At 56.9% G+C, this 113,357-nt stretch carries 111 protein-coding genes, 2 tRNA genes, 1 other RNA gene and 2 pseudogenes (1 of these 116 running past the window's edge); 60 read left to right on the top strand and 56 right to left on the bottom strand.

Annotated elements, in window-relative coordinates:
* Together GOV91_RS10735 and rlmB are read right to left on the bottom strand one after the other, a co-directional pair.
* A protein-coding gene (locus tag GOV91_RS10735) for a hypothetical protein (RefSeq protein WP_171176233.1) crosses the window boundary here: on the bottom strand, positions 1-175 show its 5' portion. The gene continues 107 nt to the left of window position 1, outside the view; 175 of the gene's 282 nt are visible here — the first part of the coding sequence; its start codon is at positions 173-175; its stop codon lies beyond the left edge, outside the window.
* Between the two features lie 15 nt (positions 176-190).
* Complete coding sequence (gene rlmB, locus GOV91_RS10730; RefSeq protein ID WP_171175384.1) at positions 191-961, bottom strand: 23S rRNA (guanosine(2251)-2'-O)-methyltransferase RlmB; 771 nt, start codon at positions 959-961, stop codon at positions 191-193.
* A 116-nt stretch (positions 962-1,077) separates the two neighbouring features.
* On the opposite strand from rlmB, the gene GOV91_RS10725 reads away from it, so the two are divergent.
* A tRNA-Tyr gene (locus GOV91_RS10725) sits at positions 1,078-1,161 on the top strand.
* A 319-nt stretch (positions 1,162-1,480) separates the two neighbouring features.
* On the opposite strand, the gene GOV91_RS10720 is transcribed toward GOV91_RS10725, so the two are convergent.
* The 5 genes from GOV91_RS10720 to GOV91_RS10700 form a co-directional block, all read right to left on the bottom strand.
* Complete coding sequence (locus tag GOV91_RS10720; protein ID WP_171235502.1) at positions 1,481-2,002, bottom strand: DUF2478 domain-containing protein; 522 nt, start codon at positions 2,000-2,002, stop codon at positions 1,481-1,483.
* Positions 2,003-2,071: 69 nt separating this feature from the next.
* The gene (locus GOV91_RS10715; protein ID WP_171235501.1) at positions 2,072-2,737 is read right to left on the bottom strand and encodes an NnrU family protein; all 666 of its coding nucleotides are present in this window, start codon (positions 2,735-2,737) and stop codon (positions 2,072-2,074) included.
* Positions 2,738-2,842: 105 nt separating this feature from the next.
* Positions 2,843-4,909: a proline/glycine betaine ABC transporter permease gene (locus GOV91_RS10710; RefSeq protein WP_171235500.1), complete on the bottom strand. Its 2,067-nt coding sequence runs from the start codon at positions 4,907-4,909 to the stop codon at positions 2,843-2,845.
* Positions 4,906-5,955, bottom strand: coding sequence for a betaine/proline/choline family ABC transporter ATP-binding protein (locus GOV91_RS10705; RefSeq protein ID WP_171235499.1), 1,050 nt, complete (start codon positions 5,953-5,955; stop codon positions 4,906-4,908). Before GOV91_RS10705 ends, GOV91_RS10710 begins: the two co-directional genes overlap by 4 nt.
* Before the next feature lie 8 nt (positions 5,956-5,963).
* Positions 5,964-6,914: an ABC transporter substrate-binding protein gene (locus GOV91_RS10700; RefSeq protein WP_171235498.1), complete on the bottom strand. Its 951-nt coding sequence runs from the start codon at positions 6,912-6,914 to the stop codon at positions 5,964-5,966.
* Positions 6,915-7,330: 416 nt separating this feature from the next.
* On the opposite strand from GOV91_RS10700, the gene GOV91_RS10695 reads away from it, so the two are divergent.
* Positions 7,331-7,993 carry a DNA-3-methyladenine glycosylase I gene (locus GOV91_RS10695; RefSeq protein ID WP_171235497.1) on the top strand — a complete coding sequence of 221 codons (663 nt, stop codon included), beginning with the start codon at positions 7,331-7,333 and terminating at the stop codon, positions 7,991-7,993.
* A gap of 42 nt (positions 7,994-8,035) precedes the next feature.
* Complete coding sequence (locus GOV91_RS10690; protein WP_171235496.1) at positions 8,036-8,728, top strand: hypothetical protein; 693 nt, start codon at positions 8,036-8,038, stop codon at positions 8,726-8,728.
* Here the strand turns inward: GOV91_RS10690 and GOV91_RS10685 are convergent.
* Positions 8,719-9,123, bottom strand: a complete 405-nt coding sequence (locus tag GOV91_RS10685; RefSeq protein ID WP_171175401.1) for a cytochrome c — start codon at positions 9,121-9,123, stop codon at positions 8,719-8,721. The genes GOV91_RS10690 and GOV91_RS10685 overlap by 10 nt on opposite strands.
* A 92-nt stretch (positions 9,124-9,215) precedes the next feature.
* On the opposite strand from GOV91_RS10685, the gene GOV91_RS10680 reads away from it, so the two are divergent.
* A complete protein-coding gene (locus GOV91_RS10680; RefSeq protein ID WP_171175403.1) occupies positions 9,216-9,653 on the top strand; it encodes a DMT family transporter in 438 nt (145 codons plus the stop codon).
* Here the strand turns inward: GOV91_RS10680 and GOV91_RS10675 are convergent.
* Positions 9,637-10,323 (bottom strand): ABC transporter ATP-binding protein, encoded by a 687-nt coding sequence (locus GOV91_RS10675; RefSeq protein ID WP_171235495.1) that lies wholly within the window; start codon positions 10,321-10,323, stop codon positions 9,637-9,639. The genes GOV91_RS10680 and GOV91_RS10675 overlap by 17 nt on opposite strands.
* Positions 10,316-11,611 (bottom strand): lipoprotein-releasing ABC transporter permease subunit, encoded by a 1,296-nt coding sequence (locus GOV91_RS10670; protein WP_171235494.1) that lies wholly within the window; start codon positions 11,609-11,611, stop codon positions 10,316-10,318. The genes GOV91_RS10675 and GOV91_RS10670 overlap by 8 nt, the downstream gene beginning before the upstream one ends.
* Positions 11,612-11,968: 357 nt before the next feature.
* On the opposite strand from GOV91_RS10670, the gene GOV91_RS10665 reads away from it, so the two are divergent.
* On the top strand, positions 11,969-12,328 hold the full coding sequence (locus GOV91_RS10665; RefSeq protein ID WP_171175409.1) for a hypothetical protein: 360 nt from the start codon (positions 11,969-11,971) through the stop codon (positions 12,326-12,328).
* A gap of 91 nt (positions 12,329-12,419) precedes the next feature.
* On the opposite strand, the gene proS is transcribed toward GOV91_RS10665, so the two are convergent.
* Positions 12,420-13,760 (bottom strand): proline--tRNA ligase, encoded by a 1,341-nt coding sequence (gene proS, locus GOV91_RS10660; RefSeq protein ID WP_171235493.1) that lies wholly within the window; start codon positions 13,758-13,760, stop codon positions 12,420-12,422.
* A gap of 169 nt (positions 13,761-13,929) precedes the next feature.
* On the opposite strand from proS, the gene GOV91_RS10655 reads away from it, so the two are divergent.
* The 5 genes from GOV91_RS10655 to GOV91_RS10635 all read left to right on the top strand — a co-directional run bounded on the left by GOV91_RS10655 (position 13,930) and on the right by GOV91_RS10635 (position 19,716).
* Complete coding sequence (locus GOV91_RS10655) at positions 13,930-15,294, top strand: FAD-dependent oxidoreductase (protein ID WP_171235492.1); 1,365 nt, start codon at positions 13,930-13,932, stop codon at positions 15,292-15,294.
* On the top strand, positions 15,294-16,268 hold the full coding sequence (locus GOV91_RS10650; RefSeq protein ID WP_171235491.1) for an isopenicillin N synthase family oxygenase: 975 nt from the start codon (positions 15,294-15,296) through the stop codon (positions 16,266-16,268). Before GOV91_RS10655 ends, GOV91_RS10650 begins: the two co-directional genes overlap by 1 nt.
* A gap of 90 nt (positions 16,269-16,358) precedes the next feature.
* Positions 16,359-17,432, top strand: coding sequence for an AI-2E family transporter (locus GOV91_RS10645; protein WP_171235490.1), 1,074 nt, complete (start codon positions 16,359-16,361; stop codon positions 17,430-17,432).
* Positions 17,433-18,122 carry a DnaA ATPase domain-containing protein gene (locus tag GOV91_RS10640; protein WP_171235489.1) on the top strand — a complete coding sequence of 230 codons (690 nt, stop codon included), beginning with the start codon at positions 17,433-17,435 and terminating at the stop codon, positions 18,120-18,122.
* A gap of 49 nt (positions 18,123-18,171) precedes the next feature.
* Positions 18,172-19,716, top strand: a complete 1,545-nt coding sequence (locus GOV91_RS10635) for a Ppx/GppA family phosphatase (protein WP_171235488.1) — start codon at positions 18,172-18,174, stop codon at positions 19,714-19,716.
* A gap of 7 nt (positions 19,717-19,723) precedes the next feature.
* On the opposite strand, the gene GOV91_RS10630 is transcribed toward GOV91_RS10635, so the two are convergent.
* From GOV91_RS10630 to scpA, 6 genes are all read right to left on the bottom strand, one after another.
* Complete coding sequence (locus tag GOV91_RS10630) at positions 19,724-20,098, bottom strand: hypothetical protein (protein ID WP_171175418.1); 375 nt, start codon at positions 20,096-20,098, stop codon at positions 19,724-19,726.
* 37 nt (positions 20,099-20,135) lie between these two features.
* Positions 20,136-21,137: an endonuclease/exonuclease/phosphatase family protein gene (locus tag GOV91_RS10625; RefSeq protein ID WP_171235487.1), complete on the bottom strand. Its 1,002-nt coding sequence runs from the start codon at positions 21,135-21,137 to the stop codon at positions 20,136-20,138.
* Between the two features lie 4 nt (positions 21,138-21,141).
* Positions 21,142-21,822, bottom strand: coding sequence for a molecular chaperone DjiA (locus GOV91_RS10620; protein WP_171175422.1), 681 nt, complete (start codon positions 21,820-21,822; stop codon positions 21,142-21,144).
* A 45-nt stretch (positions 21,823-21,867) separates the two neighbouring features.
* The gene (locus GOV91_RS10615) at positions 21,868-22,356 is read right to left on the bottom strand and encodes a GNAT family N-acetyltransferase (RefSeq protein ID WP_171175424.1); all 489 of its coding nucleotides are present in this window, start codon (positions 22,354-22,356) and stop codon (positions 21,868-21,870) included.
* Positions 22,353-22,955: a VOC family protein gene (locus GOV91_RS10610; protein ID WP_171235486.1), complete on the bottom strand. Its 603-nt coding sequence runs from the start codon at positions 22,953-22,955 to the stop codon at positions 22,353-22,355. Before GOV91_RS10610 ends, GOV91_RS10615 begins: the two co-directional genes overlap by 4 nt.
* A 107-nt stretch (positions 22,956-23,062) precedes the next feature.
* Complete coding sequence (gene scpA, locus GOV91_RS10605; protein ID WP_171235485.1) at positions 23,063-25,189, bottom strand: methylmalonyl-CoA mutase; 2,127 nt, start codon at positions 25,187-25,189, stop codon at positions 23,063-23,065.
* Between the two features lie 169 nt (positions 25,190-25,358).
* Here scpA and GOV91_RS10600 point away from each other — a divergent pair, with 169 nt between their 5' ends.
* The gene (locus GOV91_RS10600; protein ID WP_171175430.1) at positions 25,359-25,805 is read left to right on the top strand and encodes a DUF4174 domain-containing protein; all 447 of its coding nucleotides are present in this window, start codon (positions 25,359-25,361) and stop codon (positions 25,803-25,805) included.
* A 76-nt stretch (positions 25,806-25,881) separates the two neighbouring features.
* Here the strand turns inward: GOV91_RS10600 and GOV91_RS10595 are convergent, their stop codons facing one another.
* Together GOV91_RS10595 and GOV91_RS10590 are read right to left on the bottom strand one after the other, a co-directional pair.
* Positions 25,882-27,927 (bottom strand): acetyl/propionyl/methylcrotonyl-CoA carboxylase subunit alpha, encoded by a 2,046-nt coding sequence (locus GOV91_RS10595; protein WP_171235484.1) that lies wholly within the window; start codon positions 27,925-27,927, stop codon positions 25,882-25,884.
* Positions 27,928-28,043: 116 nt separating this feature from the next.
* Positions 28,044-28,247 (bottom strand): hypothetical protein, encoded by a 204-nt coding sequence (locus GOV91_RS10590; protein WP_171235483.1) that lies wholly within the window; start codon positions 28,245-28,247, stop codon positions 28,044-28,046.
* Between the two features lie 650 nt (positions 28,248-28,897).
* Between GOV91_RS10590 and GOV91_RS10585 the strand changes: the two genes are divergently transcribed.
* Complete coding sequence (locus GOV91_RS10585; RefSeq protein ID WP_254440650.1) at positions 28,898-30,049, top strand: DcaP family trimeric outer membrane transporter; 1,152 nt, start codon at positions 28,898-28,900, stop codon at positions 30,047-30,049.
* Between the two features lie 86 nt (positions 30,050-30,135).
* On the opposite strand, the gene GOV91_RS10580 is transcribed toward GOV91_RS10585, so the two are convergent.
* The 3 genes from GOV91_RS10580 to GOV91_RS10570 form a co-directional block, all read right to left on the bottom strand.
* Positions 30,136-30,489 carry a hypothetical protein gene (locus GOV91_RS10580; protein ID WP_171235482.1) on the bottom strand — a complete coding sequence of 118 codons (354 nt, stop codon included), beginning with the start codon at positions 30,487-30,489 and terminating at the stop codon, positions 30,136-30,138.
* A gap of 133 nt (positions 30,490-30,622) precedes the next feature.
* Positions 30,623-30,952 (bottom strand): DUF6497 family protein, encoded by a 330-nt coding sequence (locus GOV91_RS10575; RefSeq protein WP_254440649.1) that lies wholly within the window; start codon positions 30,950-30,952, stop codon positions 30,623-30,625.
* Positions 30,953-31,221: 269 nt separating this feature from the next.
* The gene (locus GOV91_RS10570) at positions 31,222-32,754 is read right to left on the bottom strand and encodes an acyl-CoA carboxylase subunit beta (RefSeq protein ID WP_171235480.1); all 1,533 of its coding nucleotides are present in this window, start codon (positions 32,752-32,754) and stop codon (positions 31,222-31,224) included.
* A gap of 183 nt (positions 32,755-32,937) precedes the next feature.
* Between GOV91_RS10570 and GOV91_RS10565 the strand changes: the two genes are divergently transcribed.
* Positions 32,938-34,143, top strand: a complete 1,206-nt coding sequence (locus GOV91_RS10565) for a multidrug effflux MFS transporter (RefSeq protein ID WP_171235479.1) — start codon at positions 32,938-32,940, stop codon at positions 34,141-34,143.
* A 63-nt stretch (positions 34,144-34,206) separates the two neighbouring features.
* Positions 34,207-35,607, top strand: coding sequence for a short-chain fatty acyl-CoA regulator family protein (locus GOV91_RS10560; RefSeq protein ID WP_171235478.1), 1,401 nt, complete (start codon positions 34,207-34,209; stop codon positions 35,605-35,607).
* A gap of 75 nt (positions 35,608-35,682) precedes the next feature.
* Here GOV91_RS10560 and GOV91_RS10555 read toward each other — a convergent pair whose 3' ends face one another.
* From GOV91_RS10555 to GOV91_RS10525, 7 genes are all read right to left on the bottom strand, one after another.
* A complete protein-coding gene (locus GOV91_RS10555; protein WP_171175447.1) occupies positions 35,683-35,922 on the bottom strand; it encodes a YdcH family protein in 240 nt (79 codons plus the stop codon).
* A gap of 89 nt (positions 35,923-36,011) precedes the next feature.
* The gene (locus GOV91_RS10550; protein WP_371732298.1) at positions 36,012-36,593 is read right to left on the bottom strand and encodes a thermonuclease family protein; all 582 of its coding nucleotides are present in this window, start codon (positions 36,591-36,593) and stop codon (positions 36,012-36,014) included.
* A gap of 120 nt (positions 36,594-36,713) precedes the next feature.
* A complete protein-coding gene (gene betA / locus GOV91_RS10545) occupies positions 36,714-38,372 on the bottom strand; it encodes a choline dehydrogenase (RefSeq protein WP_171235476.1) in 1,659 nt (552 codons plus the stop codon).
* 70 nt (positions 38,373-38,442) lie between these two features.
* On the bottom strand, positions 38,443-39,951 hold the full coding sequence (betC, locus tag GOV91_RS10540) for a choline-sulfatase (protein WP_171235475.1): 1,509 nt from the start codon (positions 39,949-39,951) through the stop codon (positions 38,443-38,445).
* Positions 39,948-40,520 carry a transcriptional regulator BetI gene (gene betI / locus GOV91_RS10535; RefSeq protein WP_171235474.1) on the bottom strand — a complete coding sequence of 191 codons (573 nt, stop codon included), beginning with the start codon at positions 40,518-40,520 and terminating at the stop codon, positions 39,948-39,950. Before betI ends, betC begins: the two co-directional genes overlap by 4 nt.
* An 86-nt stretch (positions 40,521-40,606) precedes the next feature.
* The gene (locus GOV91_RS10530) at positions 40,607-41,515 is read right to left on the bottom strand and encodes a DMT family transporter (protein WP_171175465.1); all 909 of its coding nucleotides are present in this window, start codon (positions 41,513-41,515) and stop codon (positions 40,607-40,609) included.
* 40 nt (positions 41,516-41,555) lie between these two features.
* Entirely contained in the window at positions 41,556-42,155 is a 600-nt protein-coding gene (locus GOV91_RS10525) for a LysE/ArgO family amino acid transporter (protein ID WP_171175467.1), read from the bottom strand.
* An 87-nt stretch (positions 42,156-42,242) separates the two neighbouring features.
* On the opposite strand from GOV91_RS10525, the gene GOV91_RS10520 reads away from it, so the two are divergent.
* Complete coding sequence (locus tag GOV91_RS10520) at positions 42,243-43,136, top strand: LysR family transcriptional regulator ArgP (RefSeq protein ID WP_171235473.1); 894 nt, start codon at positions 42,243-42,245, stop codon at positions 43,134-43,136.
* Positions 43,137-43,163: 27 nt separating this feature from the next.
* Positions 43,164-43,853 (top strand): nitroreductase family protein, encoded by a 690-nt coding sequence (locus tag GOV91_RS10515; RefSeq protein ID WP_171235472.1) that lies wholly within the window; start codon positions 43,164-43,166, stop codon positions 43,851-43,853.
* Between the two features lie 11 nt (positions 43,854-43,864).
* Here GOV91_RS10515 and GOV91_RS10510 read toward each other — a convergent pair whose 3' ends face one another.
* Positions 43,865-45,199 carry an MFS transporter gene (locus GOV91_RS10510; RefSeq protein ID WP_254440648.1) on the bottom strand — a complete coding sequence of 445 codons (1,335 nt, stop codon included), beginning with the start codon at positions 45,197-45,199 and terminating at the stop codon, positions 43,865-43,867.
* Positions 45,200-45,291: 92 nt separating this feature from the next.
* On the bottom strand, positions 45,292-46,032 hold the full coding sequence (locus tag GOV91_RS10505) for a YebC/PmpR family DNA-binding transcriptional regulator (protein ID WP_171175476.1): 741 nt from the start codon (positions 46,030-46,032) through the stop codon (positions 45,292-45,294).
* A gap of 110 nt (positions 46,033-46,142) precedes the next feature.
* Here GOV91_RS10505 and GOV91_RS10500 point away from each other — a divergent pair, with 110 nt between their 5' ends.
* From GOV91_RS10500 to GOV91_RS10485, 4 genes are all read left to right on the top strand, one after another.
* The gene (locus GOV91_RS10500) at positions 46,143-47,915 is read left to right on the top strand and encodes an SLC13 family permease (protein ID WP_171235471.1); all 1,773 of its coding nucleotides are present in this window, start codon (positions 46,143-46,145) and stop codon (positions 47,913-47,915) included.
* 16 nt (positions 47,916-47,931) lie between these two features.
* Positions 47,932-48,666: a glutamine amidotransferase gene (locus GOV91_RS10495; protein ID WP_171235470.1), complete on the top strand. Its 735-nt coding sequence runs from the start codon at positions 47,932-47,934 to the stop codon at positions 48,664-48,666.
* Between the two features lie 73 nt (positions 48,667-48,739).
* Positions 48,740-49,597: a bile acid:sodium symporter family protein gene (locus tag GOV91_RS10490; RefSeq protein ID WP_171235469.1), complete on the top strand. Its 858-nt coding sequence runs from the start codon at positions 48,740-48,742 to the stop codon at positions 49,595-49,597.
* Positions 49,598-49,608: 11 nt separating this feature from the next.
* Positions 49,609-51,270, top strand: coding sequence for an FAD-binding dehydrogenase (locus GOV91_RS10485; RefSeq protein WP_171235468.1), 1,662 nt, complete (start codon positions 49,609-49,611; stop codon positions 51,268-51,270).
* 13 nt (positions 51,271-51,283) lie between these two features.
* On the opposite strand, the gene GOV91_RS10480 is transcribed toward GOV91_RS10485, so the two are convergent.
* From GOV91_RS10480 to GOV91_RS10470, 3 genes are all read right to left on the bottom strand, one after another.
* Positions 51,284-52,021 (bottom strand): YbaY family lipoprotein, encoded by a 738-nt coding sequence (locus tag GOV91_RS10480; RefSeq protein WP_171175485.1) that lies wholly within the window; start codon positions 52,019-52,021, stop codon positions 51,284-51,286.
* Between the two features lie 96 nt (positions 52,022-52,117).
* Positions 52,118-53,896, bottom strand: coding sequence for an SLC13 family permease (locus GOV91_RS10475; RefSeq protein ID WP_171235467.1), 1,779 nt, complete (start codon positions 53,894-53,896; stop codon positions 52,118-52,120).
* An 87-nt stretch (positions 53,897-53,983) separates the two neighbouring features.
* Positions 53,984-54,799, bottom strand: coding sequence for a TIGR00282 family metallophosphoesterase (locus GOV91_RS10470; RefSeq protein ID WP_171235466.1), 816 nt, complete (start codon positions 54,797-54,799; stop codon positions 53,984-53,986).
* Positions 54,800-54,932: 133 nt separating this feature from the next.
* On the opposite strand from GOV91_RS10470, the gene GOV91_RS10465 reads away from it, so the two are divergent.
* A complete protein-coding gene (locus GOV91_RS10465) occupies positions 54,933-55,160 on the top strand; it encodes a DUF333 domain-containing protein (protein WP_171235465.1) in 228 nt (75 codons plus the stop codon).
* Between the two features lie 3 nt (positions 55,161-55,163).
* Here GOV91_RS10465 and GOV91_RS10460 read toward each other — a convergent pair whose 3' ends face one another.
* Positions 55,164-55,721 (bottom strand): 5-formyltetrahydrofolate cyclo-ligase, encoded by a 558-nt coding sequence (locus GOV91_RS10460; RefSeq protein ID WP_171235464.1) that lies wholly within the window; start codon positions 55,719-55,721, stop codon positions 55,164-55,166.
* Entirely contained in the window at positions 55,718-57,112 is a 1,395-nt protein-coding gene (gene mgtE / locus GOV91_RS10455; protein WP_171235463.1) for a magnesium transporter, read from the bottom strand. The genes GOV91_RS10460 and mgtE overlap by 4 nt, the downstream gene beginning before the upstream one ends.
* A 139-nt stretch (positions 57,113-57,251) precedes the next feature.
* Here mgtE and guaD point away from each other — a divergent pair, with 139 nt between their 5' ends.
* Positions 57,252-58,538 (top strand): guanine deaminase, encoded by a 1,287-nt coding sequence (gene guaD, locus GOV91_RS10450; protein ID WP_171235462.1) that lies wholly within the window; start codon positions 57,252-57,254, stop codon positions 58,536-58,538.
* On the opposite strand, the gene GOV91_RS10445 is transcribed toward guaD, so the two are convergent.
* The 3 genes from GOV91_RS10445 to GOV91_RS10435 form a co-directional block, all read right to left on the bottom strand.
* Positions 58,535-59,869: an 8-oxoguanine deaminase gene (locus tag GOV91_RS10445; RefSeq protein WP_171235461.1), complete on the bottom strand. Its 1,335-nt coding sequence runs from the start codon at positions 59,867-59,869 to the stop codon at positions 58,535-58,537. The genes guaD and GOV91_RS10445 overlap by 4 nt on opposite strands.
* Positions 59,870-59,983: 114 nt before the next feature.
* Positions 59,984-60,775, bottom strand: a complete 792-nt coding sequence (gene hisN / locus GOV91_RS10440) for a histidinol-phosphatase (RefSeq protein ID WP_171235460.1) — start codon at positions 60,773-60,775, stop codon at positions 59,984-59,986.
* A 40-nt stretch (positions 60,776-60,815) separates the two neighbouring features.
* The gene (locus GOV91_RS10435) at positions 60,816-61,187 is read right to left on the bottom strand and encodes a helix-turn-helix domain-containing protein (RefSeq protein WP_171235459.1); all 372 of its coding nucleotides are present in this window, start codon (positions 61,185-61,187) and stop codon (positions 60,816-60,818) included.
* Between the two features lie 332 nt (positions 61,188-61,519).
* Here GOV91_RS10435 and GOV91_RS10430 point away from each other — a divergent pair, with 332 nt between their 5' ends.
* Positions 61,520-62,476 (top strand): NADPH:quinone oxidoreductase family protein, encoded by a 957-nt coding sequence (locus tag GOV91_RS10430; RefSeq protein ID WP_171235458.1) that lies wholly within the window; start codon positions 61,520-61,522, stop codon positions 62,474-62,476.
* Between the two features lie 6 nt (positions 62,477-62,482).
* Here GOV91_RS10430 and GOV91_RS10425 read toward each other — a convergent pair whose 3' ends face one another.
* A complete protein-coding gene (locus GOV91_RS10425; RefSeq protein WP_171235457.1) occupies positions 62,483-63,364 on the bottom strand; it encodes a LysR family transcriptional regulator in 882 nt (293 codons plus the stop codon).
* A 127-nt stretch (positions 63,365-63,491) separates the two neighbouring features.
* Here GOV91_RS10425 and GOV91_RS10420 point away from each other — a divergent pair, with 127 nt between their 5' ends.
* On the top strand, positions 63,492-63,701 hold the full coding sequence (locus tag GOV91_RS10420) for a DUF1127 domain-containing protein (protein ID WP_171175509.1): 210 nt from the start codon (positions 63,492-63,494) through the stop codon (positions 63,699-63,701).
* A gap of 183 nt (positions 63,702-63,884) precedes the next feature.
* Positions 63,885-64,664: a Bax inhibitor-1/YccA family protein gene (locus tag GOV91_RS10415; protein WP_171175511.1), complete on the top strand. Its 780-nt coding sequence runs from the start codon at positions 63,885-63,887 to the stop codon at positions 64,662-64,664.
* Between the two features lie 136 nt (positions 64,665-64,800).
* Here the strand turns inward: GOV91_RS10415 and GOV91_RS10410 are convergent, their stop codons facing one another.
* From GOV91_RS10410 to GOV91_RS10400, 3 genes are all read right to left on the bottom strand, one after another.
* The gene (locus GOV91_RS10410; RefSeq protein ID WP_171175513.1) at positions 64,801-65,307 is read right to left on the bottom strand and encodes a hypothetical protein; all 507 of its coding nucleotides are present in this window, start codon (positions 65,305-65,307) and stop codon (positions 64,801-64,803) included.
* A gap of 218 nt (positions 65,308-65,525) precedes the next feature.
* Positions 65,526-65,693, bottom strand: coding sequence for a 50S ribosomal protein L33 (gene rpmG / locus GOV91_RS10405; RefSeq protein ID WP_037309480.1), 168 nt, complete (start codon positions 65,691-65,693; stop codon positions 65,526-65,528).
* A gap of 127 nt (positions 65,694-65,820) precedes the next feature.
* A complete protein-coding gene (locus GOV91_RS10400; RefSeq protein WP_171235456.1) occupies positions 65,821-66,528 on the bottom strand; it encodes a DUF533 domain-containing protein in 708 nt (235 codons plus the stop codon).
* Positions 66,529-66,794: 266 nt separating this feature from the next.
* On the opposite strand from GOV91_RS10400, the gene GOV91_RS10395 reads away from it, so the two are divergent.
* The 3 genes from GOV91_RS10395 to GOV91_RS10385 all read left to right on the top strand — a co-directional run bounded on the left by GOV91_RS10395 (position 66,795) and on the right by GOV91_RS10385 (position 68,686).
* Positions 66,795-67,430, top strand: a complete 636-nt coding sequence (locus GOV91_RS10395) for a DUF1326 domain-containing protein (RefSeq protein ID WP_171235455.1) — start codon at positions 66,795-66,797, stop codon at positions 67,428-67,430.
* Positions 67,431-67,443: 13 nt separating this feature from the next.
* Positions 67,444-68,286 (top strand): DUF2182 domain-containing protein, encoded by an 843-nt coding sequence (locus GOV91_RS10390; RefSeq protein WP_171235454.1) that lies wholly within the window; start codon positions 67,444-67,446, stop codon positions 68,284-68,286.
* A gap of 67 nt (positions 68,287-68,353) precedes the next feature.
* Positions 68,354-68,686 carry a GYD domain-containing protein gene (locus GOV91_RS10385; protein WP_171235453.1) on the top strand — a complete coding sequence of 111 codons (333 nt, stop codon included), beginning with the start codon at positions 68,354-68,356 and terminating at the stop codon, positions 68,684-68,686.
* Between the two features lie 6 nt (positions 68,687-68,692).
* Here GOV91_RS10385 and rnpB read toward each other — a convergent pair.
* The 5 genes from rnpB to gatC form a co-directional block, all read right to left on the bottom strand.
* Positions 68,693-69,086: RNase P RNA component class A (gene rnpB, locus GOV91_RS10380), an RNA gene on the bottom strand.
* Positions 69,087-69,209: 123 nt separating this feature from the next.
* Positions 69,210-69,926 carry an N-acetylmuramoyl-L-alanine amidase gene (locus GOV91_RS10375; protein ID WP_171235452.1) on the bottom strand — a complete coding sequence of 239 codons (717 nt, stop codon included), beginning with the start codon at positions 69,924-69,926 and terminating at the stop codon, positions 69,210-69,212.
* A complete protein-coding gene (locus GOV91_RS10370) occupies positions 69,877-70,581 on the bottom strand; it encodes a hypothetical protein (RefSeq protein WP_171235451.1) in 705 nt (234 codons plus the stop codon). The genes GOV91_RS10375 and GOV91_RS10370 overlap by 50 nt, the downstream gene beginning before the upstream one ends.
* A gap of 38 nt (positions 70,582-70,619) precedes the next feature.
* On the bottom strand, positions 70,620-72,107 hold the full coding sequence (gatA, locus tag GOV91_RS10365) for an Asp-tRNA(Asn)/Glu-tRNA(Gln) amidotransferase subunit GatA (protein ID WP_171235450.1): 1,488 nt from the start codon (positions 72,105-72,107) through the stop codon (positions 70,620-70,622).
* A gap of 3 nt (positions 72,108-72,110) precedes the next feature.
* Positions 72,111-72,398 carry an Asp-tRNA(Asn)/Glu-tRNA(Gln) amidotransferase subunit GatC gene (gene gatC, locus GOV91_RS10360; RefSeq protein WP_171092525.1) on the bottom strand — a complete coding sequence of 96 codons (288 nt, stop codon included), beginning with the start codon at positions 72,396-72,398 and terminating at the stop codon, positions 72,111-72,113.
* 229 nt (positions 72,399-72,627) lie between these two features.
* On the opposite strand from gatC, the gene GOV91_RS10355 reads away from it, so the two are divergent.
* Together GOV91_RS10355 and GOV91_RS10350 are read left to right on the top strand one after the other, a co-directional pair.
* Complete coding sequence (locus tag GOV91_RS10355) at positions 72,628-72,786, top strand: hypothetical protein (protein WP_171235449.1); 159 nt, start codon at positions 72,628-72,630, stop codon at positions 72,784-72,786.
* A gap of 152 nt (positions 72,787-72,938) precedes the next feature.
* Complete coding sequence (locus tag GOV91_RS10350; RefSeq protein ID WP_171235448.1) at positions 72,939-73,502, top strand: DUF4202 domain-containing protein; 564 nt, start codon at positions 72,939-72,941, stop codon at positions 73,500-73,502.
* Between the two features lie 76 nt (positions 73,503-73,578).
* Here GOV91_RS10350 and GOV91_RS10345 read toward each other — a convergent pair whose 3' ends face one another.
* Positions 73,579-74,250 carry a ceramidase domain-containing protein gene (locus GOV91_RS10345; protein ID WP_171235447.1) on the bottom strand — a complete coding sequence of 224 codons (672 nt, stop codon included), beginning with the start codon at positions 74,248-74,250 and terminating at the stop codon, positions 73,579-73,581.
* Between the two features lie 60 nt (positions 74,251-74,310).
* Here GOV91_RS10345 and GOV91_RS10340 point away from each other — a divergent pair, with 60 nt between their 5' ends.
* The gene (locus tag GOV91_RS10340; protein WP_171235446.1) at positions 74,311-75,003 is read left to right on the top strand and encodes a metal-dependent hydrolase; all 693 of its coding nucleotides are present in this window, start codon (positions 74,311-74,313) and stop codon (positions 75,001-75,003) included.
* An 8-nt stretch (positions 75,004-75,011) separates the two neighbouring features.
* Here GOV91_RS10340 and GOV91_RS10335 read toward each other — a convergent pair whose 3' ends face one another.
* Complete coding sequence (locus GOV91_RS10335; RefSeq protein WP_171235445.1) at positions 75,012-75,476, bottom strand: nucleoside deaminase; 465 nt, start codon at positions 75,474-75,476, stop codon at positions 75,012-75,014.
* Between the two features lie 61 nt (positions 75,477-75,537).
* Here GOV91_RS10335 and GOV91_RS10330 point away from each other — a divergent pair, with 61 nt between their 5' ends.
* From GOV91_RS10330 to GOV91_RS10265, 16 genes and pseudogenes are all read left to right on the top strand, one after another.
* The gene (locus tag GOV91_RS10330; RefSeq protein ID WP_254440647.1) at positions 75,538-76,353 is read left to right on the top strand and encodes a pseudouridine synthase; all 816 of its coding nucleotides are present in this window, start codon (positions 75,538-75,540) and stop codon (positions 76,351-76,353) included.
* 175 nt (positions 76,354-76,528) lie between these two features.
* Positions 76,529-77,443 (top strand): 5-bromo-4-chloroindolyl phosphate hydrolysis family protein, encoded by a 915-nt coding sequence (locus GOV91_RS10325; protein ID WP_171235443.1) that lies wholly within the window; start codon positions 76,529-76,531, stop codon positions 77,441-77,443.
* Between the two features lie 30 nt (positions 77,444-77,473).
* Positions 77,474-78,664, top strand: a complete 1,191-nt coding sequence (locus GOV91_RS10320) for a toxic anion resistance protein (RefSeq protein ID WP_171235442.1) — start codon at positions 77,474-77,476, stop codon at positions 78,662-78,664.
* Positions 78,639-79,634, top strand: coding sequence for a DUF2927 domain-containing protein (locus GOV91_RS10315; protein WP_171235600.1), 996 nt, complete (start codon positions 78,639-78,641; stop codon positions 79,632-79,634). Before GOV91_RS10320 ends, GOV91_RS10315 begins: the two co-directional genes overlap by 26 nt.
* Before the next feature lie 22 nt (positions 79,635-79,656).
* Positions 79,657-80,805, top strand: a complete 1,149-nt coding sequence (locus GOV91_RS10310) for an SPFH domain-containing protein (RefSeq protein WP_171235441.1) — start codon at positions 79,657-79,659, stop codon at positions 80,803-80,805.
* 46 nt (positions 80,806-80,851) lie between these two features.
* Positions 80,852-81,958, top strand: coding sequence for a TFIIB-type zinc finger domain-containing protein (locus GOV91_RS10305; RefSeq protein ID WP_171235440.1), 1,107 nt, complete (start codon positions 80,852-80,854; stop codon positions 81,956-81,958).
* A gap of 77 nt (positions 81,959-82,035) precedes the next feature.
* The gene (locus GOV91_RS10300; RefSeq protein WP_171235439.1) at positions 82,036-82,704 is read left to right on the top strand and encodes a nitroreductase; all 669 of its coding nucleotides are present in this window, start codon (positions 82,036-82,038) and stop codon (positions 82,702-82,704) included.
* A 42-nt stretch (positions 82,705-82,746) separates the two neighbouring features.
* Entirely contained in the window at positions 82,747-83,184 is a 438-nt protein-coding gene (dtd, locus tag GOV91_RS10295; RefSeq protein ID WP_171235438.1) for a D-aminoacyl-tRNA deacylase, read from the top strand.
* The gene (locus GOV91_RS10290) at positions 83,184-84,287 is read left to right on the top strand and encodes a glycerate kinase (protein ID WP_171235437.1); all 1,104 of its coding nucleotides are present in this window, start codon (positions 83,184-83,186) and stop codon (positions 84,285-84,287) included. The genes dtd and GOV91_RS10290 overlap by 1 nt, the downstream gene beginning before the upstream one ends.
* A gap of 244 nt (positions 84,288-84,531) precedes the next feature.
* Complete coding sequence (locus tag GOV91_RS10285; RefSeq protein ID WP_171175554.1) at positions 84,532-86,121, top strand: ABC transporter substrate-binding protein; 1,590 nt, start codon at positions 84,532-84,534, stop codon at positions 86,119-86,121.
* A 12-nt stretch (positions 86,122-86,133) separates the two neighbouring features.
* Positions 86,134-86,358 (top strand): annotated as a pseudogene (locus GOV91_RS22900) (ABC transporter permease); the annotation flags it as partial.
* A gap of 37 nt (positions 86,359-86,395) precedes the next feature.
* Positions 86,396-86,497 carry a hypothetical protein gene (locus GOV91_RS22895; protein ID WP_371732307.1) on the top strand — a complete coding sequence of 34 codons (102 nt, stop codon included), beginning with the start codon at positions 86,396-86,398 and terminating at the stop codon, positions 86,495-86,497.
* Positions 86,485-87,090 carry an ABC transporter permease gene (locus GOV91_RS22890; RefSeq protein ID WP_371732306.1) on the top strand — a complete coding sequence of 202 codons (606 nt, stop codon included), beginning with the start codon at positions 86,485-86,487 and terminating at the stop codon, positions 87,088-87,090. The genes GOV91_RS22895 and GOV91_RS22890 overlap by 13 nt, the downstream gene beginning before the upstream one ends.
* Entirely contained in the window at positions 87,087-87,944 is an 858-nt protein-coding gene (locus tag GOV91_RS10275; protein ID WP_171175559.1) for an ABC transporter permease, read from the top strand. Before GOV91_RS22890 ends, GOV91_RS10275 begins: the two co-directional genes overlap by 4 nt.
* A complete protein-coding gene (locus GOV91_RS10270; protein WP_171235436.1) occupies positions 87,941-89,578 on the top strand; it encodes an ABC transporter ATP-binding protein in 1,638 nt (545 codons plus the stop codon). The genes GOV91_RS10275 and GOV91_RS10270 overlap by 4 nt, the downstream gene beginning before the upstream one ends.
* Positions 89,579-89,729: 151 nt before the next feature.
* Positions 89,730-90,566 carry an alkaline phosphatase family protein gene (locus GOV91_RS10265; protein ID WP_171235435.1) on the top strand — a complete coding sequence of 279 codons (837 nt, stop codon included), beginning with the start codon at positions 89,730-89,732 and terminating at the stop codon, positions 90,564-90,566.
* A 30-nt stretch (positions 90,567-90,596) separates the two neighbouring features.
* On the opposite strand, the gene GOV91_RS10260 is transcribed toward GOV91_RS10265, so the two are convergent.
* The 4 genes from GOV91_RS10260 to GOV91_RS10245 all read right to left on the bottom strand — a co-directional run bounded on the left by GOV91_RS10260 (position 90,597) and on the right by GOV91_RS10245 (position 95,605).
* Positions 90,597-91,520, bottom strand: coding sequence for an alpha/beta hydrolase (locus GOV91_RS10260; RefSeq protein ID WP_171235434.1), 924 nt, complete (start codon positions 91,518-91,520; stop codon positions 90,597-90,599).
* Positions 91,521-91,532: 12 nt separating this feature from the next.
* Entirely contained in the window at positions 91,533-93,422 is a 1,890-nt protein-coding gene (locus tag GOV91_RS10255; RefSeq protein ID WP_171235433.1) for an acyl-CoA synthetase, read from the bottom strand.
* 160 nt (positions 93,423-93,582) lie between these two features.
* Complete coding sequence (locus GOV91_RS10250) at positions 93,583-95,403, bottom strand: ABC transporter transmembrane domain-containing protein (protein ID WP_171235432.1); 1,821 nt, start codon at positions 95,401-95,403, stop codon at positions 93,583-93,585.
* Positions 95,404-95,531: 128 nt separating this feature from the next.
* Positions 95,532-95,605, bottom strand: a tRNA-Gly gene (locus GOV91_RS10245).
* A gap of 108 nt (positions 95,606-95,713) precedes the next feature.
* On the opposite strand from GOV91_RS10245, the gene GOV91_RS10240 reads away from it, so the two are divergent.
* Positions 95,714-96,484, top strand: coding sequence for a TIGR01458 family HAD-type hydrolase (locus tag GOV91_RS10240; protein WP_171235431.1), 771 nt, complete (start codon positions 95,714-95,716; stop codon positions 96,482-96,484).
* Between the two features lie 604 nt (positions 96,485-97,088).
* Here the strand turns inward: GOV91_RS10240 and GOV91_RS10235 are convergent.
* Positions 97,089-97,464, bottom strand: a pseudogene (locus tag GOV91_RS10235) (transposase); the annotation flags it as partial.
* Between the two features lie 327 nt (positions 97,465-97,791).
* On the opposite strand from GOV91_RS10235, the gene GOV91_RS10230 reads away from it, so the two are divergent.
* The 11 genes from GOV91_RS10230 to GOV91_RS10180 all read left to right on the top strand — a co-directional run bounded on the left by GOV91_RS10230 (position 97,792) and on the right by GOV91_RS10180 (position 107,889).
* Entirely contained in the window at positions 97,792-97,965 is a 174-nt protein-coding gene (locus tag GOV91_RS10230) for a Flp family type IVb pilin (RefSeq protein ID WP_217352026.1), read from the top strand.
* A 134-nt stretch (positions 97,966-98,099) separates the two neighbouring features.
* Positions 98,100-98,915, top strand: a complete 816-nt coding sequence (cpaB, locus tag GOV91_RS10225) for a Flp pilus assembly protein CpaB (RefSeq protein ID WP_171235430.1) — start codon at positions 98,100-98,102, stop codon at positions 98,913-98,915.
* A 23-nt stretch (positions 98,916-98,938) separates the two neighbouring features.
* Positions 98,939-100,507, top strand: a complete 1,569-nt coding sequence (locus GOV91_RS10220; protein WP_171180511.1) for a Tad domain-containing protein — start codon at positions 98,939-98,941, stop codon at positions 100,505-100,507.
* Positions 100,508-100,512: 5 nt separating this feature from the next.
* A complete protein-coding gene (locus GOV91_RS10215) occupies positions 100,513-101,019 on the top strand; it encodes a TadE/TadG family type IV pilus assembly protein (protein WP_171180509.1) in 507 nt (168 codons plus the stop codon).
* Positions 101,016-101,711 carry a TadE/TadG family type IV pilus assembly protein gene (locus GOV91_RS10210; RefSeq protein WP_209940251.1) on the top strand — a complete coding sequence of 232 codons (696 nt, stop codon included), beginning with the start codon at positions 101,016-101,018 and terminating at the stop codon, positions 101,709-101,711. The genes GOV91_RS10215 and GOV91_RS10210 overlap by 4 nt, the downstream gene beginning before the upstream one ends.
* Before the next feature lie 24 nt (positions 101,712-101,735).
* Entirely contained in the window at positions 101,736-102,944 is a 1,209-nt protein-coding gene (locus GOV91_RS10205; RefSeq protein WP_171235429.1) for an AAA family ATPase, read from the top strand.
* 14 nt (positions 102,945-102,958) lie between these two features.
* On the top strand, positions 102,959-104,347 hold the full coding sequence (locus GOV91_RS10200) for a CpaF family protein (RefSeq protein WP_171235428.1): 1,389 nt from the start codon (positions 102,959-102,961) through the stop codon (positions 104,345-104,347).
* A gap of 3 nt (positions 104,348-104,350) precedes the next feature.
* Positions 104,351-105,322 (top strand): type II secretion system F family protein, encoded by a 972-nt coding sequence (locus GOV91_RS10195; RefSeq protein WP_171235427.1) that lies wholly within the window; start codon positions 104,351-104,353, stop codon positions 105,320-105,322.
* Between the two features lie 10 nt (positions 105,323-105,332).
* A complete protein-coding gene (locus tag GOV91_RS10190; protein ID WP_171235426.1) occupies positions 105,333-106,334 on the top strand; it encodes a type II secretion system F family protein in 1,002 nt (333 codons plus the stop codon).
* A 225-nt stretch (positions 106,335-106,559) separates the two neighbouring features.
* Positions 106,560-107,414, top strand: coding sequence for a LuxR family transcriptional regulator (locus GOV91_RS10185; protein ID WP_171235425.1), 855 nt, complete (start codon positions 106,560-106,562; stop codon positions 107,412-107,414).
* Positions 107,404-107,889, top strand: coding sequence for a prepilin peptidase (locus tag GOV91_RS10180; RefSeq protein ID WP_171235424.1), 486 nt, complete (start codon positions 107,404-107,406; stop codon positions 107,887-107,889). Before GOV91_RS10185 ends, GOV91_RS10180 begins: the two co-directional genes overlap by 11 nt.
* Positions 107,890-108,416: 527 nt before the next feature.
* Here GOV91_RS10180 and GOV91_RS10175 read toward each other — a convergent pair.
* Positions 108,417-110,231 (bottom strand): adenylate/guanylate cyclase domain-containing protein, encoded by a 1,815-nt coding sequence (locus GOV91_RS10175; RefSeq protein WP_254440654.1) that lies wholly within the window; start codon positions 110,229-110,231, stop codon positions 108,417-108,419.
* A gap of 486 nt (positions 110,232-110,717) precedes the next feature.
* Between GOV91_RS10175 and GOV91_RS10170 the strand changes: the two genes are divergently transcribed.
* Positions 110,718-112,760 carry an amidohydrolase gene (locus GOV91_RS10170; protein WP_254440646.1) on the top strand — a complete coding sequence of 681 codons (2,043 nt, stop codon included), beginning with the start codon at positions 110,718-110,720 and terminating at the stop codon, positions 112,758-112,760.
* The last annotated feature ends 597 nt before the right edge of the window (positions 112,761-113,357 follow it).

Raw genomic sequence — 113,357 nt, 5'->3', positions numbered from 1 at the left:
CGGCAGGTCGCGCCTGTTTTTCTTTCACGGCCTTACGCTTTGGAATCATCTTGAGATCATGTAGCGGAGCACCGCAGCTTGAACAGCTAAGCTCATGCCGCTCTTTTCCCTTCAGGACCAGGGCCGCACGAGTGCCGCAATAACAGCAGGTGGCGATTTTGGATGGACCGGAAATGGCGCTCTCCTTTGCTCAGGAACGAGATGCATATAAGGCGATTGCCGCCGCGTTTGAGACATTCAGTGACCCAAACCCGCCTGCTGCGTCAATTTTCACCAACTGATCGACGGTTTCTTTGGTCTTCTGCCGCAAGCCCGGGCCTTCGGCACCAAGCACAAGCGCCACGGGGCGATCATGCCCCTCGACCAACGCACCTTCGATCGTCATATCGGCTTCGCCGTCCAGTCCAAGAACCAGAAACCCCATGCCCTGAAGCTCGATGATCGCGTCTGCAAGGTTGCGCACCCGCAAATATGGTTGGCGTTCCAGCGCACCGCTGGCGGTTTTGGCCAGCGCCCCTGTTTCAGGTGCAGAGTGATGCCGCGTACCTATCACAGCGCTGGCCCCCAAAACTTCGGCTGAGCGCAGAATCGCCCCAACGTTATGTGGATCAGTCACTCGGTCCAGCAGAATGACTCTTGGGTTTTCCCGTCCAATACAGTTTTCGGCCAGACCGCCCCAATCCAACGGCTTGACCTCAAGCGCAGCACCCTGGTGAACCGAACCAGCATCAATAGGCGCGGTGAACTTACGTGGATCAACCATCTCGGCTTCAATCCCAGCAAATTCAATGGCTTCCGCCAGCTTGTCACGGGCGTTACGTGTCACGATCAGGCGCAATTTCTGACGATTTGGGTTCATCAAAGCATCCCGCACCGCATGCAAGCCGAACAGCCAGACGGTTTCGGCCGCAGCGGCTTTGCGCGCCTGTTCCTTTTCGACGACCCATTTGGGTTTCTTCATTTTATGGGCCTCCGGGCCGAGAATTCGGTTTCCTGCGCCAAAGCGAAATTTTCCTGTTGACGCTCCTTTGGTGCGCTAGTAATCACGCCTCCACGTCAGGTGCAACGCCTGACAGTGGGCGACAGGCCGCAAGGTGTGGCAGGGGACTGTAACTCCCTCGCGGAGACGCACGCCTGGTTCGATTCCAGGGTCGCCCACCATCTTTCCAACTGAGCGTGAAGATGTGCAGAGTGTGTTTTTGGCACGCTGTGATCGGGTTGGCTGGCGTTGTGCGCGGTTGAAAAAAACCAAGGTTTAAGAACCAACCGTTTGATCTGATTACACTGTTGCGAAGCACTTCCCGGTGCCCTTGATCATTTTCGTTTCCAGAGGGGTATTGAAGCCGCGACAGCATCACCGCCTGTAAGACGCAGTCCAAGTCTGTCTGGTTTTTTCCGGGCTGAAGCCCCTGCAATATTGAAAAAAGGCGCTGAATGCGCTTCGGCGCCTTTTTTACCCTGTTTTTAGGGGTTTACTACCTTACTCTGCCGCCGTGCGCAGTTCTGAAACCTTGTTGAACCACGCCTCGATTGCATCTAGGTCCGCCGGGAGGGCTTCCGCAGCGCCGTCCGCGAACGCCTGAAACTTTTCTTCGTTCAACCCGTTCACGCCGACCAGCACCGGGATGTCCATCGCCAATGCTTCGCCGATCACAGGGCGGAATCCTCGGCCATCCGATTCGTGCTTGCCGAATTTGTTGATGATCAGCAACTGGGGTGCCTTTTCAAGCGAAGCAGTCACATACCCAACCGCCTGTTCCAGTGCTGCGGGGTCCAGGCGGCAACCGCGCGACTGTGTTCCTAGAGATTGCGAAATGCGGATGGTCTCACCCTCTGGCAGCACGCGCACATCCATATCGCATTTGCTGCTGTCCGCGCATTCGGTGTTGGTCTGAACAACGCCCGCCAGTTTCGCGCCCGAAGCCAGCAGGTGTTCTGCAACAGCGCTTAACAGGCGATCAGTGGCGCCGCGATCGGTGGTGGTGACATAGGCCAGATTCATCTTGGACCTCTTGTTTTTCATTTCGACATTTCAAATAGCACGCTCAGGTGTATCCGACCACTCCCCCAGCTACGGAAACGGAGACAGACCGATCACAGGAGCGTGCAGGTGAAGAAGAACCGCATAGGCGGCAAGTGCGGTCATCCATACCCAGGGACGTGGCCAAGGGCGCGGCGCACGGAGTGAAAAGCGCGCGGTTTTTCGAGACAACCGGACCCATTCAATCCCCATTTCGCTAAGTTTGCGACGGTCGATCAAAGACATGCCCATGGCTGCGAAACCGGCAAACAGGCCAAACAGGATGACGTGCGACAGGCTGCCATTGGCCAGCAAGTGTGCCAATGCCCACAACATCAACGCGGCAAGGACCGGGTGGCGGGTGGTGCGCAGGATACCGGGCTGCTCTGGGTCAAAGGCCCGGTTGCCTAGCCCGCCAAACGAGAACGGATTTTGAATGGCCAGCCCCGCAAGGGCCAGCCAACAGACGACCGGCATGATCAGTACTGGCACCCAGCGCAATACTGGAAACGGTGGAATGACCTCCACATAAGGTGCGTTTGCGGCTGCAATGATCAGCCAGACCAACACAGCCAGCGACAGGATCGAATACCCTGCAAAATACCCGCGATGCCCCAGCGTTCCGGTTAGCCACCTGCGCACCGCCGGCCGCACGGGAATTGCGTGGCTGAGAAGGAACGTGACAAGCGCTGCGAGAAATAGAACCCAACCGGTCATGGTGATCTCCGAACGTATTGGGATCGGTCTAGATCAGGATGGCGGTGGGTTCCTTGTCCGAAATCAAGTTTTGCGCAGGGGCAGGCATACCGCCCCTGCGCCAAGTCATAGCCCAAGTGCCGCGCGGCGTTCTTCGGCAAAGCCCTGCACGATGCGGTCTGCGATCAGTGCCAGAATCGCCATCGCAGCCCCGGCTGAGATCCCCAGCCCGACATCCGCCTGACCCAGCGCCAGATAGATCGACTGCCCCAAGCCAGTGGTCCCGATCAATGCCGCGATGACCAGCATTGCAAAGGCGTAAAGGATGGTCTGGTTCAGCCCCAGCAGTATGGTCGGTGCAGCATAAGGTGCACGCACGTCCCGCATGATCTGCCACTCGGTTGCACCGCTTGAGATTGCAGCTTCCATCATTTCCTCTGGCGTGTTGACCAGCCCGTGCCGCGTATAGCGGATCATCGGGACAATCGCGTAGGCACAAATTGCGAGGAACGCTGAAAATTCGCCGATCTGGAACACCATCAGCACGGGGATCAGGAACACAAACAATGGAATCGTCTGCAACATATCGCAGATCGGGCGAACCACTTTCCAAACCGGCTCCCAAACAGCGCTGGCAAGGCCGATCAGGCCTCCGACCACTGCGCAGGAAAACACTGCCGCACCACTGAGGTAGAGCGACAGAAGCGCCCTTTCCCAAAGACCCGAAACGAGAATGGTGCAAAGAAGCCCCACGCAAAGCGCCGCAAGACGCCACCCACCTGCGACCCAGCCCAAAGCAGCTGCGCCAGTCAGCACAAAGGGCCAAGGCAGGTTGGCAATGCCTGTTTCCAGCATGCCAATCAGGATCAGAACAATCAGCCCACCCGTTAGCCGCCCGCGCCACGCCATCAAAAGCACAATCACGGCACCTACGGCAAACAGGCCATAGCTCATGCCCGCTGTCCACTGAAAGCCCCAGGTGAAAGGCAGAACTGCCTGATCCAGCCCGATCCGCAACGGCAGCAGCACATAGAACAGCGAGTTGTTCTTAAGCGCATCCAGCCACGGGCCGTTGTTTTGCGTAAACGCCGTCAGGCCGCTGTCCACAGCTTCGGCCATGGGGTCCAGTAGGGTCAGTTCGGACGGGTTCGGCAGCCACGCCCAGAAGGCAGCCGTGAAGATAATAGCAAAGCCCAGCATGGCCCAGACAACGCGGCTGTCATAGCGTTTGCGCTCGGTTGCCAGCGTGCCGCTCATCCGGTCGATCACCACGGCAAAGACCACGATGACCAGACCCGCCATCAGCGATTCACCGAACTGGGCTTTGCGCATGGTAAGCAGAACTTCCCAGCCGATGTCGTTGAAACCTCCGATGACGGCGGCAATGATGACCATCGACAGAGCGGCCATTAGACATTGGTTCACACCGACCATGATCTGCGTTGTGGCAGCAGGGATTTCGACCTGAAACAATTGCTGGAACCGGGTGCCACCAGACATGATGGCGGCTTCTTTGATCTCGGGCTCTACCCGCTCCAGACCCAACATCACATTGCGCGCCATCGGCGGCGCGGCGTAGATGGCCGAGGCGATCAGACCAACAACAGGCCCAAAACCGAACAGCAACAACAGCGGTGTCAGATACGCAAAGGTCGGCACCGTCTGCATTACATCCAGAACAGCCTGCACAAAGGTTTTTACCTTCGGCACTTCATTGGCCAGGATGCCTATGCCACCACCCAGTAGCAGTGCCACCGGGACCGACACGGCAACAAGGGCCAGCGTATTCATACTCTCAGCCCAATAGCCCGACGCCAGTACAAAACTGAGCCCCAGAAAACCCAACGCCGCCATGGGCAAGCCGCCCAGATACCACCCCAACGCGGTCACAATCCCGATCAGGATGGGCCATGGCGTATTGCCCAGCACGAAATTCGCCCAGTTCATTGGATAGGTCATCATGTCCGAGAACAACCGCATCGCCGGTTTGATCAGGTTGAGAAACCAGTCAAGAAATGCACCAACCCATTGGGTTGCAGGCAGTTCCCATGCGGCAGGCCATTTGACCAGCCACGGGGCGATACCCTCAAGCGCAAGGCAAACCGCTCCGACGATAACTGTGATCAGCGCGGCTTTCGCGCCCGCTGTCACCTGCGCGCTGCGTTGCGCCGGAAGATCAGTGACAGCGGTCATGCTTCATCCACCTGCAATGCAGCGGCCAGATCCGAGGGATGAACCGTGCCGACGACATTGCCGCTGGCATCCCGCACCGGCACGGGCTCGTACAATTCCATGCAATGTGCAAGGGCCGCGTCCAGCGTCATCGAAGTGGTCAGGCCGGGATCGTCCGGGCCACATTCCGCCTCGCTCCGCATGACCGAAGCGACCTTGGCGTGCTGACCCTTGGCCACGTCCTTGGAAAACTCGCGCACATAATCATCAACCGGTCGAAGCACGATATCAGTTGGGGTACCGATCTGAACGATCTTGCCGTCGCGCATGATCGCGATGCGGTCAGCGAGTTTCAGCGCCTCTTGAATATCGTGGGTGATGAAGACGATGGACTTCTTCAATGTCGCCTGAATGCGCAGAAATTCGTCTTGCAACTGGCGACGGATCAACGGGTCAAGAGCCGAGAACGGCTCGTCCAGAAACCAGATATCGGGGTTCACGGCCAAGGACCGCGCAATTCCCACACGCTGACGCTGACCACCTGAAAGCTGGCGGGGGAAACTGTCTTCGCGCCCTTCCAGACCGACGAGTGAGATGACTTCCTGCGCCCTTGCCAGACGTTCCTTTTTGCTCACGCCCTGCACGCGCAGCGGATAAGCGACGTTTTCGGCAACGGTCATGTGCGGGAACAGGCCAAAGTGCTGGAACACCATACCCAGCTTTTTGCGACGCAACTCGGTCAAGGCCTTCTTTGAGGCTCCGATGACATTTGCGCCGTCGACCCGAATCTCGCCACCCGTACCGGGCAACAGTTGCGAGATACAACGGATCAACGTGGATTTACCCGAGCCTGACAGGCCCATGATGACGAACAGTTCGCCTTCTTTGACCTCGAAATTGGCATCCTGCACCGCCGGGATGAATCCGTTTTCCCGCAGATCGGAGGCGGCCTTATCAGCGTCATTCCCTGACCGAGACAGCGCGTCGGTCAGGGCCTTTTCAGCGCCGGGGCCAAAGACCTGCCAGAGGTTCTGGCAGGCAATGGCTGGCATAGTCGCGTCAGTCACTTACGTGCTCACTGCGTCGCTGCGTCAACAACCGGACGCCACTTGCCTTCGTTTTCGGCCATCCACGCAGCAACAACTTCTTCGACCTGACCGCCATCAACGTCGATCGCACCCATCATCGGTTGCTGGTCTTCAACCGCCAGTTGATAGTTTGACAGGATTTCATAAGCGGCGGGCCACTTGTCTTCCATACCGCTCCAGCTGGCCTTGAAGATGCGAGACGGCGAGAAATCGCAGTCATTCACTGCATTGGGGTTCGGGCCCCAGGCCGGATCATTAAAGCACGCCTCTTCTCCCGCAGGCAGGTCGACGAACTGAACGTCGTAGGCCGACATCGCCCAATGCGGCTGCCAGAAGGTGATCAGCAGCGGTGATTTACGCTCGGTCGAGGCGCGCAGCTCGGCGATCAGGGCACCCTCGGACCCCGCAGGCACGGCTTTAAAAGGCAGTTCCAGGCCGGTCATGCGGTCTGCGCCGGGTGTGCCCCAATCGGCCGGATAGTCGACAAGACGACCACCGGGCAGAGTTTCAGCGGTTGCGAAAACCTGCGCACAATCCTTCAGTGCCTCCCACGCGGGCAGGCCCGGGCACAGATCCGCCACGTGTGCCGGGTACGCAATGCCCTCTTTGGCATCCAAGCCCAAATCACCGATTTCAACCACGGTGCCTTCGTCGATCTTCTTGGCATATTCGTCTGACACGTTGGACGACCAGATTTCCAGTGTCGCGTCGATGTCGCCATCGGCCAGCGCCTGGAACTGGTTCATCATGCCCGCTGTCACATATTCGACCTTGTACCCAGCTGACTTGAGCATCTCACCCGCCACATGCGTTGTCACATGTTGACCGGTCCATTCATTGATCGCCAGTTTGATCGGCTCATCCACAGCGCCCATGTCCGCCGCCTGCACCGCACCTGCAACGCTCAGAGCCATAAGGCTTACACTCAGTTTCTTCATGGACTTTCTCCCAGTCTTAATTGTTTCCTGAACCCGGTTAGGACCTTCCTGCCGGGTCTCTTGTTTGACGACACCATCATGTCGCAACATGCACAAACTTTGTCGGAAAAGGAAAGTGTGGCGATTGTGAAAAGCAAAGTCTTTCGCCTTGCTCTTTCTTTTTCGCTCCACTTAAGCGCACTTGCGGCGCTCAACCCGACCTGTCCCATGCCCCTGTTGCCCACACGGGACATTGACTGACGAGTCAATCAAAACCAAATTTCGGCCGTTTGTCGAGAAATACTTTACAAAAGCCCGTTTTTTCATCGTCAAGGTCAAAGCCCGTTATCCACCAATTCAATGCGCAAGAACTGATTCCCCATTGCAAAACCGGAACAAACGATAAACATTTTCAGCATAACCTTGAGATTGAACAAATGCGCACCTTTGACGAAATCTTCAACATCTCAGCATCACGGCACGGCGGGCCGGATGCATTGCAAGCCATGCTGCACAAACCCAAAAGCCCTGAGGAACTGGCAGAAATACCCGAAGATCGCTGGCTTGCCATGTTAACCAAATGTGTTTTTCAGGCCGGGTTCAACTGGAAGGTCATCGAGAACAAATGGGATGGTTTCGAGGTGGCATTTGACGGGTTCGACGTGGGTCGATGCGCGTTTATGGATGACGAAAAATTCGATGCGTTGCTGCAAGACAAACGAATCGTTCGTAACGGCACCAAGATCGCAGCCGTTCGTGACAATGCCGCGTTTCTGATGGAACTGCGCGAAGAAGGCGGCGCGGGCAAAGTACTGGGGGGCTGGCCCTCGGCAGATTACATCAACTTGCTGGCACTGCTGGCCAAGCGCGGATCGCGGCTGGGCGGTGCGTCTGCCCAATACGCGATGCGTTTCATGGGACGTGACAGTTTTATTCTGTCCCAAGACGTTACCGCCCGGCTGATCGCCGAAGGCGTGATCGACAAACCTGCCACGTCCAAAAAGGCGATGTTGGCCGTTCAGCAAGCCTTTAACACCTGGATGGATCAATCCGGACGATCCTTGACCGAAATCAGCCGGGTTCTGGCCATGAGCGTTTGAAAACGGTTTGCTGAACGGGCGCAGCAGACTAGGATTCTTCATATGGTTCTGCGCGTTTTTCTAGTTTCTCTCTTATTTCTATCGTCCTGCGGGCGTCCGCTGACAGAACCAGAGCGCGTGTTTGCAGAGAGCATTAAAGGCGACACACTGAATCTGGATAATGTACGATTGGTCGAAGGTGCCCCGGTCGCTACGGTCACGTATTTCCGGGAAGAACGCCCACGTTTGGCCTGCCGTGAGCTTATTTTGCCGCCAGTCGAAGCGGGGTTTGTCACCGGCAAGCCCGCTGCCGTCGCCCTGTTCAACAAGGTCTATTTTGCACGCGACTGGTATCTGGAAGACTACATGACCGACTTCCCCGATCAGATGAACCTAATCGCCGCGATGCTGCTGGCCCATGAACTGACCCATGTCTGGCAATGGCAGAATCGCAAAACCACCGGCTATCACCCCCTGCGGGCAGCGGCAGAGCATGGCGGGCGGCGGGATCCGTATCTGTTCGATCTGGACACCTCGCCTGACTTTTTGTCCTACGGCTTCGAACAGCAGGGCGCGATCGTCGAAGAATACGTTTGCTGCCGTGCGCTGGACCCTCAGGCCGAACGCACAGCAAGGCTCCACACTATGTTGGGCGCACATTTCGACCTGTCTCCGTTGCCGGAAAAAGGGCGTGAACGAGCGGTTCTTTTGCCGTGGAGCGAAGCCGAAGTAGACGGGATTTGCAGTCAGTCCTGAAGCGTTTCCAGATAGGCCACCAGATCCACAATAGGCTGGCTTGTCAGGATCGGCTGTCCCTGAGGTGTCTTCATCGATGTGTCCTGCCCATCAAAATACGGGCCATACACCGGCATCGGGCTGCCGTGGCTGACCAAAGGGTCCCGTCCATCGATCCGGCCAACTACGCGGGCGGTTGGGAAAAGACCATCCTGGCCGGATAAATCGGTCAAATCAGTCGGCTGCACGACCAACACACTGGCCATAGGCCCCTGCCCGGTCGCATCAATCCCATGACAGGTTGCACAATAGTGCATGTAAAGTTCTTGTCCGATCTTGGCGTCCTGCGCCAAAGCGGCCTGAGACGATACGACTGAAACCGACAATACCAGCGCACCAAGGGTTGCCTTGAACATCCTATCCTCCTGTCAAGATTGACAATTGAAGGGTTGCCCGGCGGATGTCTTGGCGCAATGATCCAGATCAACGCAGGCGGAGGGCACGGGCCATGACACAATACGCAGCCATTATGCTGGCAGCCGGGATCGGCGTTCCCATCCTTGCGGCGTTGAACGCGGCCCTAGGCAAGCTGATTGGCTCACCAACCACCGCCGCCGTGATCCTGTTTGCGATCGCCTTTATCGCGTCGGCCTTAGTGATGCTTCTTTTTCCGGGTCTCGAAGCGCTTTCCAAGGTGGCTGCGACCCCGAAACACTTGTTGCTGGCCGGTGTTCTGATCTCGTTCTATGTTCTGTCGATCACCCACGTGGCCCCGCACTTCGGTGTCGGTAACGCGGTTTTCTTTGTATTGCTGGGGCAATTGATCAGCACAGCGGCGATTGACCATTTCGGCCTATTTGGCGCTCAGATCACGCCGCTGACATGGATACGAGCCGGCGGAATCGCCGTAATGGCCATAGGCGTTGCGATCACGCAACTGGCCTGAGCACCCCGCCCTCAAGCTTGACCATGCGGTCCATACGAGCCGCCAGATCCAGGTTGTGGGTCGCAATCAAGGCCGAAAGCCCTTCGTCGCGCACTAGTGCCATCAGCGCGTCAAAAACCTGATCCGAGGTTTCCGGGTCCAGATTGCCGGTCGGCTCATCCGCCAACAAAACACGCGGTGCGTTGGCCAGCGCCCGGCAAAAGGCCACACGCTGTTGTTCCCCGCCCGACAACGCCGCAGGGCGGTGGCTGGCACGTGGGGCGACGCCAACCCGATCCAGAAGGTCCATAGCCCGTGCCTGCGCAGCTTTTTCAGAAACGCCATTCGCCAGTTGTGGCAGGGTGACGTTTTCCAAAGCTGTGAATTCGGGCAGGAGGTGGTGAAACTGATACACGAACCCGACGTCCCGCCGACGTAGTGCAGTTCTGGTACGATCACCCTTGCCGGTCACGCCCTGACCGGCAATCTCGACCGAACCTTCATCGGGCCTATCCAACAGGCCCGCGATGTGAAGAAGCGTTGATTTGCCCGCACCTGACGGAGCAACCATCGCAACGGCCTCCCCCGCGCGTAAGTCCAGATCGACCCCACGCAGTACCTGCACCTCGCCCGGTGTGCCCTTTAGGTAGGTTTTGGTCAGCCCGCTCAGACGCAATGTGACATCACTCATAACGCAACGCCTCGACCGGGTTCAGCCGTGCCGCACGACGGGCTGGGAAAAAGGTGACGATGAAAGACAGGCCAAGCGACAGGCCGATGGCCTTGAGCACGTCACTCAGGTGCAACTCGGCCGGTAAAGCGTAAATGCCGCGGATCGACGGGTCCCAGACACCACCGCCCATCACGTAATTCACAAAAGAAAAGATCGGATCGATGTAGATTGCGAAAAGGCATCCCAGAATAACACCCATCGCCGTGCCTATCAGGCCGGTGAATGCACCGCAGATGAAAAAGACCCGCAGAACGGACCCTTCGCTCAGGCCGATGGTCCGCAGGATGCCGATGTCTCGACCCTTGTTTTTGACCAGCATGATCAGGCCCGAAACGATATTCATCGCGGCAATCAGAACCAGAATCGAAAGGATGATGAACATCACGTTGTCTTCAACTTCCAGCGCGCGAAGAAAGCCGCCGGACGCATCCTGCCATGTCCATATCTGACTGCGTTCGCCCGAGGCCTCAATGATCGAAATCAGAATTGGACCCAGACTTTCCGGCTGCTGCACCATCACTTCGATCTCATCCGCAACACCTTCACGGTTGAAGAAACTCTGAGCTTGCGAAAACGGCATATACACGCGGGTGCGGTCGATGTCGTAGCGACCAGCTGAAAACACATAGACAACGCGATACGCGTTTACACGCGGTGAAGTGCCAAAGGCGGTCTTGACCCCATTTGGCGAGGTCAGCTTGACGACATCCCCCACGGTGGCTCCGATACTGCGCGCAACACCGGATCCAATGGCGATGACATCTTCACCTGTTTGAAACTCTGTCAGATCGCCTGCGGCCTGCTCTGCCTGGGCGATACCCGGCAAATCGAACAGATCGTCGGGTCGGATGCCAAACACCTCAACCCCACTGCTGCGGTCGCGATTGGTGATCAACACCTGCCCTTTGACCAAAGGCGCAGCCCGTTCAACTCCGGCGACCTGTGCGATCCGGGCTGCGCGATCTTCGTAATCGGCTATCGTTCGGTCGACCCGACCCTGATCATCAATTTCCCCGGACGAATAGACTGTCACATGTGCGTTGGCACCCAGAATTGTGCCCACAAATTCCGCACGGAAGCCCGACCGAACCGCCAACGTCGCAATCAGTGCGAACACTGCAAGCGTGATACCGATCAGAGATATCCACGTCATCACACTGACACCACCTTCAGCCCTGCGGGCCCGAAGGTAACGCCAAGCGATCTTCCATTCAAAAGGGGCAAAGGGCGGGGGTGTCTTGGCCATGCCTGCTCCGGGGTGTTTCTTGTTTGCGGCGACAGTTTCGGCATTTCTCCCGATGGTCAAGCCGGTAGTCGCAAAGACCCCATACCTCGGCCCGAATGAGCCGCATTGATTCGGTTCACCACAGATACGTCGCCGCAAAATGGATGACTTCGAAACGTAGCGTTATACCATGAGTTGTGAAGACCTTCACAGACACGACCGGATTGTTTCAGTTATGAAGTTAATCATCGCGCTTCGTGAGTCTGTGAATCGAAAAGGCAACAATGATGGCGAAATTTTATTACTCATTTTGATTATTTTTGGAAACTTTGTCACCCTAACTACGGGGGAACACATTTAACGAGCGGGGGTCGCTCAATGAATTTTCAAATTTCTACCAATGGCGCGGGCTCAATTCCGACTCGCAGGGCATCAACAGAACTGGATTGTGAAACAGCAGCACTGCTGCGCGCGGCCATTCGGCCGATCTTTGTCAGCGCGGCAAGCTGGAGCAATTTGGCAGACATCCTAAAAGAAAAAGGATATCGACTGGTGTTTCGCCAGGGCCGTTTGTGCATCACGGATCGAACAACCGACGCACGCGTTTGTGGGCTACGGTTTCTGGGCCTCGAGTTTCGTGAACTGGTCAGCCGTCTGGGTCGTCCCATTGTTGTCGCTCGAGGCGACGACGCCGATGGCGACGTTCTGGCAGAGCGTCCGACACCAGACCAAAATTAAGGCCCGGGCCGGTCGCTTTGCTTTGGCCTCAGTTAGCGGCCAGATCAGATGTACTCGGCGTGACTGACAGCGCAGCATCCGATGATCGCGATCAGGCGATCTGCTGATAGATTTCTGCAACTTTGGTGACAGCCGCTTCGGGGCTTAGCTCTTCGCTTTCACCAGTGCGGCGGCAAGTCAGTTCAACCACACCATTCTTCAGACCACGTGGACCCACGGTGATGCGCCAAGGCAGACCGATAAGGTCCATGGTTGCAAACTTGCCCCCAGCCCGTTCTTTTCGATCATCATACAACGGCTCCAGACCCAAAGCGGTCAGCGCCGAATATATCTTGTCACAGGCCGCATCTGCTTGTTCATCACCCTGTTTCAGATTCACGATACCGCAGTGGAACGGCGTTACTCCCTCGGGCCAAATGATGCCCTTATCGTCATGGCTTGCTTCGATGATCGCACCTACCAAGCGGCTGACGCCGATACCGTGGCTGCCCATGTGTACCGGAACCGGTTTGCCATCAGGGCCCTGTACGGTCGCGCCTAGAGGTTCGGAGTATTTGGTGCCGAAATAGAAAATCTGCCCGACCTCAATACCACGTGCAACGCGACGGCGCTCCTCGGGGATCTGGTTGAAAAGCGCCGCGTCATGCGTTTCGTCGGTACGCGCGTATTTCGAAGTGAACTCTTCCAGTATGGCCTGGCATTGTTCACGGCTGTCATAGTCGATCTCGCGGTCTCCGAATGTCAGGTCGGTGACGGCACTGTCATAGAAGACCTCGGATTCACCGGTATCAGCCAGCACAAGGAATTCGTGCGTGTCATCGCCACCAATGGGGCCTGAATCGGCGCGCATCGGGATCGCCTGCAGACCCATGCGTTCGTAAGTGCGCAGATAGCTGACCAGATGGCGGTTATATGCGTGCAGCGCATCTTCCTTGGTCAGGTCAAAATTGTAGCCGTCTTTCATATAGAACTCGCGGCCCCGCATCACGCCAAAACGCGGGCGGATTTCATCGCGGAACTTCCACTGGATTTGATACAGCGTCAGCGGCAGATCTTTGTAGCTGCTTACGTGACCGCGGAAAATATCTGTCACCAGTTCTTCCGCCGTGGGCGTAAACAACATGTCCCGGTCATGCCGGTCCTTCATCCGCAGCATTTCCTGACCGTAATCGTCATAGCGACCGGATTCGCGCCACAGATCGGCCGATTGCAAAACCGGCATCTGTATCGCGATATGGCCCGCGCGCGCCTGTTCTTCGTGCACGATGTTTTCCAGCTTGCGCAGCACTTTGAAACCCATCGGCAACCACGAATAAATCCCGGCCGCAGCCTGCTTGATCATCCCGGCACGTAGCATCAGCCGGTGGCTGACAATCTGAGCCTCAGACGGGTTTTCCTTGAGAACGGGCAGAAAGTAACGGCTCAGGCGCATAGGTGGACCTTCAAAGGTAAGAAATCGACTGCACAGGTGATTATTCCAAAGCCCCGCCGGGGGCAATCGGACATTGGCGTTTTTGCGACTTCGCGTCAGTCGGTTTTTTGATTGACCCGCCAATTGAGAATTTCAATTGTAACGGAACTGCTAATTCCACGAGGCGCCGATGCAAACAATTCAGGAACCCGCCCGCCAAATCCCTGTCATCCATCAGACCGACGTGTTGGTTGTTGGCTCTGGTCCCGCAGGGTTGGCCGCAGCACTGGCGGCGGCGCGGGCCGGGGCCGAAGTATCTCTGGTCGACCGCTTTGGTTGCATGGGCGGCAACATCACTGCTGTGGGTGTCGAGGGTTTCGCATGGTATCGCCATGAGCAAACCATTGAGGCTGGCGGAATCGGGATGGAATTCGAAACCCGCGCCAAGGACATGGGCGCGGCGGTGCCTGAAAGCCAGTCGCTCAGTTATGAACTGGACAGCGAAGGGTTCAAACTGGTGGCCGACAAGCTGGTCGAAGAGGCAGGCGTGCACCCAATGCTTCATCGCCAGTTCGTCGCCCCCATCATGGATGGCGACCGGATCACCGGCATCATCACCGAATCCAAGGCGGGGCGCGAGGCGATCCTGGCCAAAGTGGTAATCGACGCCACCGGCGACGCAGATGTGGCGCACCGCGCAGGCGCACCGACCCACAAGACCCCACGCGAAGACATGATGGCCGCCTCGGTCATGTTCCATCTGGCCGGTGTCGACAAGCGCGCCTTCATGGAGGGCGTGAAAGCCGACCCGCAAACCTATAAGGACTGGGGCGGCGGCGGTGAGTGGAATATTGAGACCAGCGGCAAAGAGGACGACATGTTCTCGCCCTTTGTTCACAAACCGTTCCAGCAGGCGATTGATCAAGGTCTGATCCCCCCGCATCTCAACACCATCGCGGGCACCTGGGGCGCAATGCATGACACGGGTGAGCTGACGTATATGAACCTCATCCATCTAGCCGAGATCGACGGGACCGACCCTGACAGCCTGACACGCGGTGAGATCGAAGGCCGCCGACAGTCGATGTTAGCCATCGATGCCCTACGAAGGTTCATGCCCGGATGCGAAAACGCGCGGCTTCGGAACTTCGGAATGACTATGGGCATCCGCGACACCCGCAAGATCGATGCCCTGTACAACATGACAGAAAACGACGCCCGCCATCAGGGTCGGTTTGAAGATACCATTGGCATTTATCCCGAATTCATAGACGGCTATGGCATTTTGATCCTGCCCACCACGGGGCGGTACATGCAGGTTCCCTATCGCTCGATGTTGCCCAAAGGGGTCAAGGGCCTGCTGGTCGCGGGCCGGTCGCATGGCGCGGACCGAGTGGCTCATGCCGCCACGCGCAACATGGCCTGTTGCGCCGTCATGGGTCAGGGTGCAGGCATTGCGGCCGCTCTTTCACTCAAAAGCAATCAGGACCTGGACCAGTTGAATTTGGCACCTGTTCACACGGAACTGGAACGCCAAGGGGTCAGGATTCACTAATGGACAGCATTCCAACAATCGACATCTCGCCTCTGACCGAACCGAAAACCGATGCATACGAAGCAACGGTGCGACACATCCTTGAGGCTTGTGCCGGGATCGGGTTTCTGTCCATCACCGGGACAGGCGTGACTCGGGAAACCGTTGATCAAGTCAGACGAACGACCCGAGACATCTTTGCCATCGATGAGTCGCGCAAATGGGATCAGGCCATCACCCGCGAAAACTATCGCGGCTATATACCCATGGGCTTTTTCACGCCCAATGATGGTTCGGGCAAGGCCGACAAATATGAAGGGTACAAGCTGCACCACGAGGTTGCAGAAGACGCGCCGATACGTGCGGACTGTGCTCTGTACGGACCAAACCTCTGGCCGGATGACGTGCCAAGTGCCAAGGCGACCATTCTGGACTATTGGGCCCAACTGGATCGCGTTACCGATCTGTTGCTCGGCGCATTAGAAAACGGTCTGGGTTTGAAGCCCGACGCGCTGCGCAGCGCGTTCCAGGACCCGATGACCAACATGACCCTGCTACACTACCCGCCGCAGGCTGCGGACGAGGCGGGCTATGGTATCCATCCGCACAAGGATACTGACGCGCTGACCATCATCGCCCCTGATCCGGTGGGTGGACTTGAAGTTCAAACGCGCGGCGGAGGATGGATCACGCCGGACTGCCCACCCGGCGGCTTTATTGTCAACATTGGCGACATGCTAGAGCTATGGTCAGGCGGGCGATTGAAATCCACACCACATCGGGTGGTAAACCGGTCAGGCAAAGAGCGGCACTCTTTCCCTTACTTCGCCGTCCCCCGCCATGATGTTATCGTCGAGCCGTTGCTGCCCACGCTACCTGGTTTCGACCGCCCTGCTGTCCATTGCGGACATTGGTCTGCAGAAATCTGGCGTACCAATTGGCCTGATGAAGCCGCAGACGAGGACACGCCTGAACTGGGGACGCTACAGGACTAACCGCCGCAATTTCAGGCCACATGAAGCGCTTGCATCATGGAGCTTGATACGCCAAGAACACCGTCAATGACCTGCCAAAAGGGGATTGCGATGGCATTGCCGGTTAAGGATCAACTAAGGTACTGGGGCGTTGCCGCTGCGGTTTTTGCGTTGATCCTCTGGGCCTTGGGAGACGTCCTGCTGCCGTTTGTGATCGGCGGCGCCATTGCCTATTTCCTTGATCCTGTTGCAGATCGACTTGAGCGGCTTGGCCTTTCGCGCATGGCGGCCACAGCTATCATCACGGTTGTGGGCGTATTGGGGTTCGTGTTGGCAATCCTGATGGTCGTACCCGCTTTGATCACGCAGCTATTGGACCTGGTTGATGTCTTGCCGGCCCTGTTCAAAGAGTTGCGCGGCTTTATCGAAAAACAGTTTCCGTCCCTTTTGGATCGGGAATCAAGCACGCACCAGATGTTGGTATCTTTTGGCGATACGTTGAAGTCCAAGACAGGGGATGTTCTGCAGACGGTGCTGACCTCTCTGGGGTCCGCAATCAACATTGTGGTTCTGCTGGTCATCGTACCGGTTGTCGCGGTCTATATGCTGTTGGACTGGGACCGCATGATCGCTCGCATCGGAGAGCTTTTGCCACGCGACCACGCCCCAACCATCAAGCGGCTGGCGGTCGAGATTGACGCCGTTTTGGCCTCTTTCGTGCGCGGGATGGGTACCGTTTGCCTTATCCTTGGCACATATTACGCGGTCGCCTTGATGCTGGCAGGTCTGCAATTTGGCTTGATTGTCGGATTCATCGCAGGGTTGGTCACGTTCATTCCTTATCTGGGCGCCTTGATTGGTGGAACGCTGGCCATTGGGCTCGCGCTGTTTCAGTTCTGGGGCGATTGGGCACATATCGGTTTGATTGCGGGCATCTTTGCCATTGGCCAGGTCACCGAAGGGAATTTCCTGACACCCAAATTGGTCGGCAACTCTGTAGGGTTACACCCGGTCTGGCTGCTGCTGGCGCTTTCGGTCTTTGGCGCATTGTTTGGCTTTGTCGGTATGCTGATCGCAGTCCCCGTCGCAGCAGCGCTTGGCGTGCTGGCGCGGTTTGCAACTTCGCTGTATCTGGACAGCAGACTTTACACCGGTCTTGAAAGTCAGGATCAGGAAACCGAGTAAATGGCCCGACAACTCAGCTTTGACCTGCCCGCCAAAACTGCGCTTGGGCGTGAGGATTTCTTTGTCTCGCCTTCCAATGCTCTGGCGGTTGCGATGATTTCGGCAACATCTTGGCCCGGAAACAAGCTGGTACTCAGCGGACCGGCGGGCGCGGGCAAAACTCATCTGGCGCATGTCTGGGCCGCTGAAACCAGTGGACAGATCATTCAGGCAGCAGACCTGCGCTATGACGACGTACCTGATCTGGCGCGAGGACCGATCGCCGTCGAAGATGTACCCATGGTCGCCGGGGATTTGGAACAGCAGAAAACACTGTTTCACCTGCACAATCTGGTGCTGGCCGAAGGGCGTGCCTTGTTAATGACCGGCAGGCTTGCACCGAAATTTTGGGAACTGCCCCTAGCGGATCTTCAAAGCCGCGTTGAAGGGGCCCATCACGTCGCATTGGACCCGCCCGACGACGCGCTTCTGGGCGCGGTGCTGGCCAAACTGTTTGTGGATCGTCAGTTGAATCCTGGCCCCGAAGTCATCGCTTATCTCGTGAAACATATGGATCGACGGTTTGAAACCGCTGCAAACGTTGTTGCGCAACTCGACCATCTGGCATTAGCGGAAAAGCGTGACATCACACGTGCCTTGGCCGTTCGGGTTTTGAACACAAGCCCGGACGAGGTCGACACGGGTGATTGACCCGCAAGCTCCAATTTCGCATCCTCTGACTGCACTATCTGGAAGACACATGGATCAGACCGTCGAAACCGACATCCCGGACTGGGGACCTTTCGGAAAACCTTTGTTCGACGACCCTGGCACACGTGCCCTGTCGCGGGTCGGAGTGGTCGATGTGGGATCGAACTCGGTTCGGATGGTGATCTTCGACGGCGCAGCCCGGTCGCCGGCTTATTTTTACAACGAAAAGGTGATGTGCGAACTGGGCGCGGGCCTGTCCGAGACGGGCCGGTTAAACCCACGCGGGCGTGACCGTGCACTGGCGGCGCTGCGGCGATTCCAGCATCTGGCGATGGATCTGGATCTGCCCGGGCTGCATGTGGTGGCCACGGCTGCGGTGCGTGAGGCCGAAGACGGCCCGGATTTCTGCGCACAGGTCGAAGCAGAAACCGGGTTGCTTGTGGCCGTAATCGACGGCGCGGAAGAGGCACGTCTGTCGGCACAAGGCGTGTTGCTAGGCTGGCCCGGTGCGTACGGCCTGATCTGCGACATTGGCGGCTCGTCGATGGAATTGGCCGAAATCGGCGATGGTCAGGTCGGTCGCCGTGTGACCTCAGCCCTAGGCCCTCTGAAGCTGCGCGACATCAAAGGCGGGCGACGAGCCCGAAAGGCGCATATCAAGTCAACAATGGAAGAGCTGCGCGATCAGATGGGTCCGCAGCGAGATCGCCTGTTTCTGGTCGGAGGCAGTTGGCGAGCTTTTGCGCGACTGGACATGCTGCGGCGGGGTTATCCACTGAACGTGCTGCACGAATACCGAATGACCACCAAACAAGTGCGCGATACCATCAAGTTCATAGAAAAAAGCGACTACGAAAAACTGCGTGGCGAGGCTGGGGTCTCAAGCTCTCGTATGTCGCTGATTCCTTATGCAATGGATGTTCTGGCCCGGCTGATCCGAACCTTCAAACCCAAGGATATCGCGATTTCGAGCTATGGCATCCGCGAAGGGTTGCTGTATGAACAGATGCCGCAGGAACTGCGGGACCGCGACCCCCTGATCGAAGCCAGCCGCTTTTCCGAAGCAAAGGATGCGCGTCTGCCTGGTTTTGGCCGCAACTTGTATGACTTTGTCATGCCGCTGTTCAAATCTGCCCCGCCCAGCCGCGTACGCCTGATTCAGGCCGCGTGCCTGCTGCACGATGTCAGTTGGCGCGCTCATCCCGATTATCGGGCCGAGGTTTGCTTTGACAATGTCACTCGCGCCAATCTTGGGGGTTTGAAACATTCCGAGCGTGTCTTTATCGGGTTGGCCCTGCAACATCGTTACAAGAACAAACGCGAAGGCAACCGGTTTACGCCCCTGTATGAGTTGCTAGACGAGAAAGACCAGAAGCAGGCCGAAATTCTGGGAAAAGCCATGCGATTTGGCGCAATGCTCTGGATGCACAACGAAGCCAATATGGGGCGCCTGAAATTCTATCCGAAAAAGCGCGAGTTAGAACTGTATTTACCCGAGGCTGCGGCACCTTTGTTCAGCGAAGTGGCCGAGGCACGCCTGAACTCGCTGGCAAGCGCCCTGAAAGCGGGAACGCAGGTGATCATCAAGGGCTGAGGCAAACTCAGATATCAGTTGTGCCCTCGGGGTTCTCTTCGTCCTTGTTTTCATGTTCAGGCAGGTCTTCAACCGGCTTTTTGCGGATGATGATGTCGCCATTGGGCAGGATTTCGGGTGCCTCATAGGCGCTCCAATCCTTGACCTGAGCTGCCAGTTCCGCCAGCGCCGGGCCCATCTCTTGCAAGAACGACTGCATGGCTGGGCCGAACTCATCCGCCAATCCAAGCAAGTCATCCAGCGCCGGTTCCATTTCCTTGCGCAGCCCTTCGAAGAATAACTCGGCTCCCTGCTCCATCAGGGATTTTCCAGTGTCTTCTTGGGCCGAAGCTGGCATTGCAAATGATGCCAACACGATGCTGATCAGAACAATCCGTTTCATATCCTTGATATAAACCTTTGGGCAGAGGCTGCAAAGATCACAGATCAATATCCAGAGTGACCGGAAAATGATCCGAAGCTGTCAACAGCGCTTGCCGCATTTCGGGTTCAGACCAACAAACAGTATCCCGAAATGGGTGCCAAATACGCCAGACGGGATCAAAGGCACGCAAATCTTGGGAAATCATGATGTAATCCAGAAGCGCCTCCAGAAATCGGCCCTCTTCGGGGGGCGCAAAGCGCGCAGTGGACGGGATCGAACCTGGCCGAAATTCATGTGCCCTGACCGCGTGCGGATCATACAGCCCGGACTGCAGCAAAATCTCAACAGATGAATGCCCAAAGAGGTGTTCAAATTCATCCAGCCCCGGCCCGTCATTCAGATCCCCCAGCAAAATGACTGACTCGTCCTGTTCTAAATGCGCCTCAACCCTTCGGGCCAGCCAAACCGCCTGTGCAAGCTGCTTACGACGGTTGGCAATCGAGATTCGGATCGCTTCGTCCCTGGACTCTGCCCCATGCGGCGCCTTTGATTTCAGATGTGCTCCAATAAGCCTGACTTCATTGCCTGCCTTAGTCGTCAGCGCCAGTTCCATTGGCGGTTTGGAAAACTCAACAATGTCTTCGGTCGCGTCAACATCCAGATCAATTCTGAATTCACCGTCGAACCGAGGAGCCGACCCGTCTTCAATGCCCCCTTTTGGATCGTGACGTGCGCTCAGAACAGTTCTGTCAAACAGCAGTGCCAATTCCTGATGTGTGTCATTGGCAAAGCCCATCACCGCATCGGCGGTGCGCAGTTCGAATGCCTCGGCAAAGCCTTGCAAAGCACGCACTGTATTTTGTCGTTTGCCGGTGTTCGGTGCCTCGACAATCAGCACTGCATCGGCATCCATCGCGGTTAGAACCTTGGCAATTGCCTCAACTTGCTGCGCTTTGGTGACATCGTGCCTGCCGGACCAGCTGTCATCGACAATAAGGGCGTCATTCTTGTCGAAAAGATTGGCGAACCATTCGATATTATAGGTCGCCAACCGCATCCCCTCAGGCCGCCGCGCCGTTGATCTCGTCCCAGGCGCGATTAATGTCGATCATCTTCTTTTCAGCCAACCGGATCGCTTCTTCGGGGACCCCGCGTGCCATCATGGCGTCCGGGTGTGTCTCGCGCACCAGCTGACGCCAGACCTTGCGGATCTCGGCCACGGGCATATCCCGGGATACTCCCAGAACCACATATGGGTCGTTGGGTGCGTCCGGCACAAACCGCGCACGCAAGGCCAAAAACTGCGCATCTGTTTGGCCAAAGATGCGGCTGACCTCTTCTAAAAACTCATTCTCATTGGGATGATAGAACCCGTCGGCCATCGCAATGTGAAACAGCCCTTCCATCAGGTCGCACAGTGTGGTGCTGTCTTCGGAAAACATCCGGGCGATCTTGCGGGCATAATCCTGATACCCGGCCACATCCGTGCGCGCCATGTTGAAAACCCGCGCCGCGCCCTCCTCATCCTCGCGTGCAATCTGGAACACGTCGCGGAAGGCTGTGACCTCGTCCCGCGTCACCTGCCCGTCTGCCTTAGCCATTTTTGCGCCCAGCGCAATGACGGCAATCGTAAACGCCACCGAGCGTTCAGGCGGTGAGCGAAGCTTTTCAAAAACAGCGGTCAGGCTTTCGCCCTGTGCAAGTGCGCTAAGAGCGTCTGATATGCGAGTCCAAATCGACATGGGCGTACCCTAGCGCCACAATTCGGGACTGTCAGGTGCGATAGATCAATCCGGGGAAAGAATTTTCTGCATCAGCACAAGATCCAGCCACTGCCCCCATTTGTAACCGATTTGAGGCATAACCCCGACCTGTTCGAACCCCAACGCTGCGTGGAATGCAACAGCAGACGGGTTTGCGGATGAGATACCAGCAACCAAGACGTGGACCCCCTTGGCTCGCGCAGCTTTCTCCAGTGCGACCATCAGGGCGCGGCCCACGCCTTGGCCGCGCGCTTCAGGCGCCAATTGGATGGAGTGTTCGCAACTATGCGCATAACCCGGGCCCGAGCGGAAAGGTCCAAAGGTCGCAAACCCGACCACGCGGCCTTCAATTTCTGCAACCAGAAACCCGGGACCTCGGGCGTGGATATCTTCGGCGATACTCTCAGCGCTGCGAGTATCGGTGGTGAACGTGACCAGCGTCTCGCGAATGATCTGATTGGCGATCTCGGCAATCGCAAGCGCATCTGCTGGCTGTGCGGGGCGAACCTTCATTCCAACACGCGCAGACCGTGCGGGGTATCAACCTCGGCCCGCAAGGCAGCTGGCCCAGTGTCGAACACCACCCAGTCCAACGCGCCAAGATGTGTGGCCAGTGTCAGCGCATCCGGGTGGAACACGACCAGCCTGCGCAGGCGGCAACCGCTGTCTTGCAACATCTGCGCCGGGTGCAGATCGCCCTGCCACTGGATCAACGCGGGAAAAAGGTTGTCAAACGGAAGTCGGCCGGTCGGCGGCACGGCCATACGCCAACTCAGGGCACCACGAGTCAGATCAATCGGTGTCCCGATACCATCGGGAAACACCGACAGCGAGGCTTCGATGTCTGGCACGCGACAAATCCAGTTGCTCAAGCGGGGTTTGCCCGTAAACCGGTCCAGATCGAACCAGCGGGTTCGTTCTGGTTGGGGGGCGTCAGGATCGATGGAAATCGCCTCAAGATACAGACCATCCTTGAGCCCCAGCAGTCGATTATAGGTACCAAACTTCTCGTGCTTGCCGCCCGCCTGCAACGCAACGCCCAAAGCCTGTTCGACATGTGCGGATGCTTCTTCCAGCGTTTCGCCTGCAACGGCCAGATGATCGAGCAACATGCGCCCCTCCTAAAAACAATTCGACCAGACCCAATCAGGTCTGGTCGCATGTTTCCGCCATCGGCGCGAGATCACAAGATTTTTCGACGAAAAATCTTGGCCACTGTTTAGCCCCGCGCTTCGTTGATCAGACGCAGGATGTCCTGCGCGGCTTCGGGAATATTGGTGCCCGGCCCAAAGATCGCTTTTACGCCGTGATCGTAGAGGAACTGGTAATCCTGCTGCGGAATCACGCCACCGCAGATGACGATAATATCCTCTGCCCCGGCTTTCTTGAGCTCTTCGACCAACTGCGGGGCTAGCGTCTTGTGCCCGGCGGCTTGCGAGGAAATCCCGACCACATGCACGTCATTGTCCACCGCGTCCTGCGCGGCCTCGGCAGGTGTCTGGAACAAAGGCCCAACATCGACGTCAAAACCAATATCGGCAAAGGCCGTGGCGATGACCTTGGCACCCCGGTCGTGACCGTCCTGTCCCATCTTGACCACCAGCAAACGAGGGCGACGCCCTTCAGCTTCGGCAAACTCTTCAATGGACTTCTGGATCGCGGCAAAGCCTTCGTCACCTTCGTAGGCCGCGCCATACACACCGGCCAGGGTTTTCACTTCGGCACGGTGGCGGCCGAACTCTTTTTCCATTGCCATGCTGATCTCTCCTACGGATGCACGGGCGCGGGCGGCCTCGACCGCAGCAGCCAGCAGGTTGCCACCCTCGCGGGCGATGGTGGTCAGGGCGTCTAACGCCGCTTGGCAAGCACCCTCATCGCGGGTCGCGCGGATACGTTCCAGGCGTGCAACCTGGGCCTCTCGCACGGCGACGTTGTCGACATCCAGAATGTCGATCAGGTCTTCCTGTTCTTTGCGGTATTTGTTGACACCGACGATCACCTCGTCGCCCCGGTCGATCATGGCCTGACGGCGCGCGGCGCTTTCTTCAATGCGCAGCTTGGGCATACCCGAGGCGACGGCCTTGGTCATACCGCCCATTTCTTCGACCTCTTGCATCAGCGCCCAGGCTTTTTCGACCAGTTCATTGGTCAGGCTTTCGACATAGTAGGAGCCCGCCAAGGGATCGACCACATCAGTCACACCGGTCTCTTCCTGCAACACCAACTGGGTGTTCCGCGCGATGCGGGCCGAAAAGTCCGTCGGCAGAGCAATCGCCTCGTCCAAAGCATTGGTGTGCAACGACTGGGTTCCGCCCAGAACCGCGCTCATCGCTTCATAGGCTGTGCGGATCACGTTGTTATAGGGATCTTGCTCCTGCAACGACACGCCCGAGGTCTGGCAATGGGTACGCAGCATCTTTGATCGCTCGGATTTTGCACCGAATTCGGTCATCACGCGATGCCATAGGGTCCGCGCGGCGCGCAATTTGGCGACTTCCATGAAGAAGTTCATGCCAATGGCAAAGAAGAACGACAGACGACCCGCGAACTTGTCCACATCCATTCCGGCCTCTGTCGCGGCCCGGACGTATTCACGCCCATCAGCCAGCGTATAGGCCAATTCCTGCACCAGGTTCGCCCCGGCCTCTTGCATGTGATAGCCCGAGATCGAGATCGAGTTGAACTTGGGCATCTCGTTCGAGGTGTATTCGATGATGTCCGAAATGATCCGCATCGACGGCTCGGGCGGATAGATATAGGTGTTTCGAACCATGAACTCTTTCAGAATGTCATTCTGAATTGTGCCAGACAGGACCGATTTGTCATGGCCCTGCTCTTCCCCCGCAACGATGAAACTGGCCAAGATCGGAACCACCGCACCGTTCATGGTCATCGAGACGGAAACCTTATCCAGCGGAATGCCGTCGAACAGGATCTTCATGTCTTCCACGCTGTCGATGGCCACACCGGCCTTCCCTACATCGCCTACAACACGCGGGTGATCACTGTCATAACCACGGTGCGTGGCCAGATCGAAAGCGACCGAGACACCCTGCTGACCTGCTGCCAGGTTGCGGCGGTAGAAGGCGTTTGATTCCTCGGCTGTCGAAAAGCCCGCATATTGACGGATCGTCCACGGACGACCGGCATACATCGTCGCCTTCACCCCGCGCGTAAACGGGCCAAAGCCCGGCAGCGAGCCCATATGCGGCAGATCTGCTGTATCTTCTTGCGTATAAAGTGGTTTGACGGCGATGCCTTCCAGCGTTTCCTTGGTCAGATCGTCCAACGGACGTCCGCGCAGCTCTTTCTCGGCCAGCGCTTTCCAGTCCTTCGTGTCGGTCATTTCGATTTCCTCTCGTCAATTCGGGTGGCGGCCGTCGTAAAACGTCCGCATTTAGGTCATGCGCTTGACCATTGCGTCGGGGCGCAAGCGCAAAATTTTGAGTGTTCTGCGTAAATCGTCAGTCGCAATCGCGGAGACAGGGGCTATATTCGAAAGAACAGGAGGCCACATGACTCGCACGCTTGCCTTTGTTTTCTCGGCACTAATCCCGCTGGCCGCTTGGGCGGCGGACGGCACGGCGCCCTCAGATGACAGCTTTGTTCGCCCGGCAGGCGACAGCGAACTCAGCGATTTTCTATGGGTCAACCGCCCTATCGTTGTCTTTGCAGACACGCCAGCCGACCCGCGATTCCAACAACAGATCGACATGCTATTGGATGGCGAACAGGCCATGCGTGACCGGGACGTCGTGGTCTTGACTGATACCGACCCGTCAGCGAAATCCCCGATCAGGGCGCAACTTCGCCCGCGCGGGTTCCAGATGGTGTTTGTCGACAAAGACGGCGTGGTTAAACTACGCAAACCCTCACCTTGGAGCGTTCGCGAGATCGGCCGGTCCATAGACAAGACCCCCCTGCGTGAGCGCGAAATCCGCGAACGGCGCGAGGGCGGTTGAGCGCTTTCGCAATACCCCGCAGCTCCGGCGCAGAACGCCGGAGACCGTCGGAGGTAAATTGAAAGCACTGGCATGATCATTCGAACTCGATGATCACTTCGTCTACGGCAAGGCTGTCGCCCGGACCAGCATTGATCTTGGCAACGGTGCCCTTCTTCTCGGCGCGCAGGATGTTCTCCATCTTCATCGCCTCAATCGTGCACAACGCCTGACCTTCCTGTACCTCTTGCCCGACTTCCACGTCGATCTTCACGACCAGGCCTGGCATCGGGCACAGCAGCATTTTCGAGGTATCCGGCGGCAGTTTTTCTGGCATCAGTTTGGCCAGCTCTGCCTGACGCGGACGGCGCACCAGAACCTTCAAATCGGCCCCCCGGTTGCGAATGCGGAACCCGCCCGAAACCTTGCCCACCTTCAGAACCAACGGGCTGCCATCGACATCTAATACGGCCAGTTGATCACCCGGCGTCCAATCCGAGGCCACACGCAGGGTCGAGCCATCTTCGAACTTGACGGTTGCCCCTTCTTTGTCAGCGTTCACCTGAACCGGCAATTCGTGACCTTCCAGCGATACGACCCAGCGTTTGCCAACTTTGCGTTCATGATTGTCCATCCGACCCGACACGCGGGTGCGGCGGATTTCGGCCACACGGTGCATGGCCGCGCAGGATGCCGCGATCCGGCGCAGGTCATCTTCGGGCAAGGATACGCCCTCGAACCCATCGGGATATTCTTCGGCAATGAAAGCCGTGGTCATGTCACCACTGATGAACTTCGGGTGGTCCATCACAGCAGACAGGAACGGCAAGTTGTGACCAATGCCTTCAACCTCGAAACTGTCCAGGGCAACGCGCATCGCCTCAATCGCGGCTTCGCGGGTCGGTGCCCAGGTGCAGAGTTTTGCAATCATCGGGTCGTAATACATGCTGATCTCGCCGCCCTCGTAGACGCCGGTATCGTTGCGCACTGCCGCTTCACCTTCGGGCGCGTCGCCCTGCCATTTGCCGTTGACCAGCATCGGACCAGCCGCAACCTCTTGCGGTGGGCGATAACGGGTCAGACGGCCAATCGACGGCAGGAAGTTGCGATAGGGATCTTCCGCATACAGGCGGTTTTCAATCGCCCAGCCAGTCAGCGTCACGTCGTCTTGCGTGATCGACAATGGCTCACCCGCGGCCACGCGGATCATTTGTTCCACCAGATCAACGCCTGTGATCAGCTCAGTGACCGGGTGTTCCACCTGCAGGCGGGTGTTCATTTCGAGGAAGTAGAAGTTCTTTTCACCGTCAACGATAAACTCCACCGTACCCGCGCTGGAATAGCCGACCGCCTTGGCCAAGGCCACAGCTTGTTCGCCCATCGCCTTACGGGTTGCTTCATCAAGAAATGGCGACGGTGCCTCTTCCACCACTTTCTGGTTCCGGCGCTGGATCGAGCATTCGCGCTCGCCCAAATAGATCCCGTTTCCGTGGCTGTCACACAAAACCTGAATTTCGATGTGGCGCGGCTGGGTGACGAATTTCTCGATAAAAATCCGGTCATCCCCGAACGAATTCGCGGCCTCGTTCTTGGACGACTGGAAGCCCTCGCGCGCTTCTTCGTCGTTCCACGCGATCCGCATGCCTTTACCACCGCCCCCGGCGCTGGCCTTGATCATGACCGGATAACCGATCTCATTCGAGATTTTGACCGCCTCATCCGCATCTTCGATCAAGCCCATGTAGCCTGGAACCGTCGAAACATTTGCATCCTGAGCAATTTTCTTCGAGGTGATCTTGTCGCCCATCGCTTCGATCGCGCCTTTCGGGGGGCCGACAAAGGCCACGCCTTCGGCTTCCAGCGCTTCGGCGAATTTGGCATTTTCCGACAGGAAGCCATAACCAGGGTGAACGGCCTGTGCACCGCTTTGGCGGATAGCGTCCATGACCTTGTCGATCACGATGTAAGACTGATTGGCTGGCGGCGGCCCAATGTGCACGGCTTCATCTGCCATCGACACATGAAGCGCGTTCTTGTCCGCGTCCGAATAAATGGCAACTGTGCCGATACCCATTTTGCGGGCGGTTTTGATGACCCGGCAGGCGATCTCGCCCCGGTTGGCGATCAGGATCTTATTGAACATGGAACGTCCTTTGGCTTGGTGTTCTGGAAACGCAAAACGCCACCGCAGGGAACGATCCCCGCGACGGCGTGATGCGCGAAGACGGACGGGACGAAAGGCGCCCCCAAAATGATGCGTTAGTTACAGGTGTTCTGCGTTTTGCAGTAAAGCACGTTGCTCGCTGCGCCGACGGCCGCGCCGAAAAGCGGGTCGGCATTGAGGACGGCTGCGCCAACAGCGCCGGCCCCACCACCCAGGATAGCCTGTTCGCCTGTGGTGTCGCCGCAGGCAGCCAAGCCCGCGCAGACCGTCGCAACAAAGATGAGCCGTGAGATTCGCATGATATCTGCCCTTTTTGGTTTCTTGGTTTGTTGGGCGTCAGATGCGCGAAACGCTGACTGTTATTCAATATCAAAGAGTGTACAGGCAGAATTTGTGCAGGTTTTTGCCTTTGTTCGCCGCGATCTCGCAAAAAGAAAAACGCGGACAGGTCTTTGTGGGGAACACAAGCCTGCCCGCGTGAGGAAGGGGTACGGAATAGTAGGTGCGTGTGCGGCGCAGGCAAAGTAGAGCCGCACGGCTCATTCACCTTGCACGCCACAATCTCACCAGAAAACACAGTATTGTTTCTGCGCGTCGTCTCGGCTGGAATCTGCCCATGCAGCGAGACCTCGCGCAAGTTTGCGCCGAAACCTCTTTTACGACCCACGGATAGCGAAGCCACCTCGCCCGTCACATTTCTGTTACAAACCGGTTCCTCGCACTGAAGCTTTACACACGCGGCATCACGGCATGACACTTTTTTGATAAGCAAAATCGTATTTGGATTCATATGGTTGACAGATCGGTTCACCCAGTCGTGATTTTTCTTAGCTTCAGCCACACAATCCCTTGAGAAAATTATAGTTTTTCGCCTCACCCTTGTGATTTCCGTCGCTACTGAACGCGTGAAACGTTGGGTTTGCACACTCGCACACAAGGAAATACCCACATGACGACTACAAGAATGAAGGCACTCCTGCTTGCTGCCTCTGCACTCAGTGTGACCAGCACCCTTGCTTATGCTCAGGAAGCCCAGACCCAAGCCGAGCTCGACGCACTGCGCGCGAGGGTCGAGGCGCTGGAATCCGCGAATAACAGCACCGCCGACGGAGATTTTTGGATCGGTAACACCACTTTGGACGTTTACGGTTACGTCAAGGCCGATTTCTTCTATGACTTCGAATTCGATCAGGGCGACACTGCCTTCGTGAATGTCATCGGTGAACCTTCTGCCGCGACTGATGGCACCTTTGGCGCTACGGTGCGCCAATCGCGGATCGGATTGCGCACCTCGACGCCAAGCGGAATCGGAGACATCGGCGGGCAGTTGGAACTTGACTTGTTCGGCTCGGGTGGTACCGCTGAGCTGCGTGTGCGTCACGCAAACATCACGATCGGGGACCAGTACCTGATCGGTCAGTACTGGACCGACTTCCAACCGCTTGATTCCTATCCTACCTCGGTCGAATTCAACGGCCCGGTCGGCATCGCCTTCGCCCGTGTTCCGCAGCTGCGTTACACTGGACAGCTTGGAAGCAATGCTCAGTTTGCCGTTTCGGTCGAAGAAAATGTCAGCGGTTCGAACTCTGACGATCCGGTCCTCACGGCCTCGGCGGAATACAACGACGGCACCTACATCGCACGCGGTGCGGTACTTTACGGCAAGGCCAATTCCGGCAGTGTTGAAGTTGACCAAACAGGCTTTACTGCCTCTGCCTCGGTACGCCCGTGGCAAGGCGGGCTGTTCCAGGTCAACTATGTAACGGGTGAGGCCCTTGGCCCATACCTCGTCGGCATTGGAGATGCGATTGTCGGAGGTCAGGCGAATGATGTTGACGGCTACACTATCGAGTTCAGACAAGACCTGAGTCCGAAGTGGAATGTCGGCATTGCGTATGGTCGCGAAGATTATGACCTTCCCACCTCGACCGGCACATTGTCCTTCACCGAGCTGGAAACGATCCACGTCAACGCGTTCTACAAGGCGACCGACAATCTGACCCTCAGCGCCGAGTACATCTATGGTGAGCGGAACGACGCGTCCACCGGCAGTACTTTTGATGGCAACCGCGTTCAGCTTGCCGCTCAGCTGAACTTCTGACACCGCACATGGATCCTGCCCGGCTTTGGGCAGGATCGCCGCAACACCGGGTTCGGCTCTCTGATATGCGGCAGCCAATGTCAAAATCAGCCCATCTCGTCGATAACATCAGGAAAGGATGCGCGAGCCGCATCCACATCAATGACCAAAAGTGCATCATAACTGGCCGGATCAAACGGATCTTCTGCGGGAACCACCTCGCGCCCGAACAGCCAGCTCAGGCGACCTGCATCCAGGTTGCCCCGTTCGAACGGCTGATCACCGAAATGAACCCAAAGCGCTTCCATGAACGCGGTATCTGCGCGCTTGTCAGCAGGCCTGCGATCGCGAAACCGTTCCCGACGGGTCAGCGGCGTCACACCTTTTGGGTTTGCGCGACGAATGGTGAACTGAAAATCCGTACCGGTCAGGCGACCGGGGAAGCCACGATGCTTCAACATGTCAGCACCCCCGGCTTAACACGTACAGACAAGGACAAATCATGCCCGAAAAGGGATGGAATCATGTTGCGCACCTCCAAAGCCGCACCGTTGGTCTGAGATGCTCTGACGTCATGACGGGAAAAGTTCATGATCAAAGCCCCTCCCAGATACACCGGGACTGCTCCAGCCGGTAGGCTTCAAAAAATTGCGTCGCGTCCGGGGCGACATCGCCAAATTCCAGCGGTCTGTCCGACAACGAAATGACAACCCGCGCAGGCTGCAGCTCATGTTTGGCCACATAGGGAACCGCCAGAATTTGGCACAAGTGCTCCATATCCTTGGACGCCACATCATAAGTGATCCGCCCAACCGTCCCGCCGATCTTTGGCGCAATGAAACGAAAGCGCACCCACAACTCGCCCGGATTGTTATCAAGCAGAACGTCATCCAAATGCACAGGTTGCCCCGAGGGTACCGGCAACGGCGCATCTGATTGAGCAAGACCCGGAGAACAGAGCGCACTGAACATCAGACAAATGGCGCGACCCCGGACTCGCCAAGGGCAAGCTCCTCCTTCCGGGATCGCGCGCGCAGTGCTTTTGAACTGCGCTGATCTATGTCTAACGGGTCGGATCATTCAACTATTTGCCGATTCTTGTCAATTCCGCCTCAATTTTGGGCAATATTCGCCCAAACTTCAGCCGGACGGCGTGAAGGAACACCAGGGCAGGCTGCGCTGCCCCGGATTGATCACAGCGGGATATTGTCGTGCTTTTTCCAAGGGTTCTTCAGCTGCTTACCTCGCAGACTGGCAAATGCCCGGGACACGCGGCGGCGGGTCGATTGAGGCATGATCACTTCATCGACAAAGCCGCGCTCGGCCGCAACAAAGGGATTCGCAAACCGATCTTCGTAATCCGCGACGTGCTGTGCTGTCTTTTCCGCATCCCCGAGGTCAGCACGGTGGATGATTTCAGTTGCGCCTTTTGCACCCATCACAGCGATCTCGGCTGTAGGCCAGGCATAGTTGAAATCACCGCGCAGGTGCTTGGACGCCATAACCACATAAGCACCGCCATAGGCTTTTCGCGTGATCACGGTCACTTTGGGCACTGTCGCCTCGCCATAGGCATAAAGCAGCTTCGCGCCATGTTTGATCACACCGCTATATTCCTGCTGGGTGCCCGGCAGGAAGCCCGGAACATCCACAAATGTCAGGATCGGGATTTCAAAACAATCGCAGAAACGCACAAAGCGCGCCGCCTTGCGCGAGCTGTCAATGTCCAGACATCCCGCCAGTACCATCGGCTGGTTGGCAACGACCCCAACGGTCTGACCCTCTAGACGGATAAAGCCGGTGATGATGTTTTTGGCAAAGTCTTCCTGGATCTCGTAAAAGTCGCCCTCATCCGCAATCTTGGTAATGAGCTCTTTCATGTCGTAGGGCGTGTTGGGATTGTCAGGAACAAGCGTGTCCAGCGACGGCTCAAGCCGGTCGGGCTCGTCAAAGAAGGGGCGCACCGGGGGTTTCTCGCGGTTATTGAGCGGCAGGAAATCCACCAGTCGACGGACTTCTGCCAAAGCCTCGACATCGTTCTCAAACGCCGCATCCGCAACCGAAGACTTCTTGGTATGGGTCGAAGCACCACCCAGTTCCTCGGCCGTCACGACCTCGTTGGTGACAGTTTTGACAACGTCGGGACCGGTCACAAACATGTAAGACGAATCTTTGACCATGAAGATAAAGTCGGTCATCGCCGGGCTGTAAACCGCGCCACCGGCGCAGGGGCCCATGATTACGCTGATCTGTGGAACGACGCCGGACGCCGTGATATTGCGCTGGAACACTTCGGCATACCCGGCCAGCGAGGCAACGCCTTCCTGGATTCGCGCCCCACCCGAGTCGTTGATCCCGATGATAGGTGCTCCATTCTGCACCGCCATATCCATGATCTTGCAAATCTTCTGTGCGTGGGTTTCCGAAAGCGATCCACCAAAGACGGTGAAATCCTGACTGAACACATAGACCATACGGCCATTGATCGTGCCCCAGCCGGTGACAACCCCGTCACCTGCAGGCTTTTGGTTTTCCATCCCAAATTCGGTGCAGCGATGGCTGACGAACATATCGAATTCTTCAAAACTGCTTTCATCCAGCAACAACTCGATCCGCTCACGCGCCGTCAACTTGCCACGTGAATGTTGGGCATCGATCCGTCTCTGCCCACCGCCCAGTCGTGCGTTGCCGCGGCGGTCTTCCAACTCAGAAAGGATGTCTTTCATGACGAGTATCCCCTATTAAATTTGGCGCGACACTACCCGCTCGACTTGCTCAACCAAAGACCTTTTCCGCAAATTTGCAAAACACTAGCAATACCAATCTGGATAACTGCAAATTAGCTAAGTATCGCATTGATTTTTGGCAACGACTGGCATTCCGAAAATCCGTGGCTATACATGTGAACCATGCAGTTCAGCTCTGGCGCCGTGCCGCGCACACCACCTACATTGGCAACGCTTGTCTTGCTTTCGGGCTTGTCCGCCCTGAGCATGAACCTTTTCCTGCCAAGCCTGCCCAACATGGCCCTGTATTTCGCAACCGATTACAAGGTCATGCAGCTGTCGATTGCTTTGTACCTGCTGATCAACGCCATTCTGCAAATTGTGATCGGCCCGCTCGCTGACAAGGCAGGGCGCAGACCCGTTCTGCTTTGGGGTCTTGCGCTGTTCCTGCTGGCGACCCTGGGATGCATTTACGCGCCCAACGCCGAGATCTTTCTGGTTTTCAGGATGTGCCAGGCGGTTGTGGTGGTGGGTATGGTGCTCAGCCGCGCCGCAGTACGCGACATGTACGATCAGGATCAGGCTGCGTCGATGATCGGGTATGTGACCATGGGTATGGCTGTAGTCCCCATGATCGGCCCTGCCATAGGCGGCATTCTGGAAGAGACGCTTGGCTGGAAGGCCAATTTCTGGCTGCCATTTGCCATCGGCGCTTTAACCTTGTTCCTTACATTCACGGATTTCGGCGAAACTGCAGCGAAAAGCGGGAAGTCGCTCGTACAGCAATTCAAAGAATACCCCGAGCTGCTAACCTCGCCCCGCTTCTGGGGGTATTCACTGGCCTGCGCCTTCTCGTCAGGGGCCTTTTTTGCCTATCTGGGCGGCGCTCCGTTCATCGGAACGGAATTATTTGGGCTGAGCGCTGCTCAGGTCGGTGTCTATTTTGGCGCGCCGGCCGTCGGATATTTTGCGGGGAATTTCATCAGCGGGCGATACTCCGTACGGATTGGTGTCAATCGCATGGTGCTTTGGGGCAGCCTGTTGAACGCCTTCGGCGTCGCGCTGTCAGCCCTGCTTTTTCTGGCAGGTAGCGGCACGGCGCTCAGTTTTTTTGGACTTATGACCTTTGTAGGTGTGGGCAACGGCATGGTTATTCCCAATGCAACATCGGGCGCCCTATCAGTTCGCCCACATCTGGCGGCGACCGCGTCGGGTCTGAGTGGCGCAATCATGTTGGGCGGCGGTGCAGGCCTCAGCGCCTTGGCAGGCGCATTGCTGACCCACGAAACCGGCGCAATGCCACTGTTGTGGCTGATGTTGACAACCGCCCTGCTGGCCATTTGCGCCATAGCGGCCGTCATCCGACGCGAACGGCAATTGGGGCTCTGACAGCTTGCACGGATAGGTTTGCAAAGTTAGACTTCGAGTTTAGGAAACTTGCAAAGGCCCTCAATGGCGACTCAAAAACTCTATGCGGGTGCAAAGCTGCGCGAGATGCGCACACGACTGACCCTGACCCAGCGGGAATTCGCAGCCAAACTGGGCGTTTCCTTGCCTTACCTGAACCAGATGGAGAACAACAACAGACCGATTTCAACAACGGTTGTTTTGGCTCTGGCGCAGGAATTCGGCATGGACGTGACCGAACTCAGCACAGGCGATAGCGAACGCCTTGTCTCCGACATGCGCGAGGCATTGGCCGACCCGGTGTTTGCCGACATTCAACCTCCGCTGGCCGATTTGCGCCTGACCGCCTCGAACGCCCCCGCTTTGGCCCGCGCATTCATCGAATTACACAAAACCTACCGCCAAACTCACGAGCGCCTGGCCTCACTGGACGAAGCACTGGGTCGGGAAGATGCCCGCATTCAGGCCAGCCCGTGGGAAGAGGTGCGGGATTTCTTTCATTATTGCGACAACTATATCGACGCCGTGGACAGGGCAGCAGAATTGTTTTCCAACCGGGCAGACGGGCCCGGTGGGATTCGGCAGGCCGCCCTGAACAGCCTTTCAGAACGCGGTATTCAGGTCGTTTTTTCAGACATGGACCCCCTGCGCAGATACGATTCTGAAAGCAAGATTCTCCGCCTTTCCTCGCGCGCTGCTCCGCAAACCCAAGTGTTTCAATTGCTGTTACAGGTTGCTTTGATCAGCCAGGACAAGCTGCTGGAAGCAACGTTGGATTTTGCAAAGTTTCAAAGCGAAGAAGCCCGGTCAATTGCAAAGATTGGACTGGCCAACTATTTCGCCGGCGCGTCTTTGATGCCTTATTCGACCTTCCTGACCGTCGCGCAAGAGGAGCGCCACGATCTGGAACTGCTGAGCAATCGATTTGGCGCTTCGATCGAACAGATTGCCCATCGGCTATCGACGCTCCAACGCCCCGGAGCAAAAGGTATCCCATTCTTTTTCGTTCGCGTGGATCAGGCTGGCACGATCACCAAGCGGCACTCGGCCACCCGTCTTCAATTCGCGCGATTTGGCGGCGCATGCCCCTTGTGGAACGTGCATCGGGCCTTTGAAACACCAGGGCATTTTCTTCGGCAATTGGCGGAAACGCCAGATGGAGTTCGCTATATTTCGCTTGCGCGAGATGTATCGAAATCCGGCGGGTCATTCGGCGCGCCTGTCCGGCGCTATGCGATTGCCTTGGGGTGCGAGGTTCGGCATGCTCCGGCGCTTGTCTACGCCGACAACCTCGATATCAACAATGCCAGTTCTTACGAACCGATTGGCATATCTTGCCGCATCTGCGAACGGCAAACCTGCCACCAGCGCTCGGTCCCGCCCCTGGAACGTCGCCTCAGCATCGACACCGATTTACGCGGCACTCTGCCCTACGAAGTCACCTGATCTTCATCTGGCCAGAAATACCTCGGGGGAGTCGCGGCCAAGGCCGCGACGGGGGCAGAGCCCCCGCCTTTTGGCTTAGGCTTTGGACAAGATCGCCCAGATTTCGTCTTTCAACGCTGCCCGCTTCTTGCGCAAATCCACTTCGGCCAATTCCTCCATCGGTTCAACATTGGTTTCTGCCCGATGCACCACGCGATTGATTTCGTGATACTCATCAGCAAGCCGGGCAAAATGCGCGTCCGACTGTTTGAGCTGGCTCATCAGTTCTACTTTGTCCGGGAACTCTTCTGCCAGTTCATGCGGGGTGTGGGACATACCTGTTCGCTCCATAATTAGTTGTTGCAAATGAGTCGTAGATGCGTCCGGCGGCGCTCGCTTTGACGCGGATCAATTTGACGCAAATTTCATCGCTGAGACGCGCGCCATCCCGCAGCGCGAGCCTCAGCGGCAGAACAAAACCAGCGTTCGCCCCTGGACATATCAATCTCGGTTTTGGCATAAAAATTTTGGCCCGGTACGTGATAAATTCGGTCCCTTTTCGCAGAGATATTCCCTTTGATCCGACAACTCTCTGTCGATCGTGACTTTCCCGCCGCCCTGTGCACCCAAAGCACTTGAATATACTGCTGATGAAGCCCCAGTTTTCGGCTTTTTGCGTCCCTCTCAACGCTGGCGTAGGCACTGGAATATTTGAGGTAGGCAAAGGCTAGGCCCTGCCGTACCATTTGATCTGCTGCATCCTGCCCACCCGTCGTGCATTTTGCGACAACCCGGCCATAGCGATCCCGGTCCAATGGCACACAAGTCGCTGTTTTACCCTGATACCTCTGCCGAACGACCTGCGTAACCCAGGCACCACATGGCCAGCGAGAACCTTCGTCGTCATGACAGGATTGATCTATCTCGGGGGCATCAATGCCATGCAACCGAACCCGGACTCCGCCCACATCCCATGTATCGGCGTCGATCACGTGAATCTGCCCCATAAATCGTTCTGCGGCCAACGCGACAGATGGCAGAAAGAGAACAAAAGCTAAACAAATTCTTAACATGTCCCCGATATGCGCCTGAAATCACGCGTATTCAACCGGGGGCATGTCAAAAGGTTAACGCTGTGCCGTTGCCCAGTTCGGGTGGATCCAAGGCCGGTCATTGGCTTTGGGCAACGGGTCTTTGCCCAACAGGGAATCCGACACTTTCTCACCTACCATGATCGACGGTGCGTTGAGATTGCCGTTTGTGATCTGAGGAAAGATCGAGCTGTCCGCAACACGCAGCCCATCCACACCGATGACGCGTCCTTCGGGATCGACCACTGCGTTTTTGTCATCCGCTCGCCCCATTCGGCAGGTACCGCAAGGATGATAGGCGCTTTCCGCATGTTCCGCGATAAAGCCGTTCAGTTCTTCGTCTGATTGCACAGAAGCGCCCGGTTGGATTTCCTTGCCGGCATAGGGTTTGAACGCGTCCTGACCAAAGATTTCGCGCGTTAAACGGATACAGGTCCGGAAATCTTCCCAATCCTTTTCGTGGCTCATGTAATTGAACTTTATGACTGGCGCATCCGCAGCTTCAGCAGATCGCAGCGTCACAGATCCACGCGACGGAGACCGCATCGGACCGACATGCGCCTGGAAACCGTGGCCTTCCGCTGCTGCCTGCCCGTCATAGCGCACTGCCATGGGCAGGAAATGATACTGAATGTCAGGGTACTCTACACCAGGTTTCGATCGGATAAATGCTGCACTTTCGAACTGGTTCGACGCCCCCAAACCCGTCTTGGTAAACAGCCATTGCGCACCGATCAGACCTTTACTGAATAGGTTCCAGTGTTTGTACAATGTAATCGGCTGCAAAGAGGCTTGTTGGATATAAAGTTCCAGATGGTCCTGCAGGTTTGCGCCAACCCCCGGACGATCCGCCACAATATCGATTCCATGGTCAGCCAGATGCGCTGCCGGGCCGATTCCGGACAACATCAACAGCTTGGGCGAGTTGATCGACGACGACGCCAGAACGACCTCACCCCGAGCCTTAATGACCTCTTTCTTGCCGCCACGGATCAATTCCACCCCTGTGGCGCGACCGTTTTCCATCACGACTTTAGAAGCAAGACCCCGAACGATATCGCAATTGTCGCGTTTTAGTGCAGGTCTCAGATAAGCATTTGCTGCGGACCAACGCCGTCCTTTCCAGACGGTCTGCTCCATCGGGCCAAAACCTTCCTGCTTTTCGCCGTTGTAGTCGCCCGTGACCTGGTATCCGGCCTGCTGACCGGCATCGACAAACGCCTGAAACAGGGGGTTTTCGCGTGGACCGCGCGAAACATGCAGCGGGCCGCCAGTACCGCGCCACGCTGGATCCCCGCCATGTCCGCCGTCGTGCCAGCTTTCCATTCTCTTGTAATAGGGCAGTACATCAGCATAGGACCACCCGTCTGCACCCATCTCGGCCCAGGTGTCGAAATCGCGCGCATGACCGCGCACATAAACCATTCCGTTGATCGAGGACGAACCGCCTATCACCTTGCCGCGCGGACAGGCCAGACGGCGATTGTTCAGGTGCGGCTCAGGCTCGGATTGATAGCCCCAGTCATAGCGCGACATGTTCATCGGATAGCTCAGCGCCGCTGGCATCTGGATGAACGGCCCCGCATCGGTGCCGCCATGTTCGATCACCAGAACCGAGGCCCCTGCCTCGCTCAGACGATATGCCATTGCGCATCCGGCAGAGCCGGCGCCAACGATGACAAAATCTGCTTCCATTTCCATAACTCCTGCCCCGCCGAGAAGGCTGGATGCCTCCGGCGGGAGTATTTTCGAAAAGATGACGAGGTTATTCGCCGCGCGGGAAGCGGGCGTTTTCCTCGACGACGTTCAGATCCATGTGATTGCGCATGTAGCGTTCCGATGCTTTTTGCAGCGGCTGGTAATCCCACGGGTAATATCCACCCTGGCGCAGCGCCTCATAGACGACCCAGCGCCTTGCCTGGCTGGCTCGGACTTCGGCGTCAAAACGATCCAGATCCCAGCGGGCTTCGGATTTTGCGCGCAAGGTTTGTAGCGTACCTGCATGTTCGGGGCTGTCTGCCAGATTGGTCATTTCGTGAGGGTCAGCCTCAAGATCAAACAACTGATCAGGGTCCAACGCGCAGCGGTTGTATTTCCACTTGCCATAGCGCAACGAGACCAGCGGCGCATAAGATGCCTCTGCCGCGTATTCCATCGCTACCGGCGCGGCGCGCTCGCCCCCCTGTGCAAGAGGCACAAGGTTTTCACCATCCGTCCACGGTGCAATTTCATCCATATCGACCCCTGCCAATGCCCCAAGGGTTGGCGTTACGTCAATAGTAGACACCGGAGTGTCGATCCGGCCTGAAGGCAGATCGGGGGATGAAATCATCAAGGGAACACGCGCTGAACCTTCATAGAAGTTCATTTTGAACCACAAGCCGCGTTCGCCCAGCATATCGCCGTGATCCGAGACGAAGAGAATGATCGCCTCTTGCCGGGTGGTTTCCAGCACTTCGAGGATCTCACCGATCTTGTCATCCAGATAGGAGATATTGGCAAAATAGGCGCGGCGGGATTTGCGGATGTCTTCTTCGGTGATGTCAAAACTGCGCCAGTCATTGGCGTCGAAGATCCGCTTGGCGTGCGGATCCTGATTGTCGTAGCCGATATCAGCGACCTCAGGCAGAAGATGCTCACAATCCTCGTACAAGTCCCAATACTTGCGACGAGCGACGTATGGATCGTGGGGGTGCGTGAAGCTGACGGTCACGCACCACGGACGATCATCCTTACCGCGCGCCAGATCATAGAGCTTGGCCTTGGCGTTATAGGCAACCTCGTCATCGTACTCCATCTGATTGGAGATTTCGGCAATGCCCGCACCGGTGACAGAACCCATATTGTGGTACCACCAGTCGATCCGCTCGCCCGGTTTTCGATAATCCGGGGTCCAGCCAAAATCGGCCGGATAGATGTCGGTGGTCAATCGATCTTCGAACCCGTGCATCTGATCAGGACCGACAAAATGCATCTTGCCAGACAAGCAGGTGTAGTACCCGGCCCGGCGCAAATGGTGTGCATAAGTGGGGATGTCGCTGCGGAACTCAGCTGCGTTGTCATAGACGCCTGTGCGCGAAGGCAATTGACCGGACATGAAGCTGGCCCGCCCCGGCGCGCAGAGCGGCGACGCCGTGTAAGCATTGGCAAACCGGGTCGACCTTTCTGCCAATTTCTTCAAATTCGGTGCATGCAACCAATCTGCGGGACCGTCGGGAAAGAGGGTTCCGTTCAGCTGATCCACCATCAGGATCAGAACGTTCGGTTTTGTCATTTTTCAGCCTCGAGCAGAGTGTTGAGCACGCGTTTCGCGTGTGACACGGCCAGTTGCGGTTCTTCCGGCGCGCTGAGCGCCGCGCGGATATACAACCCGTCAATAAGGGCAATCATGTTTTCAGCAGCTTCAACGGGATCCTGCATCCTGGCGCGCAAAGCGTGGATCAGGTTTGAACGGATGCGTGCCTGATAGATCTGCCACAAGCGCAATGCATCATCGTTGGTTTGCGCCAGAACATAGAAGGTCATCCACGCAGCGATCACGTCAGGTGTGAAACACGAGGGGGCGAAACACGCCTCAATGATCGTCTGCGCCCGGCCTTCCGGAGCAGATGCCTTCAGTTTGGCCCGCGCCTCATCACCGAAATCCGAAAGGATCTGACGCATCGCCGCCAGAAAAATCTGATCCTTGCCGCCGAAATAATGATGCGCCAGCGCGCTGGACATACCTGCCCGTTTCGCAATTTGGCTAACTGTAACATCAAGGGATTTCTGCACACCCAGCTCGGCAATTGTCGCGCGGACAATAGCATCGCGGCGGATTGGCTCCATTCCAACTTTTGGCATCATGACCCCCTGAACAGGCGTTATGACTCCAAACTAGGAGTTTTTTATTGACTCGTCAATCAATGAAGGTCTCGATGGTGCCGGTATCACAGCTTCGGAGCAATACTCGGGGGCGTCAAGTCTCGACGATTCAGGACTGCTTCGCGCCATGAGATGAAGCTGACGGCGCACAGGATCAATGTGCCTCCGGCAACAACCCAGATATCAACGCTTTCATGGAACACGACTGCGCCCAGCAATGTGGCCCAGATGAGTTGAAGAAACGTGATCGGCTGCGTGACGGCCACAGGTGCAGCCTGCAAGGCCAGCGTCATGAAATAATGACCGGCGGTGGCAAAACAGGCCACCAGAAACAGAACCCCGAGATCGCGCAAGCTGGGTTGCGTCCAGACGGCCACAGCAAATGGGATCAGCGCAAGCGTCACCCAAATCGACAAATGCGCCACGACGACCGAAGGTGGCACATCCCGCACCAACAGTTTTGCCAGCAAATAGGAACCGCCCAGGGTCAGCGCCGTCCCCAGCATAGCCAGATGGCCCGCTGACACCTCTCGAAACCCGGGCCGCAAGATGATCAGCACACCAACCAAAGCAACAAGAATTGCCGCGATCCGCCGAAAGGCCAGCTTTTCCCCCAAAAACAGGGCCGCGCCCAAAGTCACGTAAACGGGCGTCATGTAATTCATGGCCGTGACTTCTGCCAAGGGGATCTGTGTCATGGCAAAGAACCACAGCATAACAGCAACCGCATGAACCACCCCGCGCACCCCGAACAGGGTCAACAGCCGGGGTGTCAGTTTGGTCGCCATGATCGACCGCAGTGCCGGAAGAAGGAACGCCAAGCCCAGGGCGTATCGCAGGAACGCAGCCTGAATCGGGTTGATGGTCGTGCCCAGCGACTTCACCAAAGCTGTCATTACAACAAAAGACAGCCCGGCGGCAAACATCCAGAACATGCCTGCAAGAGGACGGGACGAAACGGTGTGTGAGGTCATGGCCTAGGTTGAACACCGAAACCGAGCCAGGAACAACCCTTCACATGACAACAAGTTTCAGTGCGATACCCAGCATGACGACGCCAATTCCGGCATCCAGTACTTGCCACGCCCGGGGTCTCGTAAAAACAGGCGACAAAATACCCGCGCCGTATCCAAGCGAGAAGAAGAACACAAAGCTGGAGGTCATCGCGCCCAGCGCAAACCCCAGACGGTCGTCATACTGCGCCGAGATTGAACCGATCAAGACCACTGTGTCCAAATAGACATGCGGATTCAGCCAGGTGAACGCGAGTACCGTAAGCAACGCGGCCTTCAGGCTGGTGCGCTGGCCATTGCCAATCTCCATCACCGCGCCGCCCCGCCATGCCGAATGCAAGCTGCGCAGCCCATACCAAGTTAGGAACGCGGCCCCGCCATAACGCATCACGGTTTCGAACCACGGCACCGCCTGCGCGAGCGTACCAAATCCCGCGACACCTGCCCCGATCAGCAACGCATCAGATATCGCGCAGGTCAGGCACAGAACAAATACATGCTCGCGCCGCAACCCCTGCCGCAGAATAAAGGCGTTTTGCGCACCGATCGCGAGGATCAGGCTGAAACCCAGTGCAAAACCGGCGATCGTGGATGTGGGCATGGAACCTCCTGCGCTTTGGCAGCGTTGACTAAGCCCCATCGGGGAATCTATCAAATTAAAGATTCTATTCCGAATTAAGCAAAACTAATGTTGCTAGACCCCAATCAACTTTCCGCATTGTCAACCATTCTGCGGCTTGGCAGCTTTGAGGCCGCAGCCATGGAATTGGCTGTCACGCCTTCGGCAATTTCCCAGCGCATTAAGGCGCTGGAGGATCGTGTTGGTGCGGCGCTGATCCGCCGGGGTACACCTTGCACCGGAACACCCGCAGGGCTGCGCATTGCCCGATATGCCGAGGATGTTGGACTGCTTGAGGCGCAATTGGTCCGTGAGCTGGCTTTGGAACAGGATCCTGTATCGGCGCGGGTTCGCATTGCTGTGCCTGCTGATGTACTGGCCACTTGGTTTATCGATGTAATGGCGCAAGTACCCGATATGCTGTTTGATCTTGTCATCGACGATCAGGACCATTCGGCCGAGTGGTTGAAACGCGGCGAGGTCAGCGCCGCCGTCACAGTAGGCGGGCGTCCTGTTACAGGGTGTGATGTGACGCCGCTGGGTGTCCTGCGATACCTGCCCACAGCCAGCCCTGCCTTCATCGAAACGTGGTTCAAGGATGGTGTTAACGAGGGCACGCTCGGCAAAGCGCCATGCCTGGTTTTCAACCAAAAGGACAGTCTGCAGAAGGCATGGCTTTCGCAATATGCCGCGCCTAACCTTTCGCCGCCGTTTCATTTCCTGCCGTCCTCGAACGGGTTCGTGGATGCCGCGATTGCCGGTCTGGGATGGGGCATGAACCCAGCAGTCCTTTCCAAAGACGCCTTGGAAGACGGGCGGTTGCAACCCCTCCTCGCTAATGCTCCGCTGGATGTTGCCCTCAACTGGCAGGTCGGTCGCGTACTTGCACCCGCCCTCAAACCGCTTACACATGCCGTTCGACGTGCCGCCAAGCAGGTCCTGTTACCGCCCAGCGCGAACTGATCGCACACCACAGTTTCGGAGGAACCGATGTTCTCACGCGATGCCCTCAGCTATAATCCCATTCCCCTGCCGGACCGATCCGAGATCAGCGACGCGGACATGCAAGGTGCCGCACAACAGTTCTACGACAAGATGCGCCAGCGCCATACGGTGCGGGATTTCAGCCCCCGCCCCGTGGACCGCTCTGTAATCGAAACGTGTTTGCGCACAGCGGGCACTGCGCCTTCTGGCGCCAATCACCAACCGTGGCACTTTGCTGCGATCTCCGCCCCTGACCTGAAGCAACGCATCCGCGAAGAGGCCGAAGAGGAAGAACGCCGGTTCTATGCGGGCGGCGCGGGCGACGAGTGGATCAAAGCGCTTGAGCCCATCGGCACCAACGCAGTCAAAGAGCATCTGACTTTTGCACCCTGGCTGCTCGTGGTGTTCGCCCAGCGCTGGGGACAATTCGAAGATGGGACGCGATACAAGAACTACTACGTGCCGGAAAGCGTGAACATTGCCACCGGCTTTTTGCTGGCTGCACTGCACCATGCCGGTCTCAGCACTTTGACCCATACCCCGAACCCGATGCGGTTTTTGAACGACGCGCTGGACCGGCCCGCGTCAGAGAAACCGACGATGATCATTGCAGTGGGACATCCTTCGGAAACCGCCACGGTGCCAGCCGTGGCAAAGTTGAAGAAACCCCTGGACGAGATCTCTTCGTTTTTTTGAGAACAAGCGCTTTACTCCTGCGGCTGGGATACGTCTTCCCGGACAGGCTCCATCATTCGATAGCATGTGACGCAGGACACCAGGCTGGCGGCGACAATGAAGGCGACCGCCAATGCGACCTCATGCATATGGGCCACTGCGGCCAGGGCCGCCGAAAGAAGCACAGCTGACAAACGAGTAATAGATTTGACCGCAGCCGTCCCCTGCACGCGCAGATCTTTGGGAGCGATATCCAGAAAATACAGCTTGCGTGCACTGCTGATCCCCGTCACCGCCACGGTGACAACAAACAAAGCGATGGCATGCAGATGCACATCGTGATCGATGCCCAAGAAGTGGAACGCCAAAAGGACGCTTCCGGTGGCAGCCACCATCAAGGTTCCAACCATCATAACAGCGCGATGGGACTTCATGTTCACGAATTGCCATAATGGCCCCGAAACAAGGTACCCTGAAGCAGAAGACACGATCATCGCAGTCAGACCTTGTGCCGAACTGTGATGCGCCTCTGCCGCGATCAACGCGAAGAACGGAACAGAGAGCGTGACCGCCACCAACGGCATACGCATGATCATGAAGCGCCGAAACCAAGGGAATTCGAACATGCTCAGAATACCCTGAACATTGGCCCTAAATGACAGTTTTGGTTTGGTTTCAGCTTTCTTTGCCGGTTCAGCAGTGCCTGCGTTCTCGGTCATTGCCAACATCAGAAGCCCCGAAAACATAAAGAATGCAACAGACACGCCGATCATGGTGGAATGTCTTGAAAACGGTGGGTTTTCCTTGGTGATCTGATGCACTAGCAGAGCAAGGCCAATGGCACATAGGCCGCCACCCCCAAGCTGCAAATATTGCATCACCATGCGCGAGCGTGAATGGAGATGATCGCCTAACAGGTCGGTGAACATGAGGTTCTGGACCTCGTCCACCAAGCCGATCACAAAGAAAACCGAAACGAAGATCACAGCAATCAACGGAACGATCCCGGTCGCGGCGGCGGCCATGGCCGTCACCAGGCAAGCGCCGATAACAGCTTCGGTCAGGGCAATGGCCCGCTTCTTCTGGGATTTTGCCGCTACGGATTGCGCCAGAAAGAAGTCAGATATCATACTGCCGACCATCCGGACCGAAACCAAAGCACCCGCCACGAACATCGGCAGCTCAAAAGACACAGCTAGAAACGGCAATACCACCGATGGGCTGCCAAGGGTCCACGCAACCTGAGACACAATACTCTGCCCAGTCAGAACAGGCACATTGCGTTTGGCAGCATCGGGTGTCTCGGGCGTCATGGGTCTTGCGGTCGCATCTTTCCATAGATCAATACCCGCCCAACCTAAGCGCATCCACGGATTCCGCCAACAACCATTGGAAATCGCCCGGAAACGAAAAAACCCGGCCAGGTTGGCCGGGTTTCCAAACCGCATCTTGTGCTTTTTCAGAGCTGCGCCATCACTTCGTCAGTGGCTTCGAAATTGGTCGTAACGCGTTGCACGTCGTCATCGTCTTCCAGCGCATCCACCAGCTTCATCAGCTTTTGCATATCTTCCAGACCCAGCTCGGTCGTGGTGGTGGGCTTCCATACGAGCTTGGTCGATTCCGATTCACCCAACGCTTCTTCCAGCGCGCTCGATACATCGTTCAGGTCGGTATCGGCGCACCAGATGATGTGACCATCCTCCGAGCTTTCGACATCCTCGGCCCCGGCCTCGATCGCGGCTTCGAAAATCGTATCCGCATCGCCGGCATCCGCCTGATAGACAACCTCGCCCTTACGGTCGAACATAAACCCGACCGAGCCCGTCTCACCCAGATTGCCGCCATTCTTGGAAAAGGTCGAACGCACGGTCGAGGCGGTGCGGTTGCGGTTGTCGGTCATGGTCTCGACGATCACCGCGACACCGTTCGGGCCGTAACCCTCGTAGCGGATTTCTTCATAATCGTCGCCTTCACCGGCGACCGATTTCTTGATTGCGCGGTCGATCACGTCCTTCGGGACCGAGTTCGACTTGGCTTCTTTTACAGCCAGACGCAGGCGCGGGTTCTTGTCGGGATCAGGGTCGCCCATCTTGGCAGCGACGGTAATCTCTTTCGACAGCTTGGAAAACAGTTTGGACCGCGCGGCGTCCTGACGTCCCTTGCGGTGCTGGATGTTGGCCCATTTGGAGTGGCCTGCCATATTGCGTCCTCGTCATCGTGATTGCGTGTTCGGCGCTCATATAGACGTTTGCGGGGGGCAGGATCAAGAGAGCGGCTTGCGACAGTACCACTGGCTTGTATGGTGACGGCATGACGACAGATCAGATCATTCTTTTTTCGCTTTTCATCACAGTCTTTGGAATGTTGCTTTGGGGTCGGTTTCGATACGATCTTGTGGCCTTCGCCGCGCTGATGATCGGCGTCATGCTGGGTGTTGTGCCAGTGGATGAGGCTTTTGCAGGGTTCGGCCACCCGGCCACCATCATTGTGGCACTTGTGCTGGTCGTCTCGGCCGGGCTGGTCCGTTCGGGGGCGGTTTTCATGATTACCCGCACTTTGGTCGATGCCTCACGGGGGCTGGGCGCGCATATTGCCCTGATCGGCGGAATCGGCGCGGTCTTATCTGCCTTCATGAACAACGTGGCTGCGCTGGCTTTGCTTATGCCGGTGGACATCCAAACCGCGCGCAAGGCGGGGCGTTCTGTGGGACTGTCACTGATGCCGCTGAGCTTTGCAACCATTCTAGGGGGCATGGCGACACTGATCGGCACCCCTCCGAACATCATCATCGCTTCGATCCGGGCCGAGACGCTGGGCGAGCCGTTTCACATGTTCGATTTTGCGCCCGTAGGCGGGATAGCCGCAATTGCGGGCCTTGCTTTTGTCGCCCTGATCGGCTGGCGCCTGATCCCCACCCGCGGACCCCAAACCGAGACCTCGGAAGCATTGGCGGAGTATATAGCCGAGCTAACTGTCCCCCCTGAATCCGCGCATATCGGCAAACGCGTCAGCGAGCTTTATGAGGCCGCCGAAAAATCCGACGTGGCCATCATTGGTCTGATCCGCGATGGCAAGCGGCGTTATGGCCGATCCGCCCATGCCACGCTGAAGGAAGGCGACGCACTGGTTTTGGAGGCCCGACCCGAGGCGTTGGACGAATTTCGCGCCGCGCTGAATCTCGACTTTTCGGACACGCGACGGCAGGAGTTACTGACGGCTGAGGGCGACGGGCTTGAGGTAATCGAGGTGGTTGTGCCGGAAAGCGCCCGCATCACCGGGCGCACCGCACAGGGTCTTGGACTGGCCTGGCGGCAGAGTACAGTGCTGATGGGCATCTCACGTCAGGGGCGACAAATCACCCAACAGGTTCGCAAAACCGAGGTGGAACCCGGCGATATCCTGCTGCTGCTTTGCCCGCGCGACCGCGCTGCGGATGTGACGGAGTGGCTGGGCTGCCTGCCCCTTGCCGGACGCGGCCTGAATGTCACCGCAAACGATAAAGCGTGGCTGGCCATCGGCCTGTTTGCTGCCGCCGTTTTGGCCGCAAGTATTGGGTTGATCTACCTGCCGATAGCTTTGGGTCTGGTAGTCATCGCATATGTGCTGACCAAGATCATGCCGATTGCCGACATCTATAATCACATCGAATGGCCAGTGGTTGTCCTTCTGGGGTCGATGATCCCACTTGGCAGTGCTTTGGAGACCTCTGGCGGGACTGAACTCATCGCAAATGCGCTGATCCAACTCACCGATGGCCTGCCCGCCTGGGCGATCCTGACTGTGCTGATGATCGTGACCATGACATTGTCGGATGTGCTGAACAACACCGCCACTGCCATTGTCGCCGCGCCGGTCGGAATACAAATGGCCCGCACGCTTGAGGTTTCACCCGACCCATTCCTGATGACGGTTGCGGTAGCTGCCTCGGCCGCGTTCCTCACGCCAATTGGACACAAGAACAATACGCTGGTTCTGGGTCCCGGAGGCTATCGGTTCGGCGATTACTGGCGCATGGGTCTGCCGCTTGAGGTGCTGATCATCGCGGTTTCCATCCCTGCCATCCTTGTCTTCTGGCCGCTGTGACGGGTAAAGGCAGAGCATGAAACGCTTTCTGATCCTGCAACTGCGACCTGAAACGGACGCATCAGACGCCGAATACGCTTCGATTCTGGACAAGACCGGTTTGACTCCCGAGCTGACCCATCGCATCCGGCTGGATTGTGAGAACCTGCCTGACGATCTGGATGTCACGGACTATGCAGGCGTCATCGTTGGCGGAGGTCCCGGCTGTGTCAGCGACGATCCAGCAACGAAATCTGAACTGGACGCAAAGATCGAAGGCGCGGTTATGGGCCTGATGCCGCAGATCACGGCGCGGGATCACCCCTTCATGGGCTGCTGCTATGGTTTAGGCGTTCTGGCCGCGCATCTGGGCGGTGACGTGAGCAAAGACCAGTACAGCGAACCAGTCGGACCCTCAGCTTGCCACCTTACAGAAGATGGTTCCTCGGATCCGCTGACAGCCGGGCTGATCCCGGAATTCGACGCCTTCGTTGGTCACAAAGAAGCTGTTCAGGCATTGCCTGAAGGCTGCGTGCATCTTGTCGCCTCAGACCCCTGCCCGTTTCAGATGATCCGCTTTGGTCAGAACGTCTATGCCACGCAGTTTCACCCAGAAGCGGATGCGAAAGACTTCGAACAACGCATCAACATCTACAAGCATCACGGCTATTTCCCGCCCGAAGATGCCCAGCGTTTGATCGACATCTGCAACGCCGCAGACGTCACTCAACCCGGCGAAATCCTGCGCCGTTTCGTCGAACGCTACAAGTGACCCAACGGCGCGGTTGCCTGCGCCTTTCATGCTCGCATAGGCTGATCCGAAACGACTTTGGGAGGAGTTGTTCTTGGATTTGCTCATCAATGTCGGCCTGCCGATCTCGCTGGCCATCATAATGCTGTCCCTTGGCATCGGGCTGGAGATCGCGGATTTCCGGCGTGTGCTGAACCGGAAATATCCTTTTGCAATTGGTGCAGTATGTCAGGTCGTACTTCTGCCCATTGCTGCGTTCTTCACCGTCACACTGTTTGGACTGCCCCCTGAAATCGCAGTTGGCTTCATGCTGCTCAGCTTTTGCCCGGGCGGTGTGACCAGCAACATACTGACCAAGCTGGCCAAGGGCGACGTGGCGCTTTCCGTCAGCCTGACTGCGGTGATCAGCATCTTGTCAATCCTGACAGTGCCCTTTCTGGCGGCGTGGTCCATCACCTATTTCATGGCGGAAAACGCACCTGATGTGTCGATCAGCGGCCTGGCGATTGCCATGTTTCTGATTACCACCCTTCCCGTTGCCATTGGGGTCGGAGTTCGCAGGTTTGCAACCGGGTTTGCAAACCGCATCGAGGGCGGACTTTCGACGCTCGCAACCGTTTTGTTTGTAATGATTGTCGTGGCCGCCCTGGCTGGAAACTGGCAGATTTTCATTGATAACCTGGGCATCATGGGCACCGGTCTGATCTCGCTTAACGTGGCCCTTTTGCTTATCGGGCTGGGGATCGCACGTGCTGCAAATCTGTCATCGGCCGAGTGTAAAAGCATATCAATTGACACTGGCATCCAGAACTCGACACTGGGCATTACACTAGCGGCCCTAATCACAGGCACAGAGAGCGGATTTAGCCCTCTGGCCCTGCCGTCCGCAGTCTACGGGATCACGATGTATGCCGTCGTGCTGCCATTCCTCGTTTGGTTTCGACGACGCTGAAAGGACAGTTCATGACCAAGAACACAGCAGATGCGATTGTCGTCGGCGCAGGCCTAGCCGGACTGGCCGCCGCAGCTGAACTGGGCGACCGGGGCAAAAAGGTCATCATTGTCGATCAGGAGCCCGAGAGCTTTCTGGGCGGTCAGGCGTTCTGGAGCCTCGGCGGTTTGTTCATGGTCGGTACTCCGGAACAACGCCGGATGGGTATCAGGGACAGCCGAGAGCTTGCCCTTCGTGACTGGATGGGCAGCGCACAGTTCGACCGCGCGGAAGACGCCTGGCCCCGCAAATGGGCCGAGAGTTATGTCGAGTTTGCGGCTGGTGAAATGCGCCCCTGGTTGCATCAGATGGGTTTGCGCTGGTTTCCCGTCGTAGGTTGGGCAGAACGCGGTGGATCCTATGCGAACGGGCATGGCAACTCTGTTCCGCGTTTTCACATCACTTGGGGCACTGGCCCCGGCGTTCTGGAGCATTTCATCCGTCGGGTCCGCGAACATGCCAGCGCCGGTCTGATCCAGCTGAAGTTCCGCCATCAGGTCAGCCATATCATCATGCAGAACGGCACGGCCAAAGGCGTATCAGGCGAAGTTTTGGCCAACGACACCATCCAGCGAGGCGGCAAGACCAACCGGGACGAAGTGGGCGAGTTCGAGGTCTATGCGCCGTCGGTCATCGTTACCTCGGGTGGTATTGGCGGCAACTTTGAAATGGTTCGGCAGAACTGGCCCAAGGATCGTCTGGGTGAACCTCCAAAAGACATGGTGGCTGGCGTGCCCTTTCATGTCGATGGCCGCATGATCGCGATCAGCGAAAAAGCGGGCGGACATGTGATCAACGGCGACCGCATGTGGCATTACACCGAAGGCGTCCGCAACTGGGATCCGATCTGGCCTGCCCATGGCATACGCATTCTGCCCGGCCCAAGCTCAATGTGGTTCGACGCCAAAGGAAACCGTCTGGAACCGCCCTGCCTGCCTGGATTCGATACACTTGGGACGCTGAAGGAAATCCTGAAAACAGGATACGAATACAGCTGGTTTGTTCTGACCCAAAAGGTCATCAAGAAGGAATTCGCCCTATCCGGGTCTGAACAGAATCCAGACTTTACCTCGGGCAGCTGGAAAGAGGTCGTCCGTCAGCGCATCCTGTCAGGCTCCAAAGCAACCGCACCGGTGGAAGCGTTCAAAGAACATGGCGAGGATTTCGTCGTCGCCAACACGTTGACCGAACTGGTCAACGGGATGAACCATCTGGGCGGTGGGCTGATTGACGAGGCGCACTTGCGCGGGCAGATCGAAGCGCGCGACTCGCAGGTTGACAATCCATTCTCAAAAGACGCCCAGATGATGGCGATTCTGGCCGCCCGAAACTATCGCGGCGACAAGCTGATCCGCACAGCAAAACCGCATAAGTTCCTCGATCCGGCCAACGGCCCGCTGATCGCAGTCAAGCTGCACGTTCTGACGCGTAAAACGTTGGGCGGGTTGCAAACCAACCTGGACAGCCAGATGATCGGAGGCGATGGAAATGTGGTGCCTGGCCTGTTCGCCGCTGGCGAAGTCGCCGGGTTCGGCGGTGGAGGCTACCACGGCTACAACGCGCTCGAGGGTACGTTCTTGGGCGGTTGCATATTTTCGGGGCGCAACGCAGGGCGGTCTAGGGCTGTCGCCTGATGGCCCCTCTGCTTTATTTGCGGACCAGCTTGATCACCGGCTCTCCGTCGCCGTTCAGAAGAGCCAGCGCGTCGCCTTCCATCGCAAAGGACGTGACGCTTTGCATCGTCTTGAGGAAGGCGCGCTCAACTTCATCCAACTCGGGCGGACAAGCCATGAGGGTTGCGGCCATGTTGTCGGGAAATGTGAGCCGGTTGCCTGAAATCTCGGCCTGACCGCTGAACCGGTTACAGCCGCCGCTGCCACCAAAGGACCCGCCTTGCCCAAAACTCAGCTCTGGGCGTTTTTCCGTCTCAAGAGGCGCGCCATTCAGGGTTGCGGCAACCCATTCGGTGTTCTCAATCGTCACACTTCCCTGACTTTGAGCTTGGACCAGCAACAAGTCAGCCGAGTTCCCCGCTTCGTTTGTCAGGACCGGATAAACCGTGTCTGTGGTGAAAAGCAGCTTTTGTCCCTGCGTGACAGTCGCTCGCACCGCGTAGCTGTGCCCTTCTTTGATCAACGCATCATCATAGGTCAGTTCAAACTGCGCCGGCACACCTGTCAAAGCGTATCGTTGCGCCGAGAGTGTCACGGCTGGTGCATCGGCCAGCGAAATATCCTGAAGCTCAACAAACAGGGTTGCATTGGGCGGAAGGGCGATACGCTCTCGATACGTCGCGGTACCTTCAACCGTGCCCGCCATCGCGACACTACTGATCATGGCGGCAAACACTGCACCTGCCAATATGGCTTTTCCGGTCGTCAGCATGGCAAATCCCCTTTTACAAATCACATTTCAAAAAGATCGTGTGTCTTTGCACGTTTACAAGGGCTTCCTGAAACAGGTGGCAATTCTAAGCCGATCCTAAAGGGGCCAGATCAACGGGATCAGCAGCGACGCCAGCAACCCAACTGTCAAGTTCAGCGGGATGCCCACCTTCATGAAATCGGTAAACCGATAACCTCCGGGGCCATAGACCATCATATTCGTCTGATAGCCGATCGGCGTTGCAAATGAGGCCGAAGCCGCCACCATGACCGCGACCACAAGCGGACGCGGGTCCATTCCCACGGCCTGCGCCAAACCAATGGCGATTGGCGTAACAACAACAGCAACAGCGTTGTTCGAGACCAGTTCAGTCAGGACGGAGGTCAGCAGATAGACCGCCCAGATGATCAGGAAGGGCGGCAAAGCGCTAAGCCCAGGCGCAACAGCCTCGACAATCAACGACACGGCGCCAGAACTGTCCAATGCTGCGCCAATGGCGAGCATCGCAAATATCAAAGCCAATAGCCGACCTTCGACAAAGGAAAATGCCTCATCCGCATCGATACAGCGGGTCACCAAGACTACTGCCACCGCCACAATCGAAAGCAGCAGGATCGGTGCGATGCCCAGCGCAGCAAGCGCAACAATCCCAATCAGTGCGCCTATTGCAATGGGCGCATGGCTGCGTCGGAAAGCGCGCGCCGACGGTTGGGTGACGTCCACCATATCCATTTCAGCCGCAAGCCGTTGTATGTCGGCGGGCGCACCTTCCAGCAGCAACGTGTCACCCACACGGACCACAAGATCGTCCAACTGGCGACCGATATTCTGGTTCCGTCGGTGAACCGCCAAGACATAGACACCATATCGCCGCCGCAGACGCAGCATTCCCAAGGTCCGCCCTACCATGCGGCATCCGGGTGTGATCAGCACCTCGACCGTCTTGGTTTCAACGGCGGAAACCTGGTCCACTCGCTTGAGTTCCTTGTTGCTTTGTAAACTCAACAACTCGGTCATCTCGGTCCGCAAAACCACACGGTCGCCAACCCTCAGCTCAACGCCTTTCAGATTGCGCCGCAGAGATTCATCCCCGCGAACCACATCGATCAGGCGGACTCCGGGTCGTTTGAACAATTGAACACCGGTCACTTCGCGCCCGATCAGGTTGCTGTCGGGTGGAATGACGGCTTCGGTAAAGAACTTCATCTTCGACCGGTCGCTGAGCAATGACGCCATACTGTCACGCTCGGGCAAAAGCTTGGGCGCGATGAAGCGCAAATAAACCATCCCGTAGATCACAAGGACGATCCCCAGCGGCGTGACCTCGAAGATTGTAAAGGGTGTCATCCCCTGAGCGCGCGCGACGCCATCAACCAGCAGGTTGGTCGACGTACCGATCAATGTCAGCGTGCCGCCCAGAATGGCCGCGTAACTCAACGGAATCAGCAGCTTGGACGCGGGCACATTCAAGGTTCGCGCAATTTGTACAAAGACCGGGATCATGACCACAACCACCGGCGTGTTCGACACCACAGCCGAGGCCAGAACGACAAACGCCATGAGCAGCCCAATCGCGATGCGCGGGTTTACCTGAGCCTGTTTCTGCGCGGTTGAGGTGAACGAATCCAATGCCCCCGTTCGCACCAGGGCCCCCATGATGATGAACATTGCTGCGATCGTCCAAGGCGCGGGATTGGACAAAACCGCCAACGCGCTTTGATAGGGCAGAATGCCCGTAACAAGCATCAGTGAGACGCCTCCGATGGCCACCACTTCGGTCGGATAAACCTCGCGAAGGAACATGACGAACATGCCCGCAACGATAAGCAACGCCAGAATTGCGCTGCCCGTGTCTGTCAGTGAAAGGAAATTCATTCGTGGTATTCTGTCCGAACCCGGGCCCAAGCGCCTGATGACATGCAGTTTCACGCATTGCGCACGGCAGAGCAAGCCTGACGTTTGTTATTCAGGCCCAGCTTGTTCCAAACGCCCCCCGACGCGCACCATATGCACAGATTTTGCCCGCCCGTCGCGATCATCAGTTTCCACGAAAACGCCGCTCAGCGTTGCTTCACCATTTGCAGGGGTGAACCGCGCCTTGGGCATACCGGTGATGAAGCGGCGCATCGGTTCCTGCTTGTCCATCCCGATGACCGAGTCGTAGTCTCCGCACATGCCTGCATCTGTCAGATAGCCTGTACCACCCGGCAATATCTGAGAATCTGCGGTCGGCACATGAGTGTGCGTTCCTACAACGAGGCTGGCACGTTTATCGCAATAATGGCCCATCGCCATTTTCTCGGACGTCGCCTCGCAATGCATGTCCACGATGATGGCTTGCGCCTGCCCCCCGCGAGGATGCGACTTCAGGATCGGTTCGATGGCCGAGAACGGATCGTCAAAGGGCCGTTTCATGAAAACCTGCCCAAGCACCTGCGCGACCAGAACCTTGCGCCCACCCGGTGCATTGAACAGCCGATGCCCCCGCCCCGGTGCGCCTTTGGCAAAGTTCACCGGGCGCACGATGCGCTGCTCTTTCTCGATATATTGCAACATGTCCTTCTGATCGAAGGCATGATCACCCAGCGTCAGGCAATCCGCACCCGCATCCAGAAGCAGCTTGGCGTGATCGCCGCTCAGGCCCATACCGTTCGACGCGTTTTCGCCGTTGACCACAACAAAATCCAGCCGCCATTCATCGCGCAGACGCGGCAAGTGCTGCTGAACGGCAGCGCGGCCCGCGCGCCCCATGACATCGCCAAGAAACAAAATCCTCATGACCCGGGTCGTAGGGGCTGTGCAGGGCAATAACAAGGCGGAAGCATGAAATTTGCCGCAGAGTTGAGGGTTGAATTCACATTCACCTGTGGCAATGTTTTTAAAGAGCGTTTGAACATAGAAGGAATTCTTCGTGAAATCTTTAGTTTTACTGACGGCCAGCGTCTTGTTTGCTTCGGCTGCCGTTGCCGAAGGCACCAAAACCTCCATGCCCAACCCCGCAGCAACATTTTGCATCGAAAACGACGGGACGTATCAACTTCGGAAAAACGAAGACGGCAGCGTTTTTGGTGTCTGCATTCTGACAGACGGCACCGAAGTGGATGCCTGGGATTACTTGCGCAGCCATTTCGAGCAATAACAGCTAGAAGGTCAGCACCCGGCTTTCCGTGATGACCATATCCAACGGTTGGTCTGTTGGCTCCAACGGCAGGCCCTCGGCCTCCTGCGCGTCAAAGGCAAAACCGATGGCCAGCGTCGGGCGTTTGGCGCGCAAACCTTCCAGCGTGCGGTCATAGAACCCGCCGCCATAGCCCAGCCGACCACCATTTGCATCAAACGCGACCAGCGGCACGATAAGAATCTCGGGATCGAAATAGTCATCCACCTCGGGCACTTTGGCACCAAACGGGCCATCTTTCAGTACACCTTCGGGTGTCCAGCGAGAGAATTTCAAAGGTTGACCAGCGGCCTGAATGACCGGCACGCCAACCGGCCCGTAAGCCGATGCCTCGGCCATCGCGGGCAGCGGGTCGATCTCGGTTCTGATGGGCATATAGCCCGACATGGGTACGCCCCGGTGCCCGGCCAGAACCTCGGATAGCCGTCCGGCCGCACCGGGCAAACGCGTATTAAATGCAGCCTTGCGGCGGGCAAAGGCCGCTTTGCGGGCTGCGGCTTTGATTTCGGTCAGATCGGTCACAAGAGCACCACGCTGGCAAGGCCAAGAAAGATGAAGAACCCCATGACATCCGTTGTGGTTGTCACAAAGGTTCCGGACGCCAGCGCCGGGTCAACACCCAAACGGTCCAGCACGACAGGTACTACTGTACCCGCGAACCCGGCGATGATCATGTTCACGACCAAGGCAGAGCCGATCACGACACCCAATAGCGGAGAGTCAAACCACAACATCCCCACGGTACCCAACACGATGGCAAAGCATAGCCCGTTGAGCATGCCGACCAACAATTCGCGCCGGATAACACGCATCACGTTTGCATTGGTCAGGTCTCGCGTCGCCAAAGCACGCACGGCCACCGTCAGCGATTGTGTGCCCGCGTTGCCACCCATTGACGCGACAATGGGCATCAGGATGGCCAGCGCGACCAGTTGATCAATCGCGGCCTCAAACTGTGAAATCACCAACGAAGCACAGATCGCCGTACATAGGTTCACCGCCAACCACGGTAGCCGCCGTCGGCTTGTCGCCGCCACACTGTCGGAAATGGAGCTTTCGTCGCTCACGCCAGCGAGGCGCAGGATGTCTTCTTCGTGTTCCTCATCCAAAACAACCATTGCGTCGTCGATGGTGATAACACCAACCAGACGACCATCAGAATCCACCACCGGGGACGAGATCAGATGGTACTGGTTGAAGGCATACGCCACGTCTTCTTCGTCCTGATCGACGGGGATGATGTGAAATTCTTCTTCCGCCAGATCGGTTAGCGGTACTTCGCGCCGCGTCGCCATCAGCTTACCCAAAGTCACCTGCGCCACTGGCTTCAGGCGCGGATCGACCAGAACCACGTGATAAAACTGCTCGGGCAGATCATCATTGGCGCGCATAAAATCGATGGCTTGCCCGACGGTCCAATGCTCGGGCGCCATGACGACCTCGCGCTGCATGAGACGGCCGGCCGAGTTCTCGGGGTAGGACAGCGCCTGTTCGGCGGCGATCCGTTCGGAATCCTCCAGCGCATCCAGAATGGTTTCCTGCTGAGGCTCCTCAAGGTCCTCAAGCAAGTCGACGACATCGTCGCTTTCCATCTCGCGCACTGCTTCAGCCAGAACATCCGGGTTCAGGACCGAGATCACCTCTTCGCGGACCGATTCATCCAGTTCGGACAGGATGTCGCCGTCAAATTCCTTGTCATACAGGCGGATCAGGCGGGACCGGTCAAACGGGTTGATCTGCTCAAGAAGGTCCGCGATGTCCGCCGCGTGCAGCGGCTCCATCAGCTCAATCAGCTTGTCGCGGTCGTCGATATCCACCGCATAGAGGATTCCCGCCACAACCTTGGGGTCCAGCGCATAGGCGTCCTCGTCCCGGGGCAGATCGTGTCCGGCTTCGTCACTGCCTGTCGTCATGCGCTGCCCCCTTGTCTCGGCGATTGGCCCCTAAATAGAAGAAGCAGCTACAGAAAAACAATGACAATGCGCCAATTTACCCACTTCTTTCGTCCGCCTATGCTGATGTGCGGTTCAAATGAGGTGGAGAACAGGGCAAATGGCGCAAAAGACGCTTTTGAAGGGGCGCGTTCTGACTTTCACAGGTTCACCTTTTGAAGGAGAGCCGACCGACGCCACACGACTGCACGAAGCGGTTGTGATCGAAGACGGGCGCATCGCAGATGTTGGCACCGCCGATACGTTGACGCAGGCTCACCCCGATGCAGCCACCAAGGACCATGGCAACCATCTGATCATGGCAGGGTTTGTTGACCCGCATGTGCATTACCCCCAGACGGCTATGATCGCCAGTTGGGGGAAGCGGCTGATTGACTGGCTGAACACCTACACCTTCCCGGAAGAGATGAAGTTTGGCGATCCGGACTATGCAACCGAGATCGCCAATCGTTACCTGGACCTGACCACCGCACATGGCACCACTACGATGTGCAGCTTTTGCACAATCCACCCCGAAAGTGTGGATGCGTTCTTTACCGCAGCGCAGCAGCGTGGGCAGCGGGTGGTGGCGGGCAAGACATGCATGGACCGCAATGCGCCCGAAGGTCTGCGAGACACAGCGCAGACTGCTTACGATCAATCAGCAGCCCTGCTGGAAAAGTGGCATCGTATCGACCGGCTGTCCTATGCCATCACCCCGCGCTTTTCGCCGACCTCAACCCCGGAACAGCTGGAAGCGATGGGCGCGCTGTGGGCCGAACATCCACATTGCCTGATGCAAACCCATCTGAGCGAGCAAACGGATGAAATCGAATGGGTTCAATCCCTGTTCCCCGACGCGCGGGATTATCTTGATACCTACGAAAAGTTCGGTCTGTTGGGCCAGAACGGTCTTTATGGACACGTCATCCATCTGGAGGACCGGGAGCGGGATCGGCTGCGCGAAGTTGATGCCTCACTGATCCACTGCCCCACTTCGAACACCTTCATCGGTTCGGGTCTGTTTGACATGAATGGGCTAATCCATGATGGCCACCGCGTCGGTCTGGCCACGGATACAGGCGGCGGGTCCAGTTTCTCGATGCTGCGCACAATGGCGGCAGCCTATGAAATCGGCCAACTGCGTGGCCGCCCGCTGCATCCGGCGCAATTGCTGTGGCTGGGCACCGTCGGGTCCGCGCGGAGCCTGCGCATGGATGACTGCATCGGCAATGTCGCACCGGGGATGGAGGCGGATCTGGTTGTGCTCGACCTCGCCTCGACCCCAGCCATTGCCCAGCGCGAGGCCCATGCAAACGATGTGTGGGAGGCAGTCTTCCCGACCATCATGATGGGTGATGATCGGGCCGTGGCCGAGGTTTGGATCGGCGGGCAACAGGCTGCTTAAGCCTGCAACGCCCGCGCAAGCGCATTCTGACGCTCGATCACACGGGGCAGATCAATCGTAGTGATATGCCCATCCCGCACAATCTGACGGCCTTCAACAAACAGATGTTTCACGGTCATTGGCCCCGCCAACAGCAACGCTGCAGGATCCCAACTGCCTGCGCTTTCGATGCAACGTGTGTCCCACACTGCGATATCCGCACGTTTACCGGGCATAAGCCGGCCGCAATCGGTGCGGCCCAGCACATCAGCCCCGCCACGTGTCGCGATCTCCAACGCTTCTCGCGCCGACATGGCGTCTGCGCCGCTGGCCACTCGCTGCAGCAGCATCGCCTGCCGCGCTTCCAACATCAGGTTGCCATTGTCATTGCTGGCCGAGCCGTCCGCGCCAAGACCAACCTTGACGCCTGCGTCACGCATCGCCCGAACTGGCGCGATGCCAGATCCAAGGCGGCAATTCGAACAGGGGCAGTGGGCCACACCTGTTTTGGTGCGCGAGAACAGATCAATCTCGCCCTCGTCCAGTTTGACACAATGGGCATGCCAAACATCGGGGCCTGTCCAGCCTAAATCTTCGGCGTACTGACCGGGGCGGCAGCCGAACTGCGCCTGCGAATAAGCGATGTCCTCATCATTTTCGGCCAGATGGGTATGCAGCATCACGCCCTTATCCCGCGCCAGCAATGCCGCGTCCCGCATCAGCTCGCGGCTGACGGAGAAAGGCGAACACGGGGCAAGGCCAACGCGGCACATAGACCCTTCCAACGGGTTATGAAACGCATCAACAACACGGATCATATCGTCCAGAATGGCGGCTTCCTGTTCAACCAGGCTGTCCGGTGGCAGGCCACCATCACTCTCGCCGATGCTCATGGCACCACGCGTAGGGTGAAACCGCATCCCCAGCTCGGACGCAGCAGAAATCGTGTCCTCGAGCCGCGCGCCGTTGGGGTAGAGATAAAGGTGATCGGAACTGAGCGTGCAGCCCGATAACGCCAGCTCGGCCAAGCCAATCTGGGCCGAGGTGAACATCTCTTCAGGTCCGAACCGGGCCCAAATCGGATAGAGTGTTTTAAGCCATCCAAACAGCAATGCATCCTGACCGCCCGGAACAGCACGAGTGAGGGTTTGGTAAAGGTGGTGATGTGTGTTCACCAGGCCGGGCGTCACGAGACAGCCCGTCGCGTCGTGGACCTCGCCTTGCGTCTGCAACCCATGACCGATCTGGGCGATCTGCCCGTTGAGGATCAGAATATCGGCTCTAGACAGCTCTTGCCGGGTGTCATCCATCGTCAGGATCAGATCGGCGTTCTTGAGTAGGATTTCTGTCATATCGCGCTCCTGCATATGCCCGTTTCATGCAAGGAGTGCGTGTGCCGGCGGAAAACGGGCTCAAGAACCGGCTATGTCCGGTTTAACCGCCATTCTCGTGCGCGGCAACAGTGTTTAGAATCGGCGCAGAATCTCAAGTGCTGCGGCGTGAAGCTCTGCATTCGCCGCAGCCAAGGCGCGACCGCCGTTATGCGCAGGGCCGCCCTGCCAATCCGTCACGACACCGCCTGCCGCCTGAATTACAGCGATAGGTGCTTGAATGTCGTAAGAGTTCAGGCCAGCCTCAATTACCAGATCCGCCTGTCCTGCGGCCAGAAGCGCATAGGCGTAGCAATCCATTCCATACCGCGTTAGTTGCACCTGCTCGGATACGGCCTGAAACCCGGCCCGGTCCTTTGAGGTGCCGACCTCGGGAAATGTGGTGAACAAAGTAGCCTGGTCCAGTGTTCTGGTATCGCGCGTTTGCATTTTACTGGTGCCCAAAGGCCCGGTCAAATGAGCGCCGGATGGCGATCCTACGAAACGCTCTCCGATATAGGGTTGATCGATGACCCCCATAAATGGCCCATCGTGATCGCTCAGCGCAATTAGAACACCCCAGGTTGGCGTTCCGCTGATAAAGCCGCGGGTCCCATCGATAGGGTCCAATACCCAAGTGCGGCCACTGGAGCCTTTATGCGCACCAAACTCTTCGCCCAGAATACCGTCTTCTGGGCGCTGCCGGGACAGAACCTCTCGCATCGCTTGCTCGGCGGCGCGGTCAGCCACCGTTACAGGGTCAAACCCGTCGGTAAGCTTGTTTGACGTTTCAAGATTTGTTTGACGAAAAAACGGAAGAATGGCCGAACGTGCTGCTTCGGCCATTTCTTCCGCAATTTCGATGTCGCTTTGGATCGTTGGTTGCATCGCTCACAGGTGCGAGCAATGTCCAACAAAGTCAAGTCACTCAGGCGACGTCGCTGAGAACTCGCGCCAACTCGAACAGACGTCGACGCTGATTTTCCGGAATCGCATAGTATGAACGCACCAGATCCAATGCTTCCTTGTCGCCCATCAGGTCGGCAGGAACGGATTTCTTGTCCGAGTCGCTTTTCTGGGTTTCTTCCAAACCTTCAAAGAAAAAGCTGACCGGCACTTCCAATGCCTCTGCAATATCCCACAGGCGAGAAGCGCTGATTCGGTTGGCTCCGGTTTCATATTTTTGAATTTGCTGAAACTTGATACCAACTTGCTGCGCCAACTGCTGTTGGGTCATGCCAATCAGCCAGCGGCGATGCCGAACGCGCTTGCCCACATGGACATCGACGTGATGAGTCATTGGTATTCTCCTATACTACACAAACATCTGCGTTGGAGGTCGCGACGTCCGCTATCGCAAAATTAGAGGGTTCCCCTTAATGCACCCCTAATACGGACTGTGCCGCCCCCCTAAACAGCACTAGGCGTTTATAATGCCGGTTTTTGAATTTTTTTCAAGACGGTTGAGTCATACCCCTTTTTGAAGGGTTGTGGTTGTATTGCGTTGCACCCTACGTGCCCGGTTGCCTTGATTGCAAGAAACCTGCTGGTTTCGCGTTGCCTCTGATGCACCAAACCAATTGACTTTCGCCACTTCACGCGTGCCTATGACCCAAAATTGCGAGGGGACAAATGCGGGCCTATAGCGTTCAATCTACCGGAGTACCGGCTGAGCTGTGCGATCTTGAAGTACCAACACCAACGAAGGGTCAAGTGCGGGTTGCGATCAAGGCGTGCGGTCTGAACTTCGCCGACCTGCTGATGCAAAAAGGCACTTATCAGGACACGCCCCCAGCCCCTTTTACCCTGGGCATGGAAATCGCGGGCGTTGTGGATGAAATCGGGCCCGACGTGTCGGGTTTGAAACCGGGCGATCGAATTGCGGTCTACTCCGGACAGGACGGGTTGGCTGAATACGGCGTGTTTGATGCCGAACGCGCGATCGCATTGCCTGATTGCATTAGCTTTGAGGAGGCAGCCGCAATCCAGATCGCCTATGGCACCAGTCACATGGCGCTGGATCATCGAGCGAGATTGCAACCGGGCGAGACACTTTTAGTGACTGGCGCTGCGGGCGGCGTTGGCTTGACCGCAGTCGAGATCGGCAAGCTCATGGGCGCGACAGTCATCGCGCAAGCGCGGGGCGAGGACAAACTTGCCGTGGCCCAGGCCGCAGGGGCCGATCATCTGATCGACGCCTCAGAAGACCTGAGAGAGCGGGTCAAAGCACTGGGCGGCGCGGATGTCGTCTATGATGCCATCGGCGGCGACGTGTTCAAAGCTGCGTTTCGAGCCACCAACCCCGAAGGCCGCTTGCTTCCAATTGGCTTCGCGGGGGGCGAGGTGCCGCAAATCCCTGCAAACCACTTGTTGGTCAAGAACCTGACCATCATCGGATTTTACATCGGCGGATACTTAAAATTCCGCCCCGAGGCCGTACGCAACAGCTTCGAAACCCTTTTCCGGTGGCACGCAGAAGGGCGGATAAAGCCGCATATCAGTCATACCCTGCAACTTGAGGACGTCGCGCAGGGGATGCAACTGCTCAAAGAGCGGAAGTCGACGGGCAAGATTGTAATCACGCCCTGATCGCGTTTACCCCGCGACCGCACGCAATGGGGTGCTTCCAAGCATCCGAAAATTCTGGCGCACCAGCTGCGCCAGCGCCTCAACAACAGCGCCCCGGCCCGGCTCGCCGCCATAAAGGTTGATCATGTGGGCCGGCAAATCAGGCAGCGCGCCACCGGAATCGATTTGCTCGAGATGCGAAGCTTCGGTTCCGTCTAACATGGCGTTAACTGCAAGATCAGCACTGACCGTGGCTTCGATCGTCCGGTCATTTTCGGTTTCAACTGACAGCTCCCAAGGAATTCCCGCCGCATCCAATGCCGAAATCACCTGTGGCCGGAACAGACACCTACGCCCAAGTGCCAGCGGCAGCGGTTGTTTGCGCCACGCAGACCCACCCGGCGCACCAATCCAGCGTAAAGGAAGCTCTGCTATTGTCTCTCCCGCCTCAGCCGCGGATGGTTCAGTTGTCAGGATCAAGTCGCATTCACCACGCTTGTACATATCTTTCAGCTGCAGCGAATACGATGACACCAATTGCACGCGCACGCGTGGAAAATCTACGTTGAACCGCTGCAAGACCCTTGGGATCGCAGGATAGACAATGTCATGGGGCACACCGAGAACAACCTCGCCTTCAAAAGCTTGATCCGTCAGACGACCGATCACCTCATCATTCAGGGCAATCATTCGGCGGGCGTAAGCCAGCAGCTGCTCGCCGGATGCAGTCAACGCAATGGTACGGCCGCTTCGATCCAACAACTCCAGACCTAAAAGCTCTTCCAAACGCTTCAATTGCATGGATACGGCAGATTGGGTCAGGTGCAGAAATCCGGCAGCACGTGTCACACCGCCCTGATCTGCAACGGCCACGAAGGATCGCAGGGTCGTAATGTCCAGATTTCGCATCTTCACGATTCCTTATGGATGACATCAAAAATATTCGTTTTGAAAATATGACACATGCATCCATATCTATCAAGGAAATTGATGTTGAAAACAAAAAGCATCGCGAAACCAGGAAAGGACAAAGACCATGACCCAAGTTGCACTTCACACGACTTGCAAGCCAGCCAACCGGTCCCTGATGGTGGGAATCTTTCAGGCAATCGAACTGACCCGGCAACGCCGCGCTCTGGCGCACCTGGACGATGCCGCGCTTGAGGATATCGGAGTGACCCGCGCTGAAGCCTCTGCTGAGGCGCGCCGGTTCTTCTGGGACGCACCTGATTTTTGGAAAAGATAACTTCAAAACTCATATTTTGAAGGCGATGGGTGGTGTTTCATCTCCCGTCGCCAAATTTGTTGCGTGTTTTAGTCGGTTTTCATCCGGAATCTCTTGAAACATAGCCTCTAGTTGCCGATATTTACTGGGAAACCGCCCCGCACTCTCGGGGCGACTAAGATATTCGACAAGGGAGACCCTTTGATGGCACAATTCGACACGATCCGGACGGTATCCGGCGCGCGCGCCGCCGAGATTGACGAGGGCCTGCGCGCCCACATGAACAAAGTCTACGGCACAATGTCCGTAGGCATGCTGATTACAGCACTGGCGGCCTGGGCGATTGCAGGTCTGGCAGTAACCAGCGATCCGTCCAATGCCGTAGCACAGATCGGCGCTGATCGATATCTGACCAGCCTCGGTGGTGCGCTGTTCCTGTCGCCACTAAAGTGGGTTGTAATGTTCGCCCCTCTGGCCTTCATCTTCTTTGGCTGGGGCGCTTTGATGCGTCGTGGCTCGGCCGCAACCGTACAGCTGGGCTTCTTCGCCTTCGCAGCGGTCATGGGCGTATCCATGAGCTCGATCTTCATGGTCTTCACGCCCTACTCGATTGCGCAGACCTTCCTGGTGACTGCAATCGCCTTTGCCGGCCTCAGCCTTTACGGTTACACCACGAAGCGTAACCTCAGCGGTATGGGCACCTTCCTGATGATGGGTGTGATCGGTCTGCTGGTTGCAATGATCATCAACTTGTTCCTGCAGTCTGGCGTCATGATGCTGGCTATTTCCGCCATCGGCATCCTGATTTTTGCTGGTCTGACCGCGTTCTACACGCAGGACATCAAGAACACCTACGTCGCACATGCTGCGCATGGCGACCAGGAGTGGCTGGACAAGGCGGCCTTTGACGGCGCGCTGAGCTTGTACATCTCGTTCCTGAACATGTTCCAGTTCCTGCTCATGTTCATGGGCCAACAGGAATAACAGCTGCGAAAAGACAATGATTACAGGGCCGGTTTTCACCGGCCCTTTTCTTTGCTTCAACAAACAACTTCGGGTCGCAAGAAAACGAAAAACCCCGCCGGACCGGCGGGGTTTTATTAGTCGAGTCGAAACGTGATCAGCTACAGTTCAGCGGAACGGCGAAACCTGAACTCCGCTCGGAAGTTCCTTTGCGGAATACATTGCCAGAGGGAAGGCATCCGGTGAATCGTTCAGTCTCTTCCGCAAAGCCGACCCCTATCGAGTTATCGACTTTTACGCTGTTCGTAGATGTACGCAAAACGCCGAACAAAGTGCCGTTGACATTGACTGTACTGAGGAACAGGTCTGTGTCGCTGCCCTCTAGCTGAACAGCTGTATTTGGCGTCTGCCCACCGTTGTCGATTGCCACTGACGCGACTTTGGATGGGTCGGTCTCATCGACCCGCAGCGTTACAGTTGGAAGTTTCGCCAGCTCTGCAGGCACGTTGGTCGCATCTGGAAGAAAGGCAACGGCACCCGGTACATCGGAGATCGTGCGTGGCTCCCCATCGATTCCGGTAAATCCGACACCTTCGCGGTTAAACGGATCTTCGCAAGCCGCTAGGGTCAGGACGGCGATTGTGGACAACAAGATTTTTTTCATGGCGCTCAACATTTTGTGGCGGTTTGCTGAAGCGTACTTGCAGGTCACCTAAAAAAGCAAGCCGCAGCCGATGCGATTGCATCACGCGCTGATGCGCCTCTGCAACGGACCCAGATCGATCTGGTCCAATCTACTCAGCAGAAGACGGCGAAGCAGAATAGAAAAAGGGCTCTGCCTGACAGAGCCCTTTTTAAAAAATGTCCACGTGGAACGGCAGATTACTTGATCTTGCCTTCCTTGTACTCGACATGCTTGCGAACGACCGGATCGTATTTACGAATGGTCATTTTCTCAGTCATGGTACGCGCGTTTTTCTTGGTCACGTAGAAGTGGCCCGTGCCCGCGGTCGAGTTCAGGCGGATCTTGATTGTCGTCGGCTTCGCCATGGTTGTCTCCTGCGTCCGAAAAGGCAGGGGCCTTTCGGTTGAATTCCTATGAGCGTGCGCTTTTACGCGCTGCACCGTCTATGTCAAGGCCAATCGGCCGATGCAGTCACAGGAATCCCACTCGGCGTTAGTCCGGCAGAGTTGGTGCGCCCATAAAGGTGTGAATCTGTTCCCGTTCCGCGTCTGAAAGACCCAGCGCAGTGGACAATTGCCGCAGGTATGACGCTTCACGCGCGTTATCCAGACGAATAGCCGCCAAAGACGTGGCGTAAATCTGCGCTCTCAGCGGCGCGCCAGAATCAGCCGCCAATCCCATGACATCAACCGGTGCATTCAGCTGCTCTTGTACAAACGCCCGCTCCTCGCCGCTGATGTCGTCGCCCAATTCACCCAGAATGATTTCTTTTTCGTGATCATCCAGCTCGCCATCCGCCTTGGCCGCCTGAATCATCGCGCGCAGCATCAGTTTGGCTTGTGCTTCCATTGCTGCGCCAGCCGGGGTGCCGCTGAACACGGTTTCCATCATGTCACCGGTCTGTTGGTTAGCCGTTTTCGCGGCCCCTTGCATCGCGTTCAACAGCCCTCCTAAACCCGCAGCTACAGCAGTGCTGCCGCCGAGTCCCATCTTGCCCATCATGTCCTGAAGTCCCGCTGCGCCTCCGGGCAAGCCAAACTGTTCGGCCATTTTGCCCAGCTGGTCCATGCCAAATCCTCCACCAGCGCCCTGCATCATGTCTTGCAAGCCCGCCATGCCGCCCATCTTCTGATACTTGTCCATACCCTTGGCCGCAGCAAAGCCAATGGCCACAGACGCCAGCGTTTTCATAAAGCTCATAACCAACCTCCCGGATCAAAAAACTGCACCTCAAATCTAACATCCGAATGTAGTGACGAATACAGTGTTCAACCCCAACGCGACTAAGGCCCGCGATAAAGCCTAAAATGCACGACTAAACCGCCATCAAGTTTGTCCATATCACGGATTCGTGATACGGTCGCGCATCCAAGAAGCCGAATTAAGGCTCATAGCCGAGGCAGCATCAACAGGACTGGCCTGTGTTGAGCAGAGTTCTTTAATGCGACTTTTCTTGGGGGGCTATCATGACAGAATGGGTTATCCAGGCCGAGGAACTGGCCAATTGCAATTGCAACTTCGGCTGTCCTTGCCAGTTCAGCGTTCTGCCGTCTCATGGCAATTGCGAAGCGGTTGTGGTCTTTGACATCCATAGCGGCCACTATGGTGACACCGATCTGGGCGGCCTTCGGGCGGCAGGTGTTTATCATTGGCCAGGCCCGATTCATGAAGGCAACGGTCAGATGCAACTGATCATCGATGAAAGCGCCTCAGCCGATCAGCGGGCCGCGTTGCAGGCGATCATGACCGGAGAAGACACCGACGAAATGGCCACGTTCTGGTACGTCTTCAGCGCGATGGCTCCGACCAAGCATGAAACCTTATTCGTACCGATCGAACTGGACTGGAGCCGGGAAGATCGCACTGGATATGCAAAAGTCACCGGTGTTTTCGACGTCGAGGTCAACCCGATACCCCACATCGTCTCTGGGGCGCCCCATCGGGCATCGATCCAATTGCCAAACGGATTTGAGTACCGCCACGCCGAGGCTGCCTCGGGCACGGCAAAAACCACCGGCAGCGAGATCAGCCTGACTTTAGATGCCACCCATGCCCACCTGGCACATCTGAACATCTCGGGTCACGGCGTATTGGGCGCATAGCTTTGGATGTCTCATGACCAAGCAGAAATCGTCAGGCCAAGCCGGGGCAGTTGAGCGGCTGTTGCGGCAGGACACTGTGATCGTTTTGAGCAGTGTTTTTCTGATCATTCTGTGTGCCGCATGGTACACGGTCGCCGGGGTTGGGATGAACATGTCCGCAATCGAGATGACGCGGATGGCTGGCCCGATAGGTGAGCCCATGACCATGGGCTCTGCCACGCCTTGGAGTACCGGTTATGCCCTGCTGATCTTTCTCATGTGGTGGGTCATGATGATCGCGATGATGACCCCAAGCGCTGCCCCTGCAGTGCTCTTGTTCACCGCGCTCAAACGCGTTGGTCCAGACAATGAGCGCACCGCGACTTACAGTTTGAGCTTTCTGTCGGGCTATCTCGTGGCGTGGGGGGCTTTCAGTCTTGCCGCTACCGCTTTACAGTGGGGTTTAGAACTCATCGGCCTGTCTGACGGACCGATGATGACAATCCGATCCGCCATTTTTGCGGGGACCGTTCTGCTGGCTGCAGGCATCTACCAGTTTTCAGAATTGAAGACCGCGTGTCTGCGTCATTGCCAAAGCCCTGCCCGATTTTTGGCTGACCACAACCATCCCGGTATATTGGGGGCGTTCAGAACAGGCGGCCTGCACGGAACCTATTGCTTGGGATGCTGCTGGGCGCTGATGCTGCTTCTGTTCGTCGGCGGTATCATGAACCTCTACTGGATCGCCGGGATCGCCGCTTATGTGGCGCTTGAAAAATTGCTGCCCACTGCCCGCTGGCTCGTTCCGGTCTCGGGTGTGGCGCTGATTGGCGCAGGTGTTTGGATGATCACTTCCACGTTTCTTAGCGGCAGCTGACACCAATCGGCCCCTGGGGCCAGCCGATGCAATGGCCCCAATTGATTGTCACAACACGGAGGTTTCAATGCCAATTTTCATTACTTATGCATCTTACTCACAAGCTGGCGTCAAAGGCATGTTGCAGAAGCCCGAGAACCGCACCGGTCCGGTAAAAACCTTGCTCGAGAAAGTCGGCGGCAGGCTGTTGTCTTTTTACATGACAACGGGCGGCAACGACGTTGTTGTGATCAGCGAAGCCCCCGACGGAACCGACGCTGTAGCCGTAGGCATGGCTGTTGCGGCGTCGGGTGCGGTGACAAGTGTCGAAACGGTCCGCGCCTGGACAGCTGACGAGTTTGTTTCAATTACTGAAAAAGCGGCCAGGTTGACCGGAGCGTACACACCGCCCGGAGGGTAAAGGAATACGCGCGGAGGACCTGTAAGCCGGATCTTGTTCCAGGGTTGCCCCCTTCGATGACCATTCCTCTAGGCCGTGCATTGCTGCGCGGCTCAAGCTGCCAACCCGGTCCCTCTCGGCCAAGACGCGCTTAGCGGTGGTATCGGCAGACGCCGACCATCCCGCGCGGGGACCCTATTTGGCATTGCTCCCGGTGGGGCTTGCCGTGCCGCCCCTGTTGCCAGTGGCGCGGTGGGCTCTTACCCCACCGTTTCACCCTTACCACACACGTGTGGCGGTCTGATTTCTGTGGCGCTTTCCGTCGGGTTGCCCCGCCCGGGCGTTACCCGGCACCGTTGTCTTGTGGAGTCCGGACTTTCCTCTCGGGCCTTGCGACCCCAGCGGCCATCCGGCCCTCCGCGCGGGGGATGGGTAGGCTTTGCGCCCTGCGACGTCAAGAGTGGAAAGCGGGGAAAGGGGCCAGCCCCTTCTTGGCCTGCGGCCAATTCAACCCCGAGGTATTTTTAGCCAGATGAAGAGCGGATCAGGTTACTGTGTCCGGCGGGGCGAGCACCTTCATATCCGCGGTTTCAAGCGGGCCATTTGCCCAGGGGCGAAATCGCAGCCGAACTGCCGCCAATAGTTCAACATCATCCACCGGGGCGGTGAAACCTGCCCGTCGCGCGGCGGCGCGGAATTCCCCCGGACTTGGTGAGGCTGACGCGATGTCTGGACCGCGTGGTTTTGCCAGAGCTTGCCGCTCTAGCCGTTGCCAATCAAAATGGGGCCCAGGGTCTGATTTGCGGCCCGGAGCCATGTCGGAATGGCCGATCACACCCGATGCAGGGATCGACCAATTTTTCATAATCCGTGGCAGCAGGGCTTCGAGCGTCGTCATTTGTGGTTCGGAAAAGGGATGTGATCCTGTGTTGTCCAATTCGATCCCGATCGATCGCGAATTTATGTCGTCCTTGCCATCCCACTCCCCTGCCCCGGCGTGCCACGCGCGGTGCTCTTCGCGCACCATCTGCCAAAGCGTTCCGTCATTGCCGATCAGGTAATGGGCTGAAACCTCGGCCTTCAGGTCACAGAGACGCTCCAGAGCTGCCTGGGCGCTGTCCATGGCTGTGTAGTGGATCACGATCAAAGACGGCGTTAGACCGTCTCGGCGTTCGCCAAAATTAGGCGAAGGATGCCAAATGGGTGAGAGTTCAATTGTTGACAGCACTGCGGAACGGGCTTGGGTCCCAGCCGCAAGCATAGCCGTCTCCGTCCGGGTCCAGACCTTTACGGTCGCGCTGTGGGCCGCCATTGGACAGGAACTCGATCTGTGCCTGATCAGGGGATGGGAATTGCGCGCAGTTCCTCTGAGCCTTAGCTTGCAGGTTAAAACCTGCGCGGCTGTAAAGCTGCGTACCGACCGGGTTCGAGGTGCTAAGGGCGTATTGCACAATGTTGGGCTGACCGCTTGCGTTGCGCTCTGGCACGGCGGTCGGGGCCACAACTTCGTAGGTCTGGCGGTTCTGCTCGATCCGGGCAGCGTCGGATTCGATGCTGCGCCGTTCAGACACCGCAGCAAAGTCCTGCTCGTCGGAAATTGCGCTGTTGTTTGACGCTGGTGCCGCAGGCACCACGCCAGAGCCCTGCCCCGACGTGCTGGCCAGGGCTGCAGCGGCCTGATTGGCAATATCGGCGTTTTCACCGGTTGCGACATTGGACGAACCGGGCGCGCCCAGCGGCTGCTGGGACACATCGACAGGAGCCAGCAGCGAGTTGCCTACTGCGCCCTGCCCGGCCAACTGCGCCTCGCGCTGTGCCTGATATTCGGGCGTATTGAACCCGGTGCTGGTCAGCGGCGCGACATCGGTACAGGCCGCAACCAGCGTCAGGGCGGGGACCAAAAGCAAAACGCGCATCACTTGGCTCCGTATCTTGTGCTACAGTTGCCTGAGGCTTACCACCATTTCCCGGGCTTGGCCACAAAACCAGCCGCGTTCTCCAGCGCATAGGCGGTGTTGAGCAGATCACCCTCTTCCCACGGGCGTCCGATCAGCTGCAGACCTAGCGGAAGCCCTTGTTTGTCGAGCCCTGCGGGCACTGAAATACCGGGCAAACCAGCCAGGTTAACGGTGACCGTGAAGACGTCGTTCAAGTACATTTGAACGGGATCCGCCTCGGTCATTTCGCCAAGGCCAAAGGCTGCTGAAGGGGTTGCCGGGGTCAGGATGGCATCAACGCCTGCGGCGAATACATCCTCGAAGTCCTTTTTGATCAGGGTGCGTACGCGACGCGCACGGTTGTAGTAAGCATCGTAGAAACCTGCCGACAACACATAGGTACCGACCATCACACGACGCTGCACCTCGTGGCCGAAACCTTCGGCGCGGGTTTTTTCGTACATCTCGGTGATGCCGTCGCCCTGTGCCAGCTGCGCGCGGTGACCATAGCGAACACCGTCATAGCGGGCCAGGTTCGAGGACGCCTCGGCCGGGGCAATCACATAATACGCAGGCAGTGCGTATTTGGTGTGCGGCAGCGAGATATCGACGATCTCGGCCCCAGCAGCTTTCAGCATCTCAGCCCCTTCGGCCCAGAGCTTTTCAATCTCGGTCGGCATGCCGTCCATGCGGTATTCCTTGGGGATACCGATCTTCTTTCCTTTGATATCGCCAGTCAGCATCGCCTCGAAATTCGGCACGGCCAACTCGGCGCTGGTGGAATCCTTGGGATCATGTCCGCACATCGCCTCAAGCATGATGGCCGCATCGCGCACATCTTTGGTCATCGGACCTGCCTGATCCAGCGAGGATGCAAACGCAACGATGCCCCAGCGCGAGCAACGGCCATAGGTGGGTTTGATACCCGTGATGCCCACAAACGCGGCAGGCTGGCGGATCGAACCGCCCGTGTCGGTGCCGGTCGCGGCCAAGCACAGATCTGCCGCAACGGCAGAGGCTGACCCGCCCGACGAACCACCGGGTGTCAGTTGTGCATCATCATTGCCACGGCGCCACGGGCTGACCGCATTGCCATAGACAGAGGTTTCGTTGGACGAGCCCATGGCGAATTCGTCCATGTTCAGCTTGCCCAGCATCACCGCACCAGCATCAGCCAATTGCTGCGACACGGTAGATTCGTATTCAGGCTTGAAGCCTTCAAGAATACCCGACGCGGCTTGTGACGGCACGCCCTTGGTGCAGAACAGATCCTTGATACCAATCGGCAGGCCGCACATGGACGGCGCATCGCCACCCTTGATCCGCTGGTCCGCTGCTTTGGCACGCTCCAGCGCGATTTCGGGCGTCTTGTGGACAAAAGCGTTCAGCGCGTCGGCCTCATCAATGGCCTTCAGGCAGGATTCGGTCAGCTCGACCGAGGTTACGTCACCTTTGCGCAGCGCGTCGCGGGCCTCGGCCAGGCCCAGTTTGTTCAGATCGCTCATGTCTTACTCCACCACTTTGGGGACTGCGAAGAACCCTTCGCGCGCGTCGGGGGCATTGGCCAGAACCTTGTCTTGCTGGTTGCCGTCGGTCACTTCGTCCTGACGACGCTTAAGGCGCATCGGCGTGACCGAAACCATCGGCTCGACCCCTTCGACATCCACTTCGTTCAGTTGCTCGATGAAACCCAGGATGGTGTTGAATTCAGATGCCAGCGCCGGCAGCGCGTCATCCTCGACCTTGATCCGGGCCAGTTTGGCCACTTTGGCGGCGGTGCTTTGGTCAATCGACATCGGCTTCCCTCATCTACGTTATGGGGCGTTTACCCGTCTGTTGCGGCAGTCGCAAGACCGCTGCGCCACGGGCAGGTCAGCGTTTCAAATTCCCGGTCTTTCACCTGCTATTCAAAACTGAATGAGGGATATGCAAAAAAGTAAACTGATTAGTTCATTTTCGAGCTTGAAAACTAAACTATACTGTTCATTTTGAATTATGCGACACAACGCAAACCGGAGAAACAAAATGAAACCCCTGATCACAGCCGCAGTCTTGTCCGCCACGTTTCTGGCCGCACCGGCCATGGCTTTGAGTGTCGACACAAGCAACCTGACACGCACATTGACCTTCCCGTCCCCCGTCGCGGAACCGGTCGCACAGGATCAGGTTAAACCTGCCAAATAAAGCGCAGGTCTCGGCCGGGTCAGATTTCCCCTCTCTGACCCGGCCCTTTGCATTTTCGAGGATGCATCTCCCATGGCGAGCCGTTAGCATGAGCGACACGACCAAAACGGCCGCGGGACTCTCGTGGCGCAGCTAAGCCAGTGGAACTAGAAATGAGCGCGCAAAAACAAGCGGTTCTGGACGCAATCGATGCAGCCAATGCACATGACCCCAACCTCGACGACGGCCGGCCCGAAGCGCAGCTTTACGGCGAACGCATGACCGCCGAGCTGGACCGTTTGTTTCCGAACGCCTCTGACGCCCTACAGATTGCGGCGCGTGGCCAACATGTAGAGCGCTGGAAACTCGCCCGCAGCGAATACCCAGAAGGTCGGGCAGGTTATCTGGCCTGGCGCAAGGCGCAGGCGGTGCACCACGCCGAGGTGGTCATGGGCTTGATGACGCGTGAAGGTTATTACGCTGAACAGGTCGAGGCCGCAGGACGCATGTTGCGCAAGCAAGGCATCAAGCGCGATGAAGAGGTGCAAGCGCTGGAAGATGTAATCTGCTTTGTGTTCCTGAAATGGTATTTCCAACCCTTTGCCGCAAAACACTCGGCTGAGAAAATCCAGAGCATCGTTGAAAAGACTGCCCGCAAGATGTCATCCGAGGGCCGTGCGCGGGTTTTGGCTGAGTTCGACCTGCCCGACCATCTGGCCGCCGCCTTTCAGGATTGAGTCAGGACCGACCTAAATACGTGGGCTGATACTCCTTGTTTGGAGGATAGCCAAAAGGGATCGCCCCGCCCGGCTCTCAGGCTTTAAGACCTGCTGAAAAGCGGCCCCGTATCAGGGCCGCGCGATATACTTCGATCATCCAGCCCAGCATGATGGCGTTCAGGATGTGCCACATGAAATGCGTACCCAGCGGCCATTGCCCGCAAACCGGCAAATCAAGTGCGCGGAACGTGATTGACAGGATCAAGATCAACGCTCCGACTGCCAACCCTTTGGCCAGGATCGGATCACGGCTCCGCAACAGGGCCGCATAGATCAGAATCAACAACGGGACCGGCGCATAGGCCGCCGATCCGCCGAGCCCTGGAAAAAGCTGAAACAGTGGAACGGTCGCGGCAGCATAGGGAAAAAAGAGCATTGTTCCCACAAGCGCGAACAGCGAAGACATCCGCCAGATGTCCCTGTTCACTGCAAAAATATAGACCAGAATGAACGGAAGGATCGGCACTACATCTGCCAACGCCGCCCAGACCTGTGCATGCGTGTGAAACAGATAGCTGCCGATTCCGATCATCGCCAAAAGCGCGACCAGAATCATGGCCAGCGGCATGTCCTGATTGCGCACCCGCCGCCACATAAGCCAAGCAGAAATCAGAAAGGCGGCGTTTGTAATCGCATTGATTGGCTCGGCCCAATAGTCCGGTGACAAACGTTCACAATAGCCATCAATTTCTCGAATCCATTCCATGGAATTTTACATAGCCGATGCTAGGCTACTGCCAAGACACCATTTGGGAGGAAATTGGGAATGAACATTATTTGGCTGGGACATGGCAGTTTTCGCATTGAAACGCAGGGGCAGGTTCTATTGATCGATCCCTGGCTGACCGGCAATCCGGTCTTGCCCGAAGATCAGCACGATGCCGCGCTGGACGGTGCGACTCATATCCTTCTGACTCATACACATTTTGATCATGTGGCTGATGTACTGCCCCTGGCCAAACATCTGAAAATCCCCGTTGTCGGGCAATATGACCTGATGGGGTATTGGAGCGAAGCCGAAGGAATTGAAACGATAGGCTTCAACAAGGGCGGCACAGTCAACCTGAACGGGGTCAAGGTGACAATGGTCCCGGCCTCTCATAGTTCAACCTTTTCAACGCCCGACGGTTTGCGCACAGGCGGTAGTGAGGTCGGCTTTATGATCGCTGCTGAGGGGCGAATGCTCTATGTCTCCGGCGATACAGACATCATGGCTGACATGGATTGGATGGGGGATTACTACAAACCCGATATCGGGATCCTTTCAGCTGGCGGGCATTTTACCATGGACATGAAGGCCACCGCCTATGCCGCCAAGCGATACTTCAATTTCAAGACGGTTATTCCGTGCCACTACAAGACCTTCCCGATCCTCGAACAGTCCGCACAGGTGCTGATCGACGAGCTTCCGGGTGTCGATGTTATCGAGCCAGAGGTGATGCAGCCCATCAAACTGTAGGCTGGGCTTCAGTCCGGCACGTCCTTGCGGCGGGATGTAAAGAAGTCTTTTAAAAGCGCCGCTGCGTCTTCACTGGCGATCCCGTCATAGACTTCGGGCACGTGATGCGCCTGCGGGTGCGAAAAAACGCGCGCGCCATGGGCCACCCCACCCGACTTGGGGTCAGCCGCGCCGTAGTAGATTCGCCGGATGCGCGCGGCCGCCAAGGCCGCGGCGCACATCGCACAGGGTTCCAGCGTCACGTATAGATCATGTTCTGGCAGCCGCTCAGACCCCGCCTTTGCACAGGCCTCGCGCAGAGCCAAGATTTCTGCATGGGCCGTTGGATCATTCAACTCGCGCGTCCGGTTCCCAGCCGCAGCCACGACCTTTGCGTCTGGACCAACCAGAACCGCCCCCACGGGCACCTCGCCGCGATCTGCTGCTGCGCGAGCCTCGGCCAGGGCTTGCTCCATATGCGATTTGAACACCATGCCCCTGACTGCATCAGAAACCTGCCTTTCGCAAGCGCGCCGGATGGGTTATGGGCCTGACATGAACAAGACCCCTCCTCCCGGCGACCGGATCGCCAAAGTCCTGGCCCGTGCTGGCATCGCATCGCGGCGTGAGGCTGAGCGCATGATCGAAGCAGGCCGTGTGGCCGTGAATGGCAAGACCATCAACGGCCCTGCCCTGAACGTCACGGCAAAAGACAAGATCGTTGTTGATGGCAAGCCCGTCTCGGAACCGGAACCCTCGCGCCTGTGGCTGTATCACAAGCCTGCGGGATTGGTGACAACCACGCGCGACGAAAAAGGCCGCGAAACGATTTTCGACAAGCTACCCGAAGACATGCCGCGGGTGATGAGCGTCGGGCGACTGGACCTGAACTCCGAAGGCTTGCTGTTGCTGACCAATGATGGCGGGATCAAGCGCAAGCTTGAACTGCCCTCGACCGGTTGGCTGCGCAAATATCGCGTGCGGGTGAATGGCCGACCGAAAGATGGAGATTTCGAGCCACTGCGCAAAGGGCTGGTGATCGAAGGAGAGCGGTTTCAGCCGATGACCGTTACACTTGACCGCCAGCAAGGGGCTAATGCCTGGCTGACCATTGGCCTTCGGGAAGGCAAGAACCGCGAAATCCGCCGTGCGATGGAAGATATCGGGTTCACAGTAAACCGCCTTTTGCGCGTGTCCTACGGCCCGTTCCAGTTGGGCGATCTGAAACAGGGTGAAGTGGAAGAGATCCGTCGCCGTGTGATGCGCGATCAACTTGGGCTGGACGCAGACACGAAACCAGATGCTGCGCCCAAGCGCCCGGCGCGACCGCAAAGAAAACGGGCACCGATCGGCAAGAAACCTCGCAAGTGATGCAGGTTCGTCAACCTTCCCCCTAGCGCTAAGCCCGCGCATCCCCTAAATTTTCAGGGAATGCTGCTGTTTGGGGGGCGTGATGTCCGGAAGCGGAGTGCAAAAACTCGCCTACGCTGTTTTGTTGCTGCTGTTGCTTGGTGTCTGCACCGGCCTGCTTGGGGGGCTGTAGTCCATGGCAAAGCGGTTTGGCGGCAAGTACAGCCCGCAGGGCGATACCTCAGACGATACACCTTTGCCACGTGGACAGTTTGACGGTGCACGGGTCGAGCCCGCTGGTGCCCGTGCCAATCTTCTGTTTCTTCCGGCCATTCCTTTGGTGTTCCTGTCCCTGAATGACGGCGCAATTGGCATGACCATCGGCCTGATCGCAGCAGGCATTCTGACAGCAGCCGCGTTTTTGCTGCGTGAAGGTCTGCGGGCCGAAGCCTCATATAACGCCCGAAAGACCGCCCGACGGCCTGCTTTTCCGCGCAAGATATTTGCCAGCATTCTAACGGGCCTGGGTGCAGGGCTAGCCACATACAGGACCGAGTTTCTGGATGCAGAAACCGCCGCACAAGCCAGCTTGTTGGCCCCGGTGCTTTTTGGAGTGGCGGCTACCGTTTTGCACTCGGTCTCATTCGGCATTGATCCGATGAAGGATAAGGGCATGGAAGGGATCGACACCTTTCAGCAGGATCGCGTGGCCCGCGTCGTCGACGACGCCGAGAAACATCTGTCTGAGATGACGGACGCCGTCAAACGCGCGGGTGACCGCAGGGTCGAAGCCCGCGTCGAACGGTTTCAGGACACTGCGCGGGACTTGTTCCGCACAGTCGAAGAAGACCCCCGCGATCTGGCCGGTGCCAGAAAGTACCTGACCGTGTATTTGCAGGGCGCACGGGACGCGACCGTCAAGTTTGCGGACGTCTACGCCCGAACCCGCGATGCGCAGGCGCTTGCGGATTACTCTGCTTTGCTGGACGATCTGGAACAGAATTTCGCCGCGCGTACGCGCAAAATGCTATTGGATGACCGTAGTGATCTGACGGTTGAAATTGACGTGTTGCGCGAAAGATTGCAGCGCGAAGGCGTCCGGTTGGACTGACCGGTCATTATTTGAGCGAGGAACATACCCATGTCCGATGAGATCAAGAACAAGGCAGTTCAGGCTGAAACTCTGGTGCAGGAAGTCACCGCCGTTGCCTTGCCTGAACCGCAGGCCGAGGTCGTGTCGCTGGAAGACGCCGACGAACCCGTCAGTGCCGAAATCCGCAAGCGGATGGATGAACTCGACATGGGCAACACCAATTCGATCGTGTCTTTTGGGTCATCTGCACAGGCCGAGTTGCAGGAAATCAGTCAGGCGATGCTGGCGGATGTGCGCAACAAGGATGTGGGCCCCGCCGGGGACAGCCTGCGCAATATCGTCACCACGATCCGTGGCTTCTCGGTCAGTGAACTGGACGTACGCCGCGAACGCAGCTGGTGGGAAAAACTGCTTGGCAAGGCCGCGCCTTTTGCCAAATTCACCGCTCAGTACGAAGAAGTTCAAGGCCAGATCGACCGTATCACCGACGATCTTCTGGGCCATGAGCATACCCTGCTGAAAGACATCAAATCGCTTGATCTGCTGTATGAAAAGACGTTGGACTTCTACGACGAACTGGCGCTTTACATCGCTGCAGGCGAGGAAAAGCTGACCGAACTGGACAGCCACGACATTCCGGAAAAAGAGGCCGAGGTAGAGGCCGCGCCCGAAGATCAACAGGTCATGAAAGCGCAAGAGCTGCGCGACATGCGCGCCGCACGGGACGATCTGGAACGCCGTGTTCATGATCTGAAACTGACCCGTCAGGTTACGATGCAGTCGCTGCCATCGATCCGTTTGGTACAGGAAAACGACAAGTCGCTGGTGACCAAGATCAACTCGACCCTGGTCAACACAGTTCCTCTGTGGGAAACCCAGCTGGCGCAAGCTGTCACCATCCAGCGCAGCGCCGAAGCTGCCGCCGCCGTGCGTGACGCCAACGATCTGACAAACGAACTGCTGACCTCGAATGCAGCCAATCTACGCGAATCCAACAAGATGATCCGCGAGGAAATGGAGCGCGGCGTGTTCGACATTGAAGCCGTCAAGCAGGCCAATGCTGACCTGATCGGGACCATCAACGAAAGTCTTGCAATTGCAGATGAAGGCAAGGCCAAACGCGCTGCGGCCGAAGTTGAACTGCAAAAGATGGAAGCCGAACTACGCGACACTTTGGCCTCTGCCAAAGCACGCCAGGACGGTGTTGGTGACAATGCCGGCACTGCGGTTCCCGGCTAAAGGCAGGATCGGTGTGCGGCACTTCAATTCTCTGAAACTTGCGTTGGGTGTGACTTCGGTTTTGGCGTTGGCCAATTGCGATGAAACCCTTACATCTACTGTTGCGCCGCAGCCCCGCCCGGAACCCGCACCGACGGCGGCGAATGCGTATGTACCACCCTCGGCGGCCAGTCAGGATCTGGCGCGGTTTTACCAACGCGTTGAACGTGACCTTCTGGTTCGGGGGCTGTTGCGAACAGACGGCGGCGGACCGGATACGCCCTATGACGCCGACGATCTGGCCCGGAACTTCGAAACAATCGCGTTCTACAGCGAATATCCGACGCAGAGTGTTTCGATTGGTTCACGCCAGACGGACGGGCAGCTGAGCCGTTGGTCGGGGCCCGTTCGTATCCAGACCGAGTTTGGCCCCTCGGTTTTGCCCGAAACACGGACACAGGATGCGGAACAGGTTCGGGTGTTTGCGGGTCGTCTGGCCGGATTGACCCAGCACCCGATATCGGTTGTATCGCGAAACGCCAACTTCCATGTCTTTTTCGCAGGCAAGGACGACAGCGCCTATGTCGCGTCCCGCCTGAAACAATTGATCCCGAATATCAGCCAGGCTTCGCTGGATCTGGTCGCCAACCCACGCGCCAATTTCGACTGTCTGGTCTTTGCGTCTGCGACCAAGGCGTCTCCCTACAAATATGTGCGTGCGGTTGCATTGATCCGCGCTGAACTGACGGACCTGGTGCGCCGCAGCTGCATTCACGAGGAAATCGCCCAGGGGCTTGGCCTGTCCAATGACAGCCCGGCGGCGCGGCCTTCGATTTTTAACGATGATGATGAGTTTGCATTGCTGACCAGCCATGACGAGAAACTGCTGACGATGCTGTATGACCAGCGATTGCAGCCCGGGGTGGGCGTGGATGAAGCACGCCCTGTCGTACGTATTATTGCGCGTGAATTGATGGGGCAGCCGCTCTGACCCCAAGGACAGGAGAACCCAAATGGGAATTTTTGATTTTCTGACCGGAGAATTCATTGATGTCATTCATTGGGTGGATGACACCCGTGACACGATGGTCTGGCGGTTTGAGCGTGAAGGGCACGAAATCAAGTACGGTGCCAAACTGACCGTGCGCGAAGGTCAGGCAGCAGTATTCGTACATGAAGGGCAATTGGCCGACGTATTCACGCCGGGTCTCTATATACTTGAGACCAACAACATGCCGATCATGACCACCCTTCAGCATTGGGATCACGGTTTTCAGTCGCCGTTCAAGTCCGAGATCTATTTCGTCAACACAACTCGGTTCAACGACCTGAAATGGGGCACCAAGAACCCCATCATGCTGCGCGATCCCGAGTTCGGGCCAACCCGTATCCGGGCCTATGGCACCTACACGGTGCGTGTTAAGGACCCCGCGAAGTTCCTCGTGGAAATTGTCGGAACAGATGGCGAATTCACCATGGACGAAATCAGTTTCCAGGTGCGCAATATCATCGTACAGGAGTTCAGCCGCGTCATCTCGGGCTCTGGTATTCCTGTTCTGGACATGGCCGCAAACACCGCCGATCTGGGCAAGCTGATCGCTGCCGAAGTTTCGCCGGTCTTGGACAGCTATGGGCTGGAAATGCCAGAGTTTTACATCGAGAACATCTCGCTGCCCCCGGCGGTTGAGGCGGCTCTGGATAAGCGGACTTCGATGGGATTGGCGGGTGATCTGGGCAAGTTCACTCAATACTCGGCAGCAGAGGCGATGACGGCCGCGGCCAGTAATCCGGGTCAAGGCGGTGGCATGGGCGCCGGTCTTGGCATGGGTATGGGGATGGCAATGGCGCATCAGATGTCGAACATGGCAGCGGGCCAGCCGAGCGGCCCTTGGGGATCGCCCGCCCCCGCTGCCCCGCAAGCGGCAGCACACACGGCGCCACCTCCCCCGCCACCTGTCGAGCATGTGTGGCATATCGCTGTGGATGGTCAGACAAGCGGGCCGTTTTCCAAAGCCAAGATGGGGCGCATGGCCAGCGAAGGCGAACTGACACGTGACACCTATGTCTGGACTGCGGGACAGGACGGCTGGAAAAAGGCAGGCGACGTGCAGGAGCTTGCGCAGTTGTTCACAATCCTGCCGCCTCCGCCGCCCGGAACGTGAACAAACGCGGTCTTCCTTCAAATTCATCATGACCACCTGGTAATTCATGGCACACGTCACCGCCCCTAACCCTACCGAACACCGTTTCCCCTGCGACCAGTGTGGCGCGGACTACCGGTTCAACCCGGGTGATGGTACCTTAACCTGCGATCATTGCGGGCATTCCGAACCGATCAGTGCCGGACCGTGGGGCGGTGCAAGTCTGCGAGAGCTGGACTTTGACGCCGCCATCGCTGACCGCCTGCCGGACAGCGAGATCGAGGAAACCCGCGTTCTGTCGTGCCCAAACTGTGCCGCGCAGGTAGAGTTTGACCCAAACACCCATGCCGCCGAATGCCCGTTCTGTGCCACGCCGGTCGTGACAGATACCGGGATCAACCGGCATATCAAACCAAAGGGCGTATTGCCTTTTGCGTTCGACGAACGATCAGCCCAAAAGGCGATGGGCGATTGGTTGGGGCGACTATGGTTCGCACCAAACGGGTTGAAGGAATATGCCCGCAAAGGGCGCAAGATGCAGGGCATTTACGTGCCTTACTGGACTTTCGATGCTGACACCAAGTCTTCGTATCGCGGCGAACGCGGTACTGTCTATTATGAAACCCGCACCGTAATGCGAGACGGCAAGCGGGTTCAGCAACAAGTGCCAAAGGTACGCTGGACCCCCAAGTCCGGCCGCGTCGCGCGGTTTTTTGACGACTTGCTGGTGTTGGCGTCTAAGTCGCTTCCCAAAAGCTACACCGACGCGCTAGAGCCCTGGGATCTGCCCACGCTGGAGCCCTATCAGCCCGAATACCTCGCAGGCTTCCGGGCTGAAGCCTACAGCGTTGAACTGCGGGAAGGGTACGTCGAAGCGCGCGCGCATATGGCACGCGTGATCGAGCGGGATGTTCGATTTGACATCGGCGGCGACCGGCAGCGCATTCATGCGGTTGATACAGACGTGCGCGATGTCACATTCAAGCATATCCTGCTGCCCGTTTGGATGGCCGCCTATAAATACCGCGGCCAGACGTATCGGTTTGTGGTCAATGGCAGAACCGGGCGGGTTCAGGGCGAACGCCCGTGGTCAGCCATCAAGATAACCATCGCTGTTGTGCTGGGATTGCTGCTGGCTGCGGGTGTCGGCTATTTGGCGGCCACCGGGCAATAGGCAGACCTGCAGACAGGCTTGTGCATCCGACGAAGCGCGGCCATGTTCAGTTCGGAAAACAAAGGGATGAGCATGTTGTGTCGTTTGCTGAACTGAATACCCTTCTGAGAGACCGCCATTCCTGCCGGGCGTTTCTGCCTGATCCTGTCCCCCGCGCGCAGATCAAGCAGATCGTCGCCAGCGCATCTCGCGTTCCCAGCTGGTGCAATGCGCAACCCTGGCAGTTGGTAATCACCAGCGCAGACGAAACGGATGCTTTCCGTGAAGCGATGCAAAACGAGGCCGTTAGCGGAACGCCCGCTCCCGATCTTCCGTTTCCAACATCTTATTCTGGCGTGTACCAAGACCGCCGCCGCGCCTGTGGCTGGGCGCTTTACGAAGCTGTTGGAGTGGAACGCGGGGATCGCGCCGGGTCGGCGCAGCAGATGATGCAGAACTTTTCCCTGTTCGGCGCGCCACACTGCGCCATCCTATCAAGTCCGGCAGAACTTGGACCCTATGGCGCGATGGATTGCGGTGGTTTTGTCACGGCCTTCACGCTGGCCGCGCAGGCACTGGGTGTGGCGACAATCCCCCAAGCGGCCCTGGCCACTTACGGCCCCTTTCTGCATCGGTATTTTCAAATCCCTGAGGATCGCCTGATCCTTTGCGCAATTTCGTTTGGCTTTGCCGATCCGGATCATCCGGCAAATAACTTTCGAACAGATCGCGCCGCACCGAGTGACTTTGTGCAATGGCGCGGTTAAACAGGCGCAAGGGCAGTCCTATCGCGTTGAGGGAGGAACCACGTGCGCGCAGTATTGCAGAGGGTGTCATACGCCAAAGTGTCGGTTGATGACGCAGCCATAGGTTCGTCAGGGCCGGGCCTTATGATTCTTGTTTGCGCAATGCAGGGCGATGATGAGATGCAGGCCAGAAAGCTTGCAGAAAAAGCCGCGAAACTGCGTATCTTCAAGGATGACGCAGGCAAAATGAACCGCTCGTTGCTGGATGTTGGCGGATCAGCGTTGGTGATCAGTCAGTTCACGCTGGCCGCCGATACAACAAGCGGCAACCGGCCAGGGTTTTCAAACGCAGCACCACCGGAGCAGGGCGAGCGCCTGTACAAAGAATTTGCGACACATCTTGGCGCGCAAGGCGTTGCGGTGGAAACCGGACAGTTTGGGGCTGACATGGCGGTTGAACTTGTGAATGACGGCCCTGTCACGATCTGGATCGAGAACTGATGGACATATCAAAACAAGCGGTAGATTTTTGGCAGGCCGGGGTTGATGCGGTTGACGGATATACCGCCACCAAAGCCGCACTGCCTGGTGTTCCCAAACCGGACCGGATACTGGCCGTCGGCAAACCCGCGGCTGCGATGGCGCGTGCAGCGCTGGCGCGATTTGGCTCGGTCCCCACACTTGTCGTGACCAAGGACGATCACGGCCGCGACCTGCCAGACGCGGTCGAGGTAATCGAAGCTTCGCACCCGGTGCCAGACGACCGCAGCCTTGCCGGGGGGCGGGCGCTGCGCCTGGCGATGGAGCAAATGCAACCCGGGTCACATGTCCTCTTGCTGGTTTCGGGCGGGGCATCCTCATTAGCCGAGGATCTGTTGCCAGGAACATCTTTGCGTGATCTTGAGGCGTTGAATCGCAATCTGCTGTCGGAAGGTTTGGACATCTGCGCCATGAACGCCGAGCGGCGCAAGCTGTCTCGTATCAAAGGCGGCGGATTGCTGTCTCATTTCAAAGGCGCGCGGGCCACTGTGCTGGCGATTTCCGATGTGCCAGGGGATGATCTGAATGTCATTGGCTCGGGCATCGGCGCGTTGCCGGACAACTACACCTTTACCGCCACCACGCAGATCGTAGCTTCCAATGCCCATGCGCGGAATGCGGCGGTCACGGCTGCGGATGTGGCGGGCCTTGCGGTTTTTGCAAATGAAGAAGCCCTGCATGACGACTATTTGCAAGTCGCCGCGAAACTGGGGCCAATCCTACGCGGCATGGACAAGGGCGTTATGATCTTTGGCGGGGAACCAACTGTAGTCCTGCCGGAAAAACCCGGTCGTGGAGGTCGTAATCAGGCACTGGCGCTTGCTTTGGCCAAAGAGATCTCGGGGCAGCCTGGCCTGGCAATTGTTGTTGGCGGCACGGATGGAACCGACGGCCCAACAAACGCAGCCGGAGGAATCGTTTGCGGCACCACCTGGGCCGATGGGGCCGAAACCTATCTTCAAAATGCTGACAGTGGATCGTTTCTGGACAAAGTTGACGCGTTGCTGACAACCGGACCAACCGGGACCAACGTCATGGATCTGGTCGTCGCAATACGAGGGTAATTAGACACCTTGCCCACATTGTGATCCACAAGCGTCTAGAAATATCAAAAATTGCCAGTTTTCTTTTAGACAGATCACGGACACTGCGTTCGTGACATCCCTTCGTGTCGTCCATGTGCAGACGATCGTTTTTGATATCGGCACGAAATATCCTTGCCCGACTAGCAGAAATAAGCCAACGTTGACTCAAGCGTCAATAAAAAGTCCGAAAAGGGCTAAAACCACTCAATAGGGAGAAGACTAAATGAACGAACAAATCACACATATGGCCGGTCAGGTCACAGCAGGGAAAATGACCCGCCGCGAATTCATGGGGAAAGCAGCGGCATTGGGTGTTTCGGCTGCCATGGCCAGCACTATGTTTGCCGACGCCGCTCGTGCGGCGGGTCCAGTGAAGGGTGGAACCTTCAAAATGGGCGTTCAAGGGGGCGAAAGCACAAATACGCAGGATCCGGCGTTGTGGTCGTCCGATGTTCCGATTGCTGGTGGCCAGCAGTGGGGCGAGACGCTGGTCGAAGTAAATGGAAAGGGCGAACTTGAAGGGTTGGTTGCCGAAAGCTGGGAAGGGTCTGCGGATGCAAAGACTTGGCGCTTCAAAGTCCGACAGGGTATCGAATTCTCCAATGGTAAAACAGTCACCCCAGAAGACATCATGCGCACGATGGAGCGCCACACAAATGAAGATTCTCAGTCTGGTGCACTAGGTATCGTGCAGGGCATTGAATCGATGCGGGTCGACGGGGACACCTTTGAAGTCACAATGGAAATCGGCAATGCCGATCTACCCTACTTGCTTGCCGACTATCACTTGAAAATCCAGCCAGACGGTGGCTTTGATGATCCGAACTCGGCCGTCGGCACCGGACCTTATGTTCTGGAGAGCGACGAGCCAGGCGTGCGTATGCAGTTTGTCCGCAATCCGAATTACTGGGGCGGCGACGCTTTTGCCCATTACGACAGTGTCGAAGTAATCACGCTGAACGATGCAACAGCCCGGACCGCCGCACTTCAGTCAGGTCAGGTAGACATCATCAACCGGGTTGAGCCCAAGATTGCCCAACTGCTGGACCGGGCGCCAAATCTGTCGGTTCAGAATGTCTCGGGGCGGGGCCACTACGTGTTCATCATGCATGTGGATACTGCACCATTTGATGCAAACGAACTGAGGTTGGCATTGAAATATGCCATCAACCGCGAGGAAATGGTTGATAAAATCCTTCGCGGGTATGGCGGTATCGGCAACGACATGCCAATCAACGCTGCCTATCCGCTGTTTGACGATAGTATTCCGCAGCGTGAGTACGACCCAGCAAAAGCTGCTGAGCATTACAAGAAATCCGGGCATGACGGCTCACCGATCATCCTTCGCACGGCCGATGGAGCCTTCCCCGGTGCCGTGGACGCAGCCGCATTGTTCCAGCAAACGGCACAGGCTGCGGGGATTCCTTTGGAGGTCAAACGCGAACCAAATGACGGATACTGGTCCGAAGTCTGGAATGTGCAACCATTCTGCGCGTCGTACTGGAGCGGGCGCCCGGTTCAGGATCAGATGTACGCGACCGCGTATCTGTCAACTGCTGACTGGAACGACACACGCTTCAAGCGCCCCGAGTTTGACGAAATGCTGCTGGCGGCACGCAGCGAACTGGATGACGCGAAGCGCAAGGAAATCTACTCGAAAATGGGCATGATGGTGCGTGACGAAGGCGGCCTGATCCTGCCAATGTTCAACGACTTCATTGACGCAGTCAGCAACGAAGTCCAAGGATATGTTCCTGACCCGAACGGCGCCATGATGTATTGGTACGCGTCGAAATTCACCTGGAAAGCCTAAGGTTCCAGGTCAATGCATCCCATCATAATACTGGTTGCTCAGCGCCTTGCGCTGAGTACCCTTCTCCTTATCGCGGCGTCAGCACTGATTTTTGCAGGGACAATGATTTTGCCCGGCGATGTGGCACAATCGATCCTGGGGCAATCCGCTACGCCGGAGTCGCTGGCCAACCTTCGTGAAGAGCTCGGGCTGAATGATCCGCCGCTCACCCGCTATTTCGACTGGCTGTTTGGGGCCCTGCAAGGCGATCTGGGGACCGCTTTGACCAACGGCCGTGACATTGCTGAAAGCATCGGACAGCGGATGTCGAACACCCTTTTTCTGGCCTTCTGGGCTGCGATCATTTCGGTGCCTCTGGCCATCATGTTGGGCCTGATTGCCGTACGCTATAAGGACCGGTGGCCTGACAAGCTGATTTCGGCAGTGACACTGGCCTCAATCTCGATTCCGGAATTCCTGATCGGCTACCTGCTTATGTATTTCATCGCGGTAAAACTGGGCTGGTTCCCATCGGTCGCAATGATTGGTGACCATATGAGCCTTTTGCAAAAGCTTCAGGCTATCGCCCTGCCCGTAATGGTTCTGACGCTCGTGGTTTTGGCGCATATGATGCGTATGACCCGTGCGGCGATTTTGAACGTCATGCAATCGGCTTATATCGAAACCGCCGAGCTTAAAGGCCTGACCGGGTTTCAGGTGATTGCACGCCATGCCTTCCCGAACGCCATCGCCCCGATCGTAAACGTCGTGATGCTGAATCTGGCCTATCTTGTGGTCGGTGTCGTGGTGATCGAGGTGGTCTTTGTCTACCCTGGAATGGGCCAATACCTGGTCGATCATGTTGCGAAACGTGATGTTCCGGTGGTGCAGGCCTGTGGTCTGATCTTCGCGGCCGTCTACATCGGCCTCAATATGGTCGCGGACATCGTCTCGATCCTGGCCAACCCGCGTCTGAGGCACCCGAAATGAAGAACATCCCTATTTCCGCACTGATCGGGTTGTTCCTGACGGCCCTCTACTTTCTCATGGCGCTGTTCGCGCCGCTCATCGCCCCCTACGGCATGGCCCAAGTGGTCGGCGATGTATGGGAACCCTCAAAGATCGAGATCATGCTTGGGATCGCTCCCGCAGGTTTCACCGAGTCAAACTTCTGGCTGGGCACCGACAATATCGGTCGCGATCTGCTTAGCCGCATGATCTATGGCGGTCGCACGACAATCTTCATCGCAACGGCTGCGACCATCCTGTCCTTCGTGACCGGCTCGGTCCTGGGCTTCTTTGCGGCTGTGATGGGGGGCTGGGTCGACCAGGTGCTGTCGCGCTTTGTCGATCTGATCATGTCGATACCGACCTTGATCTTTGCCCTTGTGGTACTGTCGGTGATGCCTGTGACAGTTCCGATTTTGATCGTCGTTATGGGCTTGTTGGACTCGACGCGGGTCTATCGTCTGGCCCGTGCTGTCGCTGTCGACATTACAGTCATGGATTATGTCGAAGCCGCCCGTCTTCGGGGCGAGAAAAACGGTTGGATCATCTTCCGGGAAATCCTGCCCAACGCGCTTTCACCGCTGGTTGCCGAGATGGGCTTGCGTTTCATCTTTGCCGTACTTTTCGTCTCAACCCTGTCCTTCCTGGGTCTTGGTGTACAACCGCCCGAGGCTGACTGGGGTGGCATCGTGAAGGAGAACAAGGAAGGCATCGTGTATGGCATTCCCGCCGCCTTGTTGCCCGCCGTTGCCATCGCGACGCTGGCGATTTCGGTCAACCTTGTGGCCGACTGGGTCTTGAACCGAACCACATCACTGAAAGGAGGCCGGGGATGAGTGATCCACTTCTCAAGGTCCGCGACCTCAAAATCGGCGCAACCGTCTACCCACCGGGTGAAAAACCCCATGACATTGAGATTGTCCATGGGGTCAGCTTCGACCTGGCACCTGGTAAGGTGCTCGGTCTGATCGGTGAATCCGGGGCCGGTAAATCCACGATCGGTCTAGCGTCCATGGCCTATGGCCGGGGTGGCGTGAAGATCACAGGCGGAGAGGTTTGGGTCAACGGGCGCGATATTCTAAAAACTTCACATCGGGATATTCGCAAGCTGCGCGGGGGCGAGGTGACTTATGTGTCTCAGTCCGCTGCTGCGTCCTTTAACCCTGCCAAAAAAATCATGGATCAGGTGGTCGAGGCTGCGGTTGAACAGAAAAAGTTCAGCCGCAAAGAAGCCGAAAGTCGCGCGCGTGAGCTGTTCGCCAAGCTGGGTCTGCCCGATCCGGACAATATCGGCGATCGTTACCCGCACCAGGTCTCTGGGGGTCAGTTGCAGCGCTGCATGACGGCGCTGGCGCTGTGTCCCGAACCTGATCTGGTGGTGTTCGACGAACCAACCACCGCGCTGGACGTGACCACCCAGATCGACGTGTTGATGGCGATTAAAGAGGCCATTGCCGACACTGGTGTTGCCGCGCTGTATATCACCCACGACCTTGCGGTTGTGGCGCAAGTGAGCGACGACATCATGGTCCTGAAAATGGGCAATACCGTTGAATACGGGAACACGGATCAGATCATCAACAATCCGCAGGAAGAGTATACGCAAGCTTTGGTCTCGGTACGCTCGATCGAGCATGAAGAGAAACAGCCAACGGCGGACCCCGTGCTCAGCGTTGATGGGATCACTGCGCGTTATAAGGGCCTGAATTTCGACGTGTTGCACAACGTCAATGTCGAGCTTCATCCGGGGCAGACATTGGCTGTTGTCGGCGAGTCTGGCTCGGGCAAGTCCACGCTGGCGCGCGTGATCACTGGCCTGCTGCCACCGCGCGAAGGAGAGATTACCTTTGCCGGGCGCAAGCTCTCGCCGGACCTCAAAGGCCGAACCCGCGAAGACCTGCGCGAATTGCAGATGATCTACCAGATGGCCGACGTGGCGATGAACCCGCGTCAGACGGTTGGTACAATCATTGGCCGCCCGCTGGAGTTCTACTTCAACATGCGCGGAGCGGAAAAGCGCAAGCGGATCATCGAATTGCTGGATGAAATCGAACTGGGCGAAAAGTTCATCGACCGATATCCGGCTGAGCTGTCTGGTGGTCAGAAACAGCGTGTCTGCATCGCGCGATCCCTGGCTGCGAAACCCAAGATGATCATCTGTGATGAGGTGACATCGGCGCTCGACCCACTTGTGGCGGATGGTATTCTCAAGCTGCTTCTGGACCTGCAGAAGATCGAGAATGTGGCCTATCTGTTCATCACCCACGATCTGGCAACTGTCCGTGCAATCAGCGACAGTATTGCGGTGATGTATCAGGGACGCGTTGTGCGGTACGGTCCAAAATCGCAGGTGCTCAGCCCGCCATTCGACGACTATACCGACCTTTTGCTCAGCTCGGTGCCCGAAATGCATCTGGGCTGGCTGGAAGAGGTTGTCGCCCATCGCAAGATGGAGAGCGCGGGGAACTGATCCACGCTTGTGACAGTTCCATGAAATCTGAAAATCCCGGCGCTTTGTCCAATGACAGGTGTCGGGATTTTGCTATTGGGGGCGTGAACAGTCGTGTTTTGAGCCGCGAATCTCCTAGGCTCGGCTGAAGAAATTACTGAAAGGCTCGGGCATGGACCGCAAACTTCTGCTCATCATTCTGGACGGCGTCCCCTACCGCAATTTTCGCCGCCTGTTTGGCAATCTGGAAGGCTGGGTCGACAGCGGCGACGCGCGGGTTTGGAAGCTGCGCGCAGTGCTGCCCTCTACTTCGGCCAGCTGCTATGCATCGATCCATACAGGTGTGACACCGCAGGACCATGGCTGCACTGGCAACGGCAATGTTTTTCGCCTGAGCCACAAGGATGTGTTCAGCCAGGTCCGCGAAGGCGGCGGTGTAACCGGAGCGGTCACCCACAGCTATTGGTCGCAGTTTTTCAACCGCCACCCCTTCGACTATGTCCGTGACATCGAATATGACGAACCCGAAAGCCAGACCATCAACCACGGTCGTTTCCACACCATGACCGGCTATGGCAACGACAATCAGATGACACCGTCCGATATCGATCTGTACGGAACCCTCACGAATCTCTGCCTGCGCTTCGGGCTGGATTATGGCATCCTGCACGCCTGCACGTTGGACAGCATGGGTCACCGGTTCTTCCACGATTGCGAGGAAATGGACCACGCCTGCTTTGTCGCGGACGAGATGCTGGCGCCCTTCATTCCCCGTTGGCGGCAACTGGGCTACGAAGTTATCGTGACAGCTGATCACGGTCAGGATGAACGCGGTCATCACGGTGGGCGAGGACCGCTGCAGCAGGAAACTGCGCTGTATTACTTCGGCGACGCGGACGGCCCCGACGCAGATACTGTAATCGACCAATTGCAGTTGGCCCCCACGATCCTGCATCGCATGGGCGCGCCTGTCGCAGAAACGATGAAGGGCGAAGTTTTCTTGCGATAACGTTCAACCGCTTTTTAGGCGGTAAAGGACTTAGTCGTAAGACCAGATCCCCTGCCCCAGCGCTTCGATAGCGACCGAGATACGCTCAAAGCTTTCTGCTGCGCGTTTCACCGAGGTACGAGCGCGCAAATAGCCATGAACCAAGCCGGGCTCATTGATCCAATGGGCCTTTCCTCCTGTCGCCGCTATCTTCTCGCAGTAGTTCGGCCCATCATCCCGTAGCGGATCGCAATCTGCAGTCACCACTACTGTGGGCGGCAGGTTCGAAAAATCACTGTCCTGCAAAGGTAAATAGGTTGGGTCACCTTCGGGCTGATCCCCAGCGTATCGGACGGATTCATAGAACTTTATATCGTCCAAAGTCAGCAACGGGGCGTGGGCGTGTTCCAGGTAGGAGCCTTTGGTTCGGTCCCCACCAAGCAGGGGAAAAATCAGCACTTGGCCCAAAATGCCGTCCAATCGGCCCCGCGCGTGATGGGACACCGCAGCGGCAAGGTTTCCTCCGGCACTGTCACCCGCCAAGATCAACGGGTCACCAAATTCACGCGCCGCCCAGTTCACTGCTGTCCAACTGTCATCGAACTGCGCGGGGTGCACATGTTCAGGGCACAGCCTGTAGTCAACTGCGACTACACGATACCCTGTTTGCGCGCAGAGTTCAGCGCAGACGTCATCGTGGCTGTCCAGCCCACCCAACACAAATCCACCGCCATGGAAATAAACGACGGTTCGGGTGGGCTGCCCTGCGGTGTAGATGCGGACAGGAACTCCATCGGCTGTCAAATCCTGTGTTTCCACCCCGACAGGTCGCGGTTGGCGGAAATCCTGACACATGGTGTCATAGACGCGGCGCTGATCTTCGATTGAAAGATCAACCGCATCATCAGGATAGCTTTCAGCCGTGCGACGTATGAACGCCCAGGTTTCCTCGTCAATCAGGCGTTCATAATCCATTGTCCCTCCGGCTTACTCAGACCACTCCCACGGCTGGGTATATGCGCCCAGCACTTTTGAGACATCGTCTTCCGAAGATCCGTTCGCGTCAAGCTGCGCTACAAGGCCACGCCTTTTATCATCGATCACCGAAACAACACGCGCCGATACCTCAGCTGTCTCAAGCGCACCATTATAGATACGTGTGATAGCCTGTTTACGCAGATCGGGCTTAAAGACCTTACCAACCGCAGTTTTGGGCAATTCGTCCAGAATGGTCATATGTTTGGGCTGCGCCGCACGTTCATGCACATGAACCTTGCAGTAATCCATCAGCTCTTTTTCAGTGACCGAGGCGCCTTCGACCAGTTCGACAAACGCACATGGCACTTCACCGGAATGCGCGTCTGGTTGACCAATGGCACCGGCAAAAGCGACAGCTTCATGTCCCAATAGCGCTTCTTCGATCTCGGCTGGGTCAATGTTATGGCCACCGCGAATGATCAGATCCTTGGCGCGGCCCGTGATCCAAAGGTATCCGTCTTCGTCAAACCGCCCCAGATCACCCGTGCGCAAATACTTGTCGTAATAGTATAGATCGACATTCTTGTCGGCCTCGGTATAGGTGTTGCCTGCATAGACACCCGGGTTCGAGATACAGATTTCTCCGATTTGATCCGTACCGCATTCGACCGGTCCATCCGGCCCGCTTTGCAGGATTTTTACATCGGTGTAAGGGAACGGAATACCGATCGATCCGATCTTTTTTTCACCATCCACAGGGTTACACGACACCAGGCACGTGGCCTCGGTCAGGCCATAGCCTTCGACGATCTTCACACCCGTGGCTTCTTCAAAGCGACGGAACAACTCAACCGGCAGCGGGGCCGAGCCAGAGAAAGCTGTCTTCACGCTTGAGATATCGGCATCAACCGGGCGCTGCATTTTGGCCGAGATGGCAGTGGGTACAGTGATAATGAAAGACACCTTCCAGCGTTCGATCAGCTTCCAGAAGTTGTCGAAAACGCCGTCTCCGCGATACCCGGCTGGTGTCGGGAAGATCACATGCGCGCCCGAGGACACGGCTGCCATCATAATCACGTGGACAGCAAAGACGTGGAACATAGGCAGCGGGCACATGATGACGTCGTTTTCGTCAAACAGCAGCGTATGTCCCAACCAGCCGTTATAGACGAGACCAGAATACTTGTGTTGCGCCACTTTTGGCATGCCGGTCGTGCCGCCCGTATGGAAATAGCACGCAACACGGTCTTCCTTGCTGTCTTCAAATGTCAGCGTCGTCGGCTGTTTGACCAACTCTTTATTAAAGTTCTTGTAATTCGCATGGGCGAGTTTTTCCCTGTCACCCATCTTGGGGCGCAGGAAAGGCACCAACCAGGACTTGGGCGGTGTCAGATAGCGGTTCAGGTCGATTTCCAGAATGGTGCTGACCTTGGGCGCGTGGCGGACCGCTTCCTCCACTTTCTGGGCCACATCCGTTTTTGGGAAAGACTTCAGCGTCACCACAACCTTGGCGCCGGTCTCGCGCAGGATGGCCGCAATCTGTTCCGGCTCAAGCAGCGGATTGATTGGGTTCACGATCCCGGCTACCGCGCCGCCCATCATGGTGATCAGAGTCTCGTTACAGTTGGGCAGCACATAGGCCACCACATCTTTTTCGCCCACACCCAGTGAACGGAAGAGGTTCGCAGCCTGATTAACCTTGCCCTGCAATTGTGACCAGGTCAGGGTCTCGGCTTTGTCGGTTGGTCCCGACAACAGTTGAAAACTGATGGCATTGTGGTTGGGAAACTTCTCTGCCGTGCGCGACAAGAGCTGATGGAAGGTGACGGGCAGATCCCGATCCTCCCACGGCATTTCCTGTTCCATGCGCGTTTTGTCTTCCAATCCCACAAAGGCCATGTGGTTCCTCCCGTTATTTTCTCCCGCATTTTGCGCAGGCTTGTTGTTCGCCTCCAAGATGGGATCAAAAACGAGCCCGCGCAAGCGAGGGCTTAGCTGTGACAGTGAGTAAAATGTAGAATGACGCTACGGCGGAAAGGGAAATGCCCGTGCGTCACCCTTATTCCGCGGCGACACCGTCGGTGAATTGCAACCGGGCCAGACGCGCATATAGCCCGTCCTGAGAAACCAGATCGTCATGGCTGCCTTGCGCCACGATACGGCCTTCTTCCAGCACAACAATGCGGTCGGCTTTCTTCACAGTTGCCAAGCGGTGTGCAACGATCAGGGTTGTGCGTCCGGCCCGCATCTGGTCCACCGCGCCCTGTACCGCGCGTTCGCTTTCCGCATCCAGAGCCGAAGTTGCCTCGTCCAGCAACAGAACCGGCGCGTCGCGCAGAATGGCCCGCGCAATGGCGATACGCTGCTTCTGACCGCCTGACAGCATCACGCCGCGTTCGCCAACAAAGCTGTCATACCCTTCCGGCAAGGCAGCAATAAAGTCATGCGCGGCAGCGGCACGGGCCGCGGCTTCAACTTCGGCATCGGTTGCATCTAGACGCCCGAAGCGGATGTTTTCACGGGCCGAGGCAGCAAAGATCACAGGGTCCTGAGGAACCAGAGCCATATGCGTACGGAAATCTGCCCGATCCAGTTCTCTCAGGTCGTGGCCATCCAACGTGACCCGGCCCGAATTGGGGTCATAGAACCGCTGGATCAACTGAATGACTGTCGTCTTGCCCGCGCCGGAAGGTCCGACAAAGGCAACCGTTTCACCCGGATTGACCTGAAGCGAAAGATGATCCAGCGCAACGGTGTCGGGACGCGACGGATAACGGAAGCTGACATCTTCGAAGCGGATTTCACCTTGAACATCCTTGGGCAGGATCATGGGCTTGGCAGGATCGGTCACGGTGTCTTGCGCATTGAGAAGTTCGACCAGACGCTCTGTTGCCCCGGCAGCGCGTTGAAGTTCGCTCCAGATTTCGGACAGGGCCGCGACCGAGCCGGCCATAATGACCGAATAGATCACGAACTGCACCAGTACGCCTTCGGTCATCACGCCGTTGCGCACATCATTTGCACCCATCCACAAGACGCCGACGATGCCCGAAAAGACCAGAAAGATCACAATTACCGTCAGTACCGCACGGGTTTGAATGCGGCGCAGCGAGACCACATACGAGGTTTCGGTCATCTCTCCGAATTGCTTGCGGCTTTCCTGTTCGTGGGTAAAGGCCTGCACCGTCTGAACAGCGCCCAGAGCTTCACCTGCGTTTCCGGACGAGGCTGCAATCCAATCCTGATTCTCGCGGCTGATCACACGCAGACGGCGACCCAAAACCAATATCGGAACAATGACAATCGGGATCAATAACAGAACCAAACCCGTCAATTTGGCCGAGGTCAGCAGCATCAGCACCAGCCCGCCGAAAAACATCAACATGTTACGCAACGCGATCGACACCGAGGACCCAAGAACCGACTGAATCAGGGTCGTGTCCGTTGTGATCCGGCTGAGCACCTCACCCGTCATGATGCGTTCATAGAATTCCGGGCTCATCGCGATCACGCGATCGAACACGGCCTTGCGAATATCGGCGACAACGCGTTCGCCCAAGCGCGTGACCAGCGCGTATCGGATGCCGGTGCCCACGGCCAAAACAGCGGCAATGCCCAACGCGGCCAGAAAATACCAATCCAGCAGCTCGCCGTCCTGGATGCGAAAGTTGTCGATCACGCGCCGAACCGCCAGTGGCAGAGTCAGCGTCATGCTTGCGGTCAGAATCAACGCCAATGTCGCGCCAATCATCAAAAACTTATAGGGCTTCATGAATGGCCAGAGCGAGGCCAGCACCCCAATTTTCTTTGAGCGGGCCCGCTCTTCACTGGCACCGGGTGCAGCGGCTGGCGCTGGTTTACTGGCGGTTTGTCTTGCCATGTCGGGCCCTTATGGATTGAACTCTAGAAAGTGACCGCTTTCTTGGCCTCAACCGCCCTTTTGGTCAAGCATGACAACAAGGATCAGCGCCCCGAAAGGGCCATTTGACGCAGAAAAGTTTGGGATCTTGGAGCGGGTAGACGGAATCGAACCGACATAGCCTGCTTGGAAGGCAGGGGCTTTACCATTAAGCTATACCCGCTCAATGTTTCGCCTTCCTATGTGATGGCAAAGTGGGCGTCAAGAGCGAACCATCACTTGGGTAAATTGACCCCGAAAGAAGGGATTTTTTGTAGTTTGCGAGGACGGTGTGAGTAAAGGCGTTCTGCTTGATATCGCTGGTGTTCTGTATCAGGGTGACAAGCCACTGGCTGATAGTGCGGAGGCGGTTTCAACCATTCGCGGCACAGGACTTCCGGTTCGCTTTCTGACAAATTCAACCCGAAGACCAAAGCGTGTTATTCTGGATAAGCTACAAGGCTTCGGAATAGACGCAGATGCCACGGAAATCCTTACACCAGCGGCGGCCGCCTGTGCCTGGCTAGAGGAAAACGGTCTTGCGCCACATCTTGTGATCCATCCGGATCTGGAAGAGGATTTTGCAGCGTGCTCGAAATCCGGTCCGGGAGCAGTCATCGTTGGAGATGCTGGCCGCTTTTTCACCTATGAACGGTTGAACGCGGCCTTTCGCCTGATCAAGGACGGGGCTCCCTTTCTCGCATTGGCGTCGAACAGGGTATTTCGCGATACAGACGGCGAATTGAGCCTGGATGCTGGTGCCTTCGTCCAAACGCTTGAGTATTCTAGCGGCAAAAATGCTCTCCTGTTTGGAAAGCCATCGCCAACGTTTTTCCGCTCTGCCGTACAAAGCATGGGGTTAGAGCCTGCTGACGTAACAATGATTGGCGATGATGCCGAAAGCGATATCGCGGGCGCTTTGAAGGCAGGCTTGGGCGCGGCCTTTCTGGTTCGAACCGGAAAATACCAAATCGGCGACGAGGCGCGCTATGAACCAAGACCCACTGCAACCGCGGACGGAGTCCGCGCCGCGGTGGAACTTGTAATCAAAGGACGCGGTTGAATGCGTCGAACCAGCATTGCTTCGGCGGCAGCTGTCACGCTGGAAACGGATGGGTTTCGTGTAGTGAAGGGCGATCTGACCGATACTTAAGTTCTGTGTTGGGTTGGAACATGGCCTGCGCATTGACTGAATAATTGCGCTCATAGAGGGCACCGACAATGTCCGACAATCGCAGAGGACAGAATTTGCAAAGTCTAGCGGACGGCCCGAAGCGGCCATTTGCGTCAGCCGCATCGAAGGTCTGGTTCGAGCCCATTTTGGCCAATGCTGCGCGATGCCCCAATGACCGCAACGCAGGAGCAAGCAGTCTTTGGAAAAACCGACTGCAGACCCAATGCGTCCGTATAGAAAGAGTCATGAATCCGCGTCAGCTCCAGCGATTAATGACATTCGCATCTCGCGTGGCTTTAGAAGCTTGAAACTCCCGTAGGCTCGAGAGATGAAACCTGCTTCTTGGAGTTGACCCAGATGCTATGCGACCGTAGACCGCGCAAGATTCGCGAGGTGAGCGAGATCGGACCGTGTCGCATCAACTTCGGGCTGCCGATCAAAAGGATTGTCGTTCATACGCACATCTGCGAGCCGCACGAGAAGAATAGTGAAGCGTCGAGTCGATCAGAAGATGCAGCGGGCCGCTTCCCGCCGCGATACGGAAGACTCACCTTCAGCGTTCTTTGACGGCGGCACAGGGTACTGAAATCAGGCACTGCACAGTCCGCCAGTCAGCCGCAGGCAACTACCCACGAAGCCCGTGGCTTGCCTCAGCTGCAGCCCGACAAAACCTTCAGGGTCAGACACGCTTGGAATGCGGATTCGCTGAAACTGTGGTGACGACCGCGCTTGCCTTAAGGTAGCGGTGTCCAATCTATCTCAGGATCAAACCAGATCGAAAGCGATCCTCGTTCTTTCAATGCGTGATTGTACGAAGGCCAGTTCCCGGTCTTGTACTTCGTTCGGGCCCAACTGGTCGTATCTCTCAGCTATCATGCTGGATTTATGAGGTGAATCCTTCAACCCATTTGGCAGCAAAGCAGCTTGGCTCCAGAATTGGCGACCCGTCAGTTGGGAAAGAATCACGAATCTAGCCATTCGGATTCCGGTAAGGGATCAGGCAATTTTCCGACACAGAATCGACCAAAATGCCAAATCTTACAATCCTGGCGTGTATTTCTCCGTGATTTGGAGGATGCGGCGCCCTGATGGCGGGACCTAACCTTGTGGAAGGCTCCGTCGATATGGAGGGGGTTAGAACGCCGCGAATTTGGGCGGCATCCATCAGTAACTAGTGAGTTAACTAGGAGAGTAAAATGTTGAAGCTTTATGTAATGATGAAAACCATGGCACGCGACGAAAGCGGCGCGACCATCGTGGAATACGGCGTTGCTCTGACAATCGTCACGGCGATTGCAGTGGGCACTCTTTCCGCTTTGGGCGCAGATGTTTCCGGCCAGTTCACCGCTGCGGAAACCCGGATTCCTTAAGGAATACAAAGCACGCGGTGCGCTCAGCCCCGCGTGCTTATCGCCCCGGAAAATTTTCTTGATCCATTGGCAAAGTGCAACCGTTCCGATCGGTTCATTCAATAAACGCCAGGAAATAGCTGAAGGAGCACCAGATGAGACTCTCTGCCATTTTCACTGCATTGACGGGCCTAGTCGTAGCCGGAGGGTCGGTTTACGTCGCTCGGGATTACATTCAATTCGATACTCAGTCCGCAAATGTCGAGGCCGAGAGCGAGATGGTGAGCGTGGTCGTTGCATCGCGCGATATTTCGTTCGGCGAAGAAATCGAGCCCGGCGCGCTGACAACCATTGACTGGCCCCGTGGTGCCGTACCCGTGGGCGTCTTTACAGATTACGACGACCTGATTGCGGCGGCCAACATGCCGTCCCGGCGCGCCCGTCGCGCAATTACTCAGGGTGAACTGATACTGAACAGCAAGGTTTCCGACTTTGGTGAGAAGGTCACCATCGTTCAGACGTTGGGCGCAGATCATCGCGCCATGGCCATCGAGGTTGACGCCGAAACCGCCGTGGGGGGCTTTGTAACCCCAGGCGATCGGGTCGATGTGGTGATGACCACTGGCGAAAAAAGAGACATGCACGCCGTCACCATTTTGCAAAACATCAGGGTCATCGGTGTCGATCAGGAATCTGACGAACAGACCGACCAACCCGTTGTTGCGCGCACGGTTACTGTTGCCGTTACGCCTGATCAGGTCCAGCGCCTTGCCCTGGCGCAGCGTGCCGGTCGGCTGAGCCTGACCTTGCGGTCCATTGATGACACCGAGGACAAGACGCTGACTATGACGCGGTTGAACGATCTGCTGATTGATGAACCGGTTATTGCGCAGGACATCAAAGAACCGGTGCGCAAAACGATAATCCGGGTCCGCCGCGGCACCGAAGTGACTGAATCCATCATTAACTGAATCGACCAAGGAAGGTTTCGACCGTGTCCCTCGCTCAATTCATACGTCAATTCCGCAGCTCCGAAGACGGCGCGATCCTGGTCTTTGTTGCGGTGGCCCTGTCGGTCATGGTCGGTATGGCCGCCCTTGCATTCGACATTGGCCGCGTGACCACCACCCAGTCGGAATTGCAGAGCTTTGCGGACAATGTCGCCCTTGCGGCTGCGGGGGAACTGGATGGGCGCCCGGATTCAATCACGCGTGCCACCAATGCGGCTGCAAACATGATCCGCGACCGTCAAAGCTTTGGCGTGCGCAACAAGGATCAGCTGTTGTCCGGTGCAACGGATTACCAGCTACGGTTTTACGAAAACCCGCCGACAACTGCGACCGATCCCGCTCAACCCGCGCAACTGCTGGATTCGACCGATCCAGCCAGCGGACCGATTGCTGCATTTGTTCGGGTGACCGTCGACACGCACGAGGTTGCCACTCCGCTGGCGGCGGCAGCGGCGGCTCTTTTGGGCAATGCGCAGCCTTTCTCCAGCGTCAACGCCGAAGCCGTAGCAGGGTTCACCCTGATGGCCTGCGACATCACCCCGATGTTCATCTGCCTGCCGCAGCCCAGCCTCGATCTGACCGAAGGCCAGTTGATTAGAATGGTTAGCCAAGGCGGCAATGGACAATGGGGGCCCGGCAACTTCGGTTTTCTGTCTTCTAATCAGAATCTGGCCATCGATGCCTCCGGTGCCTGCGATCCTGCACCAAACGGTCAGGAAGATTCATGTGCTCTGGCGGCATCGCGCGCTGTTTCCATGTGCTTCAGCCAAAGAGGCGTTGAAACCAGACCGGGTCTGAGCGTGGGCAACATGGTGGCTGGCTTCAACACGCGTTTCGACCGGTTTGAATCTAGCGCCAAGCAGTTCAGCAACGGCTCGCGCTACGACGTCGACAATTTCGCCTCTTCTCCGCATGTCCTGGACGGCTGGATCACTGCAGGTAACGGAAACAGCTGCACCAGCCAGCTGTCGCCCACCTATGAGGCGAACGGGGTCCTTGATCCGGCCGCGACCGTGGGTCTGCCGCTTGACGACTGTTTTGCCAGCGGCACTTGCCCATCGCCTCGTATCGGCAATGGCGTCTTTACCACTGGCCTAACCGAGTATCTGACTATCAACTATGGCGCTGATTTCAGCGGCCCTCTCCCGACCGGTATTCCGCCTTGGTTCCCGACTGGTGGCACCCGCTATGACATCTACAATGCAGAGGTCACCAACCAGGCCGCTTTGGAGGCTATCCTGACCGCCGGTGGCAAAGCTGAAAGCAGCATGCCTTCGTGCCAACCCCCGTCAGCTGGTCGCGCCGATCCTACGCGCCGTGTCATCACCGTTGCCGGTATCGATTGTGCGACGTTTGAGGACGAGCTTAACGGTGGGTCGGGCACCATTCCGGTCACCAGTTTCATCGAGATGTTCCTGATCCGCCCTTCGGAATCCGGCAGCACCGGTGCCAACGCGGTCATCTATGGTGAGGTCATTCAGACCGTATCGGATGGCATCGGCGGCGCCGGAGTTGGCGGCATCGTTCACGATCTGGTTCAGCTTTACGAGTAATGATCATGTTTGGTGCATCCCGTCATATCAGCAAAACCCTTGGCCGGTTCCGCAATGACCAGTCCGGCGCGGCGTTGGTCGAGTTTGCGATCCTTTTGCCAATCCTGTTGGTGACATTTGCCCTGATCGTCGAGGGGGGCCGGATATTCTGGTCTTATCAAAATGCAATCACGGGGGTTCGGGACACTGCCCGTTATGTTGGCCGGATCGCCCCGTCCGATATGTGCACTGCCTCGCCAAGCGCTGCAATCGGCGATTTCCAGGCCGCTGTCTCAAACACTCTGACATCGCTTTCGACAACTGACATTGCCGTCGGCCTGGATTCTCTGTCCCTCGAATGCGTCGGGCTTACAGGTGAATACCGTGTTTCGCCCACGCCAGTCGCCGTCCTGACCGCGTCACTTACAATTTCTAATCTGCCGTTCACGCCCCTGTTCCAACTGGTAGGAGGCTCGGCAACGGCGCAGATCCAAACCACGATCACAGATCGCAGCCGGGTGTTTGGACCATGACCCACTGCATTCGCAAAATAACCCGCGGAATGTCGCGATTTGTCCGTCAGGAAGATGGGTCGACGGTCACCGAGCTTGCCTTTGTCCTGCCGTTGTTCCTTTTGATTTTCCTGGGTCTGATTGATTTCGGCAGATTGGCCTTCCACTATGTGGCGGCTGAAAAAACAGCACAGGTCGCCGCTCGGATGGCGGCCGTGATGCCACCCGCATGTGGCGGTGTGCCGACAACCAACGCCCGGGGAACCTATACCGATATCACCGGCCCGCGGTTCGGAACCAATTGCAGTTTCGCCGCTGGCGTCTGCGTCGAACCGGCAGCCACCGTATGCACCGGTGCGGCCCCCGCGAATGCAGCTGCCCAGACCACCGTGACCGACATCTGGAACATGCTTCAGTTTGCCGTTCCCAACGATCCCACCGCAACTTTCGACGAAAGCAACATCACGTTCACCTACGATTTCGACCCGGAAATGAATTTCCTGGGTGGCCCTTATGTGCCGATGGTCACAGTGACGATCGAAGAACTTCCGTTCCGGTTCGTCTCTCCGTTGGGTTCGATCGCAGCGCTGGTTTTGGGCGGCTCAACGCCAGAAACCGATGCGCTGACCACCGCGACAACGGGTTTCAAAATATTTTCCGACTTTAGCGCAACCCTTCCTGGCGAAGACCTCGCCAGCGGAGTCAACGGTTAAATTTCTAATCATGGGAGCTGAAGAATGACGCAAAAATCATTAGCCCTAATCTCTGACAATGAGGCGATTAAGAATTCAGTCGCCCAGGCCGTCGACCGGTTCGATGATCTTTCGCTAGAGACACATTCCGGGACCTTGTCTTCGGTAAATGGTCGCGCCTGTGATCTGATGGGTAAAAATGACCTGCTGGTGTTCAGCTTTTCAGGCGAATTGGAACTGGAAACTGTCAGCGATCTTCGTCGTGGCTCCGGTTCGCGCGGCACCTTGCTGGCACTTAGCGACCGGGACATCTCATTGACCGAAGCGCGTGCGCTGAGCAAATCGGGTGTGGATGAGATTCTGCCCTATCCCATCGGGCAGGACGAACTGGCCGACCAGATTCAACGTCTGACGGTTGACAAGTCCTTGCTGCCGACAATTTACTCGCCGCAACCGCAGCGGCTGGGACAGATCATTAGCGTATGCCCGGCCCGTGGTGGCATAGGCGCGTCGACGCTGTCCATCAACCTGGCCGACCAGTTGCAGGGTTATTCCGGCATCTTCCGGAAAAAGACGCAAAACAAGGTCGCCGTCGTAGATCTAGATTTGCAATTCGGCACGGTCGCGACGTCCTTGGACTTGCAGCCTTCTTCCGGGCTTTTGAGAATGGCCCAGGATGGGGTCATGCCGGACCGGACGTTCCTTCAGCAATCTCTGGTGCAACATGCGTCCGGTTTAGAAGTCCTGAGCGCGCCCGAGGAATTCATTCCACTGGATGTTCTGACACGCGAACAGGTCAGCGCGTTGATCGAGACTCTGCGACTGGAATTCGACTTTGTCGTCATTGATCTGCCACGTGTACTGGTCGATTGGCTGGGCGCAGTTGTGACCGCGTCCGACCGGATGCTGATGGTGGGCGACAGCTCGGTCTCTTCGGTGCGTCAAGCCTGCCGTTTGATCGAATTCTTCACAAAAGAGCGGCTCGAACCTCCGGTTGAGATCGTCATCAGCCAGGAAACGAAACCGACATTCCGGTCAAGCCAACATGTCGAAGCCCAAAAGGCGCTGGAACGCGAATTGCGCTTTTGGCTGCCTAGCGACGCGCGCCACGCAAAGCAGGCGCTGGATCGGGGTCAGCTCTTGTCGCAGGCCTCAGGCAACTGTGCCTTGTCCAAGGCGATCCGCACAATGGGCCGGAAAATCATGAATGAAACCATGGTCGGCAAAACCGACCTGAGAAACAACGCTGCCTAATTGGAGTCAAAGGGATGTTTGAAAAGTTTACACGCGCTGGGCGAACCAATGAGGCCGAAGTTATCCATCTGAACCAGCATGCTGATCGACTGGCCGAGGACATTCAGCCAGACACCACAGCAGAAGATACCGAACTCGCGGACTGGCTTGAGCTAAAAAGCACTTTGCACGAGGCTTTGCTGGAACGGCTGAACCTTTCGGTGATCGAAAAGGTTGAAAAGGACGTGCTGCGGCGCGAAGTCGCCGGGGTTGTTGGTGGCGCTCTGTCACAAACCGGCAGGCCGCTGAATACCGAAGACTTCAACCGCATCGTCGAAGAACTCTTGGACGAAATTCTGGGTTTTGGCCCATTGGAGCCATTGCTGGCCGATCCAACGATCAACGACATTCTGGTTAATGGTTATCAGACGGTCTATGTCGAACGCTCTGGTCTGCTGGAGCGCGTGCCGGTGCGGTTCCGCGATGAAAAACACCTGCTGCGGGTTATCGACAAGATCGTCAGCAAGATCGGGCGGCGCGTCGATGAACGCCAACCTTGGGTGGATGCCCGGCTGGAAGATGGCAGCCGTGTCAACGCAATCATCCGCCCCTGTTCTATTGATGGCCCCAGCGTTTCAATCCGTAAATTCGCGCAGTCGAAGCTGACGATGGAAAAGCTGGTCGCAAATGGCGCTCTGAATGATGCCGCCGCGCGGTTCCTGCAATCGCTGGTCTATGCGCGCTTGAACGTTCTGATCGCCGGCGGGACGGGGTCGGGTAAGACAACGATGTTGAACGCCCTGTCTTCGTATATCGACCATGGCGAACGTGTCGTCACCATCGAAGACGCCGCAGAACTGCAACTCCAGCAGGAGCATGTCGTCCGCCTGGAAACACGCCCGCCGTCCCCGTCCGGCGACGGCCAGGTTATTCAGCGCGATCTGGTGCGCAACGCGCTGCGTATGCGTCCTGACAGGATCATTGTCGGCGAGGTTCGCGGAGCGGAAACATTCGACATGCTTCAGGCCATGAATACGGGTCATGATGGCTCGATGACAACTGTACATGCGAACTCGGCGCGCGATTCATTGGGTCGCCTAGAACAGATGGTCACGATGACGGGTATCGAATTTCCCACCGCAGCCATTCGATCCCAGATTGCGTCGGGGCTGCACTTCATTGTGCATCTGTCGCGGTTGGCGGATGGTTCGCGCCGCGTCACCAGCATCTCGGAAATTACCGGAATGGAAGGTGAGATCATCACCATGCAGGACATCTTCGTGTTCCAGAAAAAGGGGCGCGCGGAAAACGGCGAAGTGCTTGGTCAGTTTGTTCCCACCGGGATTCGCCCGAAATGCTATGATTTGCTGACAGCTGCTGGTGTCGATCTCGAACCCGAGATTTTCCGAGTATCAGGAGGCTGAGGCATGACCAGTATCAACACCGCAGAACTTCTTAACTATCTGACGCTGGCTTGCGTCTTCGTCGGAATTTTCATGCTGATTACCGGGGTGTTCCACTTTGCCCGTCGCGGTGAAAACCATGCAGAGGCCCGCAATCGCCGGATGCGCATGGTCCGGCAAGGCGTGTCCGATGAAGAACGGCTGGCCTTGCTGCTTCCTGAGACCCAGACAGGCTTTTTTGCGAAAATTCCGTTTTTTGGGAATTTGCCGGATACATTGATTCAGGCGGGACTGCATGTTTCAGCAAAGAATTTCGTGCTGCTTTGCCTGTTTGGTACTCTGGCGATCGCTACCGCCGGTATGATGTTCCTACCGCCTTGGCAAGCGGCTCCGATTGCGCTCATCCTGGGTGTAGTTTTGCCTGCTTTGATCGTGAAATCTCGGCAGGCTGAACGCCAAAAAGCTTTGACTAGTCAGTTGCCCGATGCGCTAGAGCTGATGGCGCGCGGCCTGAGAATTGGCCATCCGGTCAACACCTCGATCAAAGCCGTCGCGGACGAGATGCAAGATCCGATAGGGTCCGAGTTTGGTATCATCTTCGACCAGATCAGCTTTGGTGATGAGCTTCCCGACGCGGTTCAGGACTTTGCAGACCGGGTCGGCTCGGAAGATGCACAATACCTGGCGGCGAGCATGGCGATCCAACACGGTACCGGTGGCGATCTGGAGCGGATCGTGTCCGTTCTGGCCACTGTTGTCAGACGGCGCATCGCGTTGCGCGCGCGGATCAAGGCCATTTCCGCAGAAGGACGGCTTTCCGGGTTTCTTCTGTCGATCATTCCGCTGGTGATCATGGGGTTAATGTCGATCAACGCGCCGGGATATTACACCGATGTCAGCGACGATCCCGCATTCATTAAACTTGCAGTGCTGGTTGTCGTTCTGATGGTCTCGAACGTCATCATCCTGCACAAACTCGTTAATTTCCGTATCTGAGGACAGTTTCATGGAAAATATTCTGGAAATCATTTCGCTTCGTTTCGGTTTGCCAGCCGAAACAATTCTGCTGACCGTCTTTGGCCTTGGCGTTTTGCTGGTGTTCGTTGCCGTAACCTCGGCGTTGAGCCGCCGCCATCCAGCGGCCGTCCGCATCGCCAATCTGCGCGCCCAAAGGTATGAAGCCCGCAATGACCGTGGACTGTTGCGGGAGACTCTCGTCACCCCTAAAGGTCTTTTTAAGGCCGCACTGCCCAGTAGGGAGGCTGAGCGGCGCAAGATCGAGGATCAGCTGATTCAGGCCGGGCTGACTGGTCGGAATGCCTTGCGTATCTACACACTAACGCGGGTTTGGCTTGGAATTTTCGTGCCTATGATTGTGGGTCTGCTCATCGTTGCCTCAAGAACGCCTGGCATCCCCGTTCCCAGCGCGATTACTGGCATTTTTGAATCCATCAGCAAAGCCAACGCTATTCAGCTTATTGGTTTGCTGACGGCGGTCGGATATTTTGTTCCCGCAGCCTGGTTGAAGCATCGCCGCAAAGAGCGTCAGCAACGTATCCGTGACGCATTTCCGAACGCCCTCGACCTGTTGCAGATATCACTTCATGCCGGTCTGGGCTTTGATGCCGCCATGACCCGGGTCGGGAACGAGCTGGCGCTGGCCTCCCCTGATCTGGCGTTTGAGTTTCTGAACACCCAGCACGAGATTCAGGCCGGGCGTCCCCGCGCAACTGCGCTGTCTGACATGGCGCGGCGTACAGGGGTTGATGAAATCCAGTCTTTTGCCACTGTTGTCCAGCAATCCATACGCTACGGGACCAGTATGTCCGAAGCTCTGACCACCTATGCGTCTGAAATGCGGGACTCACGCGAAACACGGGCACAGGAACTGGCAAACCAGCTACCGGTAAAGATGTCCGCTGTTCTGGCCGCGCTGATGCTGCCGACGCTGATCATCATTACCGCCGCACCTTCGATGATTCGATACTTCCGGGGCTTTGGGGCGTAGAATTCCCGGCCGTATCCACCGTAATCGCGTGTTCGGGCAGGTCATGTTTCCAAAACGAGGACAAAACGGGCGTCTAGTTTCGGCAGATTTTGCCCAGTTTAGAGAGAAAAGAGTAAGCTTTTAGGTAGTTAAGTGGAGTCCGGCCACACAAAAAATCGCGACGCAATCGACGGGTGGGGGTGTTTGTCGAAAGGAGTGATCGGGTTTCGGTCAATGTTAAACGGTATGAATAGTTTGTTTTCGGCGCATCGTTTCGCGCCCGGTGCAATGGCACCAACGTCAGAACTTCTTAAAGTCGTAGCTGTCCTTTGCCAGGCGACTCAGGGGAAAGTCCCACTGCTAAATGCACTGCGCGAAACAGCTCGCGCAATTGATGCGGAAGTCGTTTCAATCAGCCGGGTGGACCTGCAAGGCAATCAGAATTCGGCAAAAGTGCTGAGCTACGACGCCAATCACAAGACGCCGGACAGTTTCAGCGGTTTCGACTTCTGCATCGCGCCTGCCATCTACGGCAACAACATGAGCCGGGCCAAACTGGGGTCGGCTTGGTTCGGCAAGCTCGATGACCTTTCTGAATACGAACATCTATCAGAGTTCTATGAGTTCCGCAGATTTTACGAGTCCGTATCCATTTTGCTGGAAAGGCAAAATGGTGTCGCCGACTTTCTGGAATTGCATTTTAGCCACCCCATCTCTTCGGCTGTGGTTGATATACTGAGCGTTCTGGGCCCTGTTCTGTCGGATTGCTGGAAGAAAAGATCTCTTGGTCGGTTTTCCGAAGCGAAGCAGAAAAACACGCGCCGAAAGCTTATCAAGAAAGAACCAAAAAGCATTTTGTCTATGGACAACCCTTGTCGGCTGAGCCGCTCGGAATATCGGGTTTGCGTTTTATTGGCGCGGGGATTGAACAACAACGCCTTGTTGTCCGAGTTGTCGATTTCAATTTCGACACTGCGTACGCATCTTCGCAATATCTACGTCAAAACAGAAACGTCCTCTCAACCCGAATTGATCCATGATTTGTTGGCCCCGATGGTCAAGCGCCAATCGCTGACTGCGAGTAGCGAAAATGTCGCCTGAAGTCGCGCAGTTCGTCCCCTTGATCGTCATTACTCCGCTTTTGGCTGCAATGGCATGGAATGACCTGAAGAACCTCAGGATATCCAATAGGCTGGTGCTGATTATGCTCGCCGCTTTTGTCTTCTCCACGCCCGTGTTTCTATCCTTCCACGAGACGTTATACCGCGCGATCTTCGGCGTCGGCGTATTTGTCGTTGGTTTTCTTGGTTTCATGCTGCGCCTGTGGGGTGGAGGGGACGTAAAGGCAATCGCCGCGCTGACAATGTTTGTGCCCAGCTACTTTCTTTTGCTGTTCTTCTACACTTTCACCCTGTCCATGGTCGTGGGCATGCTGTTTGTGATCACAACCCGCTCGATAATTGGATTTCCGGAATGCCGCTGGCTCGCAATGCGACCAAAAGCCAGCTATCCGATGGGTGTATCGATAGCCATGTCGGGTGTGTTATTGCCCTTGGTTGCGATGGGTTTGGGGTAGAAATTTTAGAGTGGTCTTAGGCCTCGTAGCAAACAAAAATCGGTTGCTGGACTGCTATGGCAGAAAGGAAGCCCTTTAGGTTTTTGTCGTAGCAGGTGGCAACGCGTCTTCAGTCTTTCAACCAGCCAAACATGATCTGGTGTGGTGAGCACTACATCGCCTTATGAGCTGTGAGGAAAGTTCAATTTTTGCGGTTTTCAGGTTTTTGGCGACAACGCTTAGGCCAAATGGGTTTTGGGGTAAAACCGACAAACAGCACCGCGTTGGAGCCGAATGATCGCTTAGCAATTGGAAGGCTCTCCAATTTGCGTCTGCAAAGAATGTCCGGTTGACGCCATTGCTCCGGATGCTGGGCATCGATTCAATGGCTGCAAAGAGGCTAAATGTCGTCATTAGGTGCTTGAGTGCGAACAGCTGCTTAGTCCGCATTGCAGGCATTCTTTGAATTCTGCCGTACGTCTGCTTCGAGCCCGAAGCGGACGTCGGTTGAGGCCTAATAACCTAACCAACTTTTCAGCCTTGGTTGTTTACTGAATATCGGGGGGTATTTCCATGCCTGCCTTCTCAAGGCCGTCCATGGCAGATGCAATCAGGTCCTCAGGAAGCCCGCGTGTGCGGAACGGGAGCCGCGGATCGTCGGGGCATGGAGGCTCGATTTTCGCGATGTGGTCAAGCGTGGCCTTTCCATTCGCGGTGTCGCCTACCTTTCCGTAGGCTGCGGCTTTTGACCACTGGATAAAGCAGTGATTTGGCAACGTGATTTTCACGACCTCCGCCAGTGCCTCTGGGAATCGGTCATTACGGAAATGATCGAGGAAAAACACGAAATGCGCCCACGAGGGATACCGCGGGTTGATCTGCATCATCCGCCCCACCAGTTCCTTGCCGTGTTCAAGATCGCCTGAGTAGTACGAAAAATTGCCGAGATCGCCGATGACATCAGCGTCATTTGGGTTCAATGCCAGCGCCTTATCGGCTAGTTCCTTGAAGGCTGCGTATCCTTCTCCGCGCAACTGGCTGATCACAGCTCGCCGGTAATAAGCTTCTGCGTTGGCGTTATCGAGTTCGGTTGCACGCTTTGCCGCAGCATCCGCGCGGTCTAGAAGCGCATGTGCTTCTGTTTCAGAAAAGGCTTCGTTTTTATAAGTTTCAATCAATATGCCCGCCAGATGCGACCAAGCGGTGGCGTAGTCCGGGTCCAGTTCAACGGCCTGTTCGAGGCACGCGCGCACCCTCGATCGGTCCGAGCGTGATACGTTGATCCCATGGTAATCGTATAGCGCGACGCATTCGTATGCTGTTAGATTTTCAGTCCGTGTGGAACGAACACGTCCAGCTTCCTGTAATCTGACTACGCCCGAGCGGGTACCGACTGTCGCCACAACACCAGCTGTGATTTCGTCCAGAACATCGAAAATGTTGTCCGCGGTCAGGTCGCCGTCGTATGTCTCGGACCATACCAGCCGCGCGTCTTGCGCATCGATAAGCTGCGTAGTGACCCTCAGCTTACTGTCGGTGCGCCACAGGTTGCCCTGCAGCAAATAATTAGCACCAAGTTCTTCGAAAAGCTGCCTAGGCTCAAAATCGGTGCTTTGATATGGCCTCGTCGCATTCAGAGACAATACGAACAGGTCTGTGAACTTGGACATATCGTTTGAAATCGACTCCGAAAGACCCGTAGCCAACTGAATACTTTCTGCGTCTTCGCTAAGACTCTCGAGCGGAACAATCGCGATTTTCGGACCCGATGGCAGAGGCGGCAAAGCCTCTGTTTCGGTTGGGCGTAGCCAGGTGCTGGCAAAACCGACCGCGACCACGATCACGAAAGCGGTCGCCGCAAGCGCCATGTGCAAGTTGCGCTTGAGTTTCTTAGGGACGCGAATTTGATTGTCCGTCCAGCCATAGACTGGAACTGAAACGGTTACATTTTTAAGTTTGCGTGTGCCTCTGTCTTCGAACATCCCTTTTTGGTTTGAGGACAACTGTTGATAGGCTGTCTGCGAAATCAACACACCGCCCGGTTCGGCTTCTCCCTGCAATCGGGATGCCAAGTTCACGCCTTCGCCGTATCGGTCGTCATCTTCAACAATGACATCGCCCAAATTTACGCCGATGCGCAGCATGATCTGTCTGCTTTCGTCGTAATCCTTATTGTAGTCGCGCAACCCATTTTGAAGAGCGATGGCACAATCAACGGCATCAACGACACTGTCGAACTCGATCAGAAAACCGTCACCCATTATCTTGAAAATGCGACCTCTGTGCTCACTGACGATCAGATCAAGAAGCGAATTTCGCAGGTCTGTAAGCCGTTCATAGGTACCGGCCTCATCGTTTTCCATGAGGCGCGTGTACCCGACCACGTCTGCGGCGAGGATCGCGGCAAGGCGGCGTTCTCGGCGTTCGTCCTGCATTCATCCCCCTATGCAAGAGTCAGAATCGAGCGATTTGTTCGCCTTATGATAACCTGCAAGCCTGCATCAGGCGAATTTTCAGTTCAAACCCACTTCTGGAGCCAACCCAGTTGCAGCCGCAACTTTGCCAAAGTGGGTGACATGACAGTTTGGTCTTGTTGGCGGATCGTTGAAAGACGCTGTGCGAAACCCTTTTTCGAATGTCGGCTTGGTCCCGCGAAGCAGACGCTCCACCAAATTTGCCGACTGTCCGCTTCGAGCCGGAAGCGGTCAAGTTTGGTTGCATATTACGAGCACCATTTTGATCGGGAAACTTGGCACGCGATCCGAGGCCGGCAGAAATTTTCCTTTCTGCCTTAGATCATCTCGATGCTAGGCTCGGACAAAATTCGACTTGCTGAGAATTGAAAAACTATGACCAAACTGAATGTCACCCGTCGTACAGCAATAACCGGTCTTGGTTGCGCATCGATGATCGCGATTGCCAATGCCACATCCACCTATGCGGCCTCGTCATTGCAGGATTTTGGAAGCCAGCTCCAAACACTGCCCGAGATCACTGTCTACACAGCGCGGCGCGTCATCACCATGGAGGACAACGACCCGGCAATTAACGCAGTTGCCGTGGTCGGAGACCGTATTCTGGCCGCCGGTCCGCGTGACACACTCGTTGACCGGATTGGTTCGCAACCGTACCGGCTAGAGGATCAGTTCTCCGCAAAAGTTATTATCACGGGTTTGATCGACCAGCACGTGCATCCTTTCCTCGCCGGATTGACCCTGACCTCCGAGATAATATCGATCGAGGATTGGAACATTCCGACTGGCCTTTCGAAGGCCGCCGTCGATGAAGCGGATTATAAGTCTCGTTTGCAAGCCGCCGAAGCGGCTATGGATGATCCCGACGCCTTGCTGCTGACATGGGGGTACCATCACTTCTTTCATGGCGAGATTAGGCGTGCGCAACTCGACGAGATCAGTAGCACGCGTCCAATCATCGTAATCCACCGATCTGCGCACGAGTTTGTCCTTAACACTCCAGCATTGGAATTTCTGGGCATCACCGAGGATTTTGTTAATGGCTTTGAGGGTCTCGCCCTTGAGCAATCGAGTTTCGAGGACGGGTATTTCTTCGAGGCAGGCATGTTCGCCGTTCTTCCTGCAGTCGCTCCGGTGCTTGCTACACCAGAACGCCTGGGCGCGGGTTTGAGGCTGGCGCGCGAGTATATGCACCGGGCAGGCGTCACAGTTGCTGCGGAACCGGGTGGCGTGCTGTCCCGGCCTCTTCAAGAAGCAACAAACGCGGTCTTTTCAGGACCCGATACCCAACTTCGGACCTATTTCATACCTGACGGGAAATCCCTGGCTGCCTTGCACTTTCAAAATGGTTCGATGATTGAGGAGACCGAAAAACTGCTGGATTGGGGTGAAGGTAAGACGGCGTTCATGCCGAAGCAGGTGAAACTCTTCGCCGATGGCGCTGTTTACAGTTTGGCCATGCAGGTATCAGAGCCTTATGTGGGCGGCGATTTCCACGGCGAGTGGATCATGCAGCCGGACGAGTTCAATCCCGTATTCGACGCATATTGGGATGCAGGTTACCAAATACATGTTCATCAGACCGGCGACCTTGCCGTGGACTTGATCTTGGACGCTGTTGAGCGAAACATGCGCCGGAAGCCGCGGGCGGATCACCGTACGACATTGGTTCACTTCGGTTATGCGAGAGAAGATCAAGCAAAGCGGATCGCTGAGCTGGGCTGCATCGTCAGCGGAAATCCATACTACGTAACTGCGCTGTCAGATCGATATAGCGAGCTTGGACTGGGACCGGAACGTGCTGATGACATCGTTCCCCTTGGGCCAATTAAGGCCAACGGCATTCCGATCTCATTCCATTCCGACGTACCAATGGCTCCCGGTGAACCGCTGTTCCTAGTATGGGCTGGCGTAAACCGAACGACCTTCTCCGGCCGTGTCGCAGGCCCAGAACACCGCCTGTCGGTCGAAGACGCTTTGCGGGCTGTGACTATCGATGCAGCCCAATCCTTGCGATTGCAGGATGAGGTTGGCTCTATCGCTCCCGGCAAGTTGGCGAACTTCACCATCCTTGAAGAGGACCCATTCGAGGTGGAAGCCGACAAGATTAAAGACATCGGTATCTGGGGGACCGTACTTGAGGGTGACATTTTTCCAGTGTCAGACGACTTCGATCTCGACCGCGCTTCATTATCGCCAAACCGGGATACAATAAATCCACCAACAAAGCCGCTGTATGCGCTTGCCGATGTATCGGGCATCGCCCAGAAAGGCATGCTTGCCGGATGCTCGTGTTGCGCTTCACCCGTATCTCAGTCGTGCACGACATCTGCAGCGGGACAAATCTCTGCTGTTAGCTGTTGCGGGACCAATGCTTTGGGGTGGGCTGTCGTGTCCGAATGGGCCTCCAAAGTTTAGATTGGAGCCAAGCCAAGGATAGGTTTCGGTCGTCGGCATTGTCTGAAATGCGGTCGGTCGAACGGAATGCTCAGCACAACTGCTTCAAGTTCAAAGTAGAGTTGCAAATCTCACTCTTCGCCAGCTTGCGGCAGACGATTACCTCGCACATCGCGTGAGTGTTGAGCTTTCTACAGCCAAAGGGTTACGCTCTAAATCGGTTGCAAAGATACAAACGCCATCGCACCAAACACCAATTCGGCCATAAGATATAACAATAGAACGAGCGCAGGCATGTCATCCACTATGATGCTCAACATGCGCCACGCGGCTAGAGGCAAATTGTAACTTAAGTCTACGCGACTAGGCCATCCAGCAAGATACATCTACACTGCTGGTCAGTGTTGGTGAGAGCAACAGCAAAAAAAAAGAGGTGCACACATGTCAAACCTTACTGAGCCGGCCGAAGACCTGCCTATGTCTTTGCCCCGTAAAATTGGGCCACTACTTTGGTCGAGAGGGGGAACAAGGGATGGCTCGGAAGCGATACTCGGACGAAGACATTCTGAAGCTGCTGCGTGAGATTGAACTGAAGCTGGCAGATGGCGATGATGTTCG

The organism is Ruegeria sp. HKCCA6837 (assembly GCF_013034475.1).
GTDB lineage: Bacteria > Pseudomonadota > Alphaproteobacteria > Rhodobacterales > Rhodobacteraceae > Ruegeria.
Note: the sequence above shows the minus strand (reverse complement) of the source record. Positions and strands in the feature narration are given on the sequence as shown.

Bases quoted from the DNA above. Each gene is read 5' to 3' on its own strand.
- GOV91_RS10435 (WP_171235459.1), bottom strand. From the start codon at position 61,187: ATGACTCATCACGTCGATGTCCATGTGGGCAAGCGCGTTCGGCATCGC.
- GOV91_RS10585 (WP_254440650.1), top strand. From the start codon at position 28,898: ATGACGACTACAAGAATGAAGGCACTCCTGCTTGCTGCCTCTGCACTC.
- GOV91_RS10190 (WP_171235426.1), top strand. From the start codon at position 105,333: ATGGAAAATATTCTGGAAATCATTTCGCTTCGTTTCGGTTTGCCAGCC.
- guaD (WP_171235462.1), top strand. From the start codon at position 57,252: ATGGCGCAAAAGACGCTTTTGAAGGGGCGCGTTCTGACTTTCACAGGT.
- GOV91_RS10185 (WP_171235425.1), top strand. From the start codon at position 106,560: ATGAATAGTTTGTTTTCGGCGCATCGTTTCGCGCCCGGTGCAATGGCA.
- GOV91_RS10580 (WP_171235482.1), bottom strand. From the start codon at position 30,489: ATGTTGAAGCATCGTGGCTTCCCCGGTCGCCTGACCGGTACGGATTTT.
- GOV91_RS10570 (WP_171235480.1), bottom strand. From the start codon at position 32,754: ATGAAAGACATCCTTTCTGAGTTGGAAGACCGCCGCGGCAACGCACGA.
- GOV91_RS10690 (WP_171235496.1), top strand. From the start codon at position 8,036: ATGGTTCTGCGCGTTTTTCTAGTTTCTCTCTTATTTCTATCGTCCTGC.
- GOV91_RS10350 (WP_171235448.1), top strand. From the start codon at position 72,939: ATGAGCGCGCAAAAACAAGCGGTTCTGGACGCAATCGATGCAGCCAAT.
- GOV91_RS10475 (WP_171235467.1), bottom strand. From the start codon at position 53,896: ATGAATTTCCTTTCACTGACAGACACGGGCAGCGCAATTCTGGCGTTG.
- GOV91_RS10675 (WP_171235495.1), bottom strand. From the start codon at position 10,323: ATGAGTGATGTCACATTGCGTCTGAGCGGGCTGACCAAAACCTACCTA.
- GOV91_RS10700 (WP_171235498.1), bottom strand. From the start codon at position 6,914: ATGAAGAAACTGAGTGTAAGCCTTATGGCTCTGAGCGTTGCAGGTGCG.
- mgtE (WP_171235463.1), bottom strand. From the start codon at position 57,112: ATGACGACAGGCAGTGACGAAGCCGGACACGATCTGCCCCGGGACGAG.
- GOV91_RS10520 (WP_171235473.1), top strand. From the start codon at position 42,243: ATGTTGCTAGACCCCAATCAACTTTCCGCATTGTCAACCATTCTGCGG.
- GOV91_RS10600 (WP_171175430.1), top strand. From the start codon at position 25,359: ATGACTCGCACGCTTGCCTTTGTTTTCTCGGCACTAATCCCGCTGGCC.
- GOV91_RS10180 (WP_171235424.1), top strand. From the start codon at position 107,404: ATGTCGCCTGAAGTCGCGCAGTTCGTCCCCTTGATCGTCATTACTCCG.
- rlmB (WP_171175384.1), bottom strand. From the start codon at position 961: ATGAAGAAACCCAAATGGGTCGTCGAAAAGGAACAGGCGCGCAAAGCC.
- GOV91_RS10375 (WP_171235452.1), bottom strand. From the start codon at position 69,926: ATGCTTGCGGCTGGGACCCAAGCCCGTTCCGCAGTGCTGTCAACAATT.
- GOV91_RS10560 (WP_171235478.1), top strand. From the start codon at position 34,207: ATGGCGACTCAAAAACTCTATGCGGGTGCAAAGCTGCGCGAGATGCGC.
- GOV91_RS10550 (WP_371732298.1), bottom strand. From the start codon at position 36,593: ATGGGGCAGATTCACGTGATCGACGCCGATACATGGGATGTGGGCGGA.
- GOV91_RS10230 (WP_217352026.1), top strand. From the start codon at position 97,792: ATGTTGAAGCTTTATGTAATGATGAAAACCATGGCACGCGACGAAAGC.
- GOV91_RS10340 (WP_171235446.1), top strand. From the start codon at position 74,311: ATGAACATTATTTGGCTGGGACATGGCAGTTTTCGCATTGAAACGCAG.
- GOV91_RS10480 (WP_171175485.1), bottom strand. From the start codon at position 52,021: ATGCTGACGACCGGAAAAGCCATATTGGCAGGTGCAGTGTTTGCCGCC.
- GOV91_RS10635 (WP_171235488.1), top strand. From the start codon at position 18,172: ATGGATCAGACCGTCGAAACCGACATCCCGGACTGGGGACCTTTCGGA.
- GOV91_RS10670 (WP_171235494.1), bottom strand. From the start codon at position 11,611: ATGGCCAAGACACCCCCGCCCTTTGCCCCTTTTGAATGGAAGATCGCT.
- GOV91_RS10685 (WP_171175401.1), bottom strand. From the start codon at position 9,123: ATGTTCAAGGCAACCCTTGGTGCGCTGGTATTGTCGGTTTCAGTCGTA.
- GOV91_RS10205 (WP_171235429.1), top strand. From the start codon at position 101,736: ATGACGCAAAAATCATTAGCCCTAATCTCTGACAATGAGGCGATTAAG.
- GOV91_RS10680 (WP_171175403.1), top strand. From the start codon at position 9,216: ATGACACAATACGCAGCCATTATGCTGGCAGCCGGGATCGGCGTTCCC.
- GOV91_RS10485 (WP_171235468.1), top strand. From the start codon at position 49,609: ATGACCAAGAACACAGCAGATGCGATTGTCGTCGGCGCAGGCCTAGCC.
- GOV91_RS10505 (WP_171175476.1), bottom strand. From the start codon at position 46,032: ATGGCAGGCCACTCCAAATGGGCCAACATCCAGCACCGCAAGGGACGT.
- GOV91_RS10625 (WP_171235487.1), bottom strand. From the start codon at position 21,137: ATGCGGTTGGCGACCTATAATATCGAATGGTTCGCCAATCTTTTCGAC.
- GOV91_RS10400 (WP_171235456.1), bottom strand. From the start codon at position 66,528: ATGAGCTTTATGAAAACGCTGGCGTCTGTGGCCATTGGCTTTGCTGCG.
- GOV91_RS10530 (WP_171175465.1), bottom strand. From the start codon at position 41,515: ATGACCTCACACACCGTTTCGTCCCGTCCTCTTGCAGGCATGTTCTGG.
- GOV91_RS10495 (WP_171235470.1), top strand. From the start codon at position 47,932: ATGAAACGCTTTCTGATCCTGCAACTGCGACCTGAAACGGACGCATCA.
- GOV91_RS10695 (WP_171235497.1), top strand. From the start codon at position 7,331: ATGCGCACCTTTGACGAAATCTTCAACATCTCAGCATCACGGCACGGC.
- GOV91_RS10655 (WP_171235492.1), top strand. From the start codon at position 13,930: ATGCAAACAATTCAGGAACCCGCCCGCCAAATCCCTGTCATCCATCAG.
- GOV91_RS10610 (WP_171235486.1), bottom strand. From the start codon at position 22,955: ATGTTGCTCGATCATCTGGCCGTTGCAGGCGAAACGCTGGAAGAAGCA.
- GOV91_RS10315 (WP_171235600.1), top strand. From the start codon at position 78,639: ATGCCGGCACTGCGGTTCCCGGCTAAAGGCAGGATCGGTGTGCGGCAC.
- GOV91_RS10430 (WP_171235458.1), top strand. From the start codon at position 61,520: ATGCGGGCCTATAGCGTTCAATCTACCGGAGTACCGGCTGAGCTGTGC.
- GOV91_RS10615 (WP_171175424.1), bottom strand. From the start codon at position 22,356: ATGAAGGTTCGCCCCGCACAGCCAGCAGATGCGCTTGCGATTGCCGAG.
- GOV91_RS10170 (WP_254440646.1), top strand. From the start codon at position 110,718: ATGACCAAACTGAATGTCACCCGTCGTACAGCAATAACCGGTCTTGGT.
- GOV91_RS10200 (WP_171235428.1), top strand. From the start codon at position 102,959: ATGTTTGAAAAGTTTACACGCGCTGGGCGAACCAATGAGGCCGAAGTT.
- GOV91_RS10525 (WP_171175467.1), bottom strand. From the start codon at position 42,155: ATGCCCACATCCACGATCGCCGGTTTTGCACTGGGTTTCAGCCTGATC.
- GOV91_RS10250 (WP_171235432.1), bottom strand. From the start codon at position 95,403: ATGGCAAGACAAACCGCCAGTAAACCAGCGCCAGCCGCTGCACCCGGT.
- GOV91_RS10555 (WP_171175447.1), bottom strand. From the start codon at position 35,922: ATGTCCCACACCCCGCATGAACTGGCAGAAGAGTTCCCGGACAAAGTA.
- GOV91_RS10355 (WP_171235449.1), top strand. From the start codon at position 72,628: ATGAAACCCCTGATCACAGCCGCAGTCTTGTCCGCCACGTTTCTGGCC.
- GOV91_RS10665 (WP_171175409.1), top strand. From the start codon at position 11,969: ATGAATTTTCAAATTTCTACCAATGGCGCGGGCTCAATTCCGACTCGC.
- GOV91_RS10275 (WP_171175559.1), top strand. From the start codon at position 87,087: ATGAAGAACATCCCTATTTCCGCACTGATCGGGTTGTTCCTGACGGCC.
- GOV91_RS10565 (WP_171235479.1), top strand. From the start codon at position 32,938: ATGCAGTTCAGCTCTGGCGCCGTGCCGCGCACACCACCTACATTGGCA.
- betA (WP_171235476.1), bottom strand. From the start codon at position 38,372: ATGGAAGCAGATTTTGTCATCGTTGGCGCCGGCTCTGCCGGATGCGCA.
- GOV91_RS10630 (WP_171175418.1), bottom strand. From the start codon at position 20,098: ATGAAACGGATTGTTCTGATCAGCATCGTGTTGGCATCATTTGCAATG.
- GOV91_RS10325 (WP_171235443.1), top strand. From the start codon at position 76,529: ATGGCAAAGCGGTTTGGCGGCAAGTACAGCCCGCAGGGCGATACCTCA.
- hisN (WP_171235460.1), bottom strand. From the start codon at position 60,775: ATGCAACCAACGATCCAAAGCGACATCGAAATTGCGGAAGAAATGGCC.
- GOV91_RS10370 (WP_171235451.1), bottom strand. From the start codon at position 70,581: ATGCGCGTTTTGCTTTTGGTCCCCGCCCTGACGCTGGTTGCGGCCTGT.
- GOV91_RS10595 (WP_171235484.1), bottom strand. From the start codon at position 27,927: ATGTTCAATAAGATCCTGATCGCCAACCGGGGCGAGATCGCCTGCCGG.
- GOV91_RS10320 (WP_171235442.1), top strand. From the start codon at position 77,474: ATGTCCGATGAGATCAAGAACAAGGCAGTTCAGGCTGAAACTCTGGTG.
- GOV91_RS10395 (WP_171235455.1), top strand. From the start codon at position 66,795: ATGACAGAATGGGTTATCCAGGCCGAGGAACTGGCCAATTGCAATTGC.
- cpaB (WP_171235430.1), top strand. From the start codon at position 98,100: ATGAGACTCTCTGCCATTTTCACTGCATTGACGGGCCTAGTCGTAGCC.
- gatA (WP_171235450.1), bottom strand. From the start codon at position 72,107: ATGAGCGATCTGAACAAACTGGGCCTGGCCGAGGCCCGCGACGCGCTG.
- GOV91_RS10260 (WP_171235434.1), bottom strand. From the start codon at position 91,520: ATGGATTATGAACGCCTGATTGACGAGGAAACCTGGGCGTTCATACGT.
- GOV91_RS10715 (WP_171235501.1), bottom strand. From the start codon at position 2,737: ATGACCGGTTGGGTTCTATTTCTCGCAGCGCTTGTCACGTTCCTTCTC.
- GOV91_RS10210 (WP_209940251.1), top strand. From the start codon at position 101,016: ATGACCCACTGCATTCGCAAAATAACCCGCGGAATGTCGCGATTTGTC.
- GOV91_RS10345 (WP_171235447.1), bottom strand. From the start codon at position 74,250: ATGGAATGGATTCGAGAAATTGATGGCTATTGTGAACGTTTGTCACCG.
- GOV91_RS22890 (WP_371732306.1), top strand. From the start codon at position 86,485: ATGTTGGGCCTGATTGCCGTACGCTATAAGGACCGGTGGCCTGACAAG.
- GOV91_RS10310 (WP_171235441.1), top strand. From the start codon at position 79,657: ATGGGAATTTTTGATTTTCTGACCGGAGAATTCATTGATGTCATTCAT.
- gatC (WP_171092525.1), bottom strand. From the start codon at position 72,398: ATGTCGATTGACCAAAGCACCGCCGCCAAAGTGGCCAAACTGGCCCGG.
- GOV91_RS10175 (WP_254440654.1), bottom strand. From the start codon at position 110,231: ATGGAAAACGATGAGGCCGGTACCTATGAACGGCTTACAGACCTGCGA.
- scpA (WP_171235485.1), bottom strand. From the start codon at position 25,189: ATGACCGACACGAAGGACTGGAAAGCGCTGGCCGAGAAAGAGCTGCGC.
- GOV91_RS10515 (WP_171235472.1), top strand. From the start codon at position 43,164: ATGTTCTCACGCGATGCCCTCAGCTATAATCCCATTCCCCTGCCGGAC.
- GOV91_RS10195 (WP_171235427.1), top strand. From the start codon at position 104,351: ATGACCAGTATCAACACCGCAGAACTTCTTAACTATCTGACGCTGGCT.
- GOV91_RS10335 (WP_171235445.1), bottom strand. From the start codon at position 75,476: ATGGTGTTCAAATCGCATATGGAGCAAGCCCTGGCCGAGGCTCGCGCA.
- GOV91_RS10620 (WP_171175422.1), bottom strand. From the start codon at position 21,822: ATGTCGATTTGGACTCGCATATCAGACGCTCTTAGCGCACTTGCACAG.
- GOV91_RS10470 (WP_171235466.1), bottom strand. From the start codon at position 54,799: ATGAGGATTTTGTTTCTTGGCGATGTCATGGGGCGCGCGGGCCGCGCT.
- GOV91_RS10410 (WP_171175513.1), bottom strand. From the start codon at position 65,307: ATGAAAAAAATCTTGTTGTCCACAATCGCCGTCCTGACCCTAGCGGCT.
- GOV91_RS10270 (WP_171235436.1), top strand. From the start codon at position 87,941: ATGAGTGATCCACTTCTCAAGGTCCGCGACCTCAAAATCGGCGCAACC.
- GOV91_RS10500 (WP_171235471.1), top strand. From the start codon at position 46,143: ATGACGACAGATCAGATCATTCTTTTTTCGCTTTTCATCACAGTCTTT.
- GOV91_RS10445 (WP_171235461.1), bottom strand. From the start codon at position 59,869: ATGACAGAAATCCTACTCAAGAACGCCGATCTGATCCTGACGATGGAT.
- GOV91_RS10285 (WP_171175554.1), top strand. From the start codon at position 84,532: ATGAACGAACAAATCACACATATGGCCGGTCAGGTCACAGCAGGGAAA.
- GOV91_RS10720 (WP_171235502.1), bottom strand. From the start codon at position 2,002: ATGAATCTGGCCTATGTCACCACCACCGATCGCGGCGCCACTGATCGC.
- GOV91_RS10650 (WP_171235491.1), top strand. From the start codon at position 15,294: ATGGACAGCATTCCAACAATCGACATCTCGCCTCTGACCGAACCGAAA.
- GOV91_RS10710 (WP_171235500.1), bottom strand. From the start codon at position 4,909: ATGACCGCTGTCACTGATCTTCCGGCGCAACGCAGCGCGCAGGTGACA.
- GOV91_RS10290 (WP_171235437.1), top strand. From the start codon at position 83,184: ATGGACATATCAAAACAAGCGGTAGATTTTTGGCAGGCCGGGGTTGAT.
- GOV91_RS10425 (WP_171235457.1), bottom strand. From the start codon at position 63,364: ATGCGAAATCTGGACATTACGACCCTGCGATCCTTCGTGGCCGTTGCA.
- GOV91_RS10330 (WP_254440647.1), top strand. From the start codon at position 75,538: ATGAACAAGACCCCTCCTCCCGGCGACCGGATCGCCAAAGTCCTGGCC.
- betC (WP_171235475.1), bottom strand. From the start codon at position 39,951: ATGACAAAACCGAACGTTCTGATCCTGATGGTGGATCAGCTGAACGGA.
- GOV91_RS10510 (WP_254440648.1), bottom strand. From the start codon at position 45,199: ATGCGCTTAGGTTGGGCGGGTATTGATCTATGGAAAGATGCGACCGCA.
- GOV91_RS10385 (WP_171235453.1), top strand. From the start codon at position 68,354: ATGCCAATTTTCATTACTTATGCATCTTACTCACAAGCTGGCGTCAAA.
- betI (WP_171235474.1), bottom strand. From the start codon at position 40,520: ATGCCAAAAGTTGGAATGGAGCCAATCCGCCGCGATGCTATTGTCCGC.
- GOV91_RS10420 (WP_171175509.1), top strand. From the start codon at position 63,492: ATGACCCAAGTTGCACTTCACACGACTTGCAAGCCAGCCAACCGGTCC.
- GOV91_RS10590 (WP_171235483.1), bottom strand. From the start codon at position 28,247: ATGCGAATCTCACGGCTCATCTTTGTTGCGACGGTCTGCGCGGGCTTG.
- GOV91_RS10415 (WP_171175511.1), top strand. From the start codon at position 63,885: ATGGCACAATTCGACACGATCCGGACGGTATCCGGCGCGCGCGCCGCC.
- GOV91_RS10255 (WP_171235433.1), bottom strand. From the start codon at position 93,422: ATGGCCTTTGTGGGATTGGAAGACAAAACGCGCATGGAACAGGAAATG.
- GOV91_RS10645 (WP_171235490.1), top strand. From the start codon at position 16,359: ATGGCATTGCCGGTTAAGGATCAACTAAGGTACTGGGGCGTTGCCGCT.
- GOV91_RS10265 (WP_171235435.1), top strand. From the start codon at position 89,730: ATGGACCGCAAACTTCTGCTCATCATTCTGGACGGCGTCCCCTACCGC.
- GOV91_RS10390 (WP_171235454.1), top strand. From the start codon at position 67,444: ATGACCAAGCAGAAATCGTCAGGCCAAGCCGGGGCAGTTGAGCGGCTG.
- GOV91_RS10215 (WP_171180509.1), top strand. From the start codon at position 100,513: ATGTTTGGTGCATCCCGTCATATCAGCAAAACCCTTGGCCGGTTCCGC.
- proS (WP_171235493.1), bottom strand. From the start codon at position 13,760: ATGCGCCTGAGCCGTTACTTTCTGCCCGTTCTCAAGGAAAACCCGTCT.
- GOV91_RS10305 (WP_171235440.1), top strand. From the start codon at position 80,852: ATGGCACACGTCACCGCCCCTAACCCTACCGAACACCGTTTCCCCTGC.
- rpmG (WP_037309480.1), bottom strand. From the start codon at position 65,693: ATGGCGAAGCCGACGACAATCAAGATCCGCCTGAACTCGACCGCGGGC.
- GOV91_RS10640 (WP_171235489.1), top strand. From the start codon at position 17,433: ATGGCCCGACAACTCAGCTTTGACCTGCCCGCCAAAACTGCGCTTGGG.